Consider the following 115343-nt stretch of genomic DNA (forward strand, 5'->3'; position numbering starts at 1 on the left):
AGTGCGCCGTGCTCTCGATCGCGTTGCTACCAATACCATGATTGCTGATGCTAGTAACGACATTATATATATGAATGAAGCCGTCTTAAAAATGATGCAAGTGGCAGAGTCCGATTTACGTAAAGATTTACCGCATTTTGATAGTAGTCAGCTAATGGGGCAAAATATCGATGTGTTCCATAAAAATCCAGCCCATCAACGGAATATGTTAGCTAAGTTAGAAACGACCTATAAAACAGAAATTCTAGTAGGTGGCAGAACATTTGGCTTGATTGCCAACCCTATTTTTACGCCTGAGAACACACGTATTGGCACGGTTGTGGAGTGGACGGATCGCACTGCAGAAGTCGCCATAGAACAAGAAATGGCAGGTTTAGTAAGTGCCGCAGGTAAGGGGGAGTTACAAGTAAGAGTTGAAGAAGCCAATAAAAATGGTTTCTTCCTACGCTTAGCGCAAGGACTAAATAGTTTAGTTTCTATCGTTGATGCTGCCGTATCAGATACTGCAACTATGTTAGATGCGTTAGCTAATGGTGATTTAACGATTCGTATCGAAAAAGATTATCAAGGTTCGTTTAATAAATTAAAGCAAGACGCCAATACAACAGCAGATAAATTGACTGAAGTAATAAACCGCATAAACACCTCCGCTACGCTAGTTGCCAGTGGAGCAGAAGAAATATCGCAAGGTAATGCTGATTTAAGTCAGCGCACTGAAGAGCAAGCTTCATCATTAGAAGAAACCGCAGCAAGCATGGAGCAAATGACCAGCACGGTTAGACAAAATGCCGACAATGCAAAAGTTGCCAATCAGCTGGCTGAAGAAACACAAAGTAAAGCGCAACAAGGAGGGGAGGTTGTTAACCGTGCGGTAACTAGTATGTCAGCCATTAATGAGTCGAGTAAGAAAATCGCAGATATTATTAGTGTGATTGATGAAATTGCTTTTCAAACTAATTTATTAGCGCTGAATGCAGCAGTTGAAGCGGCGAGAGCTGGAGAGCAAGGCCGTGGCTTTGCTGTGGTCGCAGGTGAAGTGCGTAATTTAGCCCAGCGTTCAGCGGGAGCGGCAAAAGAAATTAAAGAACTGATCCGCGATAGTGTTGGTAAAGTTGAAGACGGTACTTTGTTAGTGAACGAATCAGGCGCCACTTTGAAAGAAATTGTGGTTGCAGTACAAAAAGTAACGGAAATGATTTCAGATATTGCACAGGCGTCTGAAGAGCAAAGCTCGGGTATTGAGCAGGTAAATAAAGCGATATCACAAATGGACGAAATGACGCAACAAAATGCAGCGCTGGTCGAAGAAGCTTCAGCTGCAGGCGAGTCGATGTCTGAGCAAGCAAATGATATGCGTCGCTTGCTTAATTTTTTCACTATAAGTGAGCAACACGAGTCAACTGTGGCGTCAGTGAAACCAGTGACTGCACCAGTTCGCAGTACTAATATTCGTAGCACTAATATTCGCAGTAAGGTACGAGGCGATAATTTTGCCGATTCAACAGATGAGTGGGAGGAGTTTTAAGTTTCTGTAAACTAAATGCCCGAAAACAATAACGTAAGTAAAGGCGTTACGCTGTACCACGGCTTTACTTGCCATTGTTGTAACGTTTAACCGCATTGCTGACGCGCCTATTACGAGTATCTGTAATGAAAGAGTTTTTATTAACCGATAGTGACTTTAAACAGATAGCAACGATTGTTTATCAGGCGTGCGGCATTGTTTTAGGTGAGCATAAACGGGAAATGGTTTATTCACGTCTTGCGCGCCGTATCCGAGCCTTAGGGTTTACAAGTTTTAAGCAATATTTGGCTTATTTACAGAACCATAAAGAACAAGAATTTAGCGATTTTATAAACGCGTTAACCACTAACTTGACTTCATTTTTTCGAGAGTCACATCATTTTGATTATTTAAAATCACACGTAGTGCCTAAGTTATTAGTTGCCAATAAAAGTACTCGACGAGTGCGGATCTGGTCGGCTGGTTGCTCAACAGGGGAAGAGTCTTACTCTCTCGCTATGACCTTGCATGGCTTATTTCCTAGTGATTGGGATGTGAAAATCTTAGCCACAGATTTAGATTCAAACGTATTAGCAAAGGCGCAGTCTGGTACTTACACTGCAGCGAATGTTAGCGGACTGGAACGACAGCAATTACAGCGTTGGTTTTTAAAAAGCAAAGATGGCGAGCAGTTCAAAGTTAAACCTGAGTTACAGCAGAGCATTCACTTTAAGCGTTTGAACTTATTGCAGCAGTGGCCGATGAAGGGACCTTTTGATGTGATTTTTTGTCGTAATGTAGTGATTTATTTTGATAAACAAACAAAAGATCAGCTATTTACTCGTTACTGCAATATTTTAGCTGAGCAAGGGTATTTATTTTTAGGTCACTCTGAAACGATCGGGAAGGAACATCGTGAGTTTAAAAATTTAGGCAAAACGATGTACCTTAAGGTGAGCTATGGAGCATAATTTTAAACCTGTATTGCATGGCTTTGAGCATATCAAACGCTTTTGGGATTCAGGACTGCAGCGAGTCGTCGCTAAAGTTTTACCCGGTGAGTTTTATGTATCGAAACACGATGAAGTTATTTCTACGGTGCTAGGCTCATGCATTGCTGCATGTATTTATGATGACAAGTTAGGTATTGGTGGTATGAATCACTTTATGCTGCCTATTGAAAGAGGTGCAGAGCCTACTAGCGCACATAATTTAAATTGTCGTTATGGTAATTGGGCAATGGAGTTTTTAATAAATGAAGTACTTAAGAATGGCGCATCGAGGCAAAACTTAAAAATAAAATTATTTGGTGGCGGGAAGATTATTCGCTCAATGACTGATATAGGCCTTGGTAATATTCGCTTTGCACATTCCTATGTACAAGAAGAGGGGTTAAACTTAGTGTCACATGATGTGGGTGGTCCTTGGCCTCGCAAGGTCAATTTTAATCCTCAAACAGGGAGAGTGCAGGTGAAAAAATTGCGTGAAATGCACAGTGAGGCAATCGAAAAACGCGAAATCAGCTATTTACACCATATCGAAGAACAAGATTCAAAAACCGATATCGAGTTATTCTAAGGGGCTTAGTATGGTCAAGGTGCTAGTAATTGATGACTCGCCATTGATACGACGGGTATTAACTGAAATTTTGCAGCAGGCTGATGACCTTGAAGTTGTAGGCAGCGCAGAAGATCCTTATCAAGCACGAACAATGATTAAGCAGCTTAATCCTGATGTACTCACCTTAGATATTGAAATGCCAAAAATGGATGGCATTAGTTTTTTGAAAAACTTAATGCGACTGAGACCGATGCCAGTGGTAATGATCTCAACACTGACGCAAAAAGGTTCTCCTATCACTTTGGAAGCTTTGGAGTTAGGGGCGGTTGATTTTATTGCGAAGCCAACAGTCAATGCTTCTAAGCAATTTACCCAGTATGCAAAAGTAGTGCAACAAAAGGTACGTACAGCCGCTGTAGCCCGAGTACGAGCTTTTAAGCTTAATGAAGTTAAGCCAATAGAAACATTACATAACAGCCAGTTTAGCCTGAAAAAAGTGGTGGCAATTGGGGCATCAACAGGCGGCACTGAAGCTATCAAAGAAGTATTAATACGAATGCCGGAAAACTGCCCGCCAATAGTGATCACTCAGCATATCCCACCAGTGTTTAGCAGTTCGTTTGCGCAGCGAATGGACCGAACTTGCGCTATTAATGTGAAAGAAGCGCAGCATGGTGATAAGTTGGCCGCTGGCTGGGCATATATTGCACCAGGGGATCAGCATTTGAGTGTGGTACAACGAGGGAGCAGTTTATACTGCCAACTTGATCAGAGCGATCCGGTCAATCGCCACCGCCCAGCGGTTGATGTATTATTTAATTCTCTGGTTGAGGTGTGTCCCAAAAATACAATTGCGGCTTTATTGACTGGTATGGGGAACGATGGTGCGAAAGGCTTACTAGCATTAAAACAGCATGGCGCATATACCGTAGCGCAAGATGAGCTATCGTCTGTGGTATGGGGAATGCCTAAAGCCGCGATTGAATTGGGCGCGGCTATAGATGTTGTTTCACTTGATAGGGTTGCTCAGCAGTTATTGAGTCAAGCAATTAAGCATTAATCGACGATCACCCAGGGTTGAGAAAACCAATAGTAACTACCCTTGTGACTAATTGATGGTGCTGTACAGTTAAATCGAGAGCGACCTTGAGCAAGCGGTTTTGGTGAATTTATTACCACGATATCTGCAGCCGACCATATTAATTTTGCTTGACCGACTCCTGATACATAACACGCTAACTGACTTTTATGAAAATCGTCCATATTAAATTGGATGCTAATTTGCGGTGGGTTTTCATTCGTTACACTATCTAGATAACTGAGTTTTTGGATTGAAAATGCGCGAGAGTTAAGTTTAGTGATTAAAGTGTCAAGTTTGCTATAAAAGCCAGATGCTGGGAAGCGAGGTAAGCGGCTAAAATCAGACTCTTTATTAACGGCGCCTGAGTGTTGACCAATACCAATAAATCCCAGCTCCTTTACTAAACTTTGTAATTGGTTATTAAATTCACCATAAGGATACGCTAAGTATTTATAATCATGACCAATTTCTTCTTTTATACGTTGTTGTGATGACAAAATATCCTGTTTGATACGTGCTTGCCATTGCTGGGTTGTTTCATTGGCTAGTTTATGGTGTAGGTAATCATGTTGTGCACTATGATTGCTGATCAGTGCCCCTTTTTTGGCAAGCTCTCTGAGTTTATCCCAACCCATCACATAAGCTTCACCTTCATCAATCAATTTTGGATTAACAAAAATGGTGTAAGGGTATTTAAATTTCTCTAATATCGGCGCGGCTTGTTCGTAATTGTTGTTGTAACCATCATCAAAGGTAATTGCGACAGTTTTATCTGGTAAACTTTGGCCTTGTTGTAAGCTTGTCAGTAAATCATTCAATGGGATGACATTAAAATCATGGTCTTTTAAATAATTCAGGTGTTCAGTGAAGGTTTCTGCACTAACACTTGTGACCGCCGGTAAGGTTTCACTGACATGATGGTACTGTAAAATAACTGCGCTGTGAGCAGGTAAAGATAGCCAGAATAGGATTGATAATACACTGTGAAAAAGTTTCTTAAACGTCATAAAGCACACCATAAAAGCTTGCTGTTGTTAGCCGGTCCAATGATACTATCAAATATAACCGTGCCACTGTTAGGATTAGTTGATACTGCTGTAATTGGCCACCTTGGCAGCGCGCATTTTTTGGCTGGCATTGCGCTAGGCGCCACTGTAATTTCGTTATTATTTTGGCTTGCTGGCTTTTTACGTATGAGCACTACGGGGTTAGTTGCACAAGCTTACGGAAAAAAAGACTACCGCCAATTAGCAGGGTTATTGAAGCGCAGCTTACTTTTAGCGCTCATGGTTGCGTTTATATTAATTGCTTTATCTGGGCTGATCAAACATGCCATAGCCTACCTTTCTGGCTCCAGTGATGAGGTACTTGTACAAGCCTATCGTTATTTTGAAATTCGCATTTTCAGTGCCCCTGCAGCACTTTGTAATTTAGTGTTATTAGCGTGGATGCTGGGGGTTCATTATGGCAAAGGGCCTTTTTACTTATTACTCGTCACCAACCTTACCAATATTGTATTAGACATTTATTTTGTGGTGTTTTTAGATTGGCAAGTGGCTGGCGCTGCATGGGCGTCAGTGATTGCTGATTATATAGCCTTTATCTTTGCGTTATTTTTAGTGTTTAAATTAGCAAGAAAAATGGCGGTTCCCTTGCTTATTGGTGGCTGGTTTAGCGCACAGCAAATATGGGCCCTGTTAAGTTTGAATCGTGATATTTTCATTCGCTCCTTAATTTTGCAGCTTTGCTTTAGCTTTATGACTTTCTATGGGGCCCGTATTGGCGAGATAACCTTGGCAGTGAATGCGGTATTGCTAAACTTTTTAATGTTAGTCAGTTTTGCTTTAGATGGCATCGCTTATGCTAGTGAGGCAAAAGTGGGGCAAGCAAAAGGCCAAGGGAGTGCGCGACGCGTTCACTTATGGGTAAAAATTAGTGTATTTTGGGGGACGCTTTTTGCCTTTGCGTACTGCGTGTTTTTTGCTTTGTTAGGCTCGCAGATAATTACTTTATTAACCGATATACCGAAAGTTATTGAAGCGGCAAATAGCTACCTACCATGGTTGATTTTTATGCCGCTTGCAGCAATGAGTTGCTTTTTGTTTGATGGTATTTTTGTTGGTTTAACGCGTGCAAAAGATATGCGTAATACAATGGTATTTTCAGCGTTAGTCGGTTTTTTTGGCGTGTTTTGGCTATTTAGTGATTGGCAAAATCATGGCTTGTGGTTAGCAATGAGCTGCTTTATGTTGCTTAGGGGCTTAACCTTAATTGCCCGCTACAGGCAGTTACGAAGAGCTAATCAATTGCTTCGTTAAAATTCTATCGGTACATACTATTAATTACGTGTGTTAATTTTTAGTTTCGTCTATCCTTATTCTTTATGCTGAAGTTTGAAATAAAGGGTAGAGAAAAATATGCTAAGTCGGTTGTTGGTGTTAGCTTGCATTTTCTGTTTTGTACGATGTGAAAATACCTTGGCAGCCTTTCAACATTACGGCATCGAAGAAGGGCTTTCGCAAAGTGTAGTATTCAACATTCAGCAAGATCAACAAGGGTTTATGTGGTTTGCTACTCAAGATGGTTTAAATCGTTTTGATGGTAATCAGTTTGAGGTGTTTAAAACATCGGCGAAAAGTAACAACTCACTTTCTAATAATTACATTTACCCTTTGCTATTAGATAGCCAAAATCAACTGTTTATAGGTACTCGGCATGGTGGGGTGAATCATTTAAACCTATTCAGTTATCAGTTTGCTTCCCCTCAACTCGAAAACAAACGTATTACGGCGCTACTTAATTATAAAAACTGGCTGATAGTTGGTACTTTTGACGGCATGGTATATCGGCTTAACCAAAATACCGCTGAAGTTGAGCTCATTGCGAATGAATTACTAAAGCCGGTGTATGCACTCACTATAGTGAAAGACATAATTTGGATTGGCACACATGGTAATGGCCTGCATCATTTTGATCTAAAAGAAAATAACTTTGTAGCAGATTATTTACTTAAGGTGTTTGGTGACGTGCCAATTCATCCTAGTATTTTTGCCATTAAACAAAGTAGTGATTCACATATTTGGTTGGCTACGCAAGGTGGTGGCGTGTATGAAATCGATTTAGTCAAAAACAGTTATCAAAATTGGCGACATGATCCCAACAATGCCAACTCGCTATCAAGCGATCAAGTACGCGATATTGCATTTGACCAGCAAGGACGCGTTTGGTTGGCAACTCGTGGTGCTGGAGTCAGTATCTATGATCGACAAAGCAAACAGTTTAGCCGTTTAGAGCACGATCCATTTGATCGTTATAGTCTTGCACACAATAGGGTGTATAGCGTGTTTCAGGACCAAACTGGCATTATGTGGTTTGGTACAGCCAATGGCATTAGTAAGCTTGATCCAACCACCCTTAATTTTAATAAATTGAAAAAGCCTAATCCACTCACCAGCAATGATGCATGGGCCTTGTATGAAGACCCGCAACAACGCATTTGGTACGGAAGCTGGGGAGGTGGCATTGATATACTGGATCGCCAATTTAATCGCATAAAACATTTAGATAAAGATTCACAACCTTTGGCGTTATCAAGTAATGCCATTAAAGCTATTACGCAAGATCAGCAGGGCAATACATGGATTGGTACGTGGGCTGATGGTATCGATGTGATCACTAAACAAGGCCAACTGATCTCTTATAAAGCAGGCATTGGCGAGCATGGTTTGACTGAAAATAGTATTTATTGTTTGTTAGTAGATAAACATAATGATGTATGGGTAGGAACTAATGGAGGTGGTTTATTTCGCTTTGATAGCACGACCCAACAATTTATCAGTTATGCAGTTAAGCAAGGTGATTCAAACCTAATAATAACGGCTCCACGGGTTACCAGTATTTACCAAGATAACGATCAGCAATTATGGCTTGCCACTGATGGTAAAGGAGCTTACCGCTATGATTTTATGAGTAACCAACTAACCAATTATACCAAGCAAGAAAATGGCATGGGATTGAGTCATAACACAGTGCGTGCATTTTTACGGCGTGACAATAATGATATGTGGTTGGCGACCTCAGATGGCATTAATATTCTTAGCGCAGACTCTGAAAAAATTATTCATATAGGCCTTGAGCAAGGGTTGCCTAATCAGGTTGTCTACGGCTTACTTAGTGGCAAGCAGCATAATGTGTGGCTAAGTACAAATAACGGTTTAGTTAAAATTGACAGTCAAAGCTATCAAATAACTCATTTTCAAGCTAAAGATGGTTTGCAGGGCAATGAATTTAACGCGGGGGCTTATTTAAAAAGTAAGACTGGGCAGATTTTCTTTGGTGGCACACAGGGGGTGACCGTGTTTCAGCCTGGGGAGCATACGCAAAATCAGGGAAGCGCAAAGCTTGCGCTAACAGCGCTAAGTTTTGACGATAACGTATTGGTTAATAGGTATGATAGTGCGCTGGGGATGCATTATGAAATTGAGAAAAGCCGCCAGTTAGAGATTGCTGCTGATGTGCAGCGGGTATCATTAACGATTAACTACCTACATTACTTAGAACCCGACAAAAACCAATATCGTTACCGTTTAACCGGTTTCGAGCAGCAATGGCGTACCGCACAGGGCAGCAACTTAAAAATTGATTACACAAACCTACCTCCTGGGCAGTATCAGTTAATCGTTGAAGCATTTTCTAAAACGGGTGTGCAAGCCTTAGCTCCGGTATTCATCAATTTTAATGTACTTACCCCTTGGTGGCGCTCTTGGGTATTCTATATTGGCTACTTTTTTGTTGGTATTGCTGCTATTTGGCTATGTATTGTTTTATGGACGCGTCGGTTAAGGCATCAAAAAGCGGAATTGGAAGAGTTTGTGGCGCTGCGCACTCAAGAAATAGCCCAGCAAAAAACACTTATCGAGCAGCAGGCAAGCGCACTTAGTGATACATTAGAAAATAAAGTACGCTTTTTCACTCATGCCTCACATGAGTTAAGGACCCCACTGAGCTTATTAGTCGCGCCGTTGCAAGCGCTGCTTGCTAACGAAAGTAATGAGAAAAAAAGACACAATCTAAATTTAGCACTACGAAACGCGAAGCGGTTGGAAAACCTAGTCGATAAGCTGTTAACCCTCACACGTTTTGATGAAAGTAGCGCTGAAGAGATCAAATATATTTCTCTTTCGGCAATCGCTCGTGAAGTTGCAGCTCAATTTAATGTGTTGGGTGAGCAGCAATTGCAGTTTGATTACCAAATAGACGATGGCCTGTATGTAAATGCCAGCCGCGAAGGTTTGATTACGATCTTTAGTAACCTATTAAGTAATGCGTTTAAATATACAACTCAAGGAGAGATCGAGTTTATTGTCTTACGACAAACACAGCAGGTAAAAATTACAGTTCGTGATACCGGACGCGGCATTGCAGAGGTTGAAAGAGATAAAGTTTATGACTTGTTCTATCGTGCCAGCGGTCACTCAAACATTGAAGGCAGTGGCGTAGGCTTATCAATAGTAAAGCGTCTTGTTGATAAATATAAAGGCAAAATCACACTAAGTAGTACGCTATTAAAAGGCACTGAATTTACGGTATTGCTCGATTTAGTTACGCCATTACCAAAGCGAACAACTGCGTTGCTACAGCATGTTACCCCAGTTACAAGTAACCCAAACAGTAATAAAACGGCGACCATATTGGTGGTTGAAGATAACGATGATCTTCGTCATTACTTGCATAGTGAACTCAGTATTAAATACAAAGTATTGACTGCTGAAAATGGTAAGGTGGCGATGGATTTATTACTTGAATACGTGCCTGACCTAATTATTACCGATTTAATGATGCCTGAAATGGATGGTTTTAGTCTTTTACAAGAGTTACACCGATCGCATGTAACCTGTCATATCCCAGCAATTATTTTAACAGCTAAAGGGGATCACGATAGTAAATTAAAAGGTTTAAACCATTATGCAATGGATGTAATAACGAAACCATTTGAGCGTGCTGAGTTATTAGTGAAAGTTGATAACTGGGTTGATTGGGTTGCCAAATATCATCAGCAAAGAACAACGCACAGTTCTCATTCGCAGCTAGACGCGACAACCGCGATGATAGATCCAAAAGATTCCCAGCTGTTAATTAATATTGATACGTTTTTAGCGGAAAACTACCATCGTCCCGAGTTAACTGTGCCTATGTGTGCAAAACAGCTCGCTTTAAGTGAACGACAATTGCAGCGAAAATTAAAAGTGCTCGTTAATGTATCTCCCACAGAATACATCCGTGATTATCGACTAACCAAAGCGGCGGAGTTAATTCGCACGGGTCAGCAAATAAACTTAGTTATTGAAAAAGTTGGTTTTACCTCCCGATCTCACTTTTCAAAGACTTTTAAAGCTAAATACAATATGACTGCAAAAGAATTTCAGTGTTCTAATTGATTGAATTTTAATGATTTGTCGCTATAGAGAACATTTTAGTCGTAATAGAGAGCGGATTTTTATTGAGTCTGCTCTATGATATTCATTAGCACAGCTTGAAACACTGCGTGCAGATGAAATTTCTCCTTCGGCAGAGGTTGGAGAGTAGGCCCGGCCTTTGCCATTTTCTTGTACAAGCTATAGTCACACCCATCTATATAGCCCATCAGCTTTCTTGTTTTGTGCAGTATTCATTACCTGCAACAACAGGTCACTTAATTAATGAAAAGCACTCACTCAAAACAGGAGTAATTGTGTTTTTTATTACTTAATTTAATTTTAAGATCTTGATAGTTAATGTTTTGTCGGTAGCTCGCTCATTTTAGTCGCATATGAGCACCTTTATTTTATTAAATTATTCTACGCTATTTAATTAGCTCATTTCATTAAGGCATATGAACAAATTAAGCACCTAGAAAGACCGTTGTACATGGATGTTTATAATTGCTAACCGCCACTATTTTCCTCTTTGTATTTTCGTGATGTCTTATTGCTATCGCTGAAATGAAAACGCAGATCTAAACATGCCAGCGTGGCAATCAAACATTGATTACACGCATTTGCTTGGTGATTAAATAAAGGAAAATACTATGTACTCACAAAGTAGAATTAAAGCGCTGGGAGCAGCGACACTACTCGTTAGTTCTCTTCATCTTGCAGGATGTGGAGGTGGTGGAAGTGATGATTCACCAGCTCCAACCCCCCAGCCAGTTGATAACAATAAACCCACAGTGAGTATAACGAGCGATACAGAGGTAACTGAAGGTAATGATATTACAGTTACGGCTTCCGCCACAGACAGTGATGGTAGTATCGCAAGCTATGCTTGGAAATATGTTTCTGGTCCGCAAGTAACGCTATCAGGAGCCAATGAGAAGCAAGTGAGTTTTACTGCTCCAGATATTGAAGATGACCAACAGTTAGTCCTTGAAGTGGTGGTCACAGATGACAAAGGAGCAACAGCAACGGCAACAGTCTCTATCAATATCAAGCGTAAGGTTTTAACAGTAACTATTACCGGTATCGTGACGGATGGGCCGATTGACTCCCCCAATATTGTGGTGATGGTTGGTGATGAAGAATTTACAATCGATGCGGATCAAAGCGGTAAATATAGCATTGAAATCACAGTTGATGACTCTGATGCTGATAAGTTAGTGAAGTTGGTTGCGTTGGGTAATAACGCGATTAATCCTGAAGTTGAATTCATTTCACAATTGCGCTCGGTGGCCACTTTACTATCGCAAGCTGGAGAAGATGGAAAACTGACGAAAGATGAAAATTTCGGCGTTAATATAACCAATGTTAGTACAGCCGAATTTGCACTACTTAGCCGTGATAATGGTGAAGTAATTGATGAGCAAACACTCGATAAAGCATTATTAGCAGTTGATGCTGATGAAAAACTGCTATTAGCAGCACTGATCAAAATAATTGTTGATAATGACGAATATGCGCTACCGGAAGGAGTGGAGTCGACATTTGATTTAATTAGCAATGCAGATGATATTGAAAACTTTGTTAATACAGTAAATAACCAAGATCCGACATTAATTGCGACAATAAAAGAGGCAATAAAAGAAGATGGTGAGCTAGTAGATAATAGTATTGGTGGGATCAGCGGCCAGTATGTAATGTTAACGCCTAAGTATTATAACTATAGTTCTTCACAAGTTAATTTTAATAGCGATGGCTCTGGTTATTATAGTACCTATAATATCGATACATCGTTTACTTGGCAGCAACAAGATGGCGATATTGCAATTTCACTCGCTGAGCCGGTGAAAGAGTCATGCAGCTTTGTTTCAGACGACAGTGGCACTCAACAAGAGCAGTGTAACTACCTAGTTGCAATGAGTATGACCGTTTTGTTAGAGAACGAAGCTAATCGCACAGTGGAGTTCTATGAACAATACCTGACAATAGCAGAGTCATCTGCTGAGGTGGTAAATACAAACGAGTACACTAGTAACCTAACTTTAATCGCGAAAGAAAAAACCTTATCAGTAAATGAACAGCAACTGGTTGGGACTTGGTATGTAGATCGTATTTCTCGGCTTGATGGTTTTAGTGAGGCCGTTGCACTGAACTTGCAAAGTGGTGGTACAGGTACATTGGTTGATAATGATAAAACCCCAGTTGCAATCACTTGGACTATTGTTGGTAATCAGCTACAAGTAAGCAGCGAAGCTGAAGAGCTTAGTTTTAATTATGCATTTTGGTTGGTTAAAGATGTTGTTGCAGGCTATCAGTTTGTTGCATCGTTGAATGCTAAAGATGAAAGTGCAACGCGTACTGCCTCCGGATTAATGATTAAAGATAACTCTTTAACATTTGAACGTTCAGAATTATTAGGTAAATGGACTATTTACCAAGGTTATAACGTGCCGCAAACAGATCTTCATTATGATGTGTATGAAGATGGCTTAATGAACTTTAATCTTGACCAAGACTACCGCTCTTGGTTAGTCGATAGCGAAGGTAAATTCATTCGTAATAATTATTTTACTGATTCGGGTGTCCAACCTATCTGTGATCGTCCGGATAATAGCTGTCCAGTTTATAGTGAGTTTTCACAGCAACTACTAGCGAAGCATAATGGCCATTACTACAGCTACCGTAAATACCGTTTCTTTAATTATGATGGTAGTGAGAGAGTGGAAGATTACTCGTCACATATTCGTGAATTTTCGGTATCAGTTGATTATGGCGTTAATAAATTTGCCCCTTATTGGTTAGAGAATAATTCAGGATTTGATGAGAATGGTTACCCAACCAATGTTAATTACATCACACTTTATACGCCAAAAGAGCAAGCGGTAGAATCAGTTACCATTGCGACAACGTATAACGAAGAGCTTGATAAAAATGAGTACACGCTAACTCAGCAGTATCAAGGCATGACTACTGAAAATAGCTATACCTTAGCGGCAGGAAAAATACTCTTTGGTACGATGAAAGCTGAAATCAGTGACTTTGATCGTGATTACTTAACTGTTTGTATTTATGAAAATACAGCAACCTGTACAGAGTCAGATAAGCAACGTTGGTATTTTGATGCTGCCAAAGCGCAACAACAAGTAGTTGCTGTTCGCCCAACACCGGCTCATCCACTGGATGGCGCGTGGCAATTAGCGCATGAACCAACTGCAATCATTGTTTTCTTAGATGGTAAATGGGTTCATATACAAACGAATGATGGTGATAATGTTGACGATGCATTTTCTGGTTATGAAGTGGGTGATTTTATCTGGGATGAAACAACAGGCCAATTAACCGTAAATGTGATTGAAGACACCAATGGTTCGTGGGGCTTAAGCAGTGATGTTGTCTCTCCAGGGACAGATAATATTCGCAATGTCATCTATGCGAGTGCCCAAAGCGATGGTGATACGCTCCTGCTGACTGTGGATGAATGTGCTGACAGTTATAGTGGTAGTAAATGTGTTGAAGGTGATGAGGGGTATGAACGGTTCAGTTATGAAATGACGCGTGTTTATGACCCCGCTCAACCACATGTAGGTGGCTACTATGAAGGCTCTATTGCTAACAATGATTTCTTCTTATCGGTACTAAAAAGTGATGGTTACTTCTTTGAGTTTGAAAATACAAGTGAGTATGAAAAAGGCATTGCTGTAGGGACTTATACAGTGCAAGGCGATCCAAGCGGTGACCCTGACGTTTTAAGTGTTACTGTTGAAACGTATATCAATGAATTGGATGAACCTGAATATTATGACCCATACTTTGTTGTCAAAGCTCAAGGAAATCAACTGATTTGGCATGATGGCGATGACTTCGGTGTGATGCAGCGAGTCACTAATATTATTGAGCCGATTAGCTTTACTGAAGCGGATGTTCTTGGCCAGCATATCTTACGCTATATCACTGAAGATGGCAGCGGCACGGTGGAGCTGTTAATCGAAGTGAAAAGTGACAAGACAGCTCGCTTTGAAATTAACGGCGAAATCCGTAATGTTGAATGGTCTTTAGAGCTTGGGCACCTTAAGTTGTATAGCCCACTTGAACTGGAAGGTGATTCAGCCTATGGCGTGTTGATTTCGCCAGAAGCGATGATTGCAGATGGCTTTGTGGTATCAGCATTTGGCTTCGAAGCACCAGCTAATCACCCTGATCAAGAAGACCCAGAATTACACATTAGTGTGATGGGAGAAATGATCAAACAACCTTAGTAATAGTAAATAAATTAACACCAGGGTTCGATGACCTTGGTGTTAATTACCTCGTTATAACTGATGCTATTTAAATAAGGAGTGATGTAATGAAGTTCTTATTTTTAACCTTATCCTTCATCTTACTCAGTGGTTGCGAGACTGTAGATTCAATGCAGCAAGATCTTACTGAGCTAAGTAATAGTGTATTTTCAAGCTCTGAGGAGCAACCTGCTGCCGAAGATGCATTTTTCAAAGCACAAGAAGCATTTAATGAAGCCGATAAAGTTAAGCAACGCAAAGCCTCTTTAAATGCACAGCAGCGCAGCTTATGGATTGAACTTGAAAAAGATTACAATCAGCTGGTGGCTGACCCAAGTCGCTCAATTGAACAGGCGTCGTTTTTTTCAAATGTTACGCTGGCAGATAACGTTATGTCTAGAAGTGTACAATTTATTGAGTTGATAGAAAAAAGTGACTAATTCTTAAAAGTTGTTGAGGTTTATGATACAACGTTAATATTCTCAACTTTTAGTTACAAATATGACAGAACTTTACCATTGGTTTGATTTAATTGGCATCGCGGTATTTGCAATGTCAGGTACTCTCATTGCCTATGATAAAAAAATGGACGGTTTTGGTGTCTTTGTATTGGCAACGGTTACTGCGATAGGTGGTGGCACAATCCGAGATTTAATTTTGGATGTTCCAGTATTTTGGTTACACGATCAGAGCTATTTTATTGCTATTTTTGTTTCTGTATTTGTTACCACACGTTTGATAAATAAACAAAAGTCAATTCCACTGTATCATTTACAGGTTGCAGATGCGTTTGGTTTAGCCTTCTTTTCTGTTATGGGGGCGCAGAAAGCGCTGCTTGCAGGTATGCCTGCAACAACGGCTATTATTATGGGGGTTATCACAGGTTGCTTTGGTGGCGTTACCCGTGATGTCCTTGCTGGCAATATTCCTATGCTATTAAAAGGTGAGCTATATGCAATTACTTGTATTGCAGGTGGTATCGTTTATACCCAAGGTATTACCTTTAACGTAGCAACAGAAATGGCCATGGTATTAGCTATGTTAACGACTTTATTGTTACGCTTGGCGGCAATGAAATGGCATCTAACACTACATGTTTTCAAATATCCTGACTAGACTGTAAATAATATAACTTTACAGGGACAAAGGATGTCATTAGCTCGGATTTTTTCACGTGCCCAAGTGGGCATTCAAGCACCTGAAGTAATCGTAGAAGTACACTTAGGGAATGGCTTACCGGCATTTCATATTGTTGGCCTGCCTGAAGCGTCAGTAAAAGAAGCCAAAGATCGGGTTCGCAGCGCCCTTGAAAACTCTAAGTTTGGCTTTCCTGATCAACGTATCACCGTTAATTTAGCGCCCGCGGATTTGCCCAAAGAGGGTGGCCGCTTTGACTTAGCCATTGCTATTGGTATTTTAGTGGCGTCAGGACAAATTGTTTGCACTGATATTGAGCGTTATGAATTTTACGGCGAGCTTGCTCTTAATGGCGAAGTACGTGGCGTGAATGCGATACTGCCTTCTGTTTTGGCTGCCAAAGCGCAGGAGCGTTGTTGTTTTTTACCCTTGGTAAATGACAGCTTAGCAAGCTTGGTTCATGGTGTGCAGCGTAAAGCCATTTCTTCTATTCAAGAAGTGTGGAGTGATTTGCTCAATCAGCAGCCTTTACCTCTTAATATTCGTTATCCTGAACAACAGCATAGCGGTGTGGAGTTTTTAATTGATCTTAGTGATGTAAAAGGGCAACCTGGCGCGAAAAGAGTGTTAGAAATTGCCGCTGCTGGTGGTCATAACTTGCTTTTTTTAGGGCCGCCAGGCACGGGGAAGTCAATGCTTGCACAGCGTATGCCGACCATTATGCCGGGCATGTCCGATGATGAGGCACTTGCTACCGCTGCTTTGTATTCAATCATAGGACAAAGTGTTGACTTAACAAATTGGCGTAAGCGGCCGTTTCGTAATCCCCATCACACTTGCTCTGCGGTCGCGTTAGTGGGCGGCTCCTCGAACCCAAAACCGGGTGAAATATCTTTGGCGCACAATGGGGTATTGTTTCTTGATGAATTACCAGAGTTTGAGCGTAAGGTGCTAGATTCACTTCGTGAGCCAATGGAAACCGGCACGGTAACTATATCAAGAGCGGCGCGGCAAATGGAGTTCCCTGCGCAGTTTCAACTTATTGCTGCACTTAACCCCAGCCCTACTGGCTGCCATAATGATAAACGCGCGACACCTGATCAAGTTATGCGTTATTTATCACGGGTATCAGGGCCCTTTATTGATCGCATTGATTTACAAATAGAACTACCAAGGTTAAACAGTACGCAACTGCAAAGTACACAAGCTGAAGAAACAAGCGCTGCAGTGCGTGCCCGAGTAGAAGCAGCCTATAATATTCAATTAACACGTCAGGGGAAAGTGAATGCCCGACTGAATAATAAAGAAATGAGTGTGTATTGTGTACTGGCAGCCGCTGAATTGCAGTTTTTAGCCAAAGCCAGTGAGAAGTTGTCGCTCTCGCCACGCTCTTATCATCGGGTGATTAAAGTGGCGCGGACGATAAGTGATTTAAAAGGGCAAGAAAATATAACACTAGCAGAGCTTAAAGAAGCGCTTAATTACCGTGCCTTTGAGCGGTTAATAAGCCAACTCACACAGTATTAAATCGACAACATATAGCCCTTGCCACGCACGGTAACAATACGTTTTTGGTCTTTTTCATCATTAAGTTTTTTGCGCAGGCGACCAATTAGTACATCAACGGTACGATCATTAGGACTCCAGTCAGGTTGACCAATTTCTTCTGATATTTTTTCACGAGAGGTGGCTTTACCGGCGTTACTGATCAAGCAAATAAGCACCTTATGTTCGGCTTCTGTGAGTCTTGATTCAATGCCGTTAGCGGTGACTAAAGTACGGTTATCGGGATGCAGTTTAAAGTCTGCGTATTCAATAAACTCTTCGCTTTCATCATTATCATTGTTGCCCTTTAAGCGTTTATAAAGCGCTCGCATGCGTAATTCTAATTCTAATAGATCAACGGGCTTGCAAATATAATCATCAGCGCCTTGGGCAAGCCCCGCGATGCGGTCTGCTTGAGAGTCTCGGCTTGAAAGCATGATCACACCAATATCGGTGAGAGTATTGAGTTCTTTTGCTAGATGTAGGCCATCTCGTTTAGGTAATACAATGTCGATAATTGCTAGCGATATGGCGTTATGACTATTAGCGCGCGATTGTACAATCGCTAGGGCGTCTGCGCCTGTTGCATCGTTCTCAATAGAAAATTCAGTCTGTGTAAAATGATTGACTATGCGTTTAACTAATAGCTCGTCATCTTCAACCAATAAAACATGAACAGTCATAGTATCTTAATTACCTTTAATGATGCCTCTATGTTATCACTCATTTACAAAAGGTGAGAAGAGCGATTTTAGTATTTATGCACTATTTAGGCGATTGTTTGATTAATATCAACAGGTAAACTTAGCTCGTTTACCTGTTGTTGAGTGGAGAATTATTTTTCAGGGTATAAGTACTGCCACCACTGTGGCTGTTGTTTTAAGTGCTTATCAAAATATGCCAGCATTGTATCCCACCAATTAAAGCGCTGATCACGAGCAAAAATTTGATGGTCAGCTCCTTTATATTCAATTAGCTCAACATCCTTGCCAAGTAGTTTCAGCGCAGTATACATATTATGACTTTCTCCCACGGGCACATTAGTGTCAGCATCGCCATGCAACAGTAATAGTGGTGTTGTTACTTTATCTGCATGGAAAACAGGACTGTGTTGGCTGTATAGCGTGCTGTTATTCCAAGGGTAGCTGTTTTTAGACGCTTCGCCTGAATATAAATAACCCCACCAACCTTGCCCCCAATATGAGGTGATATTAGAAATACCTGCGTGTGCGATAGAGGCACTAAACATATCGGTTTTAGTCGCTAGTAACATGGTCATAAAACCACCGTAAGATGCGCCTAAATTACCTAGGCGTTGCTTATCGATGAATGGATACTGTTTTAGCAGTGCTTGCGTGCCTTGCATAATATCGTCAGCAGTATATTGCCCCCATGCATTAACGTGCTTAGCAGAAAACTGCTGACCAAACCCTGTTGCGCCCGTGGGTTGTACAACATAAACCACATAGCCGTGTTCGGCCCATAAATTAAATGGATAGCGGCCAGTAAAACCGCGAGTCACAGGTGAAGTGCCGCCATAATAGTATACTAATGCTGGGTATTGTTTGTTCTTATCAAGGTTGCTTGGTAAGTAAACGCGGCCTTTAATTTCAATACCGGCTGTATTGGTAAAATTAAATTCCTCTAAGTCAGCTATATCGGTATTTGCATATGCTTGTGGTTGCGAATCCCAGACAGTGGTCGCTTTGTTTTTGCTAATACTCAGCTGTTTTAATTGTTGTGGTGATGATGCATTCGAGCCACTGACTAATACCTGAGGGCTACGATTACTTGAATAACTAAATTGCTCAACCACATCAAATCCAGTGTTTAGCTTGCTAAAGCGCTGCTTGCTTTTATCGTATAGATACAAAGCGATGCTATCTTGTTCAGTTACTTTCATGATGGCATCACCATTTGCAAGCACTTCAAGTTGGCCAATGGCGGGATCAAACTCACGGCTTAACGGCGTTGCTTTTTGACCATTATTAGTTAACAAATACAGCTGGCCATCGTAGTTGTTAGCAAGCATGTTGTCGGGTAAGTTTCTGCCTAAACCCTCTTTAAAGTCAGGTCCTGCCGTGACATAAATGTCATCGCCAGTGTATTTTGCTTGGTTAAAGGTCGCAAACTGACCAAGCTCTGTGGTACTAGCGTTGGCGATATTCAGCTCAATGAGCTCCGTTGTTGGGTGTGTAGCAGCTTGCATTGCTGCAGTACCGCGACTGAGTAACACAGTACCGCGTTGACTATTAAAGTCTTCAATGCTGTGGCTAAGCGGCCCTTGGCTTAGTGCTTTACTCAGGCCGGTGTTGATATCTAATAAATAAGCTTGTGAGGTTGTGCGAGCATATGACCAACGATCTTGTAGACCTTGGTAATGTTTGGTTAGGCTGTTATTTGCTGTCGGAGACTTTGACCAGCTAAAGATTAAGCTGTTGTTATCGTAATAAGCAAAACTGTTTGCGCCATCTAGGTTGTTGGCTATCACTTTAAGGGAGAGTGTTTTACGGTTTAGTTGGGTTAATTTACCATCTAATAAATACACTAAATAATTGTTATCAGGACTCCAAATAATGTTGCTAGGCTGACCTGATTCAAAACGGTAAATCGTTTGTTGGTCGTCATTTTTTAGTTCTGTGACTAGGTTTGCTTTATTACCCGTGCTGTCTTGATAATGGCGCTTGGTAATTAGGTACTGTTTAGCATCGGGTGCTAATGATAATGCGCTGACTGTGGTGGCATCAAACAATTGTTTGGCAGATAAGCCATGTTGTTCTGTAGTGCTAAAGGTTAATGTATCAATGTCAGTGTTTGGGCTGAAATCAACCTCAACATCGTGCCAATTTGCAACTTGCTCAGCAATAATCACTATTTGGTGATCGCCTTGTGGTAAAGCTAACTCATACTTTTCGTTTTTAGCGGTCTGCTTTTCACCATTGATGAACAGCTGGGCTTTTTCGATCCCTTTTAATGTAAGCGTGCCTTGGTTAAAACGCTCTGCATGCGTAGAAAATTTTAGTGCTTGTAAGCCGCCTAGAGTTAACGCATTTACTTTATCTAAGTTTTGCCATTTTAATTTTTCGCCAAATACCGTGATGCTTGTTGTTGGTTGTTGAATGCTAGGTAAAAGGCTGTTAATAATCGCATCTTGGTGCTCAGTTTGGTATGGCTTTAGCTGCATATCAGCGGCAATTGGGCCTATAAACTTAATATCGGTTTTATTTATGGGTGCAGCAAATGCCGCAGTGCTTAAAGTTAATATTGCCAGTGCGGTGGTTAGGCGAGGGGCTTTACCGCGCCATGTTGAGTTATAATTCATGGTTGAGCCTAATGTAGGGAATTTTAGAGAATATAGCATGGCTCAGTTATGCCAAAAAGTGCTCTGCGATAGATGCCGTGGTTTTTGTTTTTAGCTAAGGTTTGAGGTTATCGATGACAGTTGGTAAGGTGTAAACCGTCGACAATAAAATGGCTAAGAGGTCACAGTGACATTACTAATCGTTTACATGGTCGTAGCGATCACTATTTCTTTTTTATGCTCTATTATGGAAGCTGTGCTGTTGAGTATTACGCCAAGTTATGTGGCGCTACTGCGTAAGAATAAGCCTAAACTAGCAAAGCAGTTTGAGCACTTAAAAACGAATATTGATCAACCATTAGCGGCTATTTTAACTTTAAATACCATTGCCCATACTGCCGGGGCGGCCGGTGTAGGTGCACAAGCTGCGGTGGTATTTTCAGATGCAGCTGTGGGAATTGCCTCAGCCATCATGACCTTGCTGGTACTGGTATTATCGGAAATTATCCCTAAAACGCTAGGGGCAAAGCATTGGCGGGCACTGGCGCCTATAGTAACTAAAGCATTACGCTATTTGGTTATAGCGCTTAAACCCTTTGTTTGGTTTGCTGAAAAACTCACGAGTGTTTTGGGTCGCAACCACAGCGAGGCTTATTATATTCGTCAAGAAATTGAAGCTATGGCTGATATGGGATCGCAATCAGGAGCGCTGCATCAGGAAGAGTCTGAAATCATCCGCAGCTTATTGCATTTTCGTCATGCTAAATTAGATTCTTTACTTACCCCGCGCACAGTATTATTCAAAGTACACAAAGACCTAACGGTTGATCAATATTTAGCAGAGCATGGTTCGGCAGCATTTTCTCGAGTCTTGGTGTACGATAAAAACGGCGATGATATTATTGGCTTTGTGCATAAAAACGATATTATGCTGGCGTTTCACCGACTCGGTAAAGATTATAAGATCAGTAAATTAATAAAGCCTATTTACACTGTGCCAGAGACCTTATATGTACCTACGCTATTGCATACTTTGTTAGCTGAACGCACGCACATATGTTTAGTGATAGATGAATATGGCGATGTACAGGGGATTGTTACTCTTGAGGATATGATTGAAGCATTAATGGGCTTTGAAATTGTTGATGAGCATGATCAATCAGCTAATATGCAAGCCGTTGCAAAACAACGTTGGCGACAACGCTTAGCAAATAGTAATACATTGTTTAGTGCCGAAAAAAACGCGTCTAAAAATCAGCGCTAACGTCGGCTATTACTATTTAATGAAACCATGTGTAGCCATGACTGCGCCCAGCGAATAAATTCAGTTTTTCCCTTTGGACGACTGATCAAAAACCCCTGCATGACGATATGCTCTTTAAAGCGATCTAAGTATTCTAATTCTTCAACACGCTCAATGCCTTCGGCTACAATCTTTAAGTCATCTTGAATGGCAATATTTACTAAACTACCAACTATCACTTGCGAAAATAGATCGCTTTCAATATTACTTATCAAAGTGCGGTCTATTTTCACTTCAGTAAATGGCAACGTTTTTAGCTGCTGTATATTGGTAAAGCCGGTGCCAAAATCATCTAGCGAAATACCAAAACCGCGCATTCGTAAGCGGTTTAATGTTTCTAATTGTGCAGAACTGGATAACGCATGTTGTTCGGTGATCTCTAGAATAATTTCGCTTGGGGTCAGTTGATTGAGTTGTAAAATGAGTGCCAATTTATCAGGGCAGCTTAAATCTTCTAATTGGTATGGCGATAAGTTAAAAGCGAGCTTAAGTTTATAGCCTAAACGAGCCTTTATTTCTGAAAAATCCCCTGTGGCTTTTTCAAATAATTGAAAGGTGATCAGGTTAATCAAATCTAAATCTTCAGCAACACAAATAAATCGCTCGGGTAAAACAAGTGCACCCTGTTCGGCTGTCACAATTCGAGCTAATACTTCAACGCTATCAACCTTATTATTAGCACGGTTTACTTTTGGTTGATAAAACGGGGTGATTTCATTATGGCTGATTGCATGTAATAGTTGCGCTTCAGAAATCGGTTCGTTGGTTTTTTCAGTGTGACAGGTTAAGTATTCTAATTTCTTCAGCAAAGTATAAACTTGGTTAAGCTGTACTGGTTTGGCAATATTGCCAATTAAGTGCACGTTGTTTTTACGTGCTAAGTCAGCGGCTAAATCAATTATCTTCGAATTCATTTCTGAAATAATAACAACGGCGCCAGGAAATTGGATTTCTCCAAGATGGCGAATAAGTTCCATACCATCCATATCTGGCATATTAAGATCAGTAAAGATGGCATCAAAAAAGAGTGGTTGTTCATTTACCTTATTGAGCGCATCTTGCGCGTCTAAGCAGGTGGTCACATGAGGTACATCAAGCTCATTTAAAATAGCTTGCATAACGACCAAAATCGCTTTTGAATCATCAACAACGAGAATGCTACGTGCTGTTTTTGTCATTTCTATTCCCTGAAATAAAACATATTGGTAGCTTAAAAGTAGTAGGTAAACCGTAAAATGTCAGCTTTATAACTGAAAATTTATTCCATAATCTCGTTAAAAAAATAGGTATACTAACGGTATAATTTTTAAGGTTTAAAGTAATATCATGCAAATACAGCTGACCCTCGCCGATCAACAATTTAGTTTAGTGCTTGCTGGGCGACAAATAATAAAAATTTTTCAGCAACAACAAGCGATTGGCTTTGATAACCCCAGAGAAAACTATTTTGAATTTAAGCTAGACGATCAAGTGATTGGCCTAGACACCAGCGCTGTTGTTGAACAAAAACTATCGCTTTATATTAATCATCAGTTTGTGCAACAACTCACCTTACCGCCAATTGAAAAAACCAAACCAAAGCAAGGGTTACTCGGATTATTTGCTTTAGGTTTTAAGATTTTTAAAAGTGCCAAAGTAGTTAAAGTGGCGTTGGCTGGTGCCTCTGTGGCCGGTTATGCGTGGTTGTTCACCTTTGAATTCGCCTTGATGCTGATTGCCTGTTTAGTGATCCACGAATATGGCCATGTTAGAGCGATGCAATATTTTGGTATTAAAACCAAAGGCATTTATTTGATCCCGTTCGTTGGCGGCCTTGCGGTGAGCGACGATAAAATTACCACTCGCTGGCAAGATGTAGTGATATCTTTAATGGGGCCCGCGTTTGGTTTGATCACCTCTGTACTGGGAGTTGTGCTTTATTACGCCACCGAGATGGAAATCTTCGCAGGCGTTGCGGTGCTCAGCGCATTACTTAACTTATTTAACTTATTGCCCATCTTACCGCTCGACGGTGGTCATGTCCTAAAGAGCATCAGCTTTTCAATGCGCTCTTGGATTGGATTAAGCATATGTATCTTAGGTGTATTATTTGGTTTATGGCTTAGCTACACCTTTGGTTTAATGCTATTAGTGTTTTTCTTATTTATTGGCGCATTGGAAATTGCCTTTGAATGGCGCGGCCGTCATTATTCGCATTTGTTACCACTGGACAAATACGGCCAAGGCTTTTCAGCGGTAATGTATGCACTCGTGGTTGCAGGGCACGTCGCGGTGATGATGCATTTTGCCGACTCTGAAAATGCAATTTTAAGCTTACCGATGAAAATTTTATCGAGTTAGCCTTTGCTGACTTCTATAGATGTCATCTATGTAAATAACTTTATGAGTTTTATGTTTATTTTTGTTGTGCTAAGCCGGTATCAACCATAATCGCCATGATCCCGGCATAAAACGGGAACTGGATAATAATCTCCCAGCACCGCTGGAGACTGCTTGCTGCAAGCTATTAAGTAAATTGTACGGTGTTTGATGCAGTAAAGTCGCAGAAAATAAAAGCAATGCAATTACGCTATTTAAATTAAGTGAGTCGTCCTTAAAAATAAAAGTGATGTATTTTTTATTATGTGTGTCATGCCAATTAATGACGCAAGCAGGTAATTGGCAAATGAGCGCGCTATTTTTGTTGCTCGAGTACTGTTTTTAAACGTGCTTGTACTTCTTCAACCAGCAAGTCTGGCTGGAATTTAGATAAAAACGCATTACAGCCCACCTTTTCGACCATGGCTTGGTTAAAGCTACCGCTGAGGGAAGTGTTAAGCACCACATGTAGGTTCTTTAAGCGATTATCGTTGCGGATCTCATACGTAAGACGGTAACCATCCATTGCGGGCATTTCAGCATCGGTGATCACCATAAGTAATTCTTTTTCTACATCCATACCTTTATCAGCCCACGCTTTTAACATATTCAGGGCTTCAAGGCCATTGCTGGCAGGGATGATCTCAATACCTAGCTGAGTCAGTGTATCACTGACTTGTTTGCGTGCTGTAGGTGAGTCATCGGCGTGGAGAATTTTTCGTCCAACAAACTCACTGACAATACTTTTATCCAATATTTCATCAGATATTTGTACTTCGTATTCAATAATTTCAGCCAGTACTTTTTCTACATCTATAATTTCGACCAATTGTTCTTGGCCTTCACGCTGAATTTTGGTCAGTGCTGTAAGGTAATGGTTTTTACCGACAGAAGTTGGCGGGGGCATAATATCAGACCAAGTCATATTAATGATTTGATCCACTTTACCGATTAGAAAACCTTGTACCGTGCGGTTATATTCAGTGATCACTAAATTACTGTCTTCGATGTGGCGTGCCGCTGGCATACAAATCGCCTGACGTAAATCAATCACCGGAATTGATTCGCCACGAATGTTAGCAACGCCTGATATTTTTGGGTGGGCGTGAGGAATAATATTTAAGTGAGGTAGTTTAACGACCTCTTTTACCTTAAATACGTTAAGGGCAAATAGGTGTCGGCTGTGCAAATAAAATAGCAATAACTCTAAGCGATTTTCGCCAACGAGTTGAGTTCGTTGATCAACAGTAGCTAATACACCTGACATAACACACCCGACTATCTAATTAATGATTTCAGTATAGCTTACACTGTTCTGCATTAAAAAAGCAGCCTAGAAAATAATCTCTAAACATTGTCATCAATATCGCATTGCAGTAACTTAGCGAGTAGATAAGTTGGAACAATTAAGTGGTGGTATGCCTTTTATATTTAAACGATTATTTTTACTGGTCAGAAGCCATATTGATCAGGTCAGCTGGCAGGCCGTTGCAATTGCAACATTGCTACACATGCTTTTGATTTGGTTACTTTTAGGTTTGGCTGGTGAAACCGCATTAAGCCCCGTTAGTACCTTCGTTTACTACTATATAGTAACTACCTCAACGGTAGGCTACGGTGACTTTAGTGCTAGTACCGATTTAGGGCGGTGGATAGTAGCCATACTGCAAATCCCATTTGGTTTAGCTTTATTTGGTGTTCTGTTAGGTAAAACAGGGCAAACAGTTACTTATTTAATTAGGCGCGCTATGACTGGTGATAAAAGTTTTTCGCATTTCAACAATCACATTATTATTTTTGGCTGGCATCAAACTCGTACCAAGAAAATGATTGATTATATTTTGGCTGATCAAAAGCGTACTGATAGGCGTATTTTGTTGGCAGTAACAGAGCAAATGGAGCACCCATTTTTAACTAACGCGCATGTTGATTTTGTGCGTTTATCAAGTTTTACCGACTGTGAACAACTTGAACGTGTGGCTATAAAGCAAGCAGATAAAATTATTATTGATGGTCAAGATGATGATCAAACATTTACCACTGCGCTGCGGATCAGCAAGTTAGTTAAAGATGAGTGCCATATTAGTGCTCACTTTAACGATGAAAGCAAAGTCGAAATGCTGCTCGAACATTGCCGTAATGTAGAATGCTCAAGCGCCAAATCAGCAGAGATATTGGTGCGCTCAATGCAAGATCCTGGTTCAAGTCGGGTGCAAGAGGAGTTGCTTTCAACCCTACATGGCGATACTCAGTTTAGCTTAGTGATCCCCGCTGATTTGGCAGAAATGGAGTTTGGTAAATTATTTCACCACTTTAAACACGACCACGACGCTATTTTACTTGGCGTTGCACATAACCTCAGTGCTCAAAATATGGATTTAAACCCGCCGCTTAATTACCCTGTTAACAGTGGTGATATTTTACATTATATCGCTGTCGATCGCGTATTGAGCAATGAGGTTGATTGGCGGAGATTAGCTAAGTAATGAGTGAAATTGCGTTTTTAATTTTAATTTTGAGTGCTTATATTTTACCTGTAGTGATTGTGCTCAATAGTAAGCGCACTAAAGGCCATGAAAAAAATGGTTGGTTAATCGGTATTATTTTCTTTTCGTGGCTCGCGCTGCTAATGTATTTTGCTATCGTGCCTAAGCATGGCCATAAAAATAAACATACTAAGAAAAAAGTGAAAGGTTAATACCAATCGACTTAAATATTTAACCATTCTAGCGAGCTAAATAAAGCGTTAACTGCGCTATAAATGGTCAGTAACTTAACACGATTGGTATAGATAAATTTAAAGCCGATTACTATAACAAAATCGGCTTTTTATTTTGTACTGCTAGCTTTACTTTAATTGCTTTAGTTTATGTTCTACTAACGGATCATCAGGGGCAAGTTGCTGAGCAACTTCAAGTAGCTGTATCGCATCTTTTGGATGTTGCTCTTGGTGTTTAAGTGCCACATCAATCAAGGGTTGAATATCAATATTTGCTTGATGTTCTTGTACGTGAGCGTGCTTTTCATCAATGAGTATATTGTGTGCTTTACTAAGTAAATCTAGGCGATGTGGAGAGCTCTTATTGGCTCTATTGAGTCGTTTATAATAATCCTCTTTAAAGCGTAGGGTTTTGGTTTGTAATCTAAATTGAGCAATGTCGATCTGTTGATCACGAATAAAATCAACGGCGACTTGTTTGTAAAAACCAAATTTACTCAGGTAAGTTGCATGAGTACCATGACCCATACCAAATACGCGTAAATGAGTCAGCTGCGAATAACGCTTAGCGTGCATGCGGTCAATACGATTGGTGGGATCATAAATGATATGGCCTTTAGCGTTACCTAAATCGAGATCGTGGTAATCTTGCTCCCAGTCGAATTGTTGCGCAATATCGGTACTTGAGCGGTCATCCCAAGGAGCAAGCGCTTTATTTTTTGTACTAACAGGATGAAATAATAGTACCTTATCTAGCTTTAGCAAATTAGCGAAGGCACCTACTGCAAAGCCACCTCGACTTAAACCATAGCCTAACCGCTCGTTAAATGGTGTGATCAAAGGAGCTAGTTGTTCGAGAAAAAACAGTAAATTACGGTGTCTAAACCAATTGCTTATTCCTAAGTGCTGAAATGCAATTACGTTAACCTGTTGTTTTTGCGCTAGCTGAAATCCCCAAGGGCTAAATTCATCATTAAGATCGTGCTCTTGGTAATTAGTACCCGCAGGGGAGAAAGTGAATAATAAAGGCTTATTAATATCAATAAAGTGGTATTTAACAAATACATCGCCAAGTAGGTCGCCCCCAGACATTGGTAATCTGGTTTGTTGTTCATCGTGAGAAAGCGTTAACCACTCATCTAACCAATACAGTAACTTCATTCTTCCTCCAACCACATTAAGGCGCCGATCTTAGCAAATTTGCTTAAATAATAAAAATGCGATTTTTTGGAATGAGTTGGCACTAGTAAGCAAAAGCATGAGTAATGATTCAATAGTTTAGTTAGCCATGCTGATAATTTCACTCCAATCGGACTGGCTCACAGGCATAATCGAGAGCCGCCCCCCTTTTTTCAATGCGATCTCAGTAATAGCATTATTTTCCTTAATCGCTTTTAGACTGACTAATTTATTAAGGTGTTGTTTGTATGTTACGTCAACCACAAACCAACGCGGTTTTTCGGCTGTCGCTTTTGCATCATAATAGTCACTTTTTAAATCAAACTGGCTAGGATCGGGATAAGCATCACGTGTCACGGTTGCAATACCAGCTACACCCACTTGTTTGCAGCTGGAGTGATAAATCATCACCAAGTCACCTTCTTTCACTTCGTCACGCATAAAGTTGCGTGCTTGATAGTTACGTACGCCTTCCCAAATAGTGGTTTGATTTGCTGCGTGCTTTAAATCGTCGATTGAAAAAGCGTCAGGTTCTGTCTTAAATAGCCAATATGCCATAGCGGGTTTCCTAGCAAAGATTTACTTCCCTCTAGTGTATAGTATTATTAACTTATCTGGGATTGAAGAGTAATAAAATGAGCCAAGTTTTAGATGATTTACTGTCGTTATTAACATTAGAAGAAATTGAGCAAGGCTTGTATCGAGGCCAAAGCCAAGATTTGGGATTTCGTGCGGTTTTTGGTGGCCAAGTGATGGGACAAGCCCTCTCTGCCGCCAAAGAAACTTTGCCAGAAGGGCGCATTGTACACTCATTACATTCATATTTTTTACGCCCTGGGGATGCCGCAAAACCGATTGTTTATGATGTTGAAACGATTCGTGATGGCAAGAGCTTCAGCACGCGTCGTGTTAAAGCAATTCAGTACGGTAAGCCTATTTTTTATATGACGGCGTCATTCCAAGGACTTGAAGAGGGGTTGTCGCATCAAGCAACCATGCCGGATGTACCTGCTCCGGAAGAATTAAAATCATCGCTTGAGTTTTACCAAGCCAATGCTGAGCATATTCCTGAGGTGATCCGTAATAAGTTTATTCGTGAAGTGCCGATTGAAATGCGCCCGGTTACGTTTCATAACCCGTTTAAACCTGAGGTAATTGAACCAGTTAAACATATTTGGTTTAAAGCCAATGGTGACATGCCGGATGATCAGCGAATTCATAATTACTTATTAGCCTATGCGTCTGATTTTGAGTTTTTACCGACTGCATTACAGCCGCATGGTGTGTCGTTTATGCAACCTAATATGCAAGTGGCGACCATTGATCATGCGATGTGGTTTCACCGCCCGTTTCGTCTAGATGACTGGATCTTATATAGTATTGATAGCCCGAGCGCGAGTTCGGGACGAGGTTTGGTGCGCGGCCAGTTTTTTGACCGCCAAGGCAACTTAATTGCCTCGACGATCCAAGAGGGAGTGATGCGTCAGCGTTAATTACACACTGACGACTGTGCTTGGCTGAGTACAATATCACTAATCGACTGCCAGACTCGTGCTGGCAGTAAAGCTTTTAGATGCATATAGACTTCGCACAGGTCGGTACTGCCTTGTAAGCCATTATCGGTTTCACTAATCAAATGCTGTTCACGCAGATTATTGATAAAACTAACCAATACTTTTTTATCGAAAAACTCTGGGGTTTTGATGCCGTGTAATGTTCCTAAACGCTCAGCTAATACTTGGCTTTCACGCTCAAGTTCAGCACGGTCAATCCCTTTACTTGTTTGAATAAAGCCAATCACAATGGCATAACGCTGTAAGGTTAGGCTGAGTGCGCGGCCGAGTATTTCCAACTTGGCTAAGCAATCATTGCTATTGGTGATTTTTATAGCATCGCCGTCGATTTCAATTAAGTCCTGATCAACAAAGCTGGCTAAAATACGGGTAATGTAGTTTTCGTCTAACTCATGTAAAAACCACTCTTTGGCAAATAACGGGTAAAAACTACTAACCAACTCTTGGCATTGTGTGATGCTTGTTTTATGGCTTTTAAATATATGTAAGGCCAGTAAGCTAGGCACTGCAAAGGCATGTAAAATATTATTACGATAATAGTTAAAGAGGATTTTCTCTTTATCGTTAATAGCGATAATCTCCCCAAACTCGTCACTTATCACATCAAACTTATTTAATTTCAGTGCATGTGTGAGTAGTTGCTCAGCATTTTCATCAGGGGTGGTGATTTTTTCGCTATAACTGGCGCTGCGCTGTAGATGCAAATAAAAGTCTAGCTGCGCTAACAGTTTAGGCTTACTCAATGCTTGCTTGTCGTTAACTAATAAAATCATTGCTAATAAATTAACTGAGTTAAGTGCAGCGGCACTGTTAATATTGACCATCACCTTGTCGGCTAAAGTGGCGACTTGCGAGCCCAGCCATTGCGGTTTCTGTACATCGGTTGGGTGAATTGATTCACGCCAATTAGGTTGGTGTTCATTGAGATATTGATTAACTGAGATTGGGTCGCCAAAGTTTAAATAACCACGGCCGTAGTTTTTTAAATTTTTAATGGCTTTAAAAATACCAAAAATTGACTCGCCTTTCTTATCATCGCCCGCTAATTCTTTTAAGTAAGTGTTTATTTCCATCACGTGCTCGTAGCCAATATACACAGGCACAATTGAAATAGGGCGATCAATTCCGCGTAACATGGCTTGTAAGGTCATTGCTAACATGCCGGTTTTTGGAGGTAATAAGCGCCCAGTGCGGCTACGCCCGCCTTCAGTGTAAAACTTGACTGAGTAACCTTTAATAAATAGCTGGCTTAAATACTCTTTAAACACGGCTGAATAGAGCTTATTGCCTGCGAATGAGCGGCGAATAAAAAACGCTCCAGAGCGGCGGAAGATGCCACCGGCAGGGAAAAAGTTTAAGTTTATACCCGCAGCAATATGCGGCGGTACTAAGCCTAAGTGGTAAATCGAGTAGGTGAGCAATAAATAATCCATGTGTGAGCGATGACATGGCATATAAATGATCTCATGACCTTTGTTGGTTAGATCATGTAACTGCTCCGTGTATTTAATATCAATACCGTTATACAGTTTGTTCCACAGCCACGTTAAAACACGATCGGCAACACGAATCGTGGCATCACTGTAATTGGCGGCAATTTCGTCTAATAGTTTTAGTGCATTTTGTCTTGCTTGATCATGGCTAATATTCTTCTCTTTTGCCTCTGTTTGAATGGCTTTTTTGATTGTTGGTGAGGCGAGTAGAGAATTAAACAGTTGCTCACGTGAAGGCATCTTAGGGCCTGTCGCCGCAAGCTTTTGACGACGAAAATGTACCCGCGCAACACGCAGTAGTTTATGAGGAAGCTCATCAACATCCGCTTTTTCATTCACAAGTAATGATAAATCTAATGGCTGGCTAAAACGTACAAAATTGTCACGACCAGAAAATAGTAAAACAAAAAATTTACGAAACCAGCTGGGAGTCAATGAATGTGAAACCAACGTGCCTAATCCCGGCTTCTCTTTACCTGGGTTACGGCCCCATAAAATGGTTACTGGCAGCACTTGTACATTTTGTTCGCCACTGGCGAGTAACTGATCAATGATTTGTTTGCCCTGCTGAAGCGCATCTGTTGGTTTTGCTTTATCGCCAAACAAAGGAGGCGGGTTTTGTAAACCAATAAAGCGATCCAGCTCTTGGCTGCCTAAGCGTTGTGATTGCATGGGGGAAGGTAGGCCAAATTTTTTACATACCTTATCCAGAGCTGCTAAATCTGAGCGGGCATTGAGCTTAACAATATAAAAGGTTGGATAAGCCGGATTAAGGCCATATTGTTCGATTGGGTTTTCGGGCAATACCTTGCTTTTCACAAACAAGCTATTCATCACCTTAGAGACAAAGTTCAAACAATAATTAAAAATACGCATCAACTCACCAAGATTAAGGGTTAGAAATAAAAGCAAAATTAGCGCGAATAATAACAAGTAAAAACTGGACTGACCATTACCATTCTAGTTCGGACGTGATTAACTATAGTTAATTCCATGAAATGACGACACACAGAAATGCAATTTTTGGTAACACCAAGTAGTATTCTTGGGCTCGTTGAAAATAGTTGTTGCATTTATCACCAATGTCACTATAATACGCAGGCTTTCAAAATTCCCTTGTGGGTTTGAAAGGAACATTAAGCTTGGATTTCAAGCTAATAAACAGGAGTTCCGATTTGGAACTCAACGTAGATATAATTAAGCAACCGGCATCTTAAGGTTTTAAGATTGTTTCGGTCGTTTTTTTATGCTCTTTTAAATGCTCTTTATATTGAGGTTTAAGAATGTCAAATCAACGCATTCGTATTCGCCTAAAAGCTTTTGACCACCGTTTGATTGACCAATCAACGGCGGAAATCGTGGAAACTGCGAAACGCACTGGCGCACAAGTACGTGGTCCAATTCCACTACCTACACGCTTTGAACGTTTTACTGTACTTACATCACCGCACGTTAATAAAGACGCGCGTGATCAGTATGAGATCCGCACCCATAAACGTCTGATCGACATCGTAGAACCAACTGACAAGACTGTTGACGCTCTTATGCGTTTAGATCTTGCTGCTGGTGTTGATGTTCAAATCAGCCTGGGTTAATCGAAAGATTAGAGAGGTTTTAGGAAAATGGCATTAGGTCTAGTCGGTCGTAAAGTGGGTATGACACGTATCTTCACTGAAGATGGTGTATCTATCCCTGTGACAGTTATTGAAGCGACTCCTAACCGCATTGCTCAGATCAAATCTGACGCAACAGACGGTTATAACGCGCTTCAAGTAACCGCAGGCACTAAAAAAGCAAGTCGTGTAAACAAAGCTTCAGCGGGTCACTTCGCTAAAGCAGGTGTTGAAGCGGGTCGCGGTCTGTGGGAATTCCGCCTAAATGGTGGTGAAGGCGATTTTGAAGTAGGCGCTGAGCTTACTGTTGAATTATTCAACGAAATCAACAAAGTTGACGTAACCGGTACTTCTAAAGGTAAAGGTTTCCAAGGTGGTGTTAAGCGCTGGAATTTCAGCATGCAAGACGCGACTCACGGTAACTCTCTATCTCACCGTGCTCCTGGTTCAATCGGTCAAAACCAATCACCTGGTAAGGTGTTTAAAGGTAAGAAAATGGCCGGTCATATGGGTGCTGAGCGTGTAACGACTCAAAACTTAGAACTAGTACGCGTTGACGCTGAGCGTAACTTGCTTTTAGTTAAAGGTGCAGTACCTGGCGCTATCGGCGGTGACGTTATCGTTAAACCTGCTGTTAAAGCATAAGTCCTGGAGATTTAGTGATGGAATTAGCAATTAAAGACGCTTCTGGCGCTCTTGAAGTTTCTGAAGCTACTTTTGGACGTGAGTTTAACGAAGCATTAGTACATCAAGTAGTTGTTGCATACGCAGCAGGTGCTCGTCAAGGTACTCGTGCTCAGAAGACACGTTCTGAAGTAAGCGGTGGTGGTAAAAAACCATGGGCTCAAAAAGGTACTGGCCGTGCACGTGCTGGTACAATCCGTAGCCCAATTTGGCGTTCAGGTGGCGTTAGCTTCGCAGCTAAACCACAAGACCACAGCCAAAAAGTAAACCGTAAAATGTACCGCGGTGCGATCAAAAGCATCTTATCTGAATTAGTTCGTCAAGAGCGTTTAATCGTTGTTGAAAGCTTTGGTTTAGAAGCACCAAAGACTAAAGAACTAGTTGCTAAGCTTAAAGAACTTGAGCTTAAAGATGTTCTTATCGTGACTGAAGAAGTAGATGAGAATCTATTCTTATCGGCACGTAACCTGTACAAGGTTGACACGCGTGATGTAGCTGGTATCGATCCTGTAAGCTTAATCGCTTTCGATAAGGTACTTATTACAGCTGCTGCTGTTAAGCAACTTGAGGAGACGCTAGCATGATCCGTGAAGAACGTCTTTTAAAAGTGATCCTTGCTCCACATATCTCTGAGAAAAGCACTATTGCTGCTGAAGAAAACAACACAATCGTTTTCAAAGTAACAAATGATGCAACTAAAGCTGAGATCAAATCAGCTGTTGAGAAGCTTTTTGAAGTGGAAGTAACTGGTGTTCGCACACTAAACGTTAAGGGTAAAACAAAACGTACTGGCATGCGTTTCGGTCGTCGTAGCGACTGGAAGAAAGCTTACGTTACTCTTAAAGAAGGTAGCGAGCTAGACTTTGTCGGCGGCGCCGAGTAATAAGGGGAGTTAGAATTATGGCACTTCAAAAGTGTAAACCAACTTCTGCGGGTCGTCGTCACCTAGTTAAAGTGGTTAACCCAGATTTACATAAGGGTAAACCTTACGCTCCACTTTTAGAGAAAAACTCTAAATCAGGTGGTCGTAATAACAATGGTCGTATTACGGTTCGTCATATCGGTGGTGGTCATAAGCAGCATTACCGTGTAATCGATTTTAAACGTACTAAAGATGGCATTCCAGCTGTTGTTGAGCGTTTAGAATATGATCCAAATCGTAGCGCAAACATCGCTCTTGTATTATATGCAGACGGTGAGCGTCGTTACATTATCGCACCAAAAGGCTTAAAAGCTGGCGATGCAATCCAGTCTGGTGTTGATGCACCAATCAAGCCTGGTAATGCATTACCTATGCGTAATATGCCGGTAGGTTCGACTGTTCACAACGTAGAATTAAAACCAGGTAAAGGTGCTCAAATCGCACGTTCTGCTGGTGCATACGTTCAAATCCTTGCACGTGATGGTCAATATGTAACATTACGTCTTCGTTCAGGCGAAGTTCGTAAAGTTGAATCTGATTGTCGTGCTACGCTAGGTGAAGTAGGCAATGCTGAGCATATGCTTCGTTCACTTGGTAAAGCAGGTGCAAACCGCTGGCGTGGTATTCGTCCGACAGTTCGTGGTGTTGCCATGAACCCGGTAGATCACCCACACGGTGGTGGTGAAGGTCGTACATCTGGTGGTCGTCATCCTGTGTCTCCATGGGGTAAACCGACTAAAGGTGCTAAGACGCGTAAGAACAAGCGTACGGATAAATTTATAGTACGTCGTCGTACTAAGTAATATTGAGGAATAGCCATGCCACGCTCTCTCAAGAAGGGTCCTTTTATAGACCTACACTTGCTGAAGAAGGTAGAGAAAGCTTTGGAAAGCGGTGACAAGAAGCCAATTAAAACTTGGAGCCGTCGTTCAATGATCATACCTAACATGATCGGATTGACCATTGCTGTCCATAATGGTCGCCAGCATGTACCAGTTTTCGTTTCTGACGAAATGATCGGTCACAAACTAGGTGAATTTGCACCAACTCGCACTTACCGTGGCCACGCTGCGGATAAGAAAGCGAAGAAACGTTAAGAGGGGAATGATAAATGCAAGCATTAGCTAAACATAAATTCGCCTCTGGTTCGGCGCAAAAAGCACGTCTAGTTGCAGATCAGATCCGCGGGTTACCTGTCGATCGCGCACTAGAAATCCTGGCGTACAGCCCTAAAAAAGCGGCTGTATTAGTTAAGAAAGTACTTGAGTCTGCTATTGCTAACGCAGAGCATAACGAAGGTGCTGACATTGATGAGCTTCGTGTAACTACGATCTTTGTGGACGATGGTCCTACAATGAAACGTATTATGCCACGTGCTAAAGGACGCGCTGACCGCATCCTTAAGCGTACAAGCCACATCACTGTTGTGGTTTCAGATAGCTAGGAGTATAAGTAATGGGACAAAAAGTTCATCCTACTGGTATTCGCCTAGGTATCTCTAAACCTTGGGTTTCTACCTGGTACGCGAATTCAAAAGATTTCTCTGCACAGCTTTTTGGCGATCACAAAGTACGTACATTCCTTACTAAGGAATTAAAAGCGGCTTCTGTGTCTAAAATCGTTATTGAGCGTCCAGCAAAATCAATCCGCGTAACAATCCACACGGCTCGTCCGGGTGTTGTTATCGGTAAAAAAGGCGAAGACGTAGAAAAATTACGTCAAGCGGTAACTAAGATTGCTGGTGTACCTGCTCAGATCAATATTTCTGAAGTACGTAAACCAGAACTTGATGCACAACTAGTAGCAGACGGCATTGCCTCTCAACTAGAGCGTCGTGTTATGTTCCGTCGCGCTATGAAGCGTTCGGTACAAAATGCAATGCGCATCGGTTCTAAAGGGATCAAAGTTGAAGTTAGCGGTCGTCTTGGCGGCGCAGAAATCGCACGTTCAGAATGGTATCGTGAAGGTCGTGTACCTCTACATACTCTTCGTGCTGATATCGACTACGCAACTTCTGAAGCCTTAACCACTTATGGTATCATTGGTGTTAAAGTTTGGATCTTCAAAGGCGAAGTTATTGGTGGTTTACCACTAGTACAAGAGCAAGAGAAGCCAGCTAAACGCGCACCAAAGAAAGCCAAAAAAAGTGCTAAGTAGAGGTAGCGAGTAATGTTACAGCCAAAACGTACAAAATTCCGTAAAATGCACAAAGGCCGCAACCGCGGTTTAGCGCAAAACGGTAACAAAGTAAGCTTCGGTACTTTCGGTTTGAAAGCTACTGGCCGTGGCCGCATGACTGCTCGTCAAATCGAAGCAGCTCGTCGTGCCATGACGCGTCACGTGAAACGTCAAGGTAAAATCTGGATCCGTGTGTTCCCAGACAAGCCAATCACGAACAAACCGCTTGAAGTTCGTATGGGTAAAGGTAAAGGTTCTGTTGAATATTGGGTTGCTGAAATTCAGCCTGGTAAAGTACTTTACGAAATGGAAGGTGTTTCTGAAGAGCTTGCTCGTGAAGCATTCGACCTTGCTGCTCGTAAACTGCCATTCAAAACAACTTTCGTAACTCGGACGGTAATGTGATGAAAGCAAGCGAACTAAAAGACAAAAGCGTAGAAGAGCTTAATGCTGAACTTCTAGGACTTCTTCGTGAGCAGTTTAACCTGCGCATGCAAGCAAGCACTGGTCAGTTAGCTCAAACTCACACGCTAAGAACAGTACGTCGCGATATCGCGCGTGTAAAAACAATTATTAACCAGAAGGCAGGTCAATAATGAGCGATAAAATCCGTACTCTTCAAGGCACTGTAATTAGCGACAAGATGGAAAAATCTTTCACTATCGCTATCGCACGTTACGTGAAGCACCCAATCTATGGGAAATTCATCAAACGTACGACTAAATTACACGTACATGACGAAAATAACACAGCAAAAGCGGGTGACGTAGTTACTATCCGTGAATGCGCACCAATCTCTAAGACTAAGTCTTGGACATTAGTAGACGTTATTTCTAGTCCAAAACAAGCTTAATTTTTAATTAAGTCTGTTTTATAAAAAGCCCCGGCATTAGCTGGGGCTTTTTGTTTTTAGGAGCTGTAAGTTTTAAGCCGTCAGCCGTCAGCCGTCAGCCGTCAGCTGCTCGGAGTGAATTTGAGGGCCGTAGCTTGGGTTGAGTATTGCGAAACCCGAGGAGAAAAGAGCGCCGAGAATTGAAACTCCACTGATTGAACTAAATCTGTATTTAAACACTCATAAAGCAAACTGTTTACAGGGAGTTCACGTGTTTAAAAATAACTATAAGGCATGGGGCATTTCTATTGGCTTACATGTCGTTATTATTTATTTAGTTTCAAGGCAAACGGTAGAGGTTCAACAACCTGAAAAGGTGGAAGTCATGCAAGCCTACGTTATGGTTGATCTTGCAGCAATGCCAGATATTAACAGTAGTACGCAACCAGCCTTTGAAAGTGAGGCAAAGCTTAGTGAGGTCGAGCAATCCACAAAACAACCCACAGAACAACCAGAAGCTAAGCTGACTACACACGACGCTAAGTCGCATGTAGATGAGCCTGCAATTATTAGTAAAACAACCCCCCAGACAAAACCATCAGCAAGCTCTCCGAAGGTTGAGCTCTCAGCAGTTGAAGTTCTGGCAGATAAGCAGAAATTAGGTGGTGATCAGCAAGGCACAGAGCAGCCATTTAAAAAGCTTAATCCATACGCACCGATACCTCTTGTTACAGCGGCAAATGAAGCGCGCAACTCATTTGACTACTCTCAATCAGCAATACCGCAAAGCGCTGATGAAAAACTGCGATTAACAGTACCGAAAGCACACTCAACTAGTTATAAATCAGATGTAGTGTGGCAAAGCACTGATGGCAGTAAACGAATGGAGATGTATCAAGGTATGTGTTATGACATCGATTTCAACGGTGTAATGGGTAAAGCTGGTCTCCCACAAGGTTCGCCAAGGCCATGTAAAGATAACGATGCTATTTTATTCGATAAAATAATGGATAAATGGAACCGCAAAAAACCACTTAAATAGCAGGATCATAATTTACGAAGTTTTTGGCTTGTGGAAAATAGAGGCACATCAGTAGTTAGTTTGTAAATAACTTGACCTTGGTTTTACTCCAACTTTTATGATGTGTTTTTTACTTATTATTTATGATTATGTGCATCATTCAAAACTACTTATTAAGTCTACGCATTAGCGAATATCAGCCATCTATTGCACAGGTGCTGAATATTACAGAATTAGTCTCGCAGTCGATAAAGTCGTGTGATGAATACTTAGAGGCTGCTTTGGTGTATTCGATGCAGCATCCAATGTACTCATTACATAAAAAAGAGTTGAGTTTGCTAGCACAAATATTAATTAGGTTGGGATATAGACTATCAACCCGAACAGCTAACGAATTGCTGATACGCTTTTCCCAACACTCAGTGTTAGTTACTTTCGCAAATGATCAGTTCAGCGCCCAAGCTATCATTAAAAAACACGTAATTTATAATTAAAAGCCTTTGCAAATGCAAAGGCTGATATTTTTCACTGCGCTGACCGCTGACCGCTGACCGCTGACCGCTGACCGCTGACCGCTGACCTTCTACCAGATCATCTCGACGAACTCTGGGTGATCAACAAATGGATTACGATTACCTTGATGCTCATAAGCGGCTTGGTTTCTATCTAGTTCAAGCTGACTGACAGGATCGTCGTTATGCCAATTAACCAACATAGTGACTACCCAATTCTCAAATACTTGGTTACTAGAGCCGTTAAGTACGGCATTACTAGCCGTGGTGTTGTTTTGCCACGCTCCAATGACATTCTCATAGCGGGTTGCCATATAAAAGTAGGCGCGTGCAAAGTCACCTTTAAATTCATCGATTGGCTCAAATACCGTACCTGAGTAATTAATTGAGCTTGCTGCACTGCCCAGTTTACTGCCATTACTTGAGGTGTAGCTGGCGCTGCCTACTTCACCAAACGGATAATTGCTGCGTTTTGAATTGACGTAACCATCGGTGGCAAAAATATGATGTACGTCTGAATTCATAGGCTCATTTGTGCCGCCAAACCAACTTTTCGGGAATGAATGTTCGCGGTTATAACAATCACCTTCGCCTCTGTAGGTACCACATTGATTCGTAACAGCGACGTAGTTATAACTGTCTTGGCCCATTGGATTTTCAGCATAGCGATCGAGAATCGAATTGTCGTTTTCAAAGTATTTATCGCGAGATGCGCTATCGTAAAAACTCCAAATTGCTGAATATCCCTGTGAATTGTGGTCTTTTATAATATTGTATAGCTCTGATTTTAGAGCGTAGCCTGTTAAACCTTGGGTTGTGACATAATAACCACTTGGCTCTGTGGGGGGCGTTTCTGGGTTAGTATCATCGCCCAGTGTGAATGGCGTTGCTTCGCTAGTTTGAAAGCTACTGCCGCTTGCAAGAGGTGTTTGCTCAAATGTGAGCGCGTAACTGCCATTACCAAATGAACAGCAGATACCATCACCATAACTATCAAAAATACTAAAGGTATAATCGCCATCCACTAAACAGGCTTGCTCTGAGTAGCTACTATTGCCACTATAATCGCCACCAGATGCAACGGGTGTACCTTGTGCATTAGTAATTTGCCAACTTGTCTCTTCGCCATAGTTATCTGTAGTGAGCGCTAAACTAACAGTGTTATCAGCACAACTGGTCGGTGTTGGTGTGCTGCCAGCAGAATTTGGCATAAAACTATCTACATAAAGAGTTTCACTGCCATCAAAACCGCTAACATCATAAAAGCGTAGGCCAACGCTAATGGTCGTGTTACTTGATGCTGTGTATGTATAGCTGATCTGTTGCCATTGATTTAAAAGTGCAGGGTTTGAGTAGCCTTGATAGTCGTCAGCAATTAGGCGCGCTTTAACACCTCCTTCAGTGTGGTAAACCCAGCTTGAAAATAGATAGCTTTGGCCTGCCTCAACAGTTATCTGTTGCAGTAAATCCGTATTACTTTGGCTTGCTGTATTCACCTCTACTTTTGCAGCGAGTGAACCGCTGTTGACGATAGAGCTTGACGGCGATAGCGTAATACCAGAATCAATAGTGCTCCAATTGTTAGGGGTATTACCAGACCAGTTTTCAAAGTCGCCATTATCAATGGCGGCTAAGCAAGGTAGTGCTGCTAATAAAACAGCACTGGCGAGTATGCATTTTTTATATGTCCCGTGTGACATAGTGTTTCCTTATTGTTATGGGCGCACAAAATGTGGCCAATTCCACTATACCGTACCCGAGTTTTGTTGCAAAAAAGTTAACTTATTATTTCGTAATCAAGATTGATAATGACTATTTTTGAGAGGTGATTAGGGTGTTGCGTTAGCAGACGGGCACTGTTTCTAGCTTTTAATCTGTTTTTACTGGTTAATTTATAAATTAAGAACTAAATGGAATAACAAAGCAGATTCTATTCTTTTTTTATTGGCGCATACCCCGTTATTCTTCACACTCAGAGAAATCTTTAGGGCCTGAGTTATTTGCCTTAAAGTCGACACAAATTTTAGGCAAAGTGATTGACTGTGAACGGTGATCATTTTGTAGATAACTTTCAGGGTTACGGGGAATTAATTCATGTTGTTAGGTCAACTCAATGCTGCGGCAAGTCCACTATCGCAAGAGCAAGTACAGAAGCTACAAGGTTTAGTTGCTGAGCTCAATCCAATTCAGCAAGCATGGGTAAGTGGCTACCTTGCTGCGAACGCCAATACGGCAGCTTTAGGTGGCGTTGTTGGTGCTGCGCCAAGTGCAGGTGAGGCCGCTGCGTTGACCATCTTATATGGTTCGCAAACGGGCAATGCTAAAGGTGTCGCAACGAAACTTAAAGAGCAAGCAGAATCACGTGGTCTTGCGGTCAAGTTGGTTAGCATGTCTGATTACAAACCTACGGCCCTGAAAAAAGAAAAATTCCTTAGCGTTGTAGTTTCAACTTATGGTGAGGGTGAGCCACCAGAGGATGCAGAAACACTGCATGAGTTTTTAGCAACCAAAAAAGCCCCTAAGCTCGATGGCGTGAAAATTGCGGTAATTGGTTTGGGCGACTCAAGCTATGAGTTTTTCTGCCAAACAGCAAAAGACTTTGAACAACGCTTAAATAAACTGGGTGCAGAGACTATTTATCAGCGCGCTGATTTAGATGTTGATTATGATGATGAAGCGGCAACGTGGATCACGGGTGCCCTTGATGCGTTTGAACCTGATTTAAAAGCACAGCAAGGTGCAACTGCAGGTCAAGTGGTTTCATTTGGTGCACCTGCAACGGCTGCTAGTCAATATACCAAGCAAAACCCATTTGCGGCAGAGCTGAGCCTAGTACAAAAGATCACAGGCCGTGATTCAACAAAAGACGTGCGTCACGTTGAAATTTCACTAGAAGGTTCAGATATTACCTATACGCCGGGTGACTCGCTAGGTGTGTATTTTTTAAATGATGAAGCTTTAGTTGATGAAGTGCTAGAACTTACGCAAATTGATGCGGCAGCTATTGTTAAATTAGGCGAGGAAGAACTTAGCGTTCGTGATGCTTTAATCGAAAAACTTGAGTTAACTCAATCATACCCAGGCTTTGTTGAAAAGTACGCCGTGGCGACGGGTACACCTGAGTTATTAAAGCTGGTTGAAGATAAAGCAGCAATGCGTGAATACATTGAGCCTCGCCAAATCTTCGATGTGATCCGCCAAAACCCAGCCAAGCTTGAAGCGCAAACACTCGTTGATTGTTTACGTAAATTACAAGCGCGTTTGTATTCAATTGCGTCAAGCCAAGCTGAGGTTGAAGACGAAGTTCATTTAACGATTGGCTTGGTTGAGTTTGAAGCTTTTGGTAGTGAACATTTAGGTGGTTGCTCTGGTTATTTAGCACGTCGCGCTGAAGAAGGCTGTAAAGTAAAAGTATTTAGCGAGCATAACGATAACTTCCGTTTACCAGCGAACGATGAAACACCGGTGATCATGGTAGGTCCTGGAACGGGTATTGCGCCGTTCCGCGCATTCTTACAAGAGCGTGATGCCCGTGAAGCATCAGGTAAAAATTGGTTATTCTTTGGTAACCCACATTTTACTCAAGATTTCTTATACCAAGTGGAAATCCAAGGTTACTTAAAATCAGGCCTACTGAGTAAAGTTGATGTGGCATTTAGTCGTGACCAAGCTGAGAAAGTTTATGTTCAAGATAAGCTACGTCAAAACAGTAAAGATGTATTTGCATGGCTAGAAGCGGGCGCGCATTTTTATATTTGTGGTGATGCAAATCGTATGGCGAAAGATGTACATCAAGCTTTGCTTGATATTATCAAAGAAAACAGCGGTAAAAATGATGAAGACGCTGAGCAGTATTTAAAAGATTTACGTAGCGCAAATCGCTATCAGAAAGACGTGTACTAAACGTACACGTTGCTTACTTTATAAAAGCAAAGCTAACAGCCGTCACTGTAACTAATTTAGGATTTACCATGAGCGAACAAGATAAAAACGTAAAGCTTTCTGATAACGAGCGTTTGAAAAGAGAAAGTAACTTTTTACGTGGCACAATTGAGCAAGATTTAAAAGACGAGATCACCGGTGGTTTTACTGCGGATAACTTCCAACTGATCCGTTTCCACGGTATGTATCAACAAGATGACCGTGATATTCGCCCTGAGCGCGCGAAGCAAAAGCTGGAGCCATTACATAATGTAATGCTACGAGCACGTATGCCAGGTGGCATCATCAAGCCAGAGCAATGGCTGGCGATTGATAAATTTGCCGATGAAAAAACCAGCTATGGCAGCATTCGTTTAACCACCCGTCAAACGTTTCAGTTTCATGGGGTATTAAAGCCAAACATTAAAGGCATGCACCAAATGCTAAATAGTGTGGGCATTGATTCTATCGCGACTGCAGGTGATGTTAACCGAAACGTACTGTGTACCACTAACCCTGTGGAATCTGAACTTCATCAAGAAGCCTACGAGTGGGCGGCAAAGATCTCTGAGCATTTATTACCAAAAACTAAAGCATACGCTGAAATTTGGTTAAATGGCGAAAAGGCCGAAACTACTGAAGAGCCTATTTTAGGATCTAACTACTTACCACGTAAGTTTAAAACCACAGTGACCATTCCACCGAATAACGAAGTGGATGTACACGCAAATGATTTAAACTTTGTGGCAATTGCTGACAATGGCAAGCTCGTTGGTTTTAACGTGCTGGTTGGTGGTGGTCTTGCTATGACTCACGGCGATACAGCGACTTATCCTCGTAAAGCAGATGATTTTGGTTTTATACCGCTTGAGCATACGTTAAAAATTGCTGAGCACGTGGTATCTGTACAGCGTGATTGGGGTAACCGCTCAAACCGTAAAAATGCAAAGACTAAGTACACATTAGATCGTGTTGGTGCAGATGTATTTAAAGCAGAAGTAGAAAAACGCGCAGGAGTGACGTTTGCAGACAGTCGTCCGTATGAGTTTACTCATCGAGGTGACCGTATAGGTTGGGTTGAAGGCATTGATGGCAAGCATCATTTAACATTATTTATTCAAAGTGGTCGTATTTTAGATTATCCAGGTAAGCCACTTAAAACAGGTTGTCGTAAAATTGCTGAAGTTCACCAAGGTGATATGCGCATGACGGCAAACCAAAACTTGATCATTGCCGGTGTTCCAGCGGATCAAAAAGCAGTCATTGAAGAAATTGCTCGTAATCATGGCTTGATTGATGATAACGATTCAGAGCAACGTAAAAATTCGATGGCCTGTGTGGCCTTGCCAACTTGTCCATTAGCCATGGCAGAAGCTGAGCGTTATTTACCAAGCTTAATTGAGAAGACAGAAGCTTTACTTGCTAAGCATGGTATTCCTAATGACAGCATAATCATGCGCGTTGTTGGCTGCCCGAATGGTTGTGGTCGTGCAATGTTGGCTGAGGCGGGTTTAGTTGGTAAAGGACCTGGTAAATATAACGTGTATCTAGGGGGCAACCTTGAAGGCACGCGCATTCCTAAGTTGTATTTAGAAAATGTCGGTGAAGATGTGTATTTAGAGGCCTTTGACAAATTAATAGGTCAATGGGCAAGCGAGCGTAATGACGGCGAATGTTTTGGTGACTTTGTGATCCGTAAAGGCATCGTCGCTGAAGTTAAAGTCTCAGTAACCGATTTCCACGCATAATTTAAAACCAGTGCAAAGCACTGGTTAAGGTTTGGAATTTACTATGAGTGAATTTAAAAACATATTACAGCTAGATAAAGAAAGCCAAGCAGCATTGCTTGCTGATGCTAACGGCGTATTGAAAGATATGAGTGCCGAGCAGCGTGTAGCGTGGGCGCTTGAGAATTTGCCTGATACACAGTTTTTATCATCAAGCTTTGGTATTCAAGCAGCGGTGATGTTGCATTTAGTAACCTCGCTAAAACCTGATATTCCTGTGGTACTTACCGATACGGGCTATTTGTTTCCAGAGACTTATCAGTTTATTGAGCAATTAACCGAACGTTTATCACTTAATTTAAAAGTGTATAAATCGCACCTTAGTCCAGCATGGCAAGAAGCTAAGTTTGGTAAATTGTGGGAGCAAGGTGAGGCGGGTATAAAGCAATATAATCAGCTTAATAAAGTTGAGCCTATGACCCGTGCTTTAAAAGAGATTGATGCAGGAACTTGGTTTAGTGGTTTACGCCGCGATCAAGCGTCTACGCGTGCTGACAAACAAATTGTTGAGATCAGCCGTGGTACAGTTAAAGTTTATCCAATTATTGAATGGACTAATCGTGATGTATATCAATATTTAACTAAGCATGATTTACCGTATCATCCGCTTTGGGAGCAAGGCTATGTGTCTATGGGTGATGTTCATACCACGCGTAAATTAGAGCCGGGCATGACCGAAGAAGAAACCCGCTTTTTTGGCTTAAACCGCGAGTGTGGCTTGCATATTGATGGTGATGGCATTTAGCCTCAAGCACAGCTCTATAACGATTATCGAAACGCAGCCTAGCTGCGTTTTCTATTTTTGACTACAATTAATCATTATAAATTCATGCTCACGTATTTTATGAAACCGTTTTGTGCAATTTTCTTTTGGCTTTTTTCTAGCAGCCTTTTTGCCGATAGCCTTCGCATTGCGTTACCCGATGAAGATTATCCCCCTTATCATTTTGTGGATGCGCAACATAAAGGTATTTTAAATGACGTCATTACATTATTTTCGACAACAACGGGCACTCAGATTGACTATACCTTCGTACCTGAAATGCGATCAGCAAAAATGGTGCAACGAGGTGAGGTTGATGCTCGGATGGAATCTGAAGTGTGGCTGTCTAGTCATGAGCCATATTATTGGAGTCAAGAAATTGTGCGAATCGAAGATGTAATGGTTGTTGCACAAGGTGCTAAACTTATCGATCTTCAGCAACTGGATAACCTAAAAAGTGGTGTTTTACTTGGCCGTTTTGGTTATGTTTATCCAACATTTGAGTTGTTAGTAAAGAATAAAGTATTACATCGTGAAAACTATTATTCAGATCTAGCTATGTTGCAAAGTTTGTATAGAGATACACATGCTGGTAGGCGTTTTGCTGTGATGTCGAGATCACAAATCGATTGGTATGTACGCCAGTATCCAGAATTATCTGCTTTGGTTGTCAGTAATGAAAACGTAGGTAAGGCGCCACTACAACTACAGTTTTCTTATAATTCTCGGGGTAAGAAATACGCAAAAGAATTTAATGATTTTTTACAGAGGTTGAAAGATAGTGGCGAGCTAGCTAGAATCATAGCTCGCTATCAATGATAGTGATGGAGATTTTTAACTCAAAGGATTGAAAATGAAGTACTTTTCGTATTTAGTAATTATGATATTGCTAATTAGTGTTGCAGCATTATTTTATTTACAACGCCCTGATGGTCAACCATGGTTAACGAGTGATGAAATAACTCGTCAATCTCGTGAGATAAAAGAGCAAGTCGTTGGATTATCTACTGACACGTTTGCTCACGCTGTTAAGACCGTCAGTGATACCAGCAAAAAAGTCGCCGCGTCAATCACTTCGAATAGTTCATCTGAGGCTATTGTCATTTATAAATGGCAAGATAAACAAGGACAGTGGCATTATTCAGATAACCCTAACCCTGATGGCAACAGCCAGCAAATGTTACTCGACCCGAGCGATATTACGGTTGTTGCAGCCGAAGATACCGCGATTCTCAAAGGTAGTGCTAAAGCAGCACCTGATATGCCGCTTACGCCAAGTGGGGTATATGACCCTTTAGTGATAAAAAAGCTATTTGAAGATGCAGAGCAGGCAAAGAGTGCGTTAGAGCAGCGCACAAAGGCGTTGGAAGCGGCTCAGTAATAAACCTTTTTACAGCTTTATGAGCGTTTTATTGTGTATGCTGATCGTGTTCGGCTTCCATTTTCATCAGCACAATCGTGAGATAAATTTTAGTCGGTAATGAACATAAAATTCCAACAGCAATAAAAACTGCACCGATCATAATGCTATGGATACTATTTTGTTGAGCAAAAATATCTGAAACTAGCAAATAATGCCCTGTTAAAATCAGTGTAATGCCGAGAGCTATAAAAATTTTTAAAACTCTTATGATTTTTTGCTCTGTCATACTTTGCTCAGTCATAGAATGCACCTATTAGTGGTTAAGCTGAACTGAAGTTAATTAACAACATTAAGTATAGGTAATAAGTGGCGGGGTAGAATTGTTTTACATCAAAAAAAAGAGGGCTAAGCAAATTAAATCTGCAAAGCCCTAACTCGTTATTAGTTACTGAGCATATTACGCAAGACGTATTGTAAAATGCCGCCGTGCTTGTAGTAATCCCACTCTTTAGGGGTATCGATTCGAACATCGGCGCTAAAGCTAACTTGTTTACCTTCGCTGTTGGTAGCAATCACGCTCACTTCTGCGGTTTTGTCATACAAGCCATCAATGTCAAATTGCTCTTGACCAGTCAAACCAAGGGATTCATGACTTTCACCATCTTTAAATTGTAGCGGTAATACACCCATACCAATTAGATTAGAGCGGTGAATGCGTTCATAGCTTTGTGCGATGACAGCTTTAACACCAAGTAATAGCGAGCCTTTTGCTGCCCAGTCGCGAGAAGAGCCAGTACCATATTCAGCACCTGCAAGTATAACTAATGGCGTGCCTTGTTGTTGATAAGCCATCGCCGCATCATAAATACTAGCAAGTTCATCCTCAGGTTGTGTGCGAGTTACACCACCTTCAGTGCCAGGGGCTAATAAGTTTTTCAATCTTACGTTAGCGAATGTACCGCGCATCATGACTTCGTGATTACCACGACGTGAACCGTAAGAGTTGAATTGTGCCTTCTCGACACCATGTTCTTGCAAGTAGAGACCGGCGGGGGCATCAGCTTTTATAGCTCCTGCTGGGGAGATATGGTCAGTAGTAACAGAGTCGCCAAGTTTTGCTAAACAGCGTGCGCCGTTAATTGCGGGGATCCCAGGTGGCTCTACTGTCATACCATCAAAAAAGGGCGCTTTTTTGATATAAGTGGAAGCGTCATTCCAATCATACAGTTTGCCATCGGGAATTTTAATTTGTTGCCAGCGATCATCACCCTTGTAGACATTACCATAACTTGAAGCAAACATTTCTTTAGTGACGGTTTTTTTCACTAGTTCATTTACTTCACTTACTGTAGGCCAGATGTTTTTTAGGTAAATATCGTTGCCGTTAGCATCTTGCGCCAATGGCTCGTTATACACATCTATATCAGTGCGTCCAGCAATTGCGTACGCAACAACCAATGGCGGTGAGGCTAAAAAGTTCATTTTTACATCTTGGTGAATACGTCCTTCAAAATTACGGTTACCTGATAAGATAGAACTGACTACCAGTTTATGCTTTTGGATCGCATCAGATATTTCATCCGCAAGTGGGCCTGAGTTACCGATACAGGTTGTGCAACCATAACCTACCAAGTTAAAGCCAAGAGCATCTAAATCATCCATTAGGCCTGCTCTTTCTAAGTAGTCAGTGACCACTTGTGAGCCTGGCGCCAGTGATGTTTTTACCCAAGGTTTTACACTAATTCCTAACTGACGCGCTTTTTGCGCTACTAAACCTGCGGCTAAAACCACGCTAGGGTTGGAGGTGTTAGTACAGCTAGTAATAGCTGCAATCACACACGCGCCATCTTTAAGCTCAAATTCTTGGTCTTTAAAATTAACCTTTGCAGCGCCCATAAATTGCGCTTCGTTGACTGGTTCGTCTGGGTTCGTGGCAGGACCTTCGCTTTCAATGCGTGCTTGTTGTTCGTCACTGTTATCACGTTTAGCTAAGCGCTCATCTTGAAAGGTTTTTAAATGCTTGGTAATGATGTTGCCAGCTTGATCTAATGCAATTCTGTCTTGTGGGCGTTTTGGCCCCGCTAGGCTTGGCACCACATCGCTGAGGTTTAACTCAAGTTTATCGGTGTAATTAGCCTCATCACCATCGTTACGCCATAGCCCTTGATGTTTGGCGTAGTCTTCAATCAGTTTTAGCTGCTCTTCATCACGATTAGTTAAGCGCAGGTAACTAATGGTTTCATCATCGATAGGGAAAATACCACAGGTTGCACCATATTCGGGGGCCATGTTTGCTATGGTTGCCCGATCGGCTAATGGTAGATCAGCAAGGCCATCACCATAAAATTCAACAAACTTACCCACTACACCATGTTTGCGCAGTATCTCTGTTACTGTAAGTACTAAATCGGTCGCAGTAGTGCCTTCAGCTAAACGGCCACTGAGCTTCATACCCACAACCTGTGGGATCAGTAAGCTAATAGGCTGACCCAGCATTGCAGCTTCGGCTTCAATGCCACCGACACCCCAACCAAGTACGCCCAGGCCATTGATCATAGTAGTATGAGAGTCAGTACCGACCAATGTATCTGGGTAAGCAAATTTTTGGCCGTTGCGCTCTTCATTAAATACTACGCGGGCTAAATACTCTAAGTTAACTTGGTGAACAATACCGGTAGCGGGGGGGACTACTTTTAAATTATCAAAAGCGGTTTGACCCCAACGTAAAAACTCGTAGCGTTCTTTATTGCGCTCATATTCTAACTTAGCATTTAAATCAAACGAGCCATCATTACCATAGCCATCTACTTGAACAGAATGGTCAATGACTAGCTCAGCAGGCGAGAGTGGATTTATTTTTGCGGGATCGCCACCGAGTTTTTCCATAGCGTCGCGCATTGCGGCTAAATCAACGATTGCGGGTACACCTGTAAAGTCTTGCATAACTACACGCGCTGGCGTAAATGCTACTTCGGCGGTAGGTTTGGCTTGCGGATCCCACTCTAATAATGCATCGATATCTTGTGCTTTAATATTAACGCCATCTTCATTGCGCAATAGGTTTTCAAGTAGAATTTTCAACGAGAACGGCAATCGTTTGGCTTTATCGCCTAACCCTTGTAGTGAATGAATATGAAACTGCTCGCCATTAATTGTGAGCTGTTTTTGGGTATCAAAACTATTATTCATTATGTGCCCCTTTACTAAATTAAAATGAGTGGAAAAACCTCTAATGTTTATAGGTTTGCAAACTGCATACCAAGGTCGAATATTTAAAAGTGATGTGCTTTTTTTATACAGTTATTGTAGTAGAGATGCGATTTAAAGGTAAAAAATCAAGGGGAAGTTTTTATTGGGCCAAAACTAATATTGGCCCAAGTATGAATTAATTTAACCAGTGTTGCAGCTTGCCTCGATGGCTAAGGTGCAATAATAAAATCGCGATGATTATCACCAGCAGTGGCATAAAGACAGCACTTGCACCGAGTAGTTCGATACTGTTAATAATGATGAAATTATAAAATTGTTGGATCAAAATTGCGATTAAAGACAGCGTAAAACAGGTTCGTGCAACGGCTTTTTTAAGTAACAAAAAAATACAGCCTAATGTGCCACCAAAAACGGCTACAGCAAATGCCAAAGTTGCCCACAGAGGGGTATTTGAATAGGCAGCTTGTTGATCTGCAGGAAGTTTACTAATCATCTCAGGGGTCATAAGCAGCTGCATAATAAACGCAATCACCCCAAGTAAATTCCAAACTAATGCGGCCCAAGCAACGCTTTTAAGCCAGCTAGGAGCTGTTGAAGTCGTCATAAATATTTTCTAATTGTTATTGTTCAGAAAGTAATTAAAGACGACCTTAATACGTTTTACAAGTTAGGTTGGTGATTAACCAAATGAAATCGGACGACGGCCCGTTTTTTCATCTACTTTCGGCTTTTTAGTTCGTTTACGTTTGTTTTTAGGTGCCGCTGGTGTTTCTTGCACAGGGCTTTTTGCACTTTCAGATTGAGTATTTTCCACAGGGCGCTGTGCCGGTGTTGCATCTTCACTTAGCGTTAATTGAAATAACTCACCATCAAATTCAAGCACATCACCACTGTATAATTTTTTCCGTTTGATTGTACAAATTTCATGGTTAACACCCACATAACCTTCAGTGATGAGGTTTTTTGCTTGGCCGCCACCTTCAACTAAATCAAGAACTTTTAAAAGTTTACATAACTCAATCGGTTCTTCTTCTAATTCAATTTCAATGTATTCGTCGTTCATGTTTGATCTCATTAAGGTAGGGCATAGCCTGTAGTATAAAGGCTTAGCGCGAATTTTGCATCAAGCACTATAAAGTCTACTAGGGATTAAATAAATTTAATCAGGCACATTTTTGTATTTCTCGCTGCCTTTAAAAAAACTGCAGTAATTGCAGTGTAAGCTGCCCCCGTGAAATCTGGCTTGTTATTTGCCATAAGTGATGAAAATCAATAACCGCTAGATACAGTAACTTAAGTGCTAAGGCACTGACAATGGAGTAGAAGATGGGCGTAAGATTAGCAATGAGAAAAGAGTTAATGGGTTTGAATAACTCAGATATGTTAACTGCTGATGATGTCAGAGCGCACCTAACCGAACAGGTAAAACAACAGCCACATAATACGCAAAAAGGCTTTTCGGTAATTTCAAAGTTTAATGATAACCACAGCCAGTTGCTCAGTGGCGATAGCAACCGAGAGCGTTTACTGGAATTTCAACGTCATCGTTTATTTAAAGATGTGCTTTACACCAGGAAAAGCGTTGATGCTTGGCTAAATAGCCAAATAAATTAAGTTGCTATAATAGGGCACCTCTAATAGACTACACTTGTAATCATTTGGAGGTGCTATGCGAAATGGAATTTTAATTTGCATGTTGTTATTACTAACTGCGTGCCAGCAACCAACAGTATATGTATATACACAAGCGTTAACAGACATACAAACACAACAGCTAACAATACGCTTGCAGCAACAATCATTACCGTATCAGTTTATTCAATTACCAATCCCCAAAGAGTTTGCCGCTGCGACTCTATTAACTTCTGAAGATAAGCTACTTACAGCCGAAACCGAGCAGCTTGCTGGTATTATGCAAGCAATGGGTTATCAGCCGCAGATAAACTATGTATCGGCGGCTAATCATCATTATAGCGATGGCAATATTGGCTTTTACTTGCGCGGTGAGCATATTGAGCCGAGCTTTAGTATGCCCAAGTTAATGCGCACAACCAACTGCTCAGAAGACAGATATAACAACTTACGGGTTACATTTAATGAAAACGTGGTTGCGTTTACATTACTTAATGGTGCGCGTGCCCACTTAGAGTGGCAGTTTTATGAAAATTATTTGGTCATCAATTATAGAGATATTTCGCAGTCCTACACGCATTCAACTCCTTTGGTTGCAACACCATTTGGTGAAAAACCCTCAGATACATATCGTTATACTGCGCATGTTGAGAGCCCACAATGGTTAAACTGCTCGCTGCAAGTTGTGTATATGGATTAGCCGCGTGATTCGAGGTAGTGATTAAGTTTGGCTATACGCTCGCTCATACCTTCGATAATACGGTCTTTAATCTTTTCGCGGATCACATTGGGTAAACGGGTGAGTGATTCTGGGGTAATAGCTAATACGATGGTGTCGCTTTTAGCTCGAGCGCTGGTGCTACGCTCACGGTTGTTAATAAATGCACCTTCACCAATAAACTCACCAGGCTCAATAGTACCGAGATCAACTAGGTGACTGTGTTTGAAAACCGTAATAGCGCCACTTAAAATGATATAAAGGTGCTTATCATTATCAAATTGTTTGAATAAAAAACGATCTTTATTAATTAAATATAAATGGCTGAATGACTCAAGTAAAACTTGCCGCTCATTGAGGGTAAATTCTTTAAAAAAATTCAGCCGATTAATAATTTCCATCTGTTTTATCAGTGGAATATGTTCGATTAACTTCATTAAGAGCCAATAGTAAGATCTAATTAGTTAATATTGCGCTCTTTTAATTTACGAGTCAATGTATTGCGTCCCCAACCAATTTTAACGGCGGCTTCTTGTTTGTGACCAGCACAGTTAGCCAACGCCGTTTTTATTAAGCGAGTTTCTAGCTGCGCTTGAATATTTGGCCAAATATTTTCTTTACCTTGCTTTAGCTCCTGATTAAGCCACTGCTGGAATGAATCAAGCCAGTCACCTTCTTGTTGAGCTTCATCAATCTCTAAAATCTCAGGGGGTAAGTCTTGTTCACTGATCAGTTCACCTGGGGCCATGACAGTAAGCCAGCGGCAGGTGTTTTCGAGTTGACGAACATTACCTGGCCAGTTAAATAGGCGTAGTAAATCCGTGGCTTTAGAGCTGAGTACTTTACTTTCAACTTGTAAATCTTTTGCGCTTTTATGCAAAAAGTGTTGTGCTAACCGTTCAATATCTTCGGTGCGCTCACGCAGAGCAGGCAAACGTAGCCTTACCACGTTTAAGCGGTGGAATAAGTCGTCCCTAAATTTCCCTTGTTTGACCAAGTCTTCTAAATTTTGGTGGGTTGCAGCAATGATCCGCACATCGACCTTAATACTTTGATGACCACCAACACGGTAAAACTCGCCATCTGCCAATACGCGTAATAGCCGGGTTTGTACATCAAGCGGCATATCACCAATTTCATCTAAAAATAATGTACCGCCATTAGCTTGTTCAAAACGGCCTTTACGTACACTATCAGCGCCAGTAAAGGCGCCTTTTTCATGGCCGAACAATTCTGACTCAACTAACTCTTTAGGGATAGCTGCCATATTGAGGGCAATAAACTGGTTGTCTTTACGAGGGCTGTGATTGTGCAAGGCACTGGCTACCAATTCTTTACCGGTACCAGATTCACCATTGATCAACACACTCATGCTCGACGCTGAGAGTTTACCAATGGCACGAAACACTTCTTGCATGGCGGGTGCTTCACCAATGATATGAGCACTTTTTGGCGGTGCTTGTTTACGCTTGGTTTTTTTCGTTGAATTAGCACGACACGCACTCTCAACTAAAGACACCGCTTCATTTAAATCAAACGGTTTGGCGAGGTACTCAAATGCACCTTTTTGAAAGGCGTTAACTGCAGAGTCTAAATCAGAATGCGCAGTCATAATGATCACGGGAAGCCCTGGGTTTTGCTCCGCAATTAGTTCTAGTAGAGCCATCCCATCCATACCTGGCATTCTAACATCTGATACCAGCACGGTGGGCTGACTAAACTTTAATGCACTGAGCACATCTTGGGCATTAGCAAAACTTTCAACATTGAAACCTGCGCGTGCAAGTGCTTTTTCAAGCACAAAGCGAATCGATGCATCATCATCAACAAGCCAAACTGTTTTCATGCGAACTCCAAAAACCGATTAATCCACAAAAGGCAGATATATATTAAATTCTGTATGACCCGGCCAACTATCGCATTCGATATGGCCATTATGTTGATCGATCAAGGTTTGTGCAATCGAAAGGCCAAGTCCTGAACCACCTTCTTTATTAGTGATCATTGGGTAAAACAAGGTCTCTTTGATGCTAGGATCGATACCGGGTCCGTCATCTGATATTTGGATCAGCAAAGCTTTTTTAGGGGCTTTACCCGGGCGACGTTGTTGATGATTTATTCGCGTTTTAATTTTTATCACGCCACCACCAATTAACGCTTGTTGTGCATTACGAACAATATTAAGTACCACTTGCTGAATTTTACCTTGGTCAATAAATACATCTGGAATACTTGGATCATAATCTTTCTCCAAACTAATATTGGCGCAATTATCTAAAGTACTTAACTTAATTACAGACTCTAAGGTTTGATGAATATTACCGTATGATTTTTGTGGTAATTGATTCGGTCCTAACAATCTGTCAACCAGCTCCCTTAAGCGGTCGGCTTGCTCAATGATCAGTTCTGCACATTCATCCCGTTCATGCTGATCAACCTCATACTGCAATAATTGCGCCGCTCCGCGAATTCCGCCTAAAGGATTTTTAATTTCATGGGCAAGTCCCCTTATTAAGTTACGGGCCGCTTGATATTGATGCATTTGATTTGAAGCTTGGTCGTGACGAATTTCGTCGTCAGTTTGGCGGCATTCAAATAGGATGTAATACTCGTCTTGTAGTTTAACTCGGCGCGAACTGATCGCTAACTTAGCATGGCGAGAATCGATGAACACCACGTCAGCTCTATGCTGGTGGCAATCTACACCATCCATTAAAGAGTATTGCGCAATGCGTTTTAAGTCAATCGAATGGTAGTTAAACAGACTATCGAAGGGTTGGTTTAGAATACGTTTAGAGCCTAATCCTAAGAGCTCACTGGCACTATTATTAGCATAAATAAGCGTGAATTTTTGGTCCAGTAAGATCACTGCAGTTGAGAGATTTTGCCAAATGCTGGTGAGTAATTCAGGGTTAAAACTTTTATTATTGGGCATGGTTGCACCACTTTAGTGCGTTGATGATAGTTAGCAGCTTAGCACATAATTATTAAGCAAATTATTGTCTTTGTAATAAAGCTGAGTTATTTACAAAGATGAAGCTCTATGCATATAAAATGTACTTATGGGGCTAACAGAAACTACCGAGCCTTGCGGATCAAATAGCTTTACTTGTAAGGTGTGTTCGCCGCGATTTACATCGCGAAGGGCAAAAGTACTGGTATTACTGGGTTCCGCAAATACTGCGCCATCAACGAGTAGCTGAATTTTAAAACCATTTTCAAAGCGCGGTGTGATCCGGCTCGTTACATACACGGAACCGCTATTCTCACGCACAGTGTCTTGGTCAGCAGGTGAAGAAATCGCTACTTTATAGCTCTTTGCAGCAACAGGTTGTTGCTCATCTAAGATACTCGTATCAATGGTTGGCATAGATAAAGTTTGGCTGGTGAGCTTTACCTCAGTCGCACCGACTTTAGGTGTATCAGAAAATACTAAAACGCCATTCTTGTCTTTCCAAGAATAAATTTTCTTATCACCACAGTAACTATAAAAGCTGGTTAAAATCAGCATTACTAGTAATAAAAGCGTTGTTTTCACTCTGTCACCTTGCATTTTTTGCACTAATAAAACTCTAGTAGAAAATGAGGACATTTGCCATAAAAAAAGCCCGTTGAACGGGCTTTTCGAGAACACATTAATTACCTACAACGAGGTAACTTTAACTACAGGTGATTAACAGCTGTAGTACATTTCGAACTCAACTGGATGAGTTGTCATGTTAAGCTTTTCAACTTCTTTAGATTTAAGTGCAATGTAAGCATCAATTAAATCGTTAGTGAATACACCACCTTGATTTAAGAACTCACGGTCTGCATCTAGTGCAGCTAGGGCTTCACCTAATGAAGATGCAACTGTTGGAATCTCTGCTGCTTCTTCTGCCGGTAAGTCGTATAAATCTTTATCCATTGCATCGCCAGGGTGGATCTTGTTTTTGATACCGTCAAGGCCAGCCATAAGCATTGCAGAGAATGCAAGGTATGGGTTAGCTGTTGGATCAGGGAAGCGTACTTCGATACGACGACCTTTTGCAGACGGAACCACTGGGATACGGATAGAAGCTGAACGGTTACGTGCAGAATATGCAAGCATAACTGGCGCTTCAAAGCCCGGTACTAAACGCTTATAAGAGTTAGTTGACGCATTTGCGAAAGCGTTGATTGCTTTAGCGTGCTTGATGATACCACCAATGTAGTAAAGCGCTTCTTCAGAAAGACCGCCGTACTTGTCACCTGCGAATAAGTTAACACCGTCTTTAGCTAAAGACTGGTGACAGTGCATACCTGAACCGTTATCACCAACAACAGGCTTAGGCATGAAGGTTGCAGTTTTACCATATAAGTGAGCCATGTTATGAATAACATATTTCATTTCTTGGATTTCATCTGCCTTTAATACCATAGTATTGAAGCGAGTAGCGATTTCGTTTTGACCTGCAGTTGCCACTTCGTGGTGGTGTGCTTCAACAACTTGACCTAGCTCTTCAAGAACTAAACACGTAGCTGAACGCCAATCTTGGAAATCATCAACTGGAGCAACTGGGAAATAACCGCCTTTAACACCTGGACGATGGCCAGTGTTACCGCCTTCATATTCTTTATCTGAGTTCCAAGCAGCTTGCTTAGAATCAATTTTATACATAGAACCTGACATGTCAGTTTTGTATTTAATGTCATCAAATACGAAAAACTCTGGCTCAGGGCCAAATAAAACGGTGTCAGCGATACCTGTAGAACGCATATATTCTTCAGCGCGCTTAGCAACTGAACGTGGGTCACGCTCATAACCTTGTAGTGTGCTAGGCTCAACCACGTCACAACGTAAGATTAAAGTAGCTTCTTCTGTAAAAGGGTCTAACTTAGCTGATTCAGCAACTGGTAGAAGTACCATGTCTGATTCGTTAATGCCTTTCCAACCAGCAATTGAAGAACCATCGAACATTTTGCCGTCTTCAAAGAAGTCTTCATCTACTTGATGATGAGGAATAGAAACATGTTGTTCTTTACCTTTTGTGTCAGTAAAGCGTAAATCAACGAACTTAACGTCATTTTCTTTAATAAAATCTAAAACCGATTGTGACATGTGTCCTCCAACTGTTGGGTTTTATTATTGCTGCATAATTGCTTTTGCTTCTAGTAAGCGGCTTCCATGCCACATTTGTAATTCATTGTTTTTAATGGTTAAAAAATAACAGCGGTTGCTTCACTTATATGTTTTTGCACCAACATGGACATGTTTTGAGTTATTTTGGTGCATTGCTAATGTGGAACGCTATTCACTATTGATTAGTACATTTAATAGGCACTGCTATTTAGTTAACTTATCCATCAAATACTGCCAAATTATGACAACAATAGCTAGGAATGAGCTAAATAGTGCTAAATTAAAAAATTAAGTTAATGAAAATGTCATATATAAAACAGATACTTATTAGAACTATAAAGAAAGTTGTGAAATATATATTGGATAAACTTTCATCCATCTCATTAATAAGGGATAATATGCGCCCTTTTAAATCCTATGCTGGGACATCTCGTGAAAACGCAGGTGAGTGCGTAGATCTTGCAGGATCAATGAGAATTAATTTCTCTGAGTAAAAATATGAGCATCGAAAAGTTAAGAAATATAGCGATTATCGCGCACGTTGACCATGGTAAAACAACACTGGTTGACAAACTACTTGAGCAATCAGGTACATTAGAAACACGCGGCGGTAACGAAGAGCGTGTGATGGACTCAAACGACATTGAGAAAGAACGTGGTATTACCATTTTGGCGAAAAACACCGCTATCTCATGGAATGACTACCATATCAATATCGTAGATACCCCTGGACACGCCGACTTCGGTGGTGAAGTTGAACGCGTACTTTCGATGGCTGACTCAGTATTATTACTTGTTGATGCTCAAGAAGGTCCAATGCCACAAACGCGTTTCGTAACGCAAAAGGCATTCGCGCAAGGCTTAAAGCCAATTGTCGTGATCAACAAAATTGATAAGCCAGGTGCACGTCCTGATTGGGTTATGGATCAAATCTTTGATTTATTCGACAATCTAGGTGCAACCGATGAACAACTAGACTTTAAAGTAATCTATGCGTCAGCTATCAACGGTTGGGCAACACTAGATTTAGACGAGCCATCAGACAACATGGAACCTATGTTCAAGATGATCGTTGATGAAGTATCACCACCGGATGCAGATCCTGAAGGTGCTTTCCAAATGCAGATCTCTCAACTTGATTACAACTCTTATGTTGGTGTAATCGGTGTTGGTCGTATCAAACGTGGTTCTGTATCTCCTAACCAACAAGTGACTATTATTAGTGCTGATGGCACTAAGCGTAATGGTAAAATTGGTTCAGTACAAAGTTACTTAGGTTTAGAGCGTGTTGAAACAGACAAGGCTTATGCTGGTAATATCGTTACAGTAACGGGTATTGGCGAGCTTAAGATTTCTGATACTGTTTGTTGTCCTAACAACGTTGAAGCATTACCACCATTAAGTGTTGATGAGCCGACAGTAACAATGACGTTCTCTGTTAATAACTCTCCTTTCTGTGGTAAAGAAGGTAAGTTTGTAACATCACGTAATATTCGTGAGCGTTTAGACAAAGAATTAGTTCACAACGTAGCACTTCGTGTTCAAGATACTGATAACCCAGATAGCTTCCGCGTATCGGGTCGTGGTGAATTACACTTAGGTATCTTAATCGAGAACATGCGTCGTGAAGGTTACGAGTTAGCAGTATCTCGTCCAGAAGTAATCTTACGTACTGTTGATGGTGTGTTAGAAGAACCGTATGAAACACTAACAATTGACTGTCAAGAAGAGCACCAAGGTTCTATCATGGAGCAAATTGGTCTTCGTAAAGGTGAGCTTACTGATATGGCACCAGATGGTAAAGGCCGTATGCGTATGGACTTTATGATCCCAAGTCGTGGTTTAATCGGTTTCCAAACTGAATTCATGACCTTAACGTCAGGTTCTGGTTTACTTTACCACACGTTCGATCACTACGGTCCGCACAAAGGTGGCGAGCTAGGTGTTCGTAAGAACGGCGTAATGATTGCAAACGCAACAGGTAAAGCTCTTACTAACGCATTGTTTAACTTACAAGAGCGCGGCCGTTTATTCATCGGTCACGGTGTTGAAGTTTACGAAGGTATGGTTATCGGTATTCATAGCCGTGATAACGACCTTACAGTTAATGCGCTTAAAGGTAAGCAACTAACAAACGTTCGTGCATCTGGAACTGATGAAGCACAAACATTAACACCAGCACTTAACTATACACTTGAGCAAGCGCTTGAGTTTATTGCTGATGACGAGTTAGTAGAAGTAACACCGCTAAATATCCGTATTCGTAAGCGTCACTTAACTGAAAGTGAGCGTAAACGTGCGGGTCGTGCAGCAAAATAAAGCGTAATCTTTTTAGATAAACGCATTGAAAAGCCGCGGTATTGCAAAATACAGCGGCTTTTTTGTGGGTGAAAACAAAAGAGCTGTAAGCTATAAGCGGTCAGCGGTCAGCGGTCAGATTAGAACCGGTGCAATGGGTTCGATACTGTTAGACAGTTTTTTTAATGGTGGACCCATAAATGGTATTTAGTTATTGTAAAAGCTATATTTAATACGAGTGAGTGAGCTAGTGTGAATACTGAAAATGAAGTTAAGGCAAAACTAGAGATAGAACATATTGCCGAGCTGCAAAAGTATAAAGATGAATTTGAAAAACTAGGCAAAAATGATTGGGGCTTGAAAGATCTTATATCAATTTTTTTACCATTTGTTTTGTTGTCAATCGCTAATAGCTTCTATGATATTGAAACTGAATTATTTCAAATTATATGTTTTATTTTTATGGTTTCTGCCATGGTGCAGGGCATGATTAGGGATCAAACTAAGAAAACAAATCGCAGGATTGATTTGCTTGTTAAAATTATTAAGTATGACCAAAAAGGCGGCTAAAATTAGCTCTGAATCAGGGCGTAGTGTTTCTTTATCTAAGCATAAACGTGTTTGAGAATTAAATAATCGATAATGCAAAGCCCCTGCTTTAGTTAAAAGGGTATTTTTTCGTTGGGCTTCGCTGCGCTCAACCCAACCTTGTCTCTTTCTTCACTTTTTCGGTAGTAAGGTGATTTTGCCAAATACGTCTGCGTCGATAAAGCCACGGTTTCTATCGCCATTAACTGGCTGTACTTCGTGTGAGCCCATAAAGTGTTCGCGAGTTTCACTGCCGTCGTTATCGCAGTAGGCTAGCATAAAGCCGATTACTTGTTTTGCCGTTAATTTAAGTGGGGTGTTTTTAGCACCTTCTTGATAATCATTTGGGTAGAGCTTAATGGCCACTTCCCAAGTAATGTTATAAGGCGCGGTGGTGTTGCGTTGCCAGCGGCTAACTAAATGATCTGTATATAAATGGGGTTTTTTATCAGGCCCAAAATCGGCTGCTTGGTTATCAAGGCCAATGTGATAGGCAAACGCAGTATGATTAAATTGATGGTTACCACCCGATGCGTCGCTATCGATGAATACTTCGAGAGCATCATCGTCCCAGTATTTATCGGTGGGATCTGGGTGTGTATCAATGAGTACATCATCAACAATATCGGCTTGTAAATAGAGGGTGTTTTCATCCCACAGTAGGCGATAGCGGCCTTTAAAATCGCTATCGGAGTCAGGCTGTGTACCATCCATTAAATGTGGCATGTCGTGCCAAGTAGCTTTATCCCATGCATTTTCTGCGACACCATCAATAGTTATGGGGGTTGTTGTATGTTCTACATCAATTGCTATGGCGGCATTACTCATTAATAGGCTTAAAGTTAACGCGACTATTTTCATGGTATTCTCAAATTTTTACTTTGTTTATTGCTTAATAGTGACTGAAACAAAAATTGAAAACAACAGACATCATTTTCCAATATTAAATTGCCGAGAAAATAGCTCGTCGCTGAATACAATTTTTTACATTGCTTAGCGTAATTAACAGGTAAAGTGATAGCACGATCAGAGTTCATGCATATTAAAGGAATAATTTTGGCTAAAGTATTTTTATTGATTATGGTTGTTTTGTTATCTGGTTGCACTTCATCGCAAGTAATGAGCTCGGGGTGTGATTTTGTTGCTGGCAGTGTGCAAAGTCAGCAAAGGCAAGTACAGAATCACTCGCTTGATAGTTCAGATACAAACCAAGCAGCGAATATAATTAATGGCGTTTTTAGTATGATACTTGGGCCAATAAGCCGCTCACTCGGCGATGATGAGTGCAAAGCCGAGGAGCCATCGTCGGAATACCCAAGTATCCCTTTATAACGCGATACTTTCCCCTTCATTTAGAATATAAAGTGGTATCTGCGAGTCCATTTCAGTGTACATATGCAACAAGCGTAGCAGTGCCGAGTGGCTGCTGTGATCGCCCATCTTCCAACTTGAATTGCCATAGCCCCAAGGTATCATAACGTTGCAGTTAAGCTCTTGTGCACCCATTAGGGCGTCTTCTGGCGTAGTGTGTACATAGCGATACCATTTACCGTTTTCTTCATGATAATAAGACGCTATCGGCATTAAGCAAATATCAATGTCGCCATATTTTTGTTGAATATCGCTAAAGTGCTGTGAGTAGCCAGTGTCGCCAGCAAAGAATAATGTTTTACCATTTTGCTCAAGCAACCAGCCGTTCCATAAGTCTTTGTCGTGATCTTCGTAAATAAATGGCACTAACACTCGGCTACTAAAATGATGTGCAGGCAGGGCATGAATCGTTAAATTGTCAATGTTAGTTTTTGCATACCAAGCCATTTCACTAATGTTAAACCCACCAGTTGGAAAGTTATCAGCCATGCCAAGTGGCGTTAAATAGCGTGGCTGATTGCCAATTTCCTCAATGTCGGCTTTATTGAAATGATCGTAGTGAATATGAGAATACATGACGGCGTCCAGATTTTTAAGTTCACTGTCAGTAAGCCAGTCGCCAGGTTTGCGATAGAACCCAGAGGCAAGACGAAAGGCTAAGTCGACTGGGGAGTCAAATTGCTCTTTTACAGGATCAAATACGACTTGTTGACCATTGGGGGTTTTGATCATAAATCCGGCATGGCCGAGCCAGCGAACAGTGAAACCAGTATTAAGCTGTGGGTTTTCTTGTTGGCCTTGATATTGACAGTTTTCAGTTTCTGTTTCACAGATTAAGCTGGCATTTTTTGGGTAGCAATCATTCTCACAACTAACTGGGTAAGTTTTTTCGCCAGGGTAGAGGTTGTGATAGCGACCCGCTCGTTCACCATCTTGGTGCAGTGGCACAATAGTATCTGTACCGGCAATGATTTGTACATTATTCGCTGCGCTGCACGCGGTTAAGAGAGTTGAAGTGAAGATTAAAGAAAGAGTAGGTATTTTCATTATTAACTGTTTTTATTATTTGAATTAATAAAAGTGTACCAAAAATAGCGGATTAAAAAACACTTAAAAAGTAACAAAAAATAACAATAAAAAGCCTGCAAAATACAGGCTTAATGTATTCTTTGCTCGCCAACTCTGAGTTGGTTTACCCTGCTTTATTCATTTGCTCAATAAATTTATTTGAATCAGCAATCGACTTGTTCATGTCATCCATTAACACTTTGATATCGCGTTTAAGGTTAGTGAATTCACCTTGAATGGCCGATACAGCTTGTGCGTTAAGGTTATGCTTTAAATATAAGACATTGTCATGCAGTGATGACAGTACCGGTTCCATTTTACTTTCGGCATTACGCATTGAGCGTAACAGTTTGTCAAAATCACGTTTGGTTGCAGTGAGTTTTTTACTGCTTTCACGTTTAAGTGAGGCGTTGGTGTATTGCTCTAATTCGTCACCCCATTCTTCAAACAACGCTTCTGCGACATCTTCAACTTTGTTGATGTTGTTTGTCACGTCGCTCGCAGCTGCAAGGCTCGATTCGTAGTCATCGTTGAGTTGCTCATAAGCTGCTTGTAAATCACCACCATCAAAGTTTATTAGTGTAGTTAAGCGCTCTAAAGCAGATTGAAACTCTTCTTGTGATTCTTCTTGAGATTCTTTAGTTGCTTCAACACGGTCGACTAAAATATCGCGTTTGTGTACACCAACCGATTCCATGGCTGAGTAATATGCAGATTGGCAACCCGTTAAGGCAAGAGTTAAAGCGATAATTGGTGCGCCTAGCAAAGTAAGTTTTTTCATGGAGATCCCTTTTTAAATCCGTTATAGCTGTAAATTATGTGGTTGATTGCTATGATAATCAAAACAATTTTAGCAGAAAGTTAAATTTATGAATGATAAAGTCGCGCATTATAAGCAACAAGCCATGTCATTTTTACGCCAGCAGCCTGGTTGGTGGATGCAGTATGTGAATCGTTGTATCGATGATCAAATAACTGTAAATGCGGGTTATTTAGCCTATGTGACGTTACTTTCGTTAGTGCCTTTAATCGCTGTAGGTGTGGCAATTTTCTCGGCTTTTCCGGGCTTTGAGGATACCCGAATAGCGATTGAAAACTTTTTGTTTGCTAATTTTATACCTACCTCATCAGATGTAATAAAAGAGCATATTACCTCTTTTGCTGGTAATGCGAATCAAATGACTGCTGTAGGTATTGGTTTTTTAGCTGCTGTTGCTCTGTTGCTTATCCGTAATGTTGATGCAACGTTAAACCGTATTTGGCGTATTAAAGCCAAGCGCCCGATGATGATTTCTTTCGCTGTTTACTGGATGGTATTGAGCTTGGGGCCGTTGTTATTGGGAGCCAGTATTGGTGTTACCTCGTATATCGTGTCTTTAGTGTCGTTTGCAGATCAAGGGATCCCTGGTTTTAGTGGCTTTTTACTAAAGCTTTTGCCGTATTTAATTTCCATGGCGGGCTTTATTTTGCTCTATACTCTAGTACCAAATACTCGGGTTTCATTTCGAGCTGCAATACCTGGAGCATTATTTGCGGCGTTATTATTTGAATTAACTAAGAAAGGCTTTGCGCTTTATATTAGTCATTTTCCATCGTATGAGGTGATTTACGGCGCAGTAGCAACGATCCCTATTTTGTTTGTATGGATTTATTTATCGTGGGTGGTTGTGTTGTTAGGGGCTGAATTTACGGTTTGTATTAGCCCTAAAGATATTGCCGATACCCCTGAGATTATTCTTGATGAAGAGGGCGATGCTAATTAACTAACTGCATCGCTCATAGGAGAGCAGCATTATGCAGTTATATCCGTCAATTACTCCATACCATGATTTTCATTTAAGCGTTGGTGATGGCCATCAGCTTCATATACAAGAATACGGTGAGCCTTGTGGCTTGCCGGTAGTAATTTGTCATGGCGGCCCTGGAGCGGGCTTACATGCGGATGATTGCCGTTTTTTTGATCCTACGCGTTATCGTATAATTTTGTATAGCCAACGTGGCTGCGGGCAATCTACTCCTCATTTAATTAATGCAAACACTACCGCAGAGCTTGTGGCAGATCTTGATTACTTACGTACTTATCTTGGGCTTGAAAAATGGGTGCTTAGCGGTGGCTCTTGGGGGGCAACCTTATGTTTACTGTATGCAATTGAACATACACAGCATGTGCAGGGGCTTATTTTACGGGGTACATTTTTAGCTACTGCAGCCGATTTTGACTGGTTATATAGCCGTGCTGGCGGGGCTGCACACTTTTACCCTGAGTTGTATGCACGCTTTTCTCAAAATCTACCAGATGTGACGAGTATTCTTGCGTTTTATCAACAGCAATTAAATGATGATAATCAAATAAATGCTAATCACTTTGCTAAGTTATGGTGCCAGTGGGAAAGTGTACTGAGCCATGGAAAACAGCACCACCAATGGGGGTTGAGTTCACCGCAATTGGGCCTCAATATGGCGCGCTTGATGGTTCATTACTTTGCTGCACGGTGTTTTATTACTGATAACTTCATTAGCGAGCATTATAAAAAAATTAGTAAGGTTCCTGTTTGGTTTATACATGGCCGCCATGATTTAGTATGTCGATTTAATGCGGTGCAGCAATTAGCAGAGCAACTCAATGCACAGTTACTGATATTAGATGGTGTTGGGCATGGTGTTGATAATAATGTATATTTAGCGGCTGTACGGCGCGCAGCTGATCTAATGTGTATTAAATTATCGAGGCATAAATGCAAGGACTAATTCAGCGGGTTAAACACGCAAAAGTTGAAGTGGAAGGCCAAGTTATTGGTCAAATTGGGCAGGGGATCTTGCTATTATTGGGAGTTGAAAAACACGATGACAATAGCACTGCTGATAAGCTGCTACATAAGGTAAGTAACTACCGTATTTTTAGCGATGAAAGCGACAAAATGAACTTAAGCCTAAAAGATATTCAAGGTGAATTATTAGTGGTATCGCAATTTACCTTAGCAGCAGATACTAAAAAAGGTATGCGGCCAAGTTTTTCTTCTGCAGCAACCCCTACTCAAGCAAATGAGCTTTATGAGTATTTTGTTAGCCAAGCAAAAGCGGCTGGGGTGGTTGTTGCAACGGGGCAGTTTGCTGCGGATATGCAGGTGAGTTTATGCAATGATGGGCCTGTGACATTTAATTTAGCCGTGTAACGTACTCTGTTTAAATAAACGTTATTTTTTGATCATTACTATATGGTTTGCGTAACCTGGGATTTTCTCAATACTCGGAATTTTACCAAACGTGGTGATCAGTAAGTGTTCTAATTGTTTCAGTTGTGAATCATGTTGTGATAAAAAATTAATAAACAGGTAGCCGTTTTTAGCTAAGACACTACGTAATTTTTCATAAAAGCGATGTTTGTATAAAAACAGTGGCGCATCGAGTTGGCTAAACAAGTCAAGGATGATCCAACCATACTCTTGCCCTTGCTCAAGCACCGCTTCCGCATCAAAACAGCGCAAGTTTAAGGCATGGTCACCGCCAAAGAAACGTTTATAACAGTGAATGATATTGGGGTTTTTTTCTACCGACATCAGTTGGCAGTCAGGGTAAGTGTGTTGTAAGTAATTACGAATAGCCCCCCCGCCAAGTCCGAGTTCAAGCACTGATTTTGGTGCTGTAAGAGGTTGCCATAGTTGTGCTAAAAACTGTAGATGAGGGAACAGCAAGTGGCTCGGTCGGCTTTTTTCAACCACGGATTGTAAGGTTTCGTTGATCAATAGCCAACGTAATTGCTTATGTTGACGCACTTGAATGCAATCGGCGCCATATTTGTGCCAATAGAGTAGTTGTCCGAGACGGTGACAATCTTCGATAAAGCTGTGCTTTACTGCCCCGTTGTCTTCAAAAAAATGTTCCATAGTTACATCAGCATAGCTGAGTCAATTTAAAGCGCCAGTCTGCATATCACTTTTTGTGATATACAGGTATTTTACTTTGCTCACCAAAGTCGTATTCCAAGTTTTTATCAGATGGAGTATGGTAGGTCGCAATAACAAATTACCGTATTCTGTTGATATTATTTTTAGCAGTAAGCGACAGCGTTTTATAGTACGGTATTAGCACAACAGGAGTGATTATGTTTCAGGTGACAACACCACAAAGTAGCGAAGATTGGCAAGCTTATTATCAATTACGTTGGCAAGTACTACGTGCGCCATGGAATGAGCCGCGTGGCTCGGAGCAGGACGATTTAGAGCAAGATGCTGAGCACCGCTTTATTAAAAATAAAGAAGGTGTTGTACTAGGTGTTGCACGACTGCATTTTAATAATCAACAACAAGCCCAAGTACGTTATATGGCAGTTGCTGAAGGGAATCGTAACCAGCATATTGGTAGTCGTCTACTACATGAGCTTGAGAAAATAGCTTGGACCCAAGATGCCGATGAACTCGTTTTATTTGCTCGCGAGCGCGCGCTGGAGTTTTATAAGCGCCATGGTTATGAGCTTAAAGAAAAAGCGCATCTAGCTTATAACGATGTTCAACATTGGAAGATGGTGAAACAAAAACCGTCTGAGCCAGGTTGGTTCCGCCATCCTAATTGGACTCAAGTGCTACAGAATACGTGGCGCGAATCGATTCCAATTAGTGATGCGATGGGTATTAAAGTTGAAAGCTACACCGATTGGCAATTTACCACCAGTGCTGATCTTAATGCGAATTTAAACTTGCATAACACCATGTTTGCAGGCTCTATTTATAGTTTAGCGACGCTAACTGGCTGGGGGGCAACATACTTAGCACTTAAAGAAGCAGGCCTTGAAGGCAATATCGTATTGGCTGATGCAAATATTAAGTATTTAAAACCGCTGAATAATGAACCGCGTGGCAGTGTTGATTTAAGCGGCTGTAAAGGTAAATTAGCCGAGTTAGAGTCGGAAGGTAAGGCAAGCTATTTAGTGCCAGTAGAAATCTTTGATGGCAATGTGTTAGTCGCTGAATTTGAAGGTACGTTTAAAGTTATTAAGTGATAAAACAAGGCCAAGCATTAGCTTGGCCTTGTTTTTACAGTAACTTATTTTTAAAGTAAATCAGTTAATAATATACCCACACCAATACGTTCAATATCAGCGTTATAATCAATTAAACTTTCACCGTAACCATTAAAGTATTGTGCATAGCCGCGTAATCGGCCCCATAAAGGAAATGACCAATCTAATTGAATTGCGCCGCGGTTATCCGAATTTAAGTTATTGCGTGTCATAAAGCTAAACTCATGGTCTTCGTAGCGGTATGCGCCAGAAAATTCAAAGTAACCCATATATTTATAGATATCTGGATTATCGTCACCTTTAGCCTGCAGTGGATTTTCTTTTTCATCTTCAGGAATGCGATACCAAGGCTTAAAGCTAAAAACAAATCCTTCATTCTCCCAAATAAAATCGGCATAAATACGATTCCATGAGCGAGAGTTAGGTTGGCTACGACCATTAGATTGGTGCACTAAACCGATTGCAATGGCCATTTCATCGCCCCACAGTACATTTTCCGAGTCTAGGTAGTTAACCCAAAAAATCTCAGGTTCGTAATTGGTTTCACGAAACGGCGATGAAATATCATCATTGTAAAATTGCCAAAATGATTGCAGGGTAAAGCCAAAATAAACAGCTTGGTCTTTATCTGCAAAGTCATTGTACAAAGGGACTTTAATCGACAATTGATACTTTATTTCTAAGTTATCGAGTGGCTCGCCATCGCTGTCCTCAGATAGTTCATTTAAGCTACTAAATGGCCTAGTATTAGGATTAGAAACATACGACAGCGGTAAAATGTAATTGCGTTTATGTGGGGTGATCACATTGCGATTTTTTTGGCTGACTTCTTCACGCGCTTTGCGTTTATCCAGTGCTGTTACTTGCTTACTTTCCTCTAATGATGAGCATTTTTCGCGTAATTGCGCTAGTGTCATTTCGTCAGAGCCGCCAATTGCCTCGTTTAAAATACATTGTTTTACCAGCTCAAGCTCATCATCTTGTTCGTTGGTTTTTGTTGCTGGTTCTGATTGCGCAAATGCGGTGCTTGATAATAGTGCAGTGAATAAGATCCCATAGTGCCAAGTCATTATTATTCCTTTGATAAAATCAAATAGAGAGTCGCTATTGTGTATTTCGAATAAATTAAAGTTAACTAATTTCAGTGTCATAGAAATATTGAAAATTGCGATTTTTACAATTTATCCACTATTGACTGTAACTGAATATCAGTGAATTGCTACTGAACTTACGTGATTGTGGCGCTTTTCGATCATAAATACAAAGAAAAAGCGGCCGAAGCCGCCTGTTCAATGCACGTTTTCCAATTGGATAATCGTGCTCTCACGCAATGAGAAGGGTTGAGCTTTCAATAGAAGTAACTTAAAGCTCAAATACGTTGGTAAAAAACTTATATAGCTCAGTGCCTTGATTTACGCTTGCTGAAGCAAAGTGCAAAATTGCGATGGCATCGCAATCAAGTGTTAGTGTTTGCAAAGGTTGTTCACTTAAATAGCGCTCCATGCGTAGCACTTTAGCAATCGGCTCACCGGCTTTAATATACCCGCCTAGTGGCGCTATATACTCAACCATGCCGCCCATAGGCGCATAGTAAGCAAGGTAATCATTTAAATTACAGCCGTAGCGCTTCATCATTTTTGGTTGATACGGTGCATCGACGAATGCTTGTTTATAATTTAGATAACTTAAAATGCTATTTGCGTCATCGAGAGCGGCACTCAAATCAATTTTTTCTTGGCTGCCAAGCTCAACGGTAAACGCTTCAACCTGCACATTAAACTTACGGCCTTGCTTTGCTAATTCTTCAGTTAACTGCCACCACGGGCAAAAACTGGCTTCATCCATTGCACCATCAAAGTCGTTTGGAATAAACAATACGTGGGGAATATTAAAATAGCGGGCACTGTCTTTGGCGTAATCTGGGCAATACAAGTGCTGACTTGAGATTGGGCCGGTGTGTAAATCCAGAACGATATCAGCCTGATGAGCTAATTTTTGCAAATTCAGGGCAATACGTTTACCAGTGGTTAAACGGTAAGCTGGGCCCGTTAATAGCTGATCTATTTCATCGATAAGTGCTGCTTTAAAGGCGCTTTTTAAAGTCTGATCATCGGCATCCGCGTATTGCTCGGCAAACTCAGTTGCAAGCTTGCTAGTGCAGTGATACATGCGATTCCAATTAGTGCCGGTAATTGGATCAAAGCGACCAAGGGTAAATTCCCCTGATTTTTGATTACAACCAATGGGGTTGGCATACGGGACTAAGGTAATATCGCCTTTAAGTTTAAGGTGTTTAAGTTGTTCGAGTAACTGGTAAATAACCGCATTACCTTGCACTTCTGCACCATGCATATTGGCTTGCACATACACATTTGGTCCGCTGCCATCGCCTTTTAAGCGATAGACTGGAATAGTGAGTGGCAGGCCGTTTGCAACTTCACCAACTACGATGTTTTCTTGGCTGATAGCTGTTGTAATACTCATATCAATTACCTTAAGTAGTAGCTGGCATCTTCTGCTTGACGAATACAGTGAAGCTCACCGTTTTGTAAAACGTACTCGGCGGCAAGTTCATGGCATAAAAAGTACGGCATGCTTTCGGTAAAGCCGTACGCACCACATTGACTAAACACCAGCCAGTCGTGCTCGTTTAAATCATTGGGTAATTGGTGTTCACCCAAACAATCAAGTGCTGTGCACAGTGGGCCATACAAACTCATCGCTTGCGTTGCAGCGCTTGATTCACGTAATAAACGTGCGGGGAAATCTTGGCTTGTGACCGCAGGGCGCAATAAGTGGTTTATTCCGCCACTTAAAATCACTTGCTGTTGATCATAATTAAGCTTGCTTTCAACCACTGGGGTTGCGTAATGACCACATTCACCAACAGCATAGCGGCCTAGCTCCATCCATAATTGTTCAACACCTGCATCACGCTTAATTTTTGCAAGCGCTGCTATTAATGCATCCCAGCTTAGAGTAGGGGCATCTAATGTATAAGGAATGCCTAAACCACCACCTAAATCGAGTACTTTTAAATTGATATTTAAATCAGCTGCGAGTTGTTGTAATGGCGCGACCATTTGTGACCAAAGCTCGGCGAGTTTGTCACTGCTAAGCATATTACCCCATTGGAAAATATGCAGGCCGTCAAAGTTTAGTGCAGGGTAGTCATGAATGTTGAGTGCTTGCCATTCATCACAACCTAAGCCAAATGGCGTTAGGCTATCGCCGCCCAGTGGGTTTTTTTCGCCCTCAGGCCAGCGTAATTGTACGCGTAGTAAAACCTGAAGCTGGCATTGTTGAGCAAGCGCCTGCTCATTTAGCCAGCGGACTTGATTGAGACTTTCGGCCACAAAAATACGTACGCCACGCTCAATAAAGTGCTTAATTTGTTTTGGGCTCTTTGCAGGCCCAGTGTTGAGCACGCGCTCGCTGTTAATACCTTGTGCTAGTACTTGCTCAAGTTCGCCTTTGCTTGCCACATCAAAATTAAAACCTGCGCTATCTAAGCTCTGTATCACTTTAGATAACGGGTTGGCTTTTACGGCATACCAAAGTTTTACTTCAGTTTGTGCCACTAAACGCGCTAAGTGCGTGTTTAGGGTATCAAGATCGTAAACAAAAAATGGTGTATCAAGCTGAGTTGATAACGCATCAATGGCGGTTTTAACTGGCGTGCTCAAAAAGGTCATTAACGTAAAACCTCTTCAAGAAGTAATGACGCATCACTTTGTTCATCACGGTATTTTACGATTAATGCGCATGACATGCTCAAGCCTTGTTCGCGCGCCCAGGCGTTAGATGCAGGACGAGAGCCAGGAATAACAATCGCGTATTCTGGAATTGGCTCGCCTTTATCTAGTTGACGCTCGTTAACACAATCATAAACAGGAATAGTCGCTGATAAACGCACGCCCGGCGCAAGTACAGCGCCTTTTTTAACGACTACACCTTCAACAATCACACAGCCTGCACCGATGAATGCATCGTCTTCTACCACAACTGGGCTTGCACCAATTGGCTCAAGTACGCCGCCTAATTGTACCGCTGCACTTAAATGCACATTTTTACCTACTTGCGCGCACGAACCTACTAAGGCGTGGCTATCAACCATAGTGCCTTCGTCAATAAATGCACCAATATTCACGTACGCTGGTGGCATAATGATCGTACCTTTAGCTACGTGCGCACCACGGCGTACACTTGAGCCACCAGGTACCATACGAACGCCTGCATCTGCTGCGAAACCTTGTGGCGCTAAATTGTGTTTATCAACAAATCCACCTGGGAATTCAGTATTAGTGCCGTTTTTAAACGCTTCTAAAATGCCTTGTTTAACGTCAACATTTGCATGCCATTGGCCGCTTTCGTCTTGTGTTGCTGCGCGTACTGCGCCCGATTCTAAATTATTTAATAGTTCTAACCAGCTCATTATAAAAACCTGTGTTTAATGCCAAGATAAAATGGTGTTGTTTGCATGACTGATGCAATCAGTTTGCGTTAACTCAAGATGCGTTAAAGGCGGACGTAAATACGGGCTACGAATACGCCCTTGTAAATGCATCAATACTTTAACGGGAATAGGGTTTGCCACGGCAAACAAGCTTTGAATCGCTTGAGACCAGTCGGCAAATAAATTGGGGTGTTGACCGCTAAGGCTACGTCTCACAAATTCATGGGTTTGCTCAGGCCATGCATTGGCAGCAACTGACACTAAGCCTTTCGCGCCTGCTTGTGCAAAGTAAGGCATTAGCGCGTCATCACCACTAAAGATTGCTAAATCAGGGGCTACTTTTCTAAAGCCTTCAAATTTGGCTATGTCGCCACTGGCTTCTTTCAGTGCCCATAAATTTTTATGATCTTTTAAATTACTGATGACCTCAGGAGGGATCGCAACGGCGCTACGCCCTGGCACGTTATAAAGCATACAAGGGTGCTTACTGGCATTGAGCAGGCTTTCAAACCAATGAGTTTGACCAACTACACCTGGTTTTGCATACACAGGAGAGCCAAGTAAATAGCCGTGAATAGGAAGTTGATTGCAGTATTCAACCCACGCAATTTGTTGCTTTAGGTTCATACCGCCAACGGCAACCATCAGTGGCACGGTTGGTGCTAATTGGCATACGTGCTCAACAATCGCTTGCTGCTCTTTTAATGTTAAGGCAAGACCTTCTCCGGTGCTGCCAAGTAATAATATACCATTGTTAGCTGCTTGTTGTTGTGCAACTAACTGGTTAAGTACGCCATAGTCGACGTCGCCTGCATCTGTAAAAGGGGTGACAAGCGCGGTCCATAATGGGTAGTTGTTTAAATTAAAGTTGTTGATCATCTCTCACGAACTTATAAATTATTCGAAGAGTTAAGGAAGCTTTTATGATTGGAGCCGCATTAACGTCGTTCGAACTAATAATTCGAAGAGCGAATGGGCTTAATACAATAGGGCGCAATGGCCTTATTATGCTAAGACCAGAAGCTCTCCACCAAACAAATTAACAGCGTTGCTGTTATTGGTGACAGTCGCTGGGATTCAACCCAGTCGCCCGAAATAACCCTTCACAAAAAGTGTTACTTCTCGGCGTTAATTCCCCTCACGTATGATCATTGGAGTTTTGTGCTCCTCACATACGCTACCTGAATAACGCACCTCTTCTAGCCCACAGCGCAAGTTTTAAGAAAAACTCACACCTTAAATAGGGGTAATGACGGAGATTAAAGCATTTTAGCCGTCTAGGTGTCAAGGATGGATATTTTTAAGTTAATTTACCCTGCAATGTGCTCCTGACATTTTTTTACAACGTAAATAACGTTACAGTAAGCTTAATAACAGTAGTGGTAGTGAATGATGGAAAAGTTTCAAGATATATATCAACGAGCGGCACAGAGAAAAGGTGGCGAAGCAATGTTACAGCAATTGCTTGTGGCTCCAAAAACAGCAATACAATTACGGACTCTACCTGATGATGTATGGCTTGAAGAATTTACCCGCAAGGTTTTTCAAAGTGGTTTTTATTGGTCGGTGATCAACAATAAATGGGCTGGCTTTCGTGACGTTTTTTGGGACTTCAGTGTCGAAAAGTTACTCATGATGCCACCGGATATGCTCGAGCAAAAAGCCAGTGATGAGCGAATTGTGCGTAACTTTAAAAAAGTACAAACCATTCCACATAACGCTTATATGATCCATGATGTTGCCACAGAACATGGTAGTTTTAGTCAATTTATTGCCGATTGGCCAACAGACGACATAATTGGTTTGTGGGGATATTTAAAAAAGCACGGTGCACGTTTAGGGGGTAACACAGGACCTTATGCATTACGTGCTCTTGGTAAAGATACCTTTTTATTATCTCGTGACGTAGAAAGTTATTTGCGGGCGCATAAAATAATTGATGGTGGCCTACAAACTAAAAAGTCACTAGCTGCGGCGCAAGCATTTTTTAATGAGTTACAACAGCAAAGCGGTTTAAGTTTACAAGAGCTAAGCTTAATTCTCGCGTACAGCGTGGGTGATAACCGCGTTGGCATACAAACAACCCAAGCTTAAGGAATACCATGAAACTCGTTGCGCGCTATACCCAGATTGCAGATGATTTTGCAGTACCAGATTTTCCTAGTGTCGTTGCAGCACCCACATTATTGTTGTGGAACGATGTTTTAGCTCAACAGCTTAATATTGATGTGGCCTGCGCTGAACGTGCAGACATTTTTGCTGGTAATCAAAGTAACAGTAACATAGAACCTGTTGCACTGGGTTATTCTGGGCATCAGTTTGGTCATTTCTCACCGCGATTGGGAGATGGTCGCGCACACTTACTAGGGGCGGTGACAGATCAAGAGCAACAGCTATGGGACATTCAGTTGAAAGGTTCGGGCGCTACGCCATTTTCACGCGGTGGTGATGGCCGTTGTGCAATCGGTCCTGCTGTACGTGAGTATATAATGAGTGAAGCCATGCATGCGCTCGGCGTACCCACTACACGTTGTTTGGCGGTTGTTGCCAGCGGCGAAACCGTCTACCGACAACCACCTCAGCCGGGAGCAATTGTAACCCGCGTTGCCAGCAGTCACATTCGAGTTGGCTCATTCCAGTATTTAGCCACACAAGGAGATGTTGCAGGTTTACGGGCCTTGGCTGATTTAGCCATTGAGCGACATTATCCTGAAATAACGACTTCTGGCGCTGAGCGCTATTTAGCATTTTTAGCTAAGGTTGTTGAAAAACAAATAGCCCTTGTGGTGAGTTGGATGCGAGTTGGTTTTATTCATGGCGTGATGAATACCGATAATACGCTAGTTAGCGGTGAAACCATTGATTACGGCCCTTGTGCGATGATGAATAAGTTTGATTTTGATACCGTATTTAGCTCTATAGACCGTCAAGGGCGTTATGCTTTTGGTCATCAGCCAAATATTGCAAATTGGAACTGTGCCCGTTTAGCCGAAAGTTTAATGCCTTTGATCAGTAGCGATGATGAGCAAGCGGTAGCCTTATTAAGCCCAATTATTAATGGCTTTGCTGAGCAGTTTAATCATGCATTTAGCCAAATGTGGGCGCAGAAGCTGGGACTTGATGGTGAGCAAGTAGGGGATAAAGAATTAGTTTCCGAGCTACTAACGTTGTTGAAAACGCACCAACTTGATTACACCAATACTTTTAATGCGTTGACGCAATCATTGCAAGGTAATAGTGATATACCTCAAGAGTTAACTACGTGGTCACAGAGTTGGTTACAAAGAACATCTGCCGACAGCTACTTTATAATGAGTAAAGTGAATCCAAAATTGATCCCGCGCAATCATATTATTGAAGATATCTTACAAGATTTTACGCGGCAGCAGCACAGTCCCATATTGAACGAATATTTGCATGCATTGCAACAGCCATATCAATCCCAAGTAAAAGAGTCATGGACTTTAGCCCCTAAAAATGAACTAAATTATCAGACATTTTGTGGTACCTGATGACGCACCACGCTGAGTTAGTATATTCCTATTTATATCGCTCCTCACTGAAAGTAAGTCATTATTGTGAGGAGATATTTACTTTGCTTACTTTAGGCTGATTATTAACTGTTATTCATTAATCTTTCATAAGAAATAAATACGCTTCCTACTTGTTGATTTAAAATTAACCAATATAATACACGTGAGAGTTTTAAAATTTACACGCGTACTAAAGTGCGCTTATCACTGTAAATACTGACTATGGGAGGTTTTTTTAGTGTTATGTTTGGGTGATTTAGCTGTAGGTTAGGTAAAGTCTTTTATCTCGTCTATACTTATTACTGTTTGTATTAAAACCACTTTAGTTGACAAAAACACAATTCAAGCGTTTTCGTTAAGTAATGATTAACAAATCTCTTTGTACTCAGGTTAAATGTTAAGAGCTAGGGTCACTTAGCTACAATTTTAATTGTGAAAATGGGAAGGAAACAATGAAATTAAAATCACTTACTATTGCTGTAGCACTAGCTGCAACTAGCGCTTCAAGTTTCGCAGCCGATAAAGAAGGCTTTTATATAGGTGCATTCGGCGACTATTATGATGCATCATGGGAAAATGTCCGAGGCAGTGCAGGCACTAACGTTGATGATTCAACAGGTTGGGGGGCGGAAATCGGTTATCGTTTTAACGACTACTGGAGCGCACGTTTAGAATACGCTGATATGGATTTTGATATCTCAAGCTCAAACCCTGCGATGACTGCAACAAGTATGGACGGAAAACGTTACGGTATTGATGGCCTATACCATATCAATGGCGGCCCTTTCTACGGGATCTTTGGTTTGAAAAATCTTGATGTTGTAGATGAAGATTTAATGTTTGCTAATCTGGGTGCAGGTTACCAACATTATTTTACAGATAATTTTGCTTTTAATGCTGAAACTTCTCTATATCAAGGTCTTGACCGTGGCTACACAGATGTTGGTGCTAAATTAGGTCTTAGTTATATCTTTGGTGACCAAAGTCCAGCACCTGCGCCAGTAGAGCCAGCGCCAGTAGTGGCGGGTCCTATGGACAGTGATAATGATGGTGTTATCGATGCTGATGACCAATGTGCTAATACACCGACGACTGATGCCGTTGATGATAACGGTTGCACATTGTATGAAGATAAAGAAGTAACAATGGCATTGTTAGTTACATTCCCGCACGATGTTGCCGAAGTACCAAATGGCTATTTTGATGATATTGCTGATTTAGCCGCGTTTATGAAAGAAAACGATGGAACATCAGTTTTATTAGAAGGTCATGCTTCAGCTGTAGGTGATGCTGATTACAATATGCAATTATCTAAAAAACGTGCACAAGATGTAGCAGATGTACTAATTAAAGATGGCATCTCATCTGAAAGAGTATCTACTATTGGTTATGGTGAGGAGCGTTTGTTGAATACAGCAAACACACTTAAAGCTCACGCACAAAATCGCCGAGTAGAAGCTCAGGTTAAGAGTGTTGAACGAGTTAAAGTTCTTCGCAAATAATTTTATTCACTGAGCTAAAGTTGCTTTAACATTTTAACTCAGCAACTTTAGCTTTTAGAAAGTTGACTTGATTAACTCAAGTCGACTTTTTTTTGCTTTTAAAATACCTACCAATATTTACTTTTTGAGTAAACGGGCTAACACTGTATGATGTTACTCTTGACTACTTAATCATTTTTCGCTTTTAATTAAAGTGAATTTAAACTTGATTTAAAGTAATAAAGCCGTAAATAATTGTAGTATTCTTATTGTTAATCAATTAATTTGTCGAAGTTTGAAATGAGTTAAATAATTTTGAGAGCTCGCGAAATATCTAGCGAGTTAAGAATTGATATAGGTATTGTCGTATTTTGTGTTGTTCCAACCTATTGGACTTCACTATAAATTTCAGTTTCTATAGGCTTATTAAGTTTGGATTAATTGGTCATCATCTATCTTAGAGCGAGTTTGGCCAAATGGCCTTTAGGTATTTTTAATGGAAAGGAATGAAACATGAAACTTAAATCTCTTACTATTGCTTTAGCACTAGCTGCAACTAGCGCTTCAAGCTTCGCGGCTGAAAAAGAAGGCTTCTTTATCGGTGCTTTTGGCGATTACTATGATGCATCATGGGAAAATGTTCGTGGTAGTGCTGGTACTAATGTTGATGATTCAACGGGTTGGGGTGCTGAGCTAGGTTATCGTTTTAACGATTACTGGAGCGCACGTTTAGAATATGCAGATATGGATTTTGATATCTCAAGTTCAAACCCAGCTATGACTGCAACGAGCATGGACGGCGATCGTTTAGGTATTGATGGTCTTTACCACATTAACGGCGGCCCTTTCTATGGTATTTTTGGTCTTAAGCAATTAGACATTACTGAAAATTTAATGTTTGCTAACTTAGGTGCTGGTTATCAACACTATTTCACAGATAACTTTGCATTCAACGCTGAAGCTACAATGTACCAAGGACTTGACCGTGGTTACACTGATGTTGCTGGTAAGCTTGGTCTTAGCTATATTTTTGGTGAGCAAGGTTCATCAGCTCCAGTTGAAGCGGCTCCTACAGCAGCTGTTGTTCCAGTAGCTGTTGCTCCAGTTGACAGTGATGGCGATAACATCCCAGATGCAGACGACCAATGTGCAAACACACCAATGACTGACGCTGTAGATGGTACTGGTTGTACATTATATGAAGATCGTGAAGTAACTAAGAGCTTATTAATTACTTTCCCTAATAATACTTCTAAAGTATCGCAAAAATACTTAGATGATATTGATGCAGCGGTTGCATTCTTAAAAGAGTACCCAGGAACTGAAGTTCTTTTAGAAGGTCACACTTCTTCAGTGGGTAAAGCTGACTATAACAAATGGTTATCTAAAAAACGTGCTGACGCTGTTGCAGCTCGTCTTATTGAAGATGGTATTGATAAAAAACGTATCATTACTGTTGGTTTAGGCGAAGAGCGTCTTAAAAACCCTGCAAACACGGCTGAAGCGCATGCTGAGAACCGTCGTGTTGAAGCGCATGTAACTGTTATTGAACGCGTAAAAGTAGAGCGTTAATACTATCTTAAATTAAAAAAACCCAGCAATGCTGGGTTTTTTTATGCCTGATAATAACTGGGTTGTAATTAATATTCATGTGATTGGTATTTTCCTTAATTAACATTCACATAATTTATAGTGAGTATTATGTTTTGCTTTACAGGATGGATTTTAATCTATACTTAAAAGCTTTATTATAAATCGTCAAAATATTTTCACGTCACCAAAGAGGGCTATATTGTGCTACAGGATTATCGTAAACACGTAGAAGAACGTGCCGAATTAGGTATCGTACCAGCGCCATTAGATGCTCAGCAAACAGCTGATCTTATTGAGCTAGTTAAAACTCCCCCGGCTGGTGAAGAAGAGTTTATTCTAAATTTACTGGTGAACCGTGTACCACCTGGTGTGGATGATGCAGCGTATATTAAAGCGGGCTTTTTAGCCGCAATTGCTAAAGGGGATGCATCGTCGCCGCTTATCTCAAAAGAAAAATCCGTAGAACTACTGGGTACAATGCTTGGTGGTTACAATATCGCCCCTCTGATTGATTTACTTGATGATGAGTCGCTTGCGCCAATCGCCGCTAAAGGCCTTGCTAATACCCTATTAATGTTTGATGCATTTTATGATGTTGAAGAGAAGGCCAAAGCAGGTAATAGCTTTGCTAAGCAAGTGATTGAATCATGGGCAGATGCACAGTGGTTTACTAGCAAGCCAGCTGTTGCTGAAAAAATTTCTGTGACTGTTTTTAAAGTAACCGGCGAGACAAACACTGATGATTTATCACCCGCACCGGATGCTTGGTCTCGTCCAGATATCCCTCTACATGCTTTAGCAATGTTAAAAATTGAACGCGATGGTATCAAACCAGATAAAGACGGTGAAGTCGGGCCAATTACGCAGCTAGAAGAATTAAAAGCAAAAGGCCTGCCCTTGGCGTATGTTGGTGATGTTGTTGGGACGGGCTCCTCCCGTAAGTCTGCCACTAACTCGGTGCTTTGGTTTATGGGTGATGATATTCCGTTTGTACCAAACAAGCGTGTTGGTGGTGTATGTTTAGGCAATAAAATAGCGCCAATCTTCTTTAATACGATGGAGGATTCTGGTGCGTTACCAATTGAGTTGAATGTTGATGAACTTAATATGGGTGAACAAATTGATATCTATCCATATGAAGGTGTTGTGAAGCGCTACGGTACAGATGAAGTGATCTCCACATTCGAACTTAAATCAGATGTCATTCTTGATGAGGTTCGTGCTGGTGGTCGGATCCCACTGATCATTGGTCGTGGCTTAACTGATAAAGCCCGTACCTCCCTTGGCTTAGGTGCAACGGATGTATTTAAAGTACCCGCTATCACTGAGCTATCTGATAAAGGCTTTACACTTGCACAAAAAATGGTGGGTAAAGCATGTAACGTAACGGGCATTCGTCCTGGCCAATACTGCGAACCAAAAATGACCACGGTCGGTTCGCAAGATACTACCGGCCCGATGACACGGGATGAGCTTAAAGATCTTGCCTGTTTAGGCTTCTCAGCCGATTTAACTATGCAGTCTTTTTGTCATACATCAGCTTACCCTAAACCGATTGATGTTAACACGCATCATACACTACCCGATTTTATCATGAACCGTGGTGGCGTATCACTGCGTCCAGGAGATGGTGTAATTCACTCCTGGCTAAACCGTATGTTATTACCAGATACCGTAGGTACTGGTGGTGATTCACATACCCGATTCCCTCTAGGTATTTCATTTCCTGCAGGTTCCGGTGCTGTTGCATTTGCAGCCGCAACAGGCGTTATGCCTCTTGATATGCCTGAATCAATTCTGGTTCGATTTAAAGGTAAAATGCAAGCGGGTATTACGTTACGTGACCTTGTTCATGCAATCCCTTACTTTGCTATAAAAGAAGGTTTATTGACGGTTGAAAAGAAAGGTAAGATCAACGAGTTCTCTGGTCGTATTCTAGAAATTGAAGGGGTGGAGCATTTAACGGTTGAGCAAGCTTTTGAGTTATCAGATGCATCTGCAGAGCGTTCAGCTGCTGGTTGTACTGTGAAGCTCTCTAAAGAGTCGATTGCTGAGTATTTAGAATCAAATATTGTGATGCTTAAGTGGATGATCTCTGAAGGCTACGGTGATGTACGTACCATTGAGCGTCGCATTACAGCAATGCAACAATGGTTAGCAAATCCAGAGTTGATGGAAGCTGACGCAGATGCAGAATATAAACACGTCCTAGAAATCGACCTAGCCGATATCAAAGAGCCAATTTTGTGTGCACCAAATGATCCTGATGATGCACGTTTATTATCAGATGTTACCGGTGAGAAAATCGACGAAGTATTCATTGGTTCTTGTATGACTAATATTGGTCACTTCCGCGCCGCAGGTAAATTGCTTGATGGTTTTACTGGGCGTATTCCAACTCAATTGTGGGTTGCTCCACCAACTAAGATGGATAAAGACCAGCTTACCGATGAAGGTTATTACGGTATATTTGGTCGCGTAGGCGCTCGCATTGAAACGCCAGGGTGTTCATTGTGTATGGGTAACCAAGCGCGTGTTGCAGATAAGGCGACGGTGGTTTCTACTTCTACCCGCAACTTTCCAAATCGCTTAGGTAATGGCGCGAATGTATTTTTAGCCTCCGCTGAGCTTGCTGCTGTCGCGGCTATTTTAGGTAAGTTACCAACACCTGCTGAATATCAAGAATATGCTGCGAAAATTAATGCAACAGCAGCTGACACATACCGTTACTTAAACTTCCACCGCATGCCTGTTTACACTAAAAAAGCAGACAAAGTGATTATTCAACAGGCAGTTTAAACGCTTGTCTTTGTTAAAAAGCCCGTTTTATACGGGTTTTTTGTTAAGTCTATATTCATTTTCACTTGACTGATTATTCACTTAAGCTAAACTTTGCCTATAAATATTAACAAATGTTATTTGTTGTAACCAAGGATGGTACATGATTTTAGATTATCTTCCTTGCTTGCTGCATGTTTATAAATATCAATGTAGTGTAAGGTGAGAAAATGAAACCCTTCTTGTTGCCATCAATAATTTTATTTAGCGCATCAATTTATGCAACTCCGAACCCCTCATTTAGTGAAATACGCGTTGGCTTTGAAAGTGTTGGCTATAGTGAAACGTTAGGGGATGTTGCTGGTTTTGGTCAGTTAAGTCAGTCAATAGATGTAACTAATACAACGATTCGCCAAGTTTCTTATAGCGGTCTTAATGATGATTGGGGCTATTATATTGACTCCGCAACCACGTTTATTCCCGAAATAGAAACAGAAACCTGGAGTATGGGGGAGTTTGGCGCGGTACAAGAAAATGCGTTCAAAATTCGTTCTAGTGAAGTCGGTGCCAAAGCTGCGTATAACTTTAGTCAAGCTGTTCAGATAACAGCTGGAATTAAATTTTTCACTTCTAGCTTTACTCGTTCAAACTTTTCTTTTGTACAACCTGGCGCCGATGCGTTTGATCAAGCTCTAATGGCAATCTCTGATGATCCAAATAATCCTGCTCGTTATACCTTGCCAGGTATGGATGGTGGGCACACTGGGGCTCAGCAAGATTACACTTCAAATTTAAGCCCCGTTATTTCGGTATCAGAAGATCAAATGGGCATCTTATTAAGTTTAGGAGCTCGCTTTGACAGTCGTTTACAAGATAGCTTCAACAAATATAGTTGGTACGTTGAAGGTGAGGTAAGTTCACCTATGTATTCACAAATTCAAAATACCCAATTTGAAACCACAACTTTGACCGATAACTTTAATGGTTGGGGAGTCTTTGCAAGAGCTGGAATGCGTTATCAGGTGTTACAGCATGTTGCGATCATCGCAGGTATAGACGCAAACTATAAAACCAGAGACGTGGTAACCGAAAACTTAGCGAATGGTCAGCGTTTAAGAGTCCCTGAGGTTGAGTACACAAATATTGCGTATACATTCGGTGTGCAATGGAGCTACTAATGAAGAAAATATTACTAGCAACAATTATCGTAACTGTGGGCTTAACGGGTTGCAAAACCATCGAGTCAGTACAAAAAGATTTAGGCAGCATTACCTCTGGACTGACTGGTGAACAAGCAACACCTGAGCAATTACAACTGGCTTATGAAAAGGCTGAGCAAGCTTTTCAAGAAGCGTTAACAGCTTATAACTTAATAGATTCAGAATCTTTGGCTGATTTTGATGCAGAGAAAGTCGCTGAAGCTAAAAAGATTTGGCAAGTGCTTGATCGTGAGTTTGATGAATTAAGGTTGTCACCAGAGCATGCACTTGATAGTGCTTCATTATTTTCATCGGATACGGTTGCAGATGAAGTCATGGAGCAAAGTTTAGAGGTTATTAATTTAGTTACTGCTGCGAGTTTATCTAAAGAGCGAATTACGGCTGTATTGAAACCGGTAAGAGATGAATTTGCTGTACTTACTCAGATCGATGCCAAAATTCATTTTGAGAAGCGCTACGCTTTATTAGATGAGCAGCACCAAGAGTTAAAAGAGCTCCTCATAGATGGTAAAGAAGCGCAGGTAGAAAAGTATGTCCCACAGCTTTTAGAGCAGTTAACAGCATTAGAAAAAGACGCAGTGGTGCAGTTTTATTTTTCAGAACATATTAATAAAATCTATAGCTTAGCTAATTCAGATAAAGTCAGTGTGTTTCCTGTGGTGTATGGTGACGTAAAGAGCCAGCTAGCGGAAGGGCAAGCTTACGCTCAGAAAAATTACCGAGACTATGACAATATAAAAGTAGCCGCAGATCTTGTTGCCCATCAAATCGATCGTATAAACAGTCTGTTTAGTGAGTATACAGAGTTAAAAACAGCGTTAGGTAATAAAGAGATTGAGAGTGAGCTGCTTAAATTTGAAGCCGAGCTAGCCGAACTTACCGAAGCGGTAGGTTTAGGAGACTTAAGAAACCTTACCTTTTCAGAACAATTAAAAGAAGTTAAAAATAAATTATAAAGTTTTGATTTGAATACAAGCCATAGAACCTCTATAGCTTTTTTTAGTTATCGGGTGAGCGAACTAATTTACTGAACTTTATCCATTTAAAAGGGGAAAGAAAATGGATTTTTGCAACAGCAAACTACGCATTGGTTTATTTACGAGTGCACTACTTTTAACTGGCTGCGGAGGCGGCGGTGATGACAGCGGGGGCTCAACACCGCCTCCCCCAATTGATCCAGTCAATCAGAGCCCAACAGTTAGCATAACCGCGCCTGCAGAGACGATAGAGCAAGAGGCATTTACCCTCAATGCAGCTGCAAGTGATAGCGATGGGAGTATAGCTTCATATAGCTGGAGTCATGATGCAAGTATCGAGTTGACTAGCGATGGCCTGTCAGCAGCAAATGCGACGTTCACTTCTGCAGATATAACAGAAGATATAACAGTTAATTTTACAGTTACAGTAACAGATGATGATGGCGCTACAGCTTCAAAAACACAAGAAGTTGTAATTAAGCGTAAAGTGTCGAACGTTACCATTACAGGGGTAGTTACAGATGAGCCAATCGCTAATGCTGAACTTGAGATTGTTGTAGGGAATGAATCTTTTGCAACACAGGCAAATGCGAATGGTCGTTATACCCAAGAGTTAATTATCGACGAAGGTTCAGGCAAAAAACTGGTACGTGTAAAAGCTAAAGGCTTAGACTCATTAAACCCAGGTGTTGAGTTTGTGTCGCAATTAAGCTCGGTAGAAAAGCTACTTGAGCAAGCAGGTGATGATAACGTACTTGATAGTAATGATAACTTTGGTGTAAACATCACTAATGTTACAACGGCTGAATTTGCACTTTTAACACGTAACGGTGCTGAACCAACCACTACTGAAGAGCTTGACGCAGCTCTTTTAAATGTTGATGCGGATGAAAAAATTCAACTTGCGACCTTAATTAAAATCGTTGTTGATAACCCTGCTTATCAATTACCTGAAGGTGTAAATAGTACCCTGGAACTGGTTGCTGATGAAAATGTTGCTAAAACGTTTGAAGAGCAAGTTAATGAACAAGATCCACAGTTAATTGAAGAAACTAAAAAACAAATTAAAGAAGACGACGATCTTGTAACAGGTAGTAAGGAAGCATTAGTGGGTGAATTTATTATTAACTCACCCCGTTATTATAATAATCGCGCATTTCACTTAACACTATCAGCAGATGGTAATGGTCAACTTCATTCAAATACGAGCTCTAATGTAACGATGACTCAAGAGGGGGGGATTTACAATCTTGCACTAGCTAATGACGTGATTATTTATAAAGCTCATGCAGGAATGAGCAGCTCTGATCCTGAAGAAACGATGAAATTAAAAGCAATAAGTTTCCAAATCTTAGCTGAAAATGATGTGTTTAAGACCATAGAAGTGACACGTACAACACAAATCGAGACTCTTGATCAACAGACCGGTATTGTCACAACGAGCCCTGCAGAAGAGTATACTTATACCACTAATTTAATTAACAAATTTAAAACTATTGCTTTAACTGACACAGAATTAACAGCAAATACTTGGCTCTTTCAAGCAGATGACAGCAGTTTTGATGGCACTACCGAGCGTGAAGAACCAGAGGAGTTACGCTTTTATACTGATGGTACAGGCGATGTAAACAATGACAGTAGTGAAAGTTTTAACTGGGTATTAGATGGCACCAAATTATCTGTTAGCTATGATGAAGATGGCGAAGTTGGTGTAATTGATTTTTGGTTTACCAAGACGTTATCGGCAGGCTACCAGCTGGTTGCTTTAGACACCAGCTCTGATGAGTCAGGTAACTCACTAACAGGTTTAATTGTTAAGCAGGCTGATGTAACGACTACCAATGAAGATCTTATAGGTCGTTGGCATGGCTTTGTTGGTACAGCGCAAAACTATGATCTTAATCTGCATAGTGATGGCACAGTAATGATAGGTCTGGGTTACACAGGCTATCAAGGTTACCTAGAAGATGGCGTGTTTATACGTAAGCGTTTTGTTTACAACAACCAGCTGGTAACTAGCTGTGAAGGCTTTGATAGTAGCTGTTACCTAGCGGATGATATGGTTCATGAGTTTATAAATATTGTTGATAATCAGTTTTATATATTAAGAACGCAATCCTCTTATGATCAGCAAGGTAATATTACTGAGCAAGTTCGTGCTATTTTAATCTATGAATACAGTGATGACTTGTCGTATTCAGAGTTCACCGAAGAATTATTGGAAAACTACACTCAGTTTTATAGCCAAAATGGTAATACAGATCAGTTATACTCAAACTATACAGATCAAGGTATTGATTACACACTTGAAATTAATGGTGAGCAATATACTGGGCTTGTATTCGATGATGGTGTATTAAGCTATGAGGTGGACGGCACAACCTGGTATTTCGAACTTGTTTCAGCTGATGAGAATGCGATTGTTGTTTGTCATTACCAACAAGGTAGTGAGTGTTCAGCAGCAACACAGATCAGCTATTTACCTAAGCGCCCTAAAGTAACACTTACTGCAAACTCCACAGGTAACGGTGAGTTATCACCGATAGTTCAAGACTCATTCACTTATCAAAATGTTGGTTTTGAAATACTGCCAGCAGAAGGCTACGTAGTAGATAGCATTACGGGGTGTGAAGGCTATATAGAAGGTAACCATTACATTGCATTTGCAAGTAACACTGATTGTGAAATTACAGCGACCTTTAAAGAGCAACAGCAAGTAGCGGGTAACTTCATAATTGGTAATCAAGATCTGTATTACGCAAGTGCTTATACAGTTGAGTTGCGTGAAGATAACACTGGCTCTTTAACCTATAACGGTAAAGTCGATGTTATTTGGAATGAAAATGTAGGTGGGGTAATAGAGATCACTCCACAGCAAGAGTTTATTCTTGGTGAATACCAAAATATAGAATACCCAGAGGGTTTTCCGGTTGAAGTGACTGTTAAAGATATAGCTACCAGCCTGAGATTAACCCCACTACCTGAAAAAGGTAGTAACTGGTATGAGTTAGATCGAAGCATTGAACACTATAAAAATGATGTTTTAGTTGAAGAATATACAAGCGCTTACGAGGTAACAAAAACAACTCTTGAGCAACGTTTAGCAATCACTGCTGATGACATCGTTGGTGAATGGTCTGTTGACCTTGTAGGTGAGGATACAGTTTACAAAGTTACGTTTAGTGATGATGGTACCGGTGTATCTCATGATATTAGTGATTTATCTGATGAGGGTTTTACTTGGCAAGTAACCGATAATACGATGGTGCTTAACTTTCCTGAAGATGGCGGAACTGAATCATTTTATATCACTAAAGATCTAAACGTAGGTTATCAGCTTGTCACCCAAGGCATATTTGAAGGAGAGTATTACACAGATACTGGCATTATGATTCGCCGTAACGAGCAACCGATTAGTGCCGATAATTTTGCTGGTCGCCATCAATTTAGAGATGGTCATGACATTGATACTCATTGGTCTGAAATTCAAGTTTACGATGATGGTGAGATTTTCTTTACCTTTGGAACAAGCTCTTACCAAAGAGGGTTTGAAGATGGTCATTTAAAGCGTGACCTATATACCGAGTATGTTGATGGTTACCCACAAAGAGTAGATTGGTGTGATGTTGCTTTAGATACGTGTACTCTTGAAGGGGAGTTTATATATACTTTAGTAGCTGTAGATGGTCAGCGATATTATATAGAGCGTACTGTTGGTGGAACCAATTTAGGAGACACCACGGCACATTTATATATCCATGATTTTACAGGTTCATCCAAAGTTGATCGGTTTTATGAATATAATCTTGGTTTTACCTTATATCAAAATGACAATAATGGTATTGCTCGCTGGGCAGTGAGTTATGGTGATTATGACGAAGCCCTTGATAAACAATATTATACTTTCCAGCTTGATGACGCTGACCCAGTAAATGTTGAGTTAGTGGATGGCAAACTGGAGTTAATACTTGATGGTCAAGAAACGGTTATAGAGCTTATTGATAACAACCGCCGTGATATTACTTTCTGTAAATACTTAAAAGGTAATAGTTGCCTTGAAGAAGATAAAGTTTACTTATCGTTTGATGCTCCACAACATACTATTACAGTTAATAGTGATAGCAATGGTTCGCTTGGTGTCGGTTATGAGAGCTTTGTAAGGCATGGTTCATCGTGGTGGACGTCAATTGACCCTAACCCAGGTTATGTACTTAATACTATTTCTGGGTGTGATGGTTTTATAGAAGGCGATGGCTATCGAGTTTCATCCGTTACGGAAAGTTGTCAAATTGATGTCACGTTTAAAGAGTTTGTCCCATTATCTATTCAGGCAAATGTTACCGATCCTGCGCTTGCTATGTGTGTTGATAATTCTGGGAAAACTAATTTAGAGAGTGTTACAGAGTTAAATTGCCAATATGAAGGTTATGGTGAAATTACAGCGCTGGCTGGACTGGAAGCATTTACAAACATAGAAAGTATAGGTCTTAGTAATGTAAATGTAGGCGAAAACCTCAATTTAACCAATCTGCCTTTACTACGTCAGCTTTCAATTAATGATAGCCAAGTAAGTACAATTGAGGTTGCAGATCCTGCTTTAATTGAAGTGTTGAAATTAAATGCAATTGGGTTAACAACATTCGATCTTAGTCGTTATGTTAATTTACTAGAGCTTGATTTAAGTAATAACAAGCTTACCCAGCTAGATGTTAGCGCGAACCCATTAATTGCTCATCTATGGGTAAGTAATAATGAACTTGTAGAGTTGGATCTTAGCAATCAGCTTTCATTGGTTCAACTTGGTGCTTGGACTAATAACATAAGTGTATTATCCATCGCCAGCACCGATAACTTGATTCATCTTGATGTAGAGCGTAATGCTTTAGCAATCTTAGATGTTAGTGATAAAGCTAATTTAGAAATTCTTTGGGTTAACAGTAATCCACTAAGTTCATTGGATTTAACTCAAAATACCAAGTTGCAGAGACTTTATGCGAACTCTTTAGAGTTACATGAGTTAAATTTATCAAATAATCTTGAATTGGAATTTTTAGACATTAGTTACAGTTATGGCTTAGCTGGACTAAATCTAAGTCATCTTGAAGATCTATATACTCTACGTATCGACGGATTAGACTCAAGCTTAATTAGTAATGAACAGTTCCCACATATTAGGAGGTTAGAATTTAACAACGCGGATTTAACTTCATTTGATACAAGTGGTCTAATTAATTTAAGAGAGTTATTCTTGCAAGGTAATCAGTTTACTTTAAGTGAGCAAATAAATATTGCCTCTCCATCACAACTGATATCAGTGGGTTTAGGCAACAACCAACAATTAAGTTCATTTGACACTAGTTTGTTTATAAACTTAGAGTCCGCATATTTGGACAGTACGAATATAGCAAATATCGATTTTTCAAATAATACAGCTTTAACTGAGGTAAGGCTCAGTAACTCGAATTTATCGACGATTACAGGGGTTGATTTTATTGCTGAAAAGTCAGCAGTCTTAGAGTTTTATAATAATCCATTAAGTAATGAAACCGTTAACTATTTGGAAGATTTGCGTAATAACCAAGATTATTACAACATTTATTATAGTCAAGTTTATGCTGTAAATGTTGTTGTTTCGGGTAATGGTGTGGTAAGTGAGAATAGTTTTACACTAGGAGATAATGAAACTCGTGGTCTGAGTCTATATCCAGATGAAGGTTATGAAGTTGGTTCTGCCTCAGGTTGTAATGGTACTTGGCACTCAGCTGACTATTATGAAGTAGGTCCAATCACAGAGTCGTGTGAAGTAAATGTTGAGTTTGTAGAGACAACACCTTAAGTTTATTGAATACCTTTTATAGATGAGAAAACGACCACCTTATGTGGTCGTTTTTATTTTTAAATTAAAAATTCAATAAAACTCACTTTTAGATCTTAATTTTATACATTTAGCTGCCTTTAACCAAATAAAGACGCAAAAAATTCTATCTATTTGCATTAAAATCCCACCAATATTTATGAGTTAGTCTCTTATTTTTTAGGTGATATTTTATGACAGCATTAAACAACCAGAACCTATTACAACTTCGTTTTGTAAACCAAGCTCATATCGTGGCGGTAAAGCCATCATTTGCCAATCTTCCGGCTAATCCGTACGCTGATGGTGCATTTCGTAAACGCCGCTATTCAGTGATCAAAGCACAAGGTGGCGAGCTAAAATTACAAGCCACTAAAGCCTTTGTACAAGATGATTCAATCAATACCTTTCAAGGTAATGTTGAGCGTACGTATGAAAACTTAGAGCAAGGCTTACTACAAAGTGAAGGGATGAAAAGTATCGTTAATGAATTTCGTGCAATTACAGGGATAGATGAAGACCGTGATATTGAAATTCACCAATTTAGAATGCTCGCAATCGACAGCGATACACCACCTGCACCAGAGGGTATTCACCAAGATGGTTTTGATCACGTGTGTATTTGTGGTGTATCTCACGAAAACTTAGAAGGCGGTGAACTGTTGGTTTATGAAAACAAACAAGCTGAGCCATGTTTTAAAATGGAAATTAAAGACGGTATGTTTGCACTTATTAATGACCGCGAAGTATGGCATAACGCCACACCGATGAATAAAATTGATGCAAGTAAAGACGGTTACCTAGACTGCTTTGTATTAACGGCTTAAGGAATGGCAATGAATTTAACTAAACTTCGCCGTCAATTTCCGGCATTAATGCAGCAAGTTGCGGGTAAATCGCCAATATTTTTAGATGGCCCGGGTGGCTCGCAAGTGCCGCAGCAAGTGCTCAGTGCAATGTCGGCTTATTTAGGCTATTACAATTCGAATTTAGGTGGCGCGTTTTTCTCAAGCGATAAAACCGTTGAGCTAATGGCTAATGCGCGTCAAGCGGCCGCAGATTTACTTAATGCGCCGTCGCACGACCAGATTGTATTTGGCGCGAATATGACCAGCCTTACGTTTAGCTTTAGTCGTGCGATTTCTCGTAATTGGCAAGCGGGTGATGAAATCATCGTGACTAATGCTGATCACTACTCAAATGTATCGTCGTGGCAACAAGCGGCTGAAGATAAAGGCGTTAAAGTGAATACTGCGCTGATCAATGAGGCCGATTGCAGCTTAGATTTAGCGCATTTTGCAAGCTTACTTAATCAAAATACCAAGCTTGTTGCTGTGACTTATGCGTCAAACACCACAGGATCTATTAACGATATTCAGCGTATTGTTGCCATGGCCCATGAAGTGGGTGCATTGGTTTATGTTGACGCAGTCCATTACGCACCTCATGAGCTGGTGGATGTACAAGCGTTAGATTGTGACTTCTTAGCATGTTCTGCCTATAAGTTCTTCGGCCCTCACTTAGGCATGGTTTACGGTAAGCGTGAACATCTTGAAGGATTTACACCTTATAAAGTGGAACCTGCAAAAGATGCAATCCCAGGTCGTTGGGAAACGGGCACGCAAAGTTTTGAAGCACTAGCAGGTCTGATTGCGGCTGTGGACTATATCGCAGATATAAGTGAACTTGATGATAGCCATTCACGACGTGATAAGTTAGCCGCAGCATTTACGAAAACAAAGCAACATGAAATGGCCTTAAGTGAGCACTTCCTAACTCGCTTAGTTAACTACCCTAAGATCAGGTTATTTGGAATTGATGATTTAGAGCGTCTATCACAGCGTACCCCAACCTTTGCTTTGACCTTTGAAGGACTGGAGCCGCGTCAGGTTTCTGAGTTTTTAGGTAAACAACACATTTGTGTGTGGGATGGAAATTTTTACGCTCAAGGCTTATGTGAGCAATTAGGGGTGCTAGACAAAGGCGGCGTTGTGCGTATCGGTTGTATGCATTACAACACCATTGAAGAGCTCGATAAGCTGTTTGATTTGTTTGATGAACTGATCTGAAGCTATAAGCCGTCAGCCGTAAGTTTTAAGCCGCTCGGCGTGAATATGTACTTGTAAGCGAGTGGCTTGCCACCGCGTTTATACTGTAAGTTTGAAGCTACCCGAGTACTTTTTAAGTGTTGACATAATAATTTATAACCACCAAACTTTTTGGCTGACCGCTGACCGCTGACCGCTGACCGCTGACCGCTGACCGCTGACCGCTGACCGCTGACCGCTGACCGCTGACCGCTGACCGCTGACCGCTGACCGCTGACCGCTGACCGACCGTGACCGCTGACCGCTGACCGCTGACCGCTGACCGCTGACCGCTGACCGCTGACCGCTTAGCTTTGTGGTTGACCATATATTTGCTCTGCGCGGTTAAATAGCACCCACGAAGTTAAAATATATTTATCGTTTGAAACGGGTTTATTTCCACGGTGGGTATGAGTGAAGTAACCTGGAGCGACAACCATAGTGCCTTGCTTTGGAGCAATTTTACGCTGCTGGTAGTAAAACTCGGTTTCTCCACCTTCTTCAACGTCATTTAAATAAAACATAAACAGCAGCACGCGATGTAGTGCATCATTGTGACCTGCTTGCGGGTACACCTCACTATGCCAATACGGATAGCCACCTTTATTTACTTGGTATTTTTGTGCTTGAATATTACCAAGTCTAAAAATTTGTTGCACTAATAAGGGGAGTTGCGGCTTACCTATCTCATCAAAGTTTGCTTGGGTTAAATCTGTTGGAACACCTGTTTTTGGGTGATATACCTTTAAACCAAATGCACCTATCATCATAAAAATATGTTCTTCTAAGTATTTAAAAATATAGCCCGCGGTGGTTTGTTGAATATGTTTTAATTGCTCTGCATACTCAGGGTAAGAGCTTAAGTAGAGGTCGTGACTATCTTTTTTTGCTAGATCGACACCGCCAGAGGTAATGCCTTGTTTTAGATGCGGGCTTTGTTCAAACTCAGTGATAAAATTATCGCAAAATTCTTTGCTTAGGGCGTTATCGTAAACGCGAATAAAGTCCGTCATGAGCTGCCTTTTTGGAATTATTATGTTTATAGAAAAAATTACACCGCGCTTTAGCGAAACCGATGTACTAGGTCATATTAACAATACCGTACTCCCAGTATGGTTTGAAGCTGCACGAGCGCCTATTTTTAGATTTTTTACCCCGGATTTGAATCCTTATGACTGGAAGTTGATCATTGCCAAGGTAGAAGTAAGCTTTTTAGCTGAGTTATTTTATGGTCATGATGTGCAAGTAAAGTCGAGCATTGAGCATATTGGCTCGAGCTCTTTTGTAATACGCCAAGAAGCTTTTCAGCAAGAGCGATGTTGTGCGATAGGCAAAACGGTCATGGTGCGGTATGATTTTTCGGCTAAAAGTGCTACTCCTTTATCAACACAAGAGAAGGAGGCCTTACAAACGCATTTAGATAGTCAAAGCCCAACTTGAAAGAGTTAAAAAGAGTTCATTCCTATTTGAAATGTTTGCGCTGTAAGACTAGGGCTACAGCGCATACATTACGTTAATAGCTATTATTGTGATAAATGCATGTGAATATCACTGCCAATCAAACATTGCTGTGCAATGGGAAATATGTGGGTGGCTTCTCTTGCTGGTTTAACCGCAAGTTTAAAAACGCCTTGTTCATTGCTTATTGGGTTATTTGCAGCTTTACTTGGCATCGTCACACTGGCTAACATCAATAGCGCAAATATAATTAATAAACTAATTGCTTGCTTGTCTGTTTTTTCCATTATTGTTCACCTGCAATGTCAAGTTGAGTAATGCTATAGCCTTCTTCTGCTAATAAGGCGAGTAGGTTGTGTTCACCAGCTAAATGAGCGGCGCCAACTAACACTAATTCTTGTTGATTATTACCAAACATGGCTTTAACTTGAGGTAACCAATTGTGATTGCGCGCTTTTAATAGTTTATCAAAAGTTGCTGGGTCTTCTTTACGCATAGGTAATATTACTAACTCATTCAGGCTTTCAGTATCACCACTGCGCCATGCTTTCATCATCCCATCAAATAGCTCAGCATAATCATCAAGTTGAGTTAAATTAGATTGAATAAATTTGTCTTCGCTATTTTCTCCCATTTCTTTAAAAAGCTGTAACTGAAATTCCAGAGTTTCAAGGTATTGTTGTGTTTTCTGATCACTGCTTGCTCGGTTGGCAAAATAAGCATCAACACCATCACCAATGAGTTGTTGTTTTTGCAGCTCCATTGACATCAGAATAACACTCACCATAAAGGGCCTAAAGCTGTTTAGCTCGTTTAAGCTAACGCCAAATTGTGCCAATTTTGTTTCTAGTTGTGCTTTAACTTCTGGCGAAAGTTTTTCACTTAAGGTTTCACCATTTTTATAAGAAAGAGTTTGCAGCATCGTCATTTGCGCTTGGCTATCAGCTGGGTCGGGCATTTTAGCTTCTAGAATGACCGTGTCGCTTTGTTTATAGGCAAATTCAAACTCAGCAGGCAGCGGCATTTGATTGCTAGGTAAAATATGCAGGGTGCCGCCAATATACACTTTGTCGTCCCCTTTACTGACTTGCCATACCGAAGTTTGTGCTGCGACAGATAAGCTCAATAATGAGCAGCCGATAAGTAAACTTTTACTGATTAAGTTTTTACTAAAATTGATCATGCCTCATTCCTTTTTTATTATTTTGAATATCAAATTAGTTAAATAATTTTGCTAATTGTGCTGAAACTTGTTCGTTCACCATTTTGATCGATTCGTCTATTTGTGAGGTGATTGCAGCGTCAATCTTATTTAATTGTTTTTCAAATGAAGTGTTAAAGTCTTGACTAAAACTGTAATCGACCGCGGCCACGTCCTGTACTTGCGACACACTAGGTGCGGCTGACACCTTCGTATTATCTACCTCTTCAGCCATGGCATTTGCGCTAAATAAAGTGGCTATCACCGTGCTTACTAATAGAGTTTTTGTTACAGCTTTAGTTAATGGTTTCATGATTTATTCCTTCATATTTAGTCTTGTTTGTCATCCATACTTATGCGGATGTGTAATGTAATATTTACCGTTTTGTTCGCTAGGCTGTAGCGATGAGTCAATATTAGAGGGCAGTAGTAAGAAAGTCGCTTATCTAGGTATGAGCAATTTAATTATAAGGTTTAATTTTTATAATTAATTTAAAATCAATTTCTTAGTTTAAAACCTTATTTCTATTATAAGGTTTTATTTTTAAGGTTTTGCCCTGTCGGAGTATGTTTGAGGGTCGATTTGAGCTGCTGTAAAAAACGTTAGACATTGGCTGCAGCGTTTTCAGTCGACATTTAACTGCAAGTTGTGCGCTATTAAGTTAGAATGCGCCCAGAACTATCTTGCCTTGCAACCTTTAACTATCAATGAGCTACTAACCAGATGTTGTTAATGATCGACAATTACGATTCGTTTACCTATAACTTAGTGCAATACTTTCAGCGCTTAGACCAAGAGGTGTTAGTAAAACGCAATAATGAGATCACGGTTAGTCAAATAGCGCAGTTAAATCCTCAATATATTGTCATATCCCCCGGGCCATGTACGCCCAACGAGGCTGGCATCTCTTTAGATGTTGTAGCGCAACTAAAAGGCAGGTTTCCAATCTTAGGTATTTGCTTAGGTCATCAAACGATTGCACAAGCCTTAGGTGCAAATATTGTTAAAGCTAAGCAAGTGATGCACGGTAAAACCTCGCCAGTTTATCATACGAATCAAGGGGTATTTACAGGTTTACCAAACCCACTAACGGTTTGCCGGTATCACTCATTAGTTGTTGATAAAAATAGTTTGCCTGACGAATTGCAGCTTACAGCATGGACTGAAACAGAAAGTGGTCAGTTGGATGAAATAATGGGCTTAGTTCATAATGGCTTAGCATTAGAAGGGGTACAGTTTCATCCAGAGGCAATTTTAACTGAGCGTGGGCTTGAATTACTTGCTAACTTTTTAACTCGGTTCTAGGCTTAACGTTAATAGCTGTAATAGCTCCTTTAACTTTTACATAAAGATAATAATGAATGACAGATGAAGTACGCCAACAAAGGATTGTAAAAGCATTAGAACAACGAGCCCATGACTTGTTACTTGGGCATAGTTTTGCGCAGCGTCAAATTGGTTATATTCACACCTTAGAAATTGACTACGGCGAAGCAATGGAACAACGTACTTTACTGGAAGTTGAAGTCGCAGCGCAGAAAATACGTCAACAATCGAGTACTGCCCATCATAAATACCGCGCTCAAGCCAGCCAACAACTTCATCAAGTGATTGATACCGCGATGAACAAGCAATTAGCGGATATAGACACTGTATTACATGAAACAATTGGCATTGAAGATAATGTTCCGGCAATTTTGGATATATTGGCGGTAAAGTCTGCATCGGTAGGACGCCTTGAGCCGCTAGTTAAAGATTTAACCTGGCTAGGTCGGGAGTTGGTTACTTTTGTAAACTTGCCTTATTACCGTACGCAGCGTAATAAACACACTTCCGTTAAGGTTGACAACCCCTCTTTAGCGCTACGCTATATTGGTTTAGATAACTTGCAATTTGTGGTGCCAACTTTTGCAGTGCGTCATTGGATGCCACATAGTACCGAGCCATTTCCATTATTGAAGCGTCGCTTACGCGATAACTCAATGGCCTGTGCAATTGCAGCGCAGGAGTTGGCTAAGAACAGTGGTAATAATGAAGTGCATGCGTTTACTTTAGGGATGTTACTCGATGTGGGTAAAATAGCTTTGACAAGGCTTTATTTACGTACCTTTGAGCGTGTTTGGCAACGAAAAGTAACCCTTGCTCGAGAAGAACAGCATAAAGATTTACATACGGCATTATTAGAATTAAAACCAGACCCTCTTTTTTTAAGTACCTTGCTTAACCAGCACGCATTGAAAGTCACAGCAAAGGTGATAGATAAAATGGCGTTTCGGTATTTGCCATTTAATGCGGTGCTCTCGCAATTGGTTAATGGTGTAGCAAAAGGGGATTCAGCATTACCGTTAACTACGCTAATACGCAAAGCTCGATGTTATAGCCAAGTGGTCAGTTTAACTGCTCATCAATTAGTAGAAAGTGATGAAAAATCACTCTGGTTTGATTATGTAGGCTTATCAAAACAGGAACAAATGCAGCTCGAAAAAACCAATTTACGGCACTTTCATATCAAAATTGACTAGTTTCATAAATTTTTTGTTAATTTTTTTACGACTATTCATTCATCATTAATACAGGCCCTTAATCATATTTTATTTGTCAAAGCGCTGCTGAGTCGGTAGTGGGGCAGCCTTATCAAATAAACAACCCTATAATTTATTATTCAGATAGTTATTCACTATCTCTGAAATAATATCTCAATCCCTTTAATAACAAGGGCTGCATGAAAGTTTTCTAAGAGACAACAACTAAAAACTCTGAAATAATGGCCGTCTGAAAATTGAACCAGAGAGTATTTTTTGGCAATTTAAGCTATGCTGATTTGCACCAAAGGAGATGGTACTACAGGCCATCACCAAGCCAACTTTTCACACTCTCTGTGAGATAACAATTAAGAGGATATAAAATGACAGTCAATCGCGAATTATTTGATCAAGTAATGGTTCCTAACTACGCACCTTCAAGCGTTATTCCTGTTCGTGGCGAAGGGTCTCGCGTATGGGATCAGCAAGATCGTGAATATATCGATTTTGCTGGCGGTATCGCTGTTAACTGTCTAGGTCACTGTCATCCAGCCTTGGTTAAAGCGTTAAAAGAGCAAGGCGAGAAAATTTGGCATGTGTCAAATGTTATGACTAATGAACCTGCACTGCGTTTAGCTAAAAAGCTAGTAGATGCGACATTTGCGGAAAAAGTTTATTTTGCCAACTCTGGCGCAGAAGCAAATGAAGGTGCACTAAAATTAGCGCGTCGCGTAGCACTGGAAAATTTTGGTGAGCAGAAATCGCAAATCATTGCTTTCAACAAAGGTTTCCATGGTCGTACATTCTTTACTGTAACGGTCGGTGGCCAAGCGGCTTATTCTGATGGTTTTGGCCCAAAACCTGGTGATATTGTGCATTGTGATTATAACGATTTGGCTGCTTTTGAAGCACTTATTTCTGATAATACTTGTGCCGTTATGATGGAACCATTGCAAGGTGAGGGCGGTATTATCTCTGCGACTGACGAATTTGCAAAAGGTGTACGTGAATTATGTACAAAGCATAATGCATTACTTATTTTTGATGAAGTACAAACGGGTGTGGGTCGTACTGGTGAGCTTTACGCATACCAAGGTTTAGGAGTAACTCCTGATATTTTAACCACAGCTAAAGCACTTGGTGGCGGTTTCCCAATTGGTGCGATGATCACAACTACGGAAATTGCTAAGCACCTTAAAGTCGGTACACATGGTTCTACTTATGGCGGTAACCCACTGGCATGTGCTGTTGGTGAAGCAGCATTTGATACCGTAAATACACCAGAAGTATTAGCTGGCGTTAAAGCTAAAGCACAATTATTCAATGAGTTACTGTCTGAGATTAATGATAAGCATCAGGTATTCTCAGAGATTCGTGGTCAAGGTTTATTAATTGGTGCGGTAGTAACTGAGCAATTTAAAGGCCGAGCTAAAGAGTTTTTAGTGGCTGGTATCGCTGAAGGTGTAATGTCTTTAGTCGCAGGTGCAGATGTTGTTCGTTTCACTCCTTCACTTGTAATACCAGAAGCGGATATTCGCGAAGGCATGGCACGCTTTGAGAAAGCTGTAGCCAAGGTTGTGAACGGTTAATCAACACCTCTCATATTAAGGGCAAGCAGCAAGCTTGCCCGACTATTCTTAATTTACCGTTATTTATAAGGGAGCAAGCGGACTCATGATGATCCTTCGCCCAATCCAGCAATGTGATTACCCAGCTTTATTGAAAATTGCCCATGAATCAGGGCATGGTTTTACATCTTTACCGAATAACGAAGCGTTATTGCAAAAGAAAATAGATCATTCAATAAGCTCATTCGCAAAAAGTGCATCTCACCCGGGTGATGAAGGTTACTTGTTTGTTCTTGAAGATAGCGAAACAGGTGAAGTAGTGGGTACCTCAGCCATTGAAGCGGCTGTTGGCCTTGATGACGCGTTTTATCATTACCACCTTAGTAAAGCCATTCATTCATCTCGTACACTGAATGTTTATAAAGCCGTTGATATTCTCACCTTGTGTAATGACTACACCGGTGCCACAGAGCTTTGTACGCTGTTTTTAAAAGATGGTTACCGTAAAAATAATAACGGTAAGCTGCTTTCAAAAGCACGTTTTATGTTTATTAAACAGCATCAAGAACGTTTTGCCGACACCGTTATTGCTGAAATGCGCGGCGTTTCGAACGAGCAAGGCAACAGCCCATTTTGGCAGTGGTTAGAAGAGCACTTCTTCTCGATGGACTTTCCAACCGCTGATTACTTAACAGGTATTGGCCAAAAAGTATTTATTGCTGAACTAATGCCAAAGTACCCAATTTACGTCAACTTACTAAGTAAAGAGGCGCAAGCGGTGATCGGCAAAGTACACGATAATACCCGCCCTGCGATTGAGCTGCTAAAAAGCGAAGGTTTTACGTTTAATGGCTATGTAGACATTTTTGACGCAGGTCCAACGGTTGAAGCAAAAGTCGATAATATTGCCACTATTCGTAATGCGAAAAACTTTACCGTTAAGATCGGTAACAACAGCGGTGAAACCGCGGTGATGCTTGCAAATGAAAAGCTCAATGACTTTAGAGCAACCGTTGCACAACTAAATTTTGATGAATCAAGCGCAGAGTTAACTCTACCTCAAGCAATGGCTGAAGCACTTCATTTACAAGCTGGCGATATCGTTACAGCAACACGCATTTAATTTAGGAGAAAGTACATGACTCATCCTGCACAATTTATTAATGGTCAATGGGTTCAGGGCCAAGGCGATGCATTTAATTCAGTAAACCCTGCTAATAATCAGATCATTTGGCAAGCAAACTCAGCGACCAGCGAACAAGTTGATACGGCTGTGAGTTCTGCACGTACAGCATTTTATAGCTGGGCAGACAAATCCTTTGCAGAGCGCCTAGCAATCGTGAAAACCTTTGCTGAGACCCTAAAAGAGCACAGCGAAGAGCTCGCTGTAGCGATTGCCCAAGAAACGGGTAAGCCATTATGGGAAACTCGCACTGAAGCCGGTGCCATGGTGGGTAAAATTGCCATTTCAGAAAAGGCTTTTTTAGAGCGCACTGGTGATGTTGAAAACCCAATGCCACAAGGGCGCGCTATGATCCGCCACAAGCCACATGGGGTAGTGGCTGTATTTGGTCCATATAACTTCCCTGGTCACTTACCTAACGGTCATATCGTGCCTGCGCTATTAGCGGGTAATACCGTGGTATTTAAACCATCAGAGCTGACGCCTGCGGTTGCCGAATTAACCCTTAAACTATGGGAAAAAGCGGGTTTACCAGCTGGTGTAATTAACCTAGTGCAAGGTGAAGTGGTAACAGGTAAAGCACTTGCAGCTCATAAAGGTATCGATGGTTTATTCTTTACTGGTTCATCACGCACAGGGCATATTTTACATGAACAGTTTGCCGGTCAACCGGGTAAAATATTAGCACTAGAAATGGGCGGTAATAACCCGTTAATCATTACTGATGTGGCAGATACTAAAGCAGCTATTCACGATATTATTCAATCAGCGTTTATCTCTAGTGGCCAGCGTTGTACGTGTGCACGTAAATTGTTTTTACCAGCAGGTGAGCAGGGCGATGCAATTTTAGCCAGTTTAGTTACTGCCACTAAAGCGATTAAAGTGGGCAACTACGATGATGCAGAGCAACCATTTATGGGGTCGATGATTTCATCAGCAGCCGCTGCGGGCATGGTAAAAGCTCAGCAGCAACTTGTTGAGCTTGGCGCGCAGGTGTTAGTTGAGCTTAAACACACAGAGAATACCGGTTTTGTTACACCGGGCATTATTGAATGTACTGATGTTGCTAACTTCCCAGATGAAGAGCACTTTGGGCCACTATTAAAAGTATTCCGCTTTAGTGATTTTGACAGCGCAATTGATAAAGCCAACGACACCAGCTTTGGTTTATCAGCAGGTTTATTGAGTGATAACGCAGCCGATTACGATCACTTTTTACGGCGTATTCGTGCCGGTATAGTTAACTGGAATCGTCCAATCACAGGAGCATCAAGCGCTGCGCCATTTGGTGGTATTGGTGCCTCGGGTAATCATCGTGCAAGCGCGTACTATGCTGCCGATTACTGTGCATACCCAGTTGCTTCTGTAGAGCTTGATAAAGTAGCCATGCCAGCGACATTAAGCCCAGGTTTAAAAATTGATTAATCGAGTTTTGTTAAATAGTAATAAATAACTAAAAAAGCAGCCTAGGCTGCTTTTTTTGTATTGGTTAAGGGTCAAAGGTAGCAATTAAAAGCGCTTTCTGCTTAAATCATTACAGTCGTGATAATTTTACAGTGGGTGTTTTAATTATGGTTTTAGATAGGCAAGGGTATGATGATCTGATCATGTATCTTACTCAAAATTTAGCATTATTTGAGAAACCCGGCGAAATTAAACCAGGCTCCCCCACTATTATGGAACTGATAGAGGATGACATTGCTGAAAATGTCATGTTGTTATGTCAGCAGCATACAGAACTGACCACCGAACAACGTAGTCAAATTGTGCGTGAGGTGGATGGTATCGTATACGATTTACAAGAAGTGTTAAGTAGTGTTACCAGTAATCAAGTGACCATTGAACAGCACGCCTTTATTGATGAATTTGCCGCCCTGGTAAAAAACCTCTTTGATAGCGCTGTCGCAGAAAGCGCTTGAATACATCGTTTTTAATTTGCAACTGTGTGTGACTTCCTTACAATCAAGTAACTAATTTTTTTGAGAGTCATAAAATGCAAGCGAATGTAAAATGGGTCGAAGGCGATACCTTCCTTGGTCTTTCTAATTCTGGGCACAATGTGGTGTTTGATGCTGGTAGCGATAGCGCCTCACCAAGCCCAATGGAAATGGTGTTAATGTCTGTTGGTTGTTGCTCATCGGTTGATGTAGTAAGCATTTTAAAAAAAGCCAAACAAAATTTTTCTGACGTACAAGTACAACTAAGCGCTGAACGTGCTGAATCTGCTCCTCGAGTGTTTACTAAAATTAATTTACACTTTGTTGTGACAGGTGATAATGTTTCTGAAAAACACCTTGCGCGCGCCGTGCAACTGTCAGCTGAGAAGTATTGTTCAGTAGCATTAATGCTTGATAAAACAGTAGAAATTACTCACACACACGAAGTTATACAAGAACAGGGAAAATAACGCTTTTTCCTGCGGTGAAATTCGTATAAAATCCGCGAACTTTTCATTCTGCTCTGGCAGATTTCACTTGTTTATAGGTTGGTTTATCATGAACAAACCCTTCGATAAAATTAAACTTCATGGCTTTAATAACTTAACCAAAAGTTTAAGCTTTAGTATTTACGATATTTGCTATGCAAAGACAGAGCAACAACGTAAAGAATATATTGAATATATCGACGAACAGTACAGTGCTGATCGACTAACCGATATTTTAGGTGAAGTAGTGGATATTATTGGTGCGAATATTTTAAATGTTTCGCGTCAAGATTATGATCCACAAGGTGCTAGTGTAACAATTCTGATTTCAGAAGAGCCAATTGAACAACAGCAGACCTATGATGTAGATGAAGCGCCAGGCCCATTGCCAGAAACTGTGGTTGCTCACTTAGATAAGAGCCACATTTGTGTGCACACTTACCCTGAAGCGCATCCCGATGATGGTATTTGTACTTTCCGTGCTGATATCGAAGTATCAACCTGTGGTATTATTTCGCCATTAAAAGCATTGAACTTCTTAATCCACAGTTTAGACTCTGATGTAGTGACAATTGACTACCGCGTACGTGGTTTTACCCGTGATGTAGATGGTGTTAAGCATTATATTGATCATGCGATTAACTCAATTCAAAACTACATGACCGAAGATACGAAAGAAGCGTACCAGATGATGGACGTGAATGTGTATCAAGAAAACTTATTCCACACTAAGATGATGCTAAAAGAGACCGATCTAAATACGTATTTATTCGGTGTCACTACCAGCGATTTATCTGAAGAGGAAGAAGAAGAAATTCGCTCTAAGTTAACCCGCGAGATGCAAGAGATCTTCTACGGTCGTAACTTACCAGATACAGAATAAACTAGCAGAATTAGTTGATTCTTAAAACGGCGTGTAATGAAAATTACGCGCCGTTTTTGTATGTGGGTTATTGCGATAGTTAGTGTGAGTAAAGCTTACGAGTAACGCAGTATTAATTTTATTATCGTAGCTTGGGTTGAACATAACGAAGCCTGAAAAACCATTACCTTCAGTGATTGTGGCTATCACAGGTAGGTCGTGATTTATCGCGACAAATAACCTCTTATCGAGTTCGTTTCAACTGTAACAAATCCCATTTATTGCCGTATAAATCTTCAAATACCACCACGGTGCCGTAGGCTTCTTTACGGGGTTGTTCATTGAATCGAATGCCATTTTTTTGCATCACTTTATAATCACGCCAAAAATCATTGGTGTGTAAAAATAAAAACACGCGACCGCCAGTTTGATTGCCTACAGCCTCTAACTGCTGTGGCGCACTTGCTTGTGCGAGTAGTAAGTTGGTGCCATTGGAATTAGGAGGTGCGATTAATACCCAGCGTTTGCCATTACCAAGGTCGGTATCTTCAATTAAATCAAACCCCAGTTTTTGAGTGTAAAAAGCAATGGCGTCATTATAACTTTCAACGACTAACGCGATACTTCCTATGTGTTGTTTTATATTAGACATTGACCTACCTTACGAATTAATAACTGTGTCTAGGTGTTTTACCAGAACAATACAATTCATCAGAGGACAAAAGGCTGTATTAGGTCGTGTACCATAAGAATTATGCAAAAAGCTTGGGTTTTGGTAATTATTTGACTGCTATTCTCACCACTTATATGCTGGTTAAAAGCCCACCTAAAGGATCAATATGTCAGCTAATTTATCTCAACGAGTGTTTTGTGCCGAGCAAGTGCGAACTCACGAGCCCGCGGCCGCAGCGCAATCTGGCGTAGTTATGTATACGCTGATGGAGCGAGCTGGTAAAGCGGTGTTTGATCAGACAATTAAGCATTTTCCGCAAGCTCAAAATTATGTGGTGTTGGTTGGGGTGGGTAATAATGCAGGTGACGGCTATATCGTTGCAAGCCTCGCTAAACAGGCCGCAAAACAAGTAACAGTAATAGCGGCCGTACCAGATAAACCATTAACAGGTGATGCGCTTACAGCGCAAAAAGCATGGTTAGCAGCTGGTGGTGACATAACGGCATTTCATCAGCAAATTATAGATAACGCGGATGTCATTATTGATGGCTTGTTAGGCACAGGAATAAACAGTGATGTACGTGCTCCTTTTGTTGAGCTGATTGAAGCAGCTAATAACAGCGCTGCGCCAATTGTAGCAATTGATTTGCCGTCAGGTATTAACGCAGACACAGGAGCTGTACTGGGAGTGGCAATTGAGGCTGATGTTACAGTCACTTTTGTTGGTATTAAGCAAGGGCTTGTTACGGGCGCGGGGCGTGCCTGCGCAGGTATTGGAGAGTTTGACGATTTATCTATTTCAGATGCATTTACACAATTGGCAACGCCAACTGCAAAGTTGATAAGTTATCAAACATCGCAAGGCTTGGGGAAAAGAAATAACAATAGCCATAAAGGCAGCCATGGTAAATTACTGTGCGTAGGTGGCAATAAAGGTACGGCAGGGGCTATACGCTTAACAAGTGAGGCCGCGCTGCGCAGTGGGGCAGGTATGGTAAAAGTATACACTCATCCTGAGTCAGTCCTTGCTGTGAGTATTGGCCGCCCTGAGCTGATGGTGACGACAATCGATCTTGACGCAGCATTAGACTGGGCAACGTGTATAGCGATTGGCCCAGGGCTCGGCCAAGATACATGGTCTCAATCCACCTTTGGAACGGTTATTGAGCACTGTGTTGCTCACAATAAAGCAATGGTTGTCGACGCCGATGCGTTAAACCTTATTGCTCAGCAATCCGCGCCTATTGCATTGAAAAACACGGTATTCACACCGCACTCAGGCGAAGCTGCACGGCTACTTGGTTGCACCATTAGTGATATAGAGTCAGACCGTTACCAGAGTGCACACAAGTTGACAGAAACATATTCAACGACCTGTGTACTCAAAGGGGCGGGCAGCATTATCGCTGATGGCATTAAAACGTGGGTATGCACTGATGGCAACCCCGCGTTAGCCGTAGGCGGCAGCGGTGATGTACTCACTGGGATTATTGCTGGCCTTATCGCACAAGGGTTAACAACTGAGCACGCTGCGTGTTTTGGTGTGACCTTGCATGCAAAAGCTGGAGATATAGCCGCACAGCGCGATGGCGAACGAGGCATGTTGCCGAGCGATCTGTTTACGATAGTCAGAGAGTTGGTAAACTAAAGCCGTCAGCCGTCAGCCGTCAGCCGTCAGCCGTCAGCCGTCAGCCGTCAGCCGTCAGCCGTCAGCTGTCAGTTTCTGATAGCTGACAGCTAAAAACTGAAAGCTTTACCCAGCTTTCACTGGGTTTTCAATACTGCTAACTGGTATTAGCGGTGTAACTCACCAACTCGCTCTGGTTGATAGGTTACTTCTTTTATTTTTACTGTTATAACCCCGCCGCCAGGCTTGGGCCATTCAATTTCATCACCTTGAGATAGGCCAAGTAAGGCGCTGCCAACAGGGGCTAAAATTGATATCTTATCAGCATTGGCATCCGCATTTTTTGGATACACTAAGGTCTTAGTAAACTCTTCTTGGCTTGATTCAACGATAAAGTTCACAGTTGAATTCATAGTTACCACTGTCGAAGGCATATCTTTTGGCTCGACAATGGTCGCACGACCAAGTTCAGCTTCAAGCTCTTTTTCACCAGCGAAGCTGCCTGCTGGCAATGATTCCATTAAATCATAAAGTCTATCTGCATCAAGTGATGAGATGATCAGTTCAGGCCTTTTATTCATTGTAATGTCCTTAATTGTGTCTGATAAATAAAATTACCCCTAAGTTGTGAAGTGCCTTACAGCTTGTAAACACGACATATACAGAGGTTATTTTATTTATTACTTTATCGTTGCCCTTAAAGCTAAAAACCCAGCCTAAGCTGGGTTTTTATTTGAGCTAGATGGTTTGGGGGATGATCACATCATGCCGCCCATGCCACCCATACCGCCCATGCCACCCATATCAGGAGCGCCAGCTTCATCTTTTGGGATTTCAGCTACCATGGCTTCTGTGGTGATCATAAGACCTGCAATCGAGCCCGCAAACTGTAGTGCAGAGCGCGTTACTTTAGTTGGATCTAGGATACCCATTTCAATCATGTCGTTGTATTCGCCAGTTGCTGCGTTGTAACCGTAGTTACCTGTGCCGCCTTTAACTGCGTTAATAACAACAGACGCTTCGTCACCTGCGTTAGTGACGATTTGACGAAGTGGTGCTTCCATCGCACGTAGTGCTACTTTAATACCGTGGCTTTGGTCTTCGTTGTCGCCAGTTAATGCAGCTAGCTTGCTAGCTGCACGTACTAGTGCAACACCACCACCCGGTACTACGCCTTCTTCAACCGCTGCGCGAGTTGCATGTAATGCATCTTCAACGCGGTCTTTTTTCTCTTTCATTTCGATTTCAGTAGCAGCACCTACTTTGATCACTGCAACACCGCCGGCAAGTTTCGCCATGCGCTCTTGTAGTTTCTCTTTATCGTAGTCAGACGTTGCTTCTTCGATTTGTGCTTTGATTTGTGCAACACGACCATTAATGCCGTCTTCTTCGCCAGCACCGTCGATGATCGTTGTATCATCTTTAGTGATCACAACGCGTTTAGCAGTACCTAAGTCTTCTACCGTTGCTTTTTCAAGTTCAAGGCCAATTTCTTCAGAGATAACCGTACCACCAGTTAATACTGCGATATCTTGTAGCATTGCTTTACGACGGTCGCCAAAACCAGGCGCTTTAACTGCTGATACTTTAACGATACCGCGCATGTTGTTAACAACTAGCGTTGCCAGTGCTTCGCCTTCAAGGTCTTCAGCGATGATCAATAGTGGCTTGCTTGCTTTAGCAACGGCTTCTAATGTAGGTAGTAACTCACGAATGTTAGATACTTTTTTGTCTACAAGTAGAATGAATGGGTTGTCTAATTCAACAGCGCCTTTTTCTGCGTTGTTGATGAAATATGGCGATAGGTAACCACGGTCAAACTGCATGCCTTCTACAACATCAAGTTCGTTCTCAAGTGATTGACCTTCTTCAACAGTGATCACACCGCTGTTACGGCCTACTTTTTCCATTGCTTCTGCAATGATGTCGCCAATTTCTTTGTCAGAGTTAGCTGAAATAGTACCTACTTGTGCGATTGCTTTTGCATCAGCACATGGAACAGAAAGTTCTTTAAGTTCAGCAACTGCTGCGATGATTGCTTTATCGATACCGCGCTTAAGGTCCATTGGGTTCATGCCCGCCGCAACCGCTTTTAAGCCTTCGTTAACGATAGATTGTGCTAAAACTGTGGCAGTAGTTGTACCGTCACCCGCTGCATCATTTGCTTTAGATGCAACTTCTTTTACCATTTGCGCGCCCATGTTTTCAAACTTGTCTTCAAGTTCGATTTCTTTTGCTACAGATACACCATCTTTAGTGATCACTGGAGCGCCAAATGATTTGTCTAATACTACGTTACGACCTTTAGGGCCTAACGTTACGCGAACTGCATTTGCTAAGATGTTTACGCCAGCTAGCATTTTAGCGCGTGCGTCACCTGCAAAAAGTACTTCTTTTGCTGCCATGATTGTTTCCTCTAAATTCTTAAATGTTTGTTAAACGAAAAGTAGGTTTAGCCTACAATGCCTAAAATGTTGTCTTCACGCATGATCAGGTACTCTTGACCTTCGATCTTTTCAGCTTTTTCAACATACGAGCCGAATAACACAGTGTCACCGACTTTAACTTCTAATGCTCTCACATCACCGTTATCTAGAGTACGGCCATTACCAACAGCGACAACTTCTCCGCGTGTTGATTTCTCAGCAGCAGAGCCAGTTAATACAATACCGCCAGCAGACTTGGTTTCTTCTTCTAGACGCTTAACGATTACGCGATCATGTAAAGGACGAATGTTCATTTGTTTAGTTCTCCTAACAGTTTCTGAACAGGACAGAAAAAAGTTTTGTGTGTACCAAAGCTATTAAATCGTTTTGTTTAATAGCCTAGGATTAGTTGTACTCAGTAATGGGGGTGTTGCAGAAAAACCCAAGAGAAAAAAAGTAAAATTTTTTAATCTTTTCTCTCATACTCACCGTCAATGGTGGTTGGCTCACTCATTTTACGAGGTTCTGATTCTGAATAACTGTGTTGATTAAAAGAGGATGGCCCGTGTTGCATACCGGCACTCATACGCACAGTTGCTTGGCTGGCAAGGCCGGTAGCTAATTTATTGCGAATGGCTGGAGTTAATAACAAAAAGCCAAATACGTCGGTCATAATACCTGGGGTTAATAATAAAACACCGGCGATGATCACACATAATCCAGTAAATAATTCTTTGGCTGGCATTTGCCCTTGGGCCATTTGGGTTTGCACATTTTGCAGTGCGCCCATGCCTTGCTGTCTTACTAATTTGGCACCTAATATTGCAGTGATAACCACTAAAGCAATAGTGGCAAAGCCGCCGATCACATCGGCCACTTGGATCAATAGAGCGATTTCAACAATCGGCACGAGAATAAATAACAAAAATAAAAATCTAAACATAAGGCTCTCTAAATTGTGCTCACGTAAAGTCGTGATGAAATATTAATATGGGTGACTCGGTCTATTTTCAAGCTTAGTGAGAAAGCCACTCTGGCTAACTACACTTTGCTTTGGCTATCAGCTACTATGGGGTTGGGCAGAGCAATCAACTAAAGGTTCAATATGACGACGCATTTTCGAGTTATTTTTACAACTTGTGCAGATGTAAGTGAAGCACGTTCGATGGCTGAGCAGCTAGTTAAAATGAAACTCGCAGCCTGTGTAAACATTCTTCCTAATATAGAGTCTGTTTATATGTGGCAAGGAGACGTAAGCTATGCAACCGAAAGTAAATTAATAATAAAAACGAAATCTGAAAAAATGAATGAAGTGTTCCAAACTATTAAACAGTTACATAGTTACGACGTTCCGGAAATACAGGTCATTGACGTGGCCACGGGCAATTTAGCCTACTTTAATTGGATGGATGAGGTACTTAATTAATGCGTTGTTTTCTTTTCTTGCTGTGTGCGTTTTTGTTGTTTCCTACACAAGCTGCTAATAAAAACTTATTGAGCGATTTATTGCAGCCCGCTGAGCAAACTTTTTTACCCGTTGACCAAGCGTTTACATTTGATTTTGACCAACAAGGTAGCACCCTCTTTATTGGTTGGGATATTGCTCCAGGTTATTACCTTTACAAAAAGAAGTTAGAGATCATTGGAAAAGGGGCTGATATTACAGTTCCTGAGCTTGGTAAAGGGGTGGTTATTGAAGACGAGTTTTTTGGCAAAACAGAGGTGTTTTTTGACTCCTTAAGTGTAGTCAGTAAACTGAGTAATGTAGCGAGCGGTGGTGTAGTTAAAGTTCGTTATCAAGGTTGTGCGGAGGCAGGCCTTTGCTACCCGCCTGAAATCATCACCATCCCATTAAGTGTGATTGCTGGTGAACTAGCGACATCTGAACAGGCAGCAGACACGGCAACTGCAAGTAATGCATTGGCGGCACTTAATGCAGAGTCGCCAGCTTTAGTAACGAATGACACTGCATTAAATAACGTGCCTGAAAAAGAGTTAAACTTTACCGAAAAACTGGCTTCACAAGGCCTGCTTGCTAATTTAGCTATTTTCTTTTTAGTGGGGATAGGGCTTGCTTTTACGCCGTGCGTATTTCCAATGTTTCCTATTTTGTCTAGCCTAATTGCAGGTCAACAAAACCTCTCGACTAAAAAGGCTTTTGCACTATCGTTTGTATATATCCAAGGGATGGCAGTCACGTATGCCGCATTAGGTTTGGTTGTTGCTTCTTTGGGTGGCCAAGTGCAAGGTTACTTGCAACACCCTTATGTACTGATCAGCTTTAGTTTGTTATTTGTTTTGTTGGCTATGTCGATGTTTGGTTGGTATGAAATAAAACTACCAAGCAGCATGATGAACAAATTAACTCAAGTGAGTAACAATCAAAAAGGCGGCAATTATATTGGTGTATTCTTGATGGGCGTGTTGTCTGGCTTAATCGCGTCACCTTGCACTACTGCGCCGTTATCCGCAGCATTATTATTTGTCGCACAAAGTGGTGATTACCTCGTCGGCGGCTTAACTTTATATGTATTGAGTTTAGGTATGGGCATACCCTTGTTACTACTTGGTACATCTGGCGGTAAATTATTACCAAAAGCAGGTGGTTGGATGGAGCAAGTTAAAACCCTATTCGGTTTTATCATGCTAGTTGTACCACTTATATTACTTGAACGTATTGTTGATTTTGACATCATATTATTGATGGCGGGTTTATTGGCGCTGGCTACTGCGTTGTATTTACATCATTGGCAAAGTAGCCAAAGCCAAGGCAAGCTAAAAACAGCATTGTGGTTTGCCGCTACGTTACTAGTAATTACTGGGGCTAACTTAACGAAAAACTATCTATGGCCAACAACACTAGTTGCTAGTACCGCAAATAGCGAGCAAAAGGAACATGGCTTTAAATTAGTTGCTGACTTAGCTGAGCTGCAACAAGCAATAGAGGATGCAAGCAGTGATGGTCGCCTTGTGATGGTTGATTTGTATGCAGATTGGTGTGTTGCGTGTAAAGAATTCGAAAAATACACCTTTCCTGACACTAAAGTGCAGGGGGAGTTTGCAAATTTTGAACTGCTAAAAATAGATCTGACCGAAAGTGACGACACGACAATTGCAGTAATGGAAGAGTTTACTGTATTCGGTTTACCAAGCATTTTGTTTTTTGATACAAAAGGTGAAGAGCTTGCCGCGCAGCGTGTGACGGGCTTTTTAAACGCGAAGGACTTTGCTGAGCATTTAGTTGATGTAAAAAATAGCGCTAAATAAACATTTTTTACACAGCTGTTTTAAACGCCACTTTACATGAGTGGCGTTTTTGTTTGTGTGGTCACTTCTAGTGATTAGACCAGTATTTTGCTGCTATTTACATCGAACTGACTATAATAGGTGGTTAACGTGAGAAATAGTTGCTATTTTAGTTTTCTCCCCTTACATTTTAAGGGGGTTTCTAATCAAAATGGCTTAACTCATTATTTATAGGATTATCGCGTATTATGGCTGCAAAATTTAAACTTTTAGTTATAAATGGCCCTAACTTAAACATGCTAGGTAAGCGTGAACCAGAAAAATACGGTTCACACACACTTAGTGAGATTATGAGCGAACTAACAGAGCTTGCTGATGGTCTAGATGTGGAATTAACGCATTTTCAAAGTAATAGTGAGCAAGCTTTAATTGAGCGTATACACAGCGCTTGGCAGGCTATTGATTACATTATTATCAACCCAGCGGCATTTACGCATACAAGCGTGGCTTTACGTGATGCATTACTGGCGGTTGATATCCCGTTTTATGAAGTGCATTTAACTAATGTGCACGCACGGGAAGCGTTTCGTCATCATTCATATTTTTCTGATGTGGCGCAGGGCGTGATATGTGGATTAGGTGCAATGGGTTACTGCGCAGCACTTGAAGCGGCGGTAAATCGATTGCAAAACGCAATTTAATTTTAAACTAACAAACTAATAGGCGGGTTGTTCATGGATATTCGCAAGATCAAAAAACTAATTGAACTAGTAGAAGAATCAGGTATTGCTGAATTAGAAATCACTGAAGGTGAAGAATCAGTACGTATTAACCGTAATAACATGAGTGCAGGTCCTGCTTACGCTCCACAATATGCTCCTCAGTATGCACCAGCTCCAGCAGCGGCGCCAGCACCTGCTGCTCCAGTTGCAGCCTCTGAAGCAGCAGCGCCAGCTGCAGGCCCAACGGGTCATCAAGTATTATCACCTATGGTTGGTTCTTTCTATGCAGCTGCTTCTCCAGAAGCACCGGCATATGTTGAAGTAGGCTCACAAGTTAAAGTGGGTGACACGCTGTGTATCATCGAAGCGATGAAAATGATGAACCAAATTGAGTCAGATAAAGCGGGCACAGTAAAAGCTATTTTAGTTGAAAATGGCGAGCCAGTAGAATTTGATCAACCGTTATTCATCATTGAATAATAGCGTAACCTAATAAGGCCAACTCTTATGTTAGATAAAGTAGTCATTGCAAACCGAGGTGAAATTGCACTTCGTATCTTGCGCGCCTGCAAAGAGCTTGGGATCAAAACGGTTGCTGTGCATTCAACGGCGGATCGCGATCTTAAGCATGTATTGCTTGCAGATGAAACAATTTGTATCGGTAAACCTGCTGCAACAGAAAGTTATTTAGATATTCCGCGAATTATCGCGGCTGCTGAAGTAACGGATGCTGTTGCTATTCACCCAGGTTATGGTTTCCTTGCTGAAAACGCTGATTTTGCTGACCAAGTTGAGCAAAGTGGTTTCGTGTTTATTGGTCCTCGTGGCGATACCATTCGCTTAATGGGCGACAAAGTATCAGCAATCGAAGCTATGCGTAAAGCGGGTGTTCCATGCGTACCGGGCTCAGACGGCCCTGTATCGGATGATAAAGAGCGCAATATGCAAATCGCTAAGCGCATTGGTTATCCTGTGATCATCAAAGCCGCTGGTGGCGGTGGTGGTCGCGGTATGCGCGTAGTTCGTAGCGAAGCTGAGTTAATTAATTCAATTGCACTTACTCAACAAGAAGCGAAGCAGTTTTTTGGTAATAGCATGGTTTACATGGAGAAATTCCTTGAAAACCCACGCCATATCGAAGTTCAAGTATTAGCTGATGGTCAAGGTAATGCGGTTCACTTAGGTGAGCGTGATTGTTCAATGCAGCGCCGTCACCAAAAAGTGGTTGAAGAAGCGCCGGCACCAGGTATTACTGCCGAAGTACGTAAGTTCATTGGTGAGCGCTGTACGCGAGCATGTATCGAAATTGGTTATCGCGGTGCGGGTACGTTTGAGTTCTTATACGAAAATGGTGAGTTCTATTTCATTGAAATGAACACCCGTATTCAGGTTGAACACCCTGTAACTGAAATGGTCACTGGTGTTGATTTAATCAAAGAGCAGCTAAAAATTGCTGCTGGTCAACCATTGTCATTCACGCAAGATGACGTTGTTATTCGTGGTCATGCCGTTGAATGTCGAATTAATGCTGAAGATCCTGAAACGTTTATCCCGTCACCGGGTAAGATTACCCGTTTTCACCCAGCCGGTGGATTAGGTATTCGTTGGGACAGCCATATTTATGCTGACTACACAGTACCACCACATTACGATTCAATGATTGGTAAATTGATCACTTATGGTGAAAACCGTGATGTCGCGATTGCTCGTGCTCGTAACGCATTGAATGAGCTTGTGATCGATGGTATTAAAACTAATACGCCATTACATAAGCGCATCTTAGCAGATGAAAACTTCCAAAATGGTGGTACTAACATCCACTATCTTGAAAGAAAATTAGGGCTGTAACCCTAATTATGAAAAAAACCGGCAACTTTGCCGGTTTTTTTGTGTCAGATGATCGCCGACTCGCCTTAAAAAAATAATCTGGTATGATTAACAGGTTATCGTTTTTAATACTATCCATGAGGTAAGAATGGCGCACACTGTTGGTTTTCAACTCGCAGATGAAGCTGCAACGGTTAAAATGGGCAATCAACTTGCAGAATTAATGGAGCAAGGTGCAGTTATTTATTTACATGGTGATTTAGGGGCGGGTAAAACTACTTTAACACGTGGTGTGATCCAAGGCTTCGGTCATCAAGGTAAGGTTAAGAGTCCAACTTATACGCTTGTGGAACCTTATGAATTGGCAACGGCCAACGTTTATCATTTTGATTTATATCGCTTAGGCGACCCAGAAGAGCTGGAATACATGGGGATCCGCGATTACTTCTCTCCCACAGCTATTTGTGTGGTGGAGTGGCCGGAGAAAGGCGGTGAGTTTATCCCAACGCCAGATCTAGATATTACGTTGCGTTATGTCGGCGAGGCACGAGAAATTGAAATTAAAAGTATTAGTCCGCGTGGCGATAGTATTGTAGAAAAAATCAGTTCATATTGAATAACAACAAATAATAAAGGGTGTAGTGTTACCTATGTGTCGAGCAGTCATAAAGTGGATGTGCGGGTTTTTGCTGTTAGCAATCAGCACTAGCCTCTATGCACAAAATACTATCAATAGTGTACGGGTTTGGCCATCGCCAGACAGTACTCGTGTAGTGTTCGACTTAACGGATAAGCCAGACTTTAGTTACTTTATGCTGAAAAACCCACTGCGTTTAGTGGTTGACTTAGAAAACACAAATCAAATAAAAGATTTACCAGCGATCCCAAATAAACATCAAATTGTTAGTAAGTTACGTTATTCCAAAGCAAAAAATAGCAAAGCTGTCAGGTTTGTATTTGAGCTTACAGGGCCAGTAAAGCCCGTTATATTTGCTTTAGCCCCAACTGGGCCTTATAAAAATCGATTAGTGGTGGACTTATATGACAAAAATCAAGCAGAACCCGCTGTACCTAGTAGCAATGTTGCAGTTAAAAAGCGTGAGCTAAATCAGCAGCGTGATATTGTTATTGCCATTGATGCAGGACATGGTGGCGAAGACCCCGGTTCAATTGGTCCGTCAGGTACTTACGAAAAAGATATTACATTACAAATTGCTAAACGCTTAGAGCGCATGATTGATGCTGAGCGCGGGATGATTTCACGGATGGTGCGTAGTGGCGATTACTTTGTAAAACTCAATACCCGTACCAGCCGAGCAAGGCAGAAAAAAGCTGATTTCTTAGTTTCAATTCATGCTGATGCATTTACGAGCCCACAACCAAATGGCGCTTCTGTTTGGGTGCTATCGCTGCGTCGGGCTAATTCAGAAATAGGTAAATGGATTGAAGATAAAGAAAAACACTCTGAGCTACTAGGCGGTGCTGCTGGGGTTATTAAAGATACCGCCAGTGAAAAGTACCTAGCCCAAGCTCTGTTAGATATGTCGATGGATCATTCAATGAAAACCGGCTTTAGCGTA

General features: G+C 41.2%; 105 protein-coding genes, 3 pseudogenes and 1 riboswitch (2 of these 109 cut by a window edge). Of the genes and pseudogenes, 68 read left to right on the forward strand and 40 right to left on the reverse strand.

Going from position 1 to position 115343, the window contains the following annotated elements; genetic code table 11:
• The 4 genes from PHAL_RS0113855 to PHAL_RS0113870 form a co-directional block, all read left to right on the forward strand.
• Positions 1 to 1525: the 3' portion of a methyl-accepting chemotaxis protein gene (locus PHAL_RS0113855; RefSeq protein WP_016709024.1), read on the forward strand. The gene continues 1181 nt to the left of window position 1, outside the view; 1525 of the gene's 2706 nt are visible here — the last part of the coding sequence; its start codon lies beyond the left edge, outside the window; the stop codon is at positions 1523 to 1525.
• A 125-nt stretch (positions 1526 to 1650) separates the two neighbouring features.
• Positions 1651 to 2475 carry a CheR family methyltransferase gene (locus PHAL_RS0113860; protein WP_016709025.1) on the forward strand — a complete coding sequence of 275 codons (825 nt, stop codon included), beginning with the start codon at positions 1651 to 1653 and terminating at the stop codon, positions 2473 to 2475.
• Positions 2465 to 3082, forward strand: a complete 618-nt coding sequence (gene cheD, locus PHAL_RS0113865) for a chemoreceptor glutamine deamidase CheD (protein WP_016709026.1) — start codon at positions 2465 to 2467, stop codon at positions 3080 to 3082. The genes PHAL_RS0113860 and cheD overlap by 11 nt, the downstream gene beginning before the upstream one ends.
• A 10-nt stretch (positions 3083 to 3092) precedes the next feature.
• Entirely contained in the window at positions 3093 to 4124 is a 1032-nt protein-coding gene (locus PHAL_RS0113870) for a protein-glutamate methylesterase/protein-glutamine glutaminase (protein ID WP_016709027.1), read from the forward strand.
• On the opposite strand, the gene PHAL_RS0113875 is transcribed toward PHAL_RS0113870, so the two are convergent.
• The gene (locus PHAL_RS0113875) at positions 4121 to 5152 is read right to left on the reverse strand and encodes a polysaccharide deacetylase family protein (protein WP_016709028.1); all 1032 of its coding nucleotides are present in this window, start codon (positions 5150 to 5152) and stop codon (positions 4121 to 4123) included. The two genes, PHAL_RS0113870 and PHAL_RS0113875, sit on opposite strands and share 4 nt — an antisense overlap.
• Positions 5153 to 5191: 39 nt before the next feature.
• Between PHAL_RS0113875 and PHAL_RS0113880 the strand changes: the two genes are divergently transcribed.
• The 6 genes from PHAL_RS0113880 to PHAL_RS0113910 all read left to right on the forward strand — a co-directional run bounded on the left by PHAL_RS0113880 (position 5192) and on the right by PHAL_RS0113910 (position 17499).
• Positions 5192 to 6463 carry an MATE family efflux transporter gene (locus PHAL_RS0113880; RefSeq protein ID WP_029216165.1) on the forward strand — a complete coding sequence of 424 codons (1272 nt, stop codon included), beginning with the start codon at positions 5192 to 5194 and terminating at the stop codon, positions 6461 to 6463.
• A 159-nt stretch (positions 6464 to 6622) separates the two neighbouring features.
• Positions 6623 to 10582, forward strand: coding sequence for a hybrid sensor histidine kinase/response regulator transcription factor (locus PHAL_RS0113885; protein WP_158217508.1), 3960 nt, complete (start codon positions 6623 to 6625; stop codon positions 10580 to 10582).
• A gap of 629 nt (positions 10583 to 11211) precedes the next feature.
• On the forward strand, positions 11212 to 14814 hold the full coding sequence (locus tag PHAL_RS0113895) for a PKD domain-containing protein (RefSeq protein ID WP_016709032.1): 3603 nt from the start codon (positions 11212 to 11214) through the stop codon (positions 14812 to 14814).
• 89 nt (positions 14815 to 14903) lie between these two features.
• Positions 14904 to 15275, forward strand: coding sequence for a hypothetical protein (locus tag PHAL_RS0113900; RefSeq protein ID WP_016709033.1), 372 nt, complete (start codon positions 14904 to 14906; stop codon positions 15273 to 15275).
• 61 nt (positions 15276 to 15336) lie between these two features.
• The gene (locus tag PHAL_RS0113905) at positions 15337 to 15951 is read left to right on the forward strand and encodes a trimeric intracellular cation channel family protein (RefSeq protein ID WP_016709034.1); all 615 of its coding nucleotides are present in this window, start codon (positions 15337 to 15339) and stop codon (positions 15949 to 15951) included.
• A gap of 33 nt (positions 15952 to 15984) precedes the next feature.
• Positions 15985 to 17499, forward strand: a complete 1515-nt coding sequence (locus tag PHAL_RS0113910; protein ID WP_016709035.1) for a YifB family Mg chelatase-like AAA ATPase — start codon at positions 15985 to 15987, stop codon at positions 17497 to 17499.
• Here PHAL_RS0113910 and PHAL_RS0113915 read toward each other — a convergent pair.
• Positions 17496 to 18200, reverse strand: a complete 705-nt coding sequence (locus PHAL_RS0113915) for a response regulator transcription factor (RefSeq protein ID WP_016709036.1) — start codon at positions 18198 to 18200, stop codon at positions 17496 to 17498. The genes PHAL_RS0113910 and PHAL_RS0113915 overlap by 4 nt on opposite strands.
• A 152-nt stretch (positions 18201 to 18352) precedes the next feature.
• Positions 18353 to 20839 (reverse strand): alpha/beta hydrolase family protein, encoded by a 2487-nt coding sequence (locus PHAL_RS0113920; RefSeq protein ID WP_016709037.1) that lies wholly within the window; start codon positions 20837 to 20839, stop codon positions 18353 to 18355.
• A gap of 166 nt (positions 20840 to 21005) precedes the next feature.
• On the opposite strand from PHAL_RS0113920, the gene PHAL_RS0113925 reads away from it, so the two are divergent.
• Entirely contained in the window at positions 21006 to 22082 is a 1077-nt protein-coding gene (locus tag PHAL_RS0113925; RefSeq protein WP_016709038.1) for a hemolysin family protein, read from the forward strand.
• Here PHAL_RS0113925 and PHAL_RS0113930 read toward each other — a convergent pair.
• Positions 22079 to 23299 carry an EAL domain-containing response regulator gene (locus tag PHAL_RS0113930; protein ID WP_016709039.1) on the reverse strand — a complete coding sequence of 407 codons (1221 nt, stop codon included), beginning with the start codon at positions 23297 to 23299 and terminating at the stop codon, positions 22079 to 22081. The genes PHAL_RS0113925 and PHAL_RS0113930 overlap by 4 nt on opposite strands.
• Positions 23300 to 23444: 145 nt before the next feature.
• Between PHAL_RS0113930 and PHAL_RS0113935 the strand changes: the two genes are divergently transcribed.
• On the forward strand, positions 23445 to 24461 hold the full coding sequence (locus tag PHAL_RS0113935) for a metalloprotease (protein ID WP_029216166.1): 1017 nt from the start codon (positions 23445 to 23447) through the stop codon (positions 24459 to 24461).
• A gap of 61 nt (positions 24462 to 24522) precedes the next feature.
• Here PHAL_RS0113935 and PHAL_RS24595 read toward each other — a convergent pair.
• Positions 24523 to 24707, reverse strand: a pseudogene (locus tag PHAL_RS24595) (TIGR00366 family protein); the annotation flags it as partial.
• Positions 24708 to 24795: 88 nt separating this feature from the next.
• Positions 24796 to 25746 (reverse strand): chemotaxis protein CheV, encoded by a 951-nt coding sequence (locus PHAL_RS0113940; RefSeq protein WP_016709041.1) that lies wholly within the window; start codon positions 25744 to 25746, stop codon positions 24796 to 24798.
• A gap of 151 nt (positions 25747 to 25897) precedes the next feature.
• On the opposite strand from PHAL_RS0113940, the gene PHAL_RS0113945 reads away from it, so the two are divergent.
• A complete protein-coding gene (locus PHAL_RS0113945; protein WP_029216167.1) occupies positions 25898 to 26965 on the forward strand; it encodes a potassium channel family protein in 1068 nt (355 codons plus the stop codon).
• On the forward strand, positions 26965 to 27177 hold the full coding sequence (locus PHAL_RS0113950; RefSeq protein WP_016709043.1) for a hypothetical protein: 213 nt from the start codon (positions 26965 to 26967) through the stop codon (positions 27175 to 27177). Before PHAL_RS0113945 ends, PHAL_RS0113950 begins: the two co-directional genes overlap by 1 nt.
• Before the next feature lie 150 nt (positions 27178 to 27327).
• On the opposite strand, the gene PHAL_RS0113955 is transcribed toward PHAL_RS0113950, so the two are convergent.
• Positions 27328 to 28359 (reverse strand): hypothetical protein, encoded by a 1032-nt coding sequence (locus PHAL_RS0113955; RefSeq protein WP_016709044.1) that lies wholly within the window; start codon positions 28357 to 28359, stop codon positions 27328 to 27330.
• 117 nt (positions 28360 to 28476) lie between these two features.
• On the reverse strand, positions 28477 to 28935 hold the full coding sequence (locus PHAL_RS0113960; RefSeq protein WP_016709045.1) for an EVE domain-containing protein: 459 nt from the start codon (positions 28933 to 28935) through the stop codon (positions 28477 to 28479).
• A 77-nt stretch (positions 28936 to 29012) separates the two neighbouring features.
• Between PHAL_RS0113960 and tesB the strand changes: the two genes are divergently transcribed.
• Complete coding sequence (gene tesB / locus PHAL_RS0113965) at positions 29013 to 29870, forward strand: acyl-CoA thioesterase II (protein WP_016709046.1); 858 nt, start codon at positions 29013 to 29015, stop codon at positions 29868 to 29870.
• Here the strand turns inward: tesB and plsB are convergent.
• A complete protein-coding gene (gene plsB / locus PHAL_RS0113970) occupies positions 29867 to 32320 on the reverse strand; it encodes a glycerol-3-phosphate 1-O-acyltransferase PlsB (protein WP_016709047.1) in 2454 nt (817 codons plus the stop codon). The genes tesB and plsB overlap by 4 nt on opposite strands.
• A gap of 407 nt (positions 32321 to 32727) precedes the next feature.
• Here plsB and rpsJ point away from each other — a divergent pair, with 407 nt between their 5' ends.
• From rpsJ to PHAL_RS0114030, 12 genes are all read left to right on the forward strand, one after another.
• The gene (rpsJ, locus tag PHAL_RS0113975; protein WP_002957900.1) at positions 32728 to 33039 is read left to right on the forward strand and encodes a 30S ribosomal protein S10; all 312 of its coding nucleotides are present in this window, start codon (positions 32728 to 32730) and stop codon (positions 33037 to 33039) included.
• A 27-nt stretch (positions 33040 to 33066) separates the two neighbouring features.
• Positions 33067 to 33702, forward strand: a complete 636-nt coding sequence (gene rplC, locus PHAL_RS0113980; protein WP_016709048.1) for a 50S ribosomal protein L3 — start codon at positions 33067 to 33069, stop codon at positions 33700 to 33702.
• A 17-nt stretch (positions 33703 to 33719) separates the two neighbouring features.
• Positions 33720 to 34325, forward strand: coding sequence for a 50S ribosomal protein L4 (gene rplD, locus PHAL_RS0113985; RefSeq protein WP_016709049.1), 606 nt, complete (start codon positions 33720 to 33722; stop codon positions 34323 to 34325).
• On the forward strand, positions 34322 to 34624 hold the full coding sequence (gene rplW / locus PHAL_RS0113990; protein ID WP_016709050.1) for a 50S ribosomal protein L23: 303 nt from the start codon (positions 34322 to 34324) through the stop codon (positions 34622 to 34624). Before rplD ends, rplW begins: the two co-directional genes overlap by 4 nt.
• 17 nt (positions 34625 to 34641) lie before the next feature.
• Complete coding sequence (gene rplB, locus PHAL_RS0113995; RefSeq protein ID WP_016709051.1) at positions 34642 to 35466, forward strand: 50S ribosomal protein L2; 825 nt, start codon at positions 34642 to 34644, stop codon at positions 35464 to 35466.
• Between the two features lie 15 nt (positions 35467 to 35481).
• The gene (gene rpsS, locus PHAL_RS0114000; protein WP_010561269.1) at positions 35482 to 35760 is read left to right on the forward strand and encodes a 30S ribosomal protein S19; all 279 of its coding nucleotides are present in this window, start codon (positions 35482 to 35484) and stop codon (positions 35758 to 35760) included.
• A gap of 14 nt (positions 35761 to 35774) precedes the next feature.
• Positions 35775 to 36107, forward strand: a complete 333-nt coding sequence (gene rplV / locus PHAL_RS0114005; RefSeq protein ID WP_004588690.1) for a 50S ribosomal protein L22 — start codon at positions 35775 to 35777, stop codon at positions 36105 to 36107.
• A gap of 11 nt (positions 36108 to 36118) precedes the next feature.
• Complete coding sequence (gene rpsC, locus PHAL_RS0114010) at positions 36119 to 36820, forward strand: 30S ribosomal protein S3 (RefSeq protein WP_008108350.1); 702 nt, start codon at positions 36119 to 36121, stop codon at positions 36818 to 36820.
• 12 nt (positions 36821 to 36832) lie between these two features.
• Positions 36833 to 37246 (forward strand): 50S ribosomal protein L16, encoded by a 414-nt coding sequence (gene rplP, locus PHAL_RS0114015; protein ID WP_016709052.1) that lies wholly within the window; start codon positions 36833 to 36835, stop codon positions 37244 to 37246.
• Positions 37246 to 37437, forward strand: coding sequence for a 50S ribosomal protein L29 (gene rpmC, locus PHAL_RS0114020; protein ID WP_004588692.1), 192 nt, complete (start codon positions 37246 to 37248; stop codon positions 37435 to 37437). The genes rplP and rpmC overlap by 1 nt, the downstream gene beginning before the upstream one ends.
• Positions 37437 to 37694: a 30S ribosomal protein S17 gene (rpsQ, locus tag PHAL_RS0114025; protein ID WP_016709053.1), complete on the forward strand. Its 258-nt coding sequence runs from the start codon at positions 37437 to 37439 to the stop codon at positions 37692 to 37694. Before rpmC ends, rpsQ begins: the two co-directional genes overlap by 1 nt.
• A gap of 250 nt (positions 37695 to 37944) precedes the next feature.
• Complete coding sequence (locus PHAL_RS0114030; RefSeq protein WP_016709054.1) at positions 37945 to 38715, forward strand: hypothetical protein; 771 nt, start codon at positions 37945 to 37947, stop codon at positions 38713 to 38715.
• A 562-nt stretch (positions 38716 to 39277) separates the two neighbouring features.
• On the opposite strand, the gene PHAL_RS0114035 is transcribed toward PHAL_RS0114030, so the two are convergent.
• A complete protein-coding gene (locus PHAL_RS0114035; RefSeq protein ID WP_016709055.1) occupies positions 39278 to 40906 on the reverse strand; it encodes an endonuclease in 1629 nt (542 codons plus the stop codon).
• 394 nt (positions 40907 to 41300) lie between these two features.
• Here PHAL_RS0114035 and PHAL_RS0114040 point away from each other — a divergent pair, with 394 nt between their 5' ends.
• The 5 genes from PHAL_RS0114040 to PHAL_RS0114060 all read left to right on the forward strand — a co-directional run bounded on the left by PHAL_RS0114040 (position 41301) and on the right by PHAL_RS0114060 (position 47058).
• Entirely contained in the window at positions 41301 to 43109 is a 1809-nt protein-coding gene (locus PHAL_RS0114040) for an assimilatory sulfite reductase (NADPH) flavoprotein subunit (protein ID WP_016709056.1), read from the forward strand.
• A 68-nt stretch (positions 43110 to 43177) separates the two neighbouring features.
• On the forward strand, positions 43178 to 44875 hold the full coding sequence (gene cysI / locus PHAL_RS0114045; RefSeq protein ID WP_016709057.1) for an assimilatory sulfite reductase (NADPH) hemoprotein subunit: 1698 nt from the start codon (positions 43178 to 43180) through the stop codon (positions 44873 to 44875).
• A gap of 43 nt (positions 44876 to 44918) precedes the next feature.
• Entirely contained in the window at positions 44919 to 45659 is a 741-nt protein-coding gene (locus tag PHAL_RS0114050) for a phosphoadenylyl-sulfate reductase (RefSeq protein ID WP_016709058.1), read from the forward strand.
• A 99-nt stretch (positions 45660 to 45758) separates the two neighbouring features.
• Positions 45759 to 46496, forward strand: a complete 738-nt coding sequence (locus PHAL_RS0114055; protein WP_016709059.1) for a substrate-binding periplasmic protein — start codon at positions 45759 to 45761, stop codon at positions 46494 to 46496.
• Between the two features lie 34 nt (positions 46497 to 46530).
• The gene (locus PHAL_RS0114060) at positions 46531 to 47058 is read left to right on the forward strand and encodes a DUF4124 domain-containing protein (protein ID WP_016709060.1); all 528 of its coding nucleotides are present in this window, start codon (positions 46531 to 46533) and stop codon (positions 47056 to 47058) included.
• A gap of 28 nt (positions 47059 to 47086) precedes the next feature.
• Here PHAL_RS0114060 and PHAL_RS0114065 read toward each other — a convergent pair whose 3' ends face one another.
• The 4 genes from PHAL_RS0114065 to PHAL_RS0114080 all read right to left on the reverse strand — a co-directional run bounded on the left by PHAL_RS0114065 (position 47087) and on the right by PHAL_RS0114080 (position 51313).
• Complete coding sequence (locus tag PHAL_RS0114065; protein WP_016709061.1) at positions 47087 to 47341, reverse strand: hypothetical protein; 255 nt, start codon at positions 47339 to 47341, stop codon at positions 47087 to 47089.
• Between the two features lie 140 nt (positions 47342 to 47481).
• Entirely contained in the window at positions 47482 to 50229 is a 2748-nt protein-coding gene (gene acnA, locus PHAL_RS0114070) for an aconitate hydratase AcnA (RefSeq protein ID WP_016709062.1), read from the reverse strand.
• Between the two features lie 196 nt (positions 50230 to 50425).
• On the reverse strand, positions 50426 to 50854 hold the full coding sequence (locus tag PHAL_RS0114075) for a hypothetical protein (protein WP_016709063.1): 429 nt from the start codon (positions 50852 to 50854) through the stop codon (positions 50426 to 50428).
• 75 nt (positions 50855 to 50929) lie between these two features.
• Positions 50930 to 51313 (reverse strand): RNA-binding S4 domain-containing protein, encoded by a 384-nt coding sequence (locus PHAL_RS0114080; protein WP_016709064.1) that lies wholly within the window; start codon positions 51311 to 51313, stop codon positions 50930 to 50932.
• A gap of 263 nt (positions 51314 to 51576) precedes the next feature.
• Here PHAL_RS0114080 and PHAL_RS0114085 point away from each other — a divergent pair, with 263 nt between their 5' ends.
• Positions 51577 to 51864 carry a hypothetical protein gene (locus PHAL_RS0114085; protein ID WP_016709065.1) on the forward strand — a complete coding sequence of 96 codons (288 nt, stop codon included), beginning with the start codon at positions 51577 to 51579 and terminating at the stop codon, positions 51862 to 51864.
• A gap of 55 nt (positions 51865 to 51919) precedes the next feature.
• Positions 51920 to 52582, forward strand: coding sequence for a hypothetical protein (locus PHAL_RS0114090; protein WP_029216169.1), 663 nt, complete (start codon positions 51920 to 51922; stop codon positions 52580 to 52582).
• On the opposite strand, the gene PHAL_RS0114095 is transcribed toward PHAL_RS0114090, so the two are convergent.
• From PHAL_RS0114095 to glnA, 5 genes are all read right to left on the reverse strand, one after another.
• Entirely contained in the window at positions 52579 to 53037 is a 459-nt protein-coding gene (locus tag PHAL_RS0114095) for a Crp/Fnr family transcriptional regulator (protein WP_016709067.1), read from the reverse strand. The genes PHAL_RS0114090 and PHAL_RS0114095 overlap by 4 nt on opposite strands.
• Positions 53038 to 53060: 23 nt before the next feature.
• Positions 53061 to 54446 carry a nitrogen regulation protein NR(I) gene (gene ntrC, locus PHAL_RS0114100; protein ID WP_016709068.1) on the reverse strand — a complete coding sequence of 462 codons (1386 nt, stop codon included), beginning with the start codon at positions 54444 to 54446 and terminating at the stop codon, positions 53061 to 53063.
• Between the two features lie 18 nt (positions 54447 to 54464).
• Entirely contained in the window at positions 54465 to 55535 is a 1071-nt protein-coding gene (glnL, locus tag PHAL_RS0114105; RefSeq protein WP_016709069.1) for a nitrogen regulation protein NR(II), read from the reverse strand.
• A gap of 90 nt (positions 55536 to 55625) precedes the next feature.
• Positions 55626 to 56138 carry a DUF4124 domain-containing protein gene (locus tag PHAL_RS0114110; protein WP_029216170.1) on the reverse strand — a complete coding sequence of 171 codons (513 nt, stop codon included), beginning with the start codon at positions 56136 to 56138 and terminating at the stop codon, positions 55626 to 55628.
• 135 nt (positions 56139 to 56273) lie between these two features.
• Complete coding sequence (gene glnA, locus PHAL_RS0114115; RefSeq protein ID WP_016709071.1) at positions 56274 to 57680, reverse strand: glutamate--ammonia ligase; 1407 nt, start codon at positions 57678 to 57680, stop codon at positions 56274 to 56276.
• A gap of 519 nt (positions 57681 to 58199) precedes the next feature.
• On the opposite strand from glnA, the gene typA reads away from it, so the two are divergent.
• Both typA and PHAL_RS0114130 read left to right on the forward strand, forming a co-directional pair.
• Positions 58200 to 60020, forward strand: coding sequence for a translational GTPase TypA (gene typA / locus PHAL_RS0114120; protein ID WP_016709072.1), 1821 nt, complete (start codon positions 58200 to 58202; stop codon positions 60018 to 60020).
• A 231-nt stretch (positions 60021 to 60251) separates the two neighbouring features.
• Positions 60252 to 60569: a hypothetical protein gene (locus tag PHAL_RS0114130; RefSeq protein WP_016709074.1), complete on the forward strand. Its 318-nt coding sequence runs from the start codon at positions 60252 to 60254 to the stop codon at positions 60567 to 60569.
• Positions 60570 to 60719: 150 nt separating this feature from the next.
• Here PHAL_RS0114130 and PHAL_RS0114135 read toward each other — a convergent pair whose 3' ends face one another.
• A complete protein-coding gene (locus PHAL_RS0114135; protein ID WP_016709075.1) occupies positions 60720 to 61448 on the reverse strand; it encodes a CBM9 family sugar-binding protein in 729 nt (242 codons plus the stop codon).
• Between the two features lie 195 nt (positions 61449 to 61643).
• Here PHAL_RS0114135 and PHAL_RS0114140 point away from each other — a divergent pair, with 195 nt between their 5' ends.
• The gene (locus PHAL_RS0114140; protein ID WP_016709076.1) at positions 61644 to 61919 is read left to right on the forward strand and encodes a hypothetical protein; all 276 of its coding nucleotides are present in this window, start codon (positions 61644 to 61646) and stop codon (positions 61917 to 61919) included.
• Here the strand turns inward: PHAL_RS0114140 and PHAL_RS0114145 are convergent.
• Both PHAL_RS0114145 and PHAL_RS0114150 read right to left on the reverse strand, forming a co-directional pair.
• Positions 61914 to 63005, reverse strand: a complete 1092-nt coding sequence (locus tag PHAL_RS0114145; protein WP_016709077.1) for an MBL fold metallo-hydrolase — start codon at positions 63003 to 63005, stop codon at positions 61914 to 61916. The genes PHAL_RS0114140 and PHAL_RS0114145 overlap by 6 nt on opposite strands.
• Before the next feature lie 145 nt (positions 63006 to 63150).
• Positions 63151 to 63807, reverse strand: coding sequence for a DUF2959 domain-containing protein (locus tag PHAL_RS0114150; RefSeq protein WP_016709078.1), 657 nt, complete (start codon positions 63805 to 63807; stop codon positions 63151 to 63153).
• Positions 63808 to 63895: 88 nt separating this feature from the next.
• On the opposite strand from PHAL_RS0114150, the gene PHAL_RS0114155 reads away from it, so the two are divergent.
• Genes PHAL_RS0114155 through dtd form a run of 3 tightly spaced genes read left to right on the forward strand, consistent with a single transcriptional unit; the run spans position 63896 to position 66199 of the window.
• Entirely contained in the window at positions 63896 to 64789 is an 894-nt protein-coding gene (locus PHAL_RS0114155; RefSeq protein WP_016709079.1) for a virulence factor BrkB family protein, read from the forward strand.
• A 31-nt stretch (positions 64790 to 64820) separates the two neighbouring features.
• A complete protein-coding gene (locus PHAL_RS0114160; RefSeq protein ID WP_016709080.1) occupies positions 64821 to 65774 on the forward strand; it encodes an alpha/beta fold hydrolase in 954 nt (317 codons plus the stop codon).
• The gene (gene dtd / locus PHAL_RS0114165) at positions 65762 to 66199 is read left to right on the forward strand and encodes a D-aminoacyl-tRNA deacylase (protein ID WP_016709081.1); all 438 of its coding nucleotides are present in this window, start codon (positions 65762 to 65764) and stop codon (positions 66197 to 66199) included. Before PHAL_RS0114160 ends, dtd begins: the two co-directional genes overlap by 13 nt.
• Positions 66200 to 66220: 21 nt before the next feature.
• On the opposite strand, the gene PHAL_RS0114170 is transcribed toward dtd, so the two are convergent.
• Positions 66221 to 66910, reverse strand: coding sequence for a spermidine synthase (locus tag PHAL_RS0114170; RefSeq protein ID WP_029216172.1), 690 nt, complete (start codon positions 66908 to 66910; stop codon positions 66221 to 66223).
• Between the two features lie 218 nt (positions 66911 to 67128).
• Between PHAL_RS0114170 and PHAL_RS0114175 the strand changes: the two genes are divergently transcribed.
• Positions 67129 to 68022, forward strand: a complete 894-nt coding sequence (locus tag PHAL_RS0114175; protein ID WP_016709082.1) for a bifunctional GNAT family N-acetyltransferase/hotdog fold thioesterase — start codon at positions 67129 to 67131, stop codon at positions 68020 to 68022.
• Positions 68023 to 68072: 50 nt separating this feature from the next.
• Here the strand turns inward: PHAL_RS0114175 and PHAL_RS0114180 are convergent, their stop codons facing one another.
• The 5 genes from PHAL_RS0114180 to dapA all read right to left on the reverse strand — a co-directional run bounded on the left by PHAL_RS0114180 (position 68073) and on the right by dapA (position 73378).
• Entirely contained in the window at positions 68073 to 69113 is a 1041-nt protein-coding gene (locus PHAL_RS0114180; protein WP_016709083.1) for a phospholipase A, read from the reverse strand.
• 292 nt (positions 69114 to 69405) lie between these two features.
• Entirely contained in the window at positions 69406 to 70527 is a 1122-nt protein-coding gene (locus tag PHAL_RS0114185) for a succinylglutamate desuccinylase/aspartoacylase family protein (protein ID WP_016709084.1), read from the reverse strand.
• 5 nt (positions 70528 to 70532) lie between these two features.
• The gene (locus tag PHAL_RS0114190; protein WP_016709085.1) at positions 70533 to 71738 is read right to left on the reverse strand and encodes a PLP-dependent decarboxylase; all 1206 of its coding nucleotides are present in this window, start codon (positions 71736 to 71738) and stop codon (positions 70533 to 70535) included.
• Positions 71738 to 72478 carry a 2,3,4,5-tetrahydropyridine-2,6-dicarboxylate N-succinyltransferase gene (locus tag PHAL_RS0114195; protein ID WP_016709086.1) on the reverse strand — a complete coding sequence of 247 codons (741 nt, stop codon included), beginning with the start codon at positions 72476 to 72478 and terminating at the stop codon, positions 71738 to 71740. The genes PHAL_RS0114190 and PHAL_RS0114195 overlap by 1 nt, the downstream gene beginning before the upstream one ends.
• A gap of 15 nt (positions 72479 to 72493) precedes the next feature.
• Positions 72494 to 73378, reverse strand: a complete 885-nt coding sequence (dapA, locus tag PHAL_RS0114200; protein ID WP_016709087.1) for a 4-hydroxy-tetrahydrodipicolinate synthase — start codon at positions 73376 to 73378, stop codon at positions 72494 to 72496.
• A 133-nt stretch (positions 73379 to 73511) separates the two neighbouring features.
• Positions 73512 to 73706, reverse strand: a riboswitch (Lysine riboswitch).
• A 185-nt stretch (positions 73707 to 73891) separates the two neighbouring features.
• Here dapA and PHAL_RS0114210 point away from each other — a divergent pair.
• From PHAL_RS0114210 to PHAL_RS0114255, 10 genes are all read left to right on the forward strand, one after another.
• A complete protein-coding gene (locus tag PHAL_RS0114210) occupies positions 73892 to 74593 on the forward strand; it encodes a DNA-3-methyladenine glycosylase I (RefSeq protein WP_016709089.1) in 702 nt (233 codons plus the stop codon).
• An 8-nt stretch (positions 74594 to 74601) separates the two neighbouring features.
• On the forward strand, positions 74602 to 76011 hold the full coding sequence (locus tag PHAL_RS0114215) for a protein adenylyltransferase SelO (RefSeq protein WP_016709090.1): 1410 nt from the start codon (positions 74602 to 74604) through the stop codon (positions 76009 to 76011).
• 473 nt (positions 76012 to 76484) lie between these two features.
• Complete coding sequence (locus PHAL_RS0114220; protein ID WP_016709091.1) at positions 76485 to 77534, forward strand: OmpA family protein; 1050 nt, start codon at positions 76485 to 76487, stop codon at positions 77532 to 77534.
• A 492-nt stretch (positions 77535 to 78026) separates the two neighbouring features.
• Entirely contained in the window at positions 78027 to 79085 is a 1059-nt protein-coding gene (locus PHAL_RS0114225) for an OmpA family protein (protein ID WP_016709092.1), read from the forward strand.
• A 222-nt stretch (positions 79086 to 79307) separates the two neighbouring features.
• Positions 79308 to 81905, forward strand: coding sequence for a bifunctional aconitate hydratase 2/2-methylisocitrate dehydratase (gene acnB / locus PHAL_RS0114230; RefSeq protein ID WP_016709093.1), 2598 nt, complete (start codon positions 79308 to 79310; stop codon positions 81903 to 81905).
• Positions 81906 to 82114: 209 nt separating this feature from the next.
• Positions 82115 to 83062: a hypothetical protein gene (locus PHAL_RS0114235; protein ID WP_016709094.1), complete on the forward strand. Its 948-nt coding sequence runs from the start codon at positions 82115 to 82117 to the stop codon at positions 83060 to 83062.
• Positions 83062 to 84060: a hypothetical protein gene (locus PHAL_RS0114240; RefSeq protein ID WP_016709095.1), complete on the forward strand. Its 999-nt coding sequence runs from the start codon at positions 83062 to 83064 to the stop codon at positions 84058 to 84060. The genes PHAL_RS0114235 and PHAL_RS0114240 overlap by 1 nt, the downstream gene beginning before the upstream one ends.
• 103 nt (positions 84061 to 84163) lie before the next feature.
• Positions 84164 to 89917, forward strand: a complete 5754-nt coding sequence (locus PHAL_RS0114245; RefSeq protein WP_016709096.1) for a leucine-rich repeat domain-containing protein — start codon at positions 84164 to 84166, stop codon at positions 89915 to 89917.
• A gap of 212 nt (positions 89918 to 90129) precedes the next feature.
• The gene (locus tag PHAL_RS0114250; protein ID WP_016709097.1) at positions 90130 to 90762 is read left to right on the forward strand and encodes a 2OG-Fe dioxygenase family protein; all 633 of its coding nucleotides are present in this window, start codon (positions 90130 to 90132) and stop codon (positions 90760 to 90762) included.
• Between the two features lie 9 nt (positions 90763 to 90771).
• The gene (locus tag PHAL_RS0114255; RefSeq protein ID WP_016709098.1) at positions 90772 to 92004 is read left to right on the forward strand and encodes a cysteine desulfurase-like protein; all 1233 of its coding nucleotides are present in this window, start codon (positions 90772 to 90774) and stop codon (positions 92002 to 92004) included.
• Positions 92005 to 92006: 2 nt separating this feature from the next.
• Here the strand turns inward: PHAL_RS0114255 and PHAL_RS24780 are convergent.
• From PHAL_RS24780 to PHAL_RS0114265, 3 genes and pseudogenes are all read right to left on the reverse strand, one after another.
• Positions 92007 to 92267, reverse strand: a pseudogene (locus PHAL_RS24780) (hypothetical protein); the annotation flags it as partial.
• Positions 92218 to 92352: pseudogene (locus PHAL_RS24785) on the reverse strand (hypothetical protein); the annotation flags it as partial. The pseudogenes PHAL_RS24780 and PHAL_RS24785, both read right to left, overlap by 50 nt.
• Positions 92331 to 93035, reverse strand: a complete 705-nt coding sequence (locus PHAL_RS0114265; protein ID WP_016709100.1) for a 2OG-Fe(II) oxygenase — start codon at positions 93033 to 93035, stop codon at positions 92331 to 92333. The gene PHAL_RS0114265 and the pseudogene PHAL_RS24785, both read right to left, overlap by 22 nt.
• A gap of 22 nt (positions 93036 to 93057) precedes the next feature.
• Here PHAL_RS0114265 and PHAL_RS0114270 point away from each other — a divergent pair, with 22 nt between their 5' ends.
• The gene (locus PHAL_RS0114270) at positions 93058 to 93462 is read left to right on the forward strand and encodes an acyl-CoA thioesterase (RefSeq protein WP_016709101.1); all 405 of its coding nucleotides are present in this window, start codon (positions 93058 to 93060) and stop codon (positions 93460 to 93462) included.
• A gap of 83 nt (positions 93463 to 93545) precedes the next feature.
• Here the strand turns inward: PHAL_RS0114270 and PHAL_RS0114275 are convergent, their stop codons facing one another.
• Genes PHAL_RS0114275 through PHAL_RS0114285 form a run of 3 tightly spaced genes read right to left on the reverse strand, consistent with a single transcriptional unit; the run spans position 93546 to position 94994 of the window.
• Entirely contained in the window at positions 93546 to 93767 is a 222-nt protein-coding gene (locus PHAL_RS0114275) for a hypothetical protein (protein WP_016709102.1), read from the reverse strand.
• The gene (locus PHAL_RS0114280) at positions 93767 to 94663 is read right to left on the reverse strand and encodes a TraB/GumN family protein (RefSeq protein ID WP_016709103.1); all 897 of its coding nucleotides are present in this window, start codon (positions 94661 to 94663) and stop codon (positions 93767 to 93769) included. Before PHAL_RS0114280 ends, PHAL_RS0114275 begins: the two co-directional genes overlap by 1 nt.
• A 34-nt stretch (positions 94664 to 94697) precedes the next feature.
• Positions 94698 to 94994: a hypothetical protein gene (locus tag PHAL_RS0114285; RefSeq protein WP_016709104.1), complete on the reverse strand. Its 297-nt coding sequence runs from the start codon at positions 94992 to 94994 to the stop codon at positions 94698 to 94700.
• 411 nt (positions 94995 to 95405) lie between these two features.
• On the opposite strand from PHAL_RS0114285, the gene PHAL_RS0114290 reads away from it, so the two are divergent.
• The 8 genes from PHAL_RS0114290 to speD all read left to right on the forward strand — a co-directional run bounded on the left by PHAL_RS0114290 (position 95406) and on the right by speD (position 103263).
• Positions 95406 to 95987 carry an anthranilate synthase component II gene (locus PHAL_RS0114290; protein ID WP_016709105.1) on the forward strand — a complete coding sequence of 194 codons (582 nt, stop codon included), beginning with the start codon at positions 95406 to 95408 and terminating at the stop codon, positions 95985 to 95987.
• A gap of 56 nt (positions 95988 to 96043) precedes the next feature.
• On the forward strand, positions 96044 to 97204 hold the full coding sequence (locus tag PHAL_RS0114295) for an HDOD domain-containing protein (RefSeq protein WP_016709106.1): 1161 nt from the start codon (positions 96044 to 96046) through the stop codon (positions 97202 to 97204).
• A 383-nt stretch (positions 97205 to 97587) separates the two neighbouring features.
• Complete coding sequence (locus PHAL_RS0114300; protein WP_016709107.1) at positions 97588 to 98793, forward strand: aspartate aminotransferase family protein; 1206 nt, start codon at positions 97588 to 97590, stop codon at positions 98791 to 98793.
• 85 nt (positions 98794 to 98878) lie between these two features.
• Complete coding sequence (gene astA, locus PHAL_RS0114305) at positions 98879 to 99895, forward strand: arginine N-succinyltransferase (protein WP_016709108.1); 1017 nt, start codon at positions 98879 to 98881, stop codon at positions 99893 to 99895.
• 15 nt (positions 99896 to 99910) lie between these two features.
• Complete coding sequence (gene astD, locus PHAL_RS0114310; RefSeq protein ID WP_016709109.1) at positions 99911 to 101380, forward strand: succinylglutamate-semialdehyde dehydrogenase; 1470 nt, start codon at positions 99911 to 99913, stop codon at positions 101378 to 101380.
• Between the two features lie 146 nt (positions 101381 to 101526).
• Complete coding sequence (locus PHAL_RS0114315; protein WP_016709110.1) at positions 101527 to 101874, forward strand: DUF3802 family protein; 348 nt, start codon at positions 101527 to 101529, stop codon at positions 101872 to 101874.
• 74 nt (positions 101875 to 101948) lie between these two features.
• A complete protein-coding gene (locus PHAL_RS0114320; protein ID WP_016709111.1) occupies positions 101949 to 102362 on the forward strand; it encodes an OsmC family protein in 414 nt (137 codons plus the stop codon).
• Between the two features lie 88 nt (positions 102363 to 102450).
• A complete protein-coding gene (gene speD, locus PHAL_RS0114325) occupies positions 102451 to 103263 on the forward strand; it encodes an adenosylmethionine decarboxylase (RefSeq protein ID WP_016709112.1) in 813 nt (270 codons plus the stop codon).
• A 21-nt stretch (positions 103264 to 103284) separates the two neighbouring features.
• Here the strand turns inward: speD and PHAL_RS24260 are convergent, their stop codons facing one another.
• Together PHAL_RS24260 and PHAL_RS0114335 are read right to left on the reverse strand one after the other, a co-directional pair.
• The gene (locus PHAL_RS24260; protein WP_016709113.1) at positions 103285 to 103452 is read right to left on the reverse strand and encodes a hypothetical protein; all 168 of its coding nucleotides are present in this window, start codon (positions 103450 to 103452) and stop codon (positions 103285 to 103287) included.
• Between the two features lie 34 nt (positions 103453 to 103486).
• A complete protein-coding gene (locus tag PHAL_RS0114335) occupies positions 103487 to 103894 on the reverse strand; it encodes a VOC family protein (protein WP_016709114.1) in 408 nt (135 codons plus the stop codon).
• A gap of 187 nt (positions 103895 to 104081) precedes the next feature.
• On the opposite strand from PHAL_RS0114335, the gene PHAL_RS0114340 reads away from it, so the two are divergent.
• On the forward strand, positions 104082 to 105563 hold the full coding sequence (locus tag PHAL_RS0114340; RefSeq protein WP_016709115.1) for a bifunctional ADP-dependent NAD(P)H-hydrate dehydratase/NAD(P)H-hydrate epimerase: 1482 nt from the start codon (positions 104082 to 104084) through the stop codon (positions 105561 to 105563).
• A 146-nt stretch (positions 105564 to 105709) separates the two neighbouring features.
• Here PHAL_RS0114340 and rnk read toward each other — a convergent pair whose 3' ends face one another.
• The 4 genes from rnk to PHAL_RS0114360 form a co-directional block, all read right to left on the reverse strand.
• Complete coding sequence (rnk, locus tag PHAL_RS0114345) at positions 105710 to 106123, reverse strand: nucleoside diphosphate kinase regulator (RefSeq protein WP_016709116.1); 414 nt, start codon at positions 106121 to 106123, stop codon at positions 105710 to 105712.
• A 177-nt stretch (positions 106124 to 106300) separates the two neighbouring features.
• Positions 106301 to 107947 (reverse strand): chaperonin GroEL, encoded by a 1647-nt coding sequence (gene groL, locus PHAL_RS0114350; RefSeq protein ID WP_016709117.1) that lies wholly within the window; start codon positions 107945 to 107947, stop codon positions 106301 to 106303.
• A gap of 47 nt (positions 107948 to 107994) precedes the next feature.
• Entirely contained in the window at positions 107995 to 108282 is a 288-nt protein-coding gene (locus tag PHAL_RS0114355; protein WP_016709118.1) for a co-chaperone GroES, read from the reverse strand.
• Between the two features lie 152 nt (positions 108283 to 108434).
• Complete coding sequence (locus PHAL_RS0114360) at positions 108435 to 108911, reverse strand: FxsA family protein (RefSeq protein WP_016709119.1); 477 nt, start codon at positions 108909 to 108911, stop codon at positions 108435 to 108437.
• A gap of 162 nt (positions 108912 to 109073) precedes the next feature.
• Here PHAL_RS0114360 and cutA point away from each other — a divergent pair, with 162 nt between their 5' ends.
• The 7 genes from cutA to PHAL_RS0114395 all read left to right on the forward strand — a co-directional run.
• Entirely contained in the window at positions 109074 to 109394 is a 321-nt protein-coding gene (cutA, locus tag PHAL_RS0114365; RefSeq protein ID WP_016709120.1) for a divalent-cation tolerance protein CutA, read from the forward strand.
• Complete coding sequence (locus PHAL_RS0114370; RefSeq protein ID WP_016709121.1) at positions 109394 to 111235, forward strand: protein-disulfide reductase DsbD; 1842 nt, start codon at positions 109394 to 109396, stop codon at positions 111233 to 111235. The genes cutA and PHAL_RS0114370 overlap by 1 nt, the downstream gene beginning before the upstream one ends.
• 227 nt (positions 111236 to 111462) lie before the next feature.
• Positions 111463 to 111915 carry a type II 3-dehydroquinate dehydratase gene (gene aroQ / locus PHAL_RS0114375; protein ID WP_016709122.1) on the forward strand — a complete coding sequence of 151 codons (453 nt, stop codon included), beginning with the start codon at positions 111463 to 111465 and terminating at the stop codon, positions 111913 to 111915.
• Positions 111916 to 111948: 33 nt separating this feature from the next.
• Positions 111949 to 112416, forward strand: a complete 468-nt coding sequence (gene accB, locus PHAL_RS0114380) for an acetyl-CoA carboxylase biotin carboxyl carrier protein (RefSeq protein ID WP_016709123.1) — start codon at positions 111949 to 111951, stop codon at positions 112414 to 112416.
• Positions 112417 to 112443: 27 nt separating this feature from the next.
• Complete coding sequence (gene accC, locus PHAL_RS0114385; protein WP_016709124.1) at positions 112444 to 113784, forward strand: acetyl-CoA carboxylase biotin carboxylase subunit; 1341 nt, start codon at positions 112444 to 112446, stop codon at positions 113782 to 113784.
• A gap of 127 nt (positions 113785 to 113911) precedes the next feature.
• On the forward strand, positions 113912 to 114379 hold the full coding sequence (tsaE, locus tag PHAL_RS0114390; RefSeq protein ID WP_029216173.1) for a tRNA (adenosine(37)-N6)-threonylcarbamoyltransferase complex ATPase subunit type 1 TsaE: 468 nt from the start codon (positions 113912 to 113914) through the stop codon (positions 114377 to 114379).
• 34 nt (positions 114380 to 114413) lie between these two features.
• Positions 114414 to 115343: the 5' portion of an N-acetylmuramoyl-L-alanine amidase gene (locus PHAL_RS0114395; protein ID WP_029216174.1), read on the forward strand. 414 nt of this gene lie beyond the right edge of the window; only the first 930 of its 1344 coding nucleotides appear in the window; the start codon lies at positions 114414 to 114416; its stop codon lies beyond the right edge, outside the window.

It is taken from the genome of Pseudoalteromonas haloplanktis ATCC 14393 (genome assembly GCF_000238355.1).
Lineage (GTDB): Bacteria > Pseudomonadota > Gammaproteobacteria > Enterobacterales > Alteromonadaceae > Pseudoalteromonas > Pseudoalteromonas haloplanktis.

Excerpts from the sequence above, each read along its gene's own strand:
- PHAL_RS0114320 (WP_016709111.1), top strand. The coding sequence starts at position 101,949 with ATGCAAGCGAATGTAAAATGGGTCGAAGGCGATACCTTCCTTGGTCTT.
- aroQ (WP_016709122.1), top strand. The coding sequence starts at position 111,463 with ATGGCTGCAAAATTTAAACTTTTAGTTATAAATGGCCCTAACTTAAAC.
- PHAL_RS0114245 (WP_016709096.1), top strand. The coding sequence starts at position 84,164 with ATGGATTTTTGCAACAGCAAACTACGCATTGGTTTATTTACGAGTGCA.
- PHAL_RS0113945 (WP_029216167.1), top strand. The coding sequence starts at position 25,898 with ATGCCTTTTATATTTAAACGATTATTTTTACTGGTCAGAAGCCATATT.
- PHAL_RS0113860 (WP_016709025.1), top strand. The coding sequence starts at position 1,651 with ATGAAAGAGTTTTTATTAACCGATAGTGACTTTAAACAGATAGCAACG.
- PHAL_RS0114280 (WP_016709103.1), bottom strand. The coding sequence starts at position 94,663 with ATGATCAATTTTAGTAAAAACTTAATCAGTAAAAGTTTACTTATCGGC.
- PHAL_RS0113955 (WP_016709044.1), bottom strand. The coding sequence starts at position 28,359 with ATGAAGTTACTGTATTGGTTAGATGAGTGGTTAACGCTTTCTCACGAT.
- PHAL_RS0114275 (WP_016709102.1), bottom strand. The coding sequence starts at position 93,767 with ATGGAAAAAACAGACAAGCAAGCAATTAGTTTATTAATTATATTTGCG.
- PHAL_RS0113900 (WP_016709033.1), top strand. The coding sequence starts at position 14,904 with ATGAAGTTCTTATTTTTAACCTTATCCTTCATCTTACTCAGTGGTTGC.
- typA (WP_016709072.1), top strand. The coding sequence starts at position 58,200 with ATGAGCATCGAAAAGTTAAGAAATATAGCGATTATCGCGCACGTTGAC.
- PHAL_RS0114065 (WP_016709061.1), bottom strand. The coding sequence starts at position 47,341 with ATGACTGAGCAAAGTATGACAGAGCAAAAAATCATAAGAGTTTTAAAA.
- PHAL_RS0114315 (WP_016709110.1), top strand. The coding sequence starts at position 101,527 with ATGGTTTTAGATAGGCAAGGGTATGATGATCTGATCATGTATCTTACT.
- rpsQ (WP_016709053.1), top strand. The coding sequence starts at position 37,437 with ATGAGCGATAAAATCCGTACTCTTCAAGGCACTGTAATTAGCGACAAG.
- rplW (WP_016709050.1), top strand. The coding sequence starts at position 34,322 with ATGATCCGTGAAGAACGTCTTTTAAAAGTGATCCTTGCTCCACATATC.
- PHAL_RS0114250 (WP_016709097.1), top strand. The coding sequence starts at position 90,130 with ATGACAGCATTAAACAACCAGAACCTATTACAACTTCGTTTTGTAAAC.
- PHAL_RS0114355 (WP_016709118.1), bottom strand. The coding sequence starts at position 108,282 with ATGAACATTCGTCCTTTACATGATCGCGTAATCGTTAAGCGTCTAGAA.
- astA (WP_016709108.1), top strand. The coding sequence starts at position 98,879 with ATGATGATCCTTCGCCCAATCCAGCAATGTGATTACCCAGCTTTATTG.
- PHAL_RS0114335 (WP_016709114.1), bottom strand. The coding sequence starts at position 103,894 with ATGTCTAATATAAAACAACACATAGGAAGTATCGCGTTAGTCGTTGAA.
- PHAL_RS0114050 (WP_016709058.1), top strand. The coding sequence starts at position 44,919 with ATGAGTGAATTTAAAAACATATTACAGCTAGATAAAGAAAGCCAAGCA.
- PHAL_RS0113930 (WP_016709039.1), bottom strand. The coding sequence starts at position 23,299 with ATGACAAAAACAGCACGTAGCATTCTCGTTGTTGATGATTCAAAAGCG.
- PHAL_RS0114210 (WP_016709089.1), top strand. The coding sequence starts at position 73,892 with ATGGAAAAGTTTCAAGATATATATCAACGAGCGGCACAGAGAAAAGGT.
- PHAL_RS0114360 (WP_016709119.1), bottom strand. The coding sequence starts at position 108,911 with ATGTTTAGATTTTTATTTTTGTTATTTATTCTCGTGCCGATTGTTGAA.
- PHAL_RS0114150 (WP_016709078.1), bottom strand. The coding sequence starts at position 63,807 with ATGAAAAAACTTACTTTGCTAGGCGCACCAATTATCGCTTTAACTCTT.
- dapA (WP_016709087.1), bottom strand. The coding sequence starts at position 73,378 with ATGATCAACAACTTTAATTTAAACAACTACCCATTATGGACCGCGCTT.
- PHAL_RS0114075 (WP_016709063.1), bottom strand. The coding sequence starts at position 50,854 with ATGACGACTTCAACAGCTCCTAGCTGGCTTAAAAGCGTTGCTTGGGCC.
- PHAL_RS0113915 (WP_016709036.1), bottom strand. The coding sequence starts at position 18,200 with ATGACTGTTCATGTTTTATTGGTTGAAGATGACGAGCTATTAGTTAAA.
- PHAL_RS0114080 (WP_016709064.1), bottom strand. The coding sequence starts at position 51,313 with ATGAACGACGAATACATTGAAATTGAATTAGAAGAAGAACCGATTGAG.
- PHAL_RS0114095 (WP_016709067.1), bottom strand. The coding sequence starts at position 53,037 with ATGAAGTTAATCGAACATATTCCACTGATAAAACAGATGGAAATTATT.
- acnA (WP_016709062.1), bottom strand. The coding sequence starts at position 50,229 with ATGAATAATAGTTTTGATACCCAAAAACAGCTCACAATTAATGGCGAG.
- PHAL_RS0114220 (WP_016709091.1), top strand. The coding sequence starts at position 76,485 with ATGAAATTAAAATCACTTACTATTGCTGTAGCACTAGCTGCAACTAGC.
- PHAL_RS0114340 (WP_016709115.1), top strand. The coding sequence starts at position 104,082 with ATGTCAGCTAATTTATCTCAACGAGTGTTTTGTGCCGAGCAAGTGCGA.
- rplV (WP_004588690.1), top strand. The coding sequence starts at position 35,775 with ATGCAAGCATTAGCTAAACATAAATTCGCCTCTGGTTCGGCGCAAAAA.
- PHAL_RS0114265 (WP_016709100.1), bottom strand. The coding sequence starts at position 93,035 with ATGACGGACTTTATTCGCGTTTACGATAACGCCCTAAGCAAAGAATTT.
- PHAL_RS0114270 (WP_016709101.1), top strand. The coding sequence starts at position 93,058 with ATGTTTATAGAAAAAATTACACCGCGCTTTAGCGAAACCGATGTACTA.
- PHAL_RS0114055 (WP_016709059.1), top strand. The coding sequence starts at position 45,759 with ATGAAACCGTTTTGTGCAATTTTCTTTTGGCTTTTTTCTAGCAGCCTT.
- rpmC (WP_004588692.1), top strand. The coding sequence starts at position 37,246 with ATGAAAGCAAGCGAACTAAAAGACAAAAGCGTAGAAGAGCTTAATGCT.
- PHAL_RS0114090 (WP_029216169.1), top strand. The coding sequence starts at position 51,920 with ATGCGAAATGGAATTTTAATTTGCATGTTGTTATTACTAACTGCGTGC.
- PHAL_RS0114370 (WP_016709121.1), top strand. The coding sequence starts at position 109,394 with ATGCGTTGTTTTCTTTTCTTGCTGTGTGCGTTTTTGTTGTTTCCTACA.
- PHAL_RS0114235 (WP_016709094.1), top strand. The coding sequence starts at position 82,115 with ATGAAACCCTTCTTGTTGCCATCAATAATTTTATTTAGCGCATCAATT.
- rnk (WP_016709116.1), bottom strand. The coding sequence starts at position 106,123 with ATGAATAAAAGGCCTGAACTGATCATCTCATCACTTGATGCAGATAGA.
- rplC (WP_016709048.1), top strand. The coding sequence starts at position 33,067 with ATGGCATTAGGTCTAGTCGGTCGTAAAGTGGGTATGACACGTATCTTC.
- PHAL_RS0114190 (WP_016709085.1), bottom strand. The coding sequence starts at position 71,738 with ATGACCTTTTTGAGCACGCCAGTTAAAACCGCCATTGATGCGTTATCA.
- rpsS (WP_010561269.1), top strand. The coding sequence starts at position 35,482 with ATGCCACGCTCTCTCAAGAAGGGTCCTTTTATAGACCTACACTTGCTG.
- PHAL_RS0114160 (WP_016709080.1), top strand. The coding sequence starts at position 64,821 with ATGCAGTTATATCCGTCAATTACTCCATACCATGATTTTCATTTAAGC.
- PHAL_RS0114155 (WP_016709079.1), top strand. The coding sequence starts at position 63,896 with ATGAATGATAAAGTCGCGCATTATAAGCAACAAGCCATGTCATTTTTA.
- PHAL_RS0113960 (WP_016709045.1), bottom strand. The coding sequence starts at position 28,935 with ATGGCATATTGGCTATTTAAGACAGAACCTGACGCTTTTTCAATCGAC.
- PHAL_RS0114135 (WP_016709075.1), bottom strand. The coding sequence starts at position 61,448 with ATGAAAATAGTCGCGTTAACTTTAAGCCTATTAATGAGTAATGCCGCC.
- rplP (WP_016709052.1), top strand. The coding sequence starts at position 36,833 with ATGTTACAGCCAAAACGTACAAAATTCCGTAAAATGCACAAAGGCCGC.
- PHAL_RS0114060 (WP_016709060.1), top strand. The coding sequence starts at position 46,531 with ATGAAGTACTTTTCGTATTTAGTAATTATGATATTGCTAATTAGTGTT.
- ntrC (WP_016709068.1), bottom strand. The coding sequence starts at position 54,446 with ATGAAAACAGTTTGGCTTGTTGATGATGATGCATCGATTCGCTTTGTG.
- PHAL_RS0114035 (WP_016709055.1), bottom strand. The coding sequence starts at position 40,906 with ATGTCACACGGGACATATAAAAAATGCATACTCGCCAGTGCTGTTTTA.
- speD (WP_016709112.1), top strand. The coding sequence starts at position 102,451 with ATGAACAAACCCTTCGATAAAATTAAACTTCATGGCTTTAATAACTTA.
- cutA (WP_016709120.1), top strand. The coding sequence starts at position 109,074 with ATGACGACGCATTTTCGAGTTATTTTTACAACTTGTGCAGATGTAAGT.
- PHAL_RS0114085 (WP_016709065.1), top strand. The coding sequence starts at position 51,577 with ATGGGCGTAAGATTAGCAATGAGAAAAGAGTTAATGGGTTTGAATAAC.
- rplD (WP_016709049.1), top strand. The coding sequence starts at position 33,720 with ATGGAATTAGCAATTAAAGACGCTTCTGGCGCTCTTGAAGTTTCTGAA.
- accB (WP_016709123.1), top strand. The coding sequence starts at position 111,949 with ATGGATATTCGCAAGATCAAAAAACTAATTGAACTAGTAGAAGAATCA.
- PHAL_RS0113895 (WP_016709032.1), top strand. The coding sequence starts at position 11,212 with ATGTACTCACAAAGTAGAATTAAAGCGCTGGGAGCAGCGACACTACTC.
- PHAL_RS0114290 (WP_016709105.1), top strand. The coding sequence starts at position 95,406 with ATGTTGTTAATGATCGACAATTACGATTCGTTTACCTATAACTTAGTG.
- PHAL_RS0114225 (WP_016709092.1), top strand. The coding sequence starts at position 78,027 with ATGAAACTTAAATCTCTTACTATTGCTTTAGCACTAGCTGCAACTAGC.
- PHAL_RS0114295 (WP_016709106.1), top strand. The coding sequence starts at position 96,044 with ATGACAGATGAAGTACGCCAACAAAGGATTGTAAAAGCATTAGAACAA.
- PHAL_RS0113920 (WP_016709037.1), bottom strand. The coding sequence starts at position 20,839 with ATGAATTATAACTCAACATGGCGCGGTAAAGCCCCTCGCCTAACCACC.
- PHAL_RS0114285 (WP_016709104.1), bottom strand. The coding sequence starts at position 94,994 with ATGAAACCATTAACTAAAGCTGTAACAAAAACTCTATTAGTAAGCACG.
- groL (WP_016709117.1), bottom strand. The coding sequence starts at position 107,947 with ATGGCAGCAAAAGAAGTACTTTTTGCAGGTGACGCACGCGCTAAAATG.
- tsaE (WP_029216173.1), top strand. The coding sequence starts at position 113,912 with ATGGCGCACACTGTTGGTTTTCAACTCGCAGATGAAGCTGCAACGGTT.
- PHAL_RS0113880 (WP_029216165.1), top strand. The coding sequence starts at position 5,192 with ATGATACTATCAAATATAACCGTGCCACTGTTAGGATTAGTTGATACT.
- PHAL_RS0113875 (WP_016709028.1), bottom strand. The coding sequence starts at position 5,152 with ATGACGTTTAAGAAACTTTTTCACAGTGTATTATCAATCCTATTCTGG.
- PHAL_RS0114215 (WP_016709090.1), top strand. The coding sequence starts at position 74,602 with ATGAAACTCGTTGCGCGCTATACCCAGATTGCAGATGATTTTGCAGTA.
- PHAL_RS0114240 (WP_016709095.1), top strand. The coding sequence starts at position 83,062 with ATGAAGAAAATATTACTAGCAACAATTATCGTAACTGTGGGCTTAACG.
- rplB (WP_016709051.1), top strand. The coding sequence starts at position 34,642 with ATGGCACTTCAAAAGTGTAAACCAACTTCTGCGGGTCGTCGTCACCTA.
- PHAL_RS0113940 (WP_016709041.1), bottom strand. The coding sequence starts at position 25,746 with ATGTCAGGTGTATTAGCTACTGTTGATCAACGAACTCAACTCGTTGGC.
- PHAL_RS0114185 (WP_016709084.1), bottom strand. The coding sequence starts at position 70,527 with ATGAGTATTACAACAGCTATCAGCCAAGAAAACATCGTAGTTGGTGAA.
- PHAL_RS0113870 (WP_016709027.1), top strand. The coding sequence starts at position 3,093 with ATGGTCAAGGTGCTAGTAATTGATGACTCGCCATTGATACGACGGGTA.
- PHAL_RS0114175 (WP_016709082.1), top strand. The coding sequence starts at position 67,129 with ATGTTTCAGGTGACAACACCACAAAGTAGCGAAGATTGGCAAGCTTAT.
- PHAL_RS0114195 (WP_016709086.1), bottom strand. The coding sequence starts at position 72,478 with ATGAGCTGGTTAGAACTATTAAATAATTTAGAATCGGGCGCAGTACGC.
- tesB (WP_016709046.1), top strand. The coding sequence starts at position 29,013 with ATGAGCCAAGTTTTAGATGATTTACTGTCGTTATTAACATTAGAAGAA.
- dtd (WP_016709081.1), top strand. The coding sequence starts at position 65,762 with ATGCAAGGACTAATTCAGCGGGTTAAACACGCAAAAGTTGAAGTGGAA.
- PHAL_RS0113905 (WP_016709034.1), top strand. The coding sequence starts at position 15,337 with ATGACAGAACTTTACCATTGGTTTGATTTAATTGGCATCGCGGTATTT.
- accC (WP_016709124.1), top strand. The coding sequence starts at position 112,444 with ATGTTAGATAAAGTAGTCATTGCAAACCGAGGTGAAATTGCACTTCGT.
- PHAL_RS0113950 (WP_016709043.1), top strand. The coding sequence starts at position 26,965 with ATGAGTGAAATTGCGTTTTTAATTTTAATTTTGAGTGCTTATATTTTA.
- rpsJ (WP_002957900.1), top strand. The coding sequence starts at position 32,728 with ATGTCAAATCAACGCATTCGTATTCGCCTAAAAGCTTTTGACCACCGT.
- PHAL_RS0114180 (WP_016709083.1), bottom strand. The coding sequence starts at position 69,113 with ATGACTTGGCACTATGGGATCTTATTCACTGCACTATTATCAAGCACC.
- PHAL_RS0114145 (WP_016709077.1), bottom strand. The coding sequence starts at position 63,005 with ATGAAAATACCTACTCTTTCTTTAATCTTCACTTCAACTCTCTTAACC.
- cheD (WP_016709026.1), top strand. The coding sequence starts at position 2,465 with ATGGAGCATAATTTTAAACCTGTATTGCATGGCTTTGAGCATATCAAA.
- astD (WP_016709109.1), top strand. The coding sequence starts at position 99,911 with ATGACTCATCCTGCACAATTTATTAATGGTCAATGGGTTCAGGGCCAA.
- PHAL_RS0114040 (WP_016709056.1), top strand. The coding sequence starts at position 41,301 with ATGTTGTTAGGTCAACTCAATGCTGCGGCAAGTCCACTATCGCAAGAG.
- cysI (WP_016709057.1), top strand. The coding sequence starts at position 43,178 with ATGAGCGAACAAGATAAAAACGTAAAGCTTTCTGATAACGAGCGTTTG.
- PHAL_RS0114300 (WP_016709107.1), top strand. The coding sequence starts at position 97,588 with ATGACAGTCAATCGCGAATTATTTGATCAAGTAATGGTTCCTAACTAC.
- glnA (WP_016709071.1), bottom strand. The coding sequence starts at position 57,680 with ATGTCACAATCGGTTTTAGATTTTATTAAAGAAAATGACGTTAAGTTC.
- plsB (WP_016709047.1), bottom strand. The coding sequence starts at position 32,320 with ATGCGTATTTTTAATTATTGTTTGAACTTTGTCTCTAAGGTGATGAAT.
- PHAL_RS0113910 (WP_016709035.1), top strand. The coding sequence starts at position 15,985 with ATGTCATTAGCTCGGATTTTTTCACGTGCCCAAGTGGGCATTCAAGCA.
- PHAL_RS0114170 (WP_029216172.1), bottom strand. The coding sequence starts at position 66,910 with ATGGAACATTTTTTTGAAGACAACGGGGCAGTAAAGCACAGCTTTATC.
- rpsC (WP_008108350.1), top strand. The coding sequence starts at position 36,119 with ATGGGACAAAAAGTTCATCCTACTGGTATTCGCCTAGGTATCTCTAAA.
- glnL (WP_016709069.1), bottom strand. The coding sequence starts at position 55,535 with ATGCCCAATAATAAAAGTTTTAACCCTGAATTACTCACCAGCATTTGG.
- PHAL_RS0114255 (WP_016709098.1), top strand. The coding sequence starts at position 90,772 with ATGAATTTAACTAAACTTCGCCGTCAATTTCCGGCATTAATGCAGCAA.